This window comes from Barnesiella sp. ET7, from assembly GCF_024733785.1.
GTDB lineage: Bacteria > Bacteroidota > Bacteroidia > Bacteroidales > Barnesiellaceae > Barnesiella > Barnesiella merdigallinarum.
Genome location: NZ_JANRHM010000005.1, coordinates 1 through 115343, shown reverse-complemented (window position 1 = coordinate 115343; position 115343 = coordinate 1). Strand labels below are relative to the sequence as shown.

Below are 115343 nucleotides of genomic sequence, written 5' to 3'. Positions count from 1 at the left end.
GCAACAGCTGCTGGCTGGGCTTTATCGACACCCCGCTCGATGCCACCATCGACCTGGGCGACACCCAGTCGGTAAGCAGCGTGCAGATAGGTTCGCTCGTACAATACTCCGAGTATATCTTCCCCCCGACGAAAATCACGGTCTATGCCGCCGACGGCGATAACCCCATGACCGAGATAGGCAAGCTCGACATACCCGTGGCACCCAAACAAGATGCCGACGGTGTGCGCCAATACACCTGCGAATTCCCCTCGGTACCGGCCTCCAAGATACGGGTCGTAGTCGAGACCACCAGCCAGATTCCCGCCTGGCACGGCGCCCATGGCGAAAAGGGCTGGCTCTTTGTCGACGAAATTTCCATCAACTAATCACCCTGTACACACATGACCAAACGCAATCTATTCCATAGCGCACTGTTTGCCCTCCTCCTGCTGGTGGGGGCAAGCAGTTGCAGCCAACAACCCAAAGAGCTCGACATCATCCCCATGCCCCGGTCGGTCGAGTATCACCGGGGAACATTCACCCTCTCGCCCGAGACGAAGTTCTACGCGTCGCTCTCGCCCGAGAGCAAACAGGCCCTGGCCCGCTACCTCGAGGGTACGGCTCTCGGTCAAGTTGCATTTGCCGACGAGGCCACCGGTAACGACGGCATCGAACTGACCCTCTGCGACACGGCCACCGAGCCCGAAGCCGAGGGCTACCGCCTCGAAATCGGCAAGAAGGGGATACACCTCTCGGCCAGTACCGAGACGGGTATCTTCTACGGCATACAGACCCTGCTCCAGCTGCTGAACAACGGCGACGGCAAGAGCCTCCCCGCCGTGACCATAGCCGACTCACCCCGATTCCCCTACCGGGGCATGCACCTCGACGTGTCGCGCCACTTCTACGACAAGGAGTTTGTGAAGAAACAGCTCGACGCCATGGCCTACTTCAAGATGAACCGCCTCCACTGGCACCTCACCGACGGTGCCGGCTGGCGCATAGAAATCAAGAAATACCCCCGCCTCACCTCGTTTGCCGCCTGGCGTCCCTTTGAGAAGCTGAACGACTGGTGGACCGGCGGCCGCACCTTCTGCGACCAGGACGACCCGCGCGCCGTGGGCGGATATTACACGCAAGACGACATCCGCGAGGTGGTAGCCTATGCCGCCGAGCGCCACATCACCGTCATCCCCGAAATCGAGATGCCGGGCCACTCCGAAGAGGTGCTGGCCACCTATCCCGAGCTCTCCTGCTCGGGCAAACCCTATGTCGATGCCGACTACTGCATCGGCAACGAGAAGACTTTCGAGTTCCTCGAGAACGTGCTGCTCGAGGTGATGGACCTCTTCCCCTCGGAGTATATCCACATCGGGGGCGACGAGGCTTCGAAAAACGGCTGGCGCAACTGCCCCCGCTGCAAGAAGCGGATGGCCGACGAGCACCTGGCTTCGGTCGAGGAGCTGCAGAGCTACATGATACACCGCATCGAGCGGTTCCTCAACGACCACGGCCGTAAGCTCATCGGCTGGGACGAGATTATCGAGGGCGGACTCACCCCCACCGCTACCGTCATGTCGTGGCGTGGCGAAGAGGGAGCCATCCATGCCGTCAAGGCCGGCAACGCCGCCATCATGACCCCCGGCAAATATTGCTACCTCGATGCCTATCAGGATGCCCCCAACACCCAACCGCTGGCTATCGGCGGATACCTCACCCTCGAGAAGGCCTATTCGTTCGAGCCTGTCCCCGACTCGCTCTCGACCGAGGAGGCTGCCCTCATCAAGGGCGTGCAAGGCAACGTGTGGACCGAGTACATGCCCACCCCCGAGCACACCGAATACATGATATACCCCCGCATTCTGGCCTTGGCCGAGGTGGGCTGGACACCGGCCGAACTGAAAGACTGGTCCAGCTTCCACACCCGTGCCCTCCACGCTGTGAACCACCTGCGCAGCCGGGGATACAACCCCTTCCCCCTCGACAAGGAGGTGGGCGACAAACCCGAGTCGCTGCAACCCGTAGAGCACCTGGCGCTGCACAAGAGCGTGACCTATGCCACCCCGTACAGCAAGCAATATGCCGCACAGGGCGACCAGACGCTCGTCGATGGCGTACGGGGCGGCTGGATGTACAACGACGACCGTTGGCAGGGATTCCTCAACAGCGACCTCGACGTGACCATCGACCTGGGCAGCGAGACTGCCATTCAGGAGGTGAGTGCCGAATTCCTGCAACTGAAGGGCCCGTATGTATGGCTGCCCAAGCAGGTGACCATCTCGGCCTCGACCGACGGCAAGGAGTATAAGCCTCTGGCAACTGTCGACAACGACATCTCGCCCGACATCGACACCCTCCAGTTCAAGACCTTCGGCTGGCAAGGCAACACACAGGCCCGTTACGTGCGGTATCAGGCACAGTCGAACGGCATTGCCGGCGGCTGGCTCTTCACCGACGAAATCATTATCCGATAAACGACTATACGCAAAAAGCTATCTATAAACAAGAAAAAATGGAGAAGAAAAGCAAAGGAAAATCGACCAATCCCATCGCATGGGTTCCCACAGTCTATTTCGCCATGGGACTGCCGTTCATCGCGGTCAATCTCGTATCGACGTTCATGTTCAAAGACTTAGGAATATCCGATACACAAATCGCGTTCTGGACCTCAATCATCATGTTGCCGTGGACTTTGAAGTTTCTTTGGAGCCCGTTTCTGGAGATGTACCGCACCAAGAAGTTCTTCGTCGTGGTCACCCAGTTGCTGAGTGGACTCCTCTTCGGCGTGGTAGCCTTCTCGCTGAAGTTCGATTATTTCTTTGCCATCAGCATCTCGACGATGGCCGTCATCGCCCTGAGCGGTGCCACGCACGACATCGCCTGCGACGGCGTGTACATGGCCGAGCTCTCGCCCGAAGACCAGGCCAAATACATCGGGGTGCAGGGTGCCTTCTACAACATTGCCAAGCTGGTGGCCAACGGCGGACTGGTAGCCGTGGCCGGCATGCTGGCCGAGCACTTCGGGGCTGTCGAAGGAGCTTCGATACAGGAAAACATGCCTGCCTATAAGGAGGCGTGGATGATTATCTTCATCATCATCTCGGCGCTGCTGCTGGTGCTGGGCCTCTACCACTCGCGCATGTTGCCCTGCACGCAGGTGCCCTCGCAATCGAAACGCTCGAGCGCCGAGGTTCTGCACGAGCTGTGGGAGGTCATCAAAAACTTCTTCACCAAGAAACACATCATCTACTACATCTGCTTCATCATCCTCTACCGCTTTGCCGAAGGCTTCATCATGAAGATAGCCCCGCTCTTCCTGCGCTCGTCGCGCGACATCGGCGGACTGGGACTTACGCTCACCCAAATCGGTACGCTCAACGGCGTGTTCGGGTCGGCCGCCTTCGTGCTGGGCTCGCTGCTGGCCGGTATCTACGTGTCGCGCCGGGGGTTGAAAAAGACGCTCTTCACACTCTGCTGCGTCTTCAACTTCCCCTTTGTAGCCTACACGCTGCTGGCGGTGTTCCAGCCCGAGAACCTCTACGTGATCGGCGCCGGCATCATCACCGAGTACTTCGGCTACGGCTTCGGTTTCGTGGGTCTCACCCTCTTTATGATGCAGCAGATTGCTCCGGGCAAACACCAGATGTCGCACTACGCCTTTGCCTCGGGCATCATGAATCTGGGCGTGATGCTGCCGGGTATGATGAGTGGTTTCTTCAGCGACTGGCTGGGCTACGAGAAGTTCTTCATCTACGTCCTGCTGGCCACCATCCCGTCGTTGCTGATCACCTATTTCATCCCCTTTACCTACGACGATTCGAAAAAACAACAGGAGAAATAACACCGCCTCATGGCCGTGTCAAATAAAATGCCGATATTTATCGGGCAAAGAATTTTATAATAAAACACCAATCCAAAAAACAAACAAAGAGAAATATGGACAAGAAAATGGCTATGCCTTGGGAAGACCGTCCGGCAGGATGCTCGGAGGTTATGTGGCGTTATTCGCAAAATCCGGTAATCGATCGTTACCATATCCCCACCTCGAACAGTATTTTCAACAGTGCCGTAGTGCCTTTCGGCGACGGCTTTGCCGGGGTATTCCGCTGCGACAACCGGGCCGTACAGATGAACATCTTCGCCGGATTCAGCAAAGACGGTATCCACTGGGACATCGAGCACGAGCCCATCCAATTCAAACCGGGCAACACCGATATGATTGAGTCGGAATACAAATACGACCCGCGCGTGACCTGGATCGAAGACCGTTACTGGATTACCTGGTGCAACGGCTACTACGGCCCCACCATCGGCGTAGGCTACACCTTCGACTTCAAGGAGTTCTTCCAGTGCGAAAACGCCCTGCTGCCCTTCAACCGCAACGGCGTGCTCTTCCCCCAGAAGATCAACGGCAAGTATGCCCTGCTGAGCCGCCCCAGCGACAGCGGCCACACCCCCTTCGGCGATATCTACATCAGCTATAGCCCCGACATGAAATTCTGGGGCGAACACCGTCACGTGCTCTCGCCCACTCCCTTCCCCGAGAGCGCCTGGCAATGCACCAAGGTAGGTGCCGGCCCCATCCCCATCCTCACCGACGAGGGGTGGTTGCTCTTCTACCACGGTGTCATCACCACCTGCAACGGATTCCGCTACTCGATGGGTGCCGCCATCCTCGACAAGGACGACCCCTCGAAACTGCTCTACCGCACGCGTCCCTACCTGCTCGCCCCCGCCGCTCCCTACGAGCTGCAAGGCGATGTGCCCAACGTCGTATTCCCCTGCGCAGCCCTCACCGACGGCGACCGCGTAGCCGTGTACTACGGTGCGGCCGATACGGTGGTAGGTCTGGCCTTCGGATACATTTCGGAAATCCTCGAGTTTACCAAAAACAACTCTGTATTATGAACATACGCAACCTCATCATTGCGGGTATCTTAACGGCAGTCTCGTCCGTCCCGGCAGGGGCAGGCGAGCCTGTCGCTTATATAAACCCCTTTATCGGTACCACCAACTTCGGTACCACCAACCCCGGGGCCCTCTGTCCCAACGGGCTGATGTCGGTCACCCCCTTCAACGTCATGGGTTCCGACCTCAACGTCTACGACAAGGATGCCCGCTGGTGGTCTACCCCCTACGAGTATCACAACCGCTTCTTCACCGGATTCTCGCACGTGAACCTCAGCGGTGTGGGCTGCCCCGACCTGGGCTCCCTGCTGCTCATGCCCACCAGCGGCGAGCTGTGTGTCGACTACAAGCAGTACGGTAGTGAATACACCCAGGAGGAGGCGCACCCCGGCTACTATGCCAACCGCCTCACCCGCTACGGCATCGACACCGAGGTGAGCGCCACGATGCGCAGCTCGATTGCCCGCTTCACCTACCCCGGCGGCGAGAGCCACGTGCTCCTGAACCTGGGCGAAGGGCTCACCAACGAGAGCGGCGCCACCGTGCGCAAGGTGAGCGACACCGAGTACGAAGGCTGCAAGCTGCTGGGCGGCTTCTGCTACTACAACCGCCAGGGAGTATTCCCCATCTACTTCGTGATTCGGGTCGACAAGAAGCCCCTGCAGTCGGGCTACTGGAAGAAACAGCGCCCCATGACCGGCGTAGAGGCCGAGTGGGACCCCGATAACGGCAAATACAAAATCTACTCGCGCTACACCAAGGAGATGTCGGGCGACGACATTGGTCTATTCTTCACCTACAACACCCAGCCGGGCGAGCAGATACAGGTGCAGATAGGCGTATCGTTCGTGAGCACGGCCAACGCCCGCGAGAACCTCGACCGGGAACAACAGGGATTCCGGTTCGACCAGGTGGCCCACGACGCCCGCCGGCAGTGGAACGACATACTCTCGAGCGTCGAGGTCGAGGGGGGCACCGACGAACAGAAGACCATCTTCTACACCGCCCTCTATCACATGCACATCCACCCCAACATCCTGCAGGATGTCAACGGGCAATACCCCGCCATGGAGAGCCAGCAGATACTCACCACCCCGCACAACCGCTACACGGTATTCTCGCTGTGGGATACCTTCCGCAACGTGCACCCCTTCTTCACCCTCGTCTATCCGCAGATGCAGCTCGATATGGCACAGACCCTCATCGACATGTACAACGAGTGCGGCTGGCTGCCCCGCTGGGAGCTCTACGGCAACGAGACCCTCACCATGTCGGGCGACCCGGCCACCATCATGCTGGCCGATACCTGGCTGCGCGGCCTGAAGGGATTCGACGCCGAAACGGCCTACCGGGCCATGGTGAAATCGGCCACCGCCCCGAGCAGCGAGAATATCCTGCGCACCGACAACGACGACTACCTGGCCCTGGGCTATGTGCCCCTGCGCGAACAGTTCGACAACTCGGTATCGCACGCCCTCGAATACTATCTGGCCGACTTTGCCCTATCTCGCTTTGCCGCCGACCTGGGCCACAAGGAGGATGCCAAGCTCTTTGCCGACCGCTCGCTGGGCTACAAACGCTACTACTGCAAAGAGTACGGCACGCTGCGACCCATACTGCCCGACGGCAAGTTCTACACCCCCTTCGACCCCATGCAGGGCATCAACTTCGAGCCCTCGCCCGGGTTCCACGAGGGTAACGCCTGGAACTACACCTTCTACATCCCGCACGACATCGACGGACTCAAGCGCCTCATGGGGGGCGACAAGAAGTTTGCCGCCAAGCTGCGCAAGGTATTCGACGAGAACCTCTACGACCCCGCCAACGAGCCCGACATCACCTACCCCTACCTCTTTGCACAGGTCAAGGGTCAGGAGTGGCGCACCGACTCGCTGGTGAACGTGCTCTTGAAAAAGCACTTCAAGAACCAGCCCGACGGTATCCCCGGCAACGACGACACCGGTACCATGTCGGCCTGGGCCGTATTCAGCATGATGGGCCTCTACCCCGACTGTCCGGGCATCCCCCGCTACACCCTCACGGCCCCCACGTTCGACCGCATCACCCTGCACCTCGACCCGCGCTACTACAAGCACGACACGCTGGTCATCGAGTGTGAGCGCCCCTCGGCCGAGGCCATCTACGTAGACCACATCGAGGTCAACGGCAAGCGACTCAAAAGCCGCTTTATCTCTCACGACGATTTGGTCAATGCCGGCACCCTCCGGTTCGTCCTCACCGAGAAGAAGAAATAACGCAATCAATCTTTCTTCATAAAACGAAACGGGACCGTCTCCTCACTGGAGCCGGCCCCGTTTTTATTTCAGGTAATATCTACTACTGTGGGAGCGGTTACCCTACTCTATCTTACTCCCACTCGATGGTCGAAGGCGGTTTGGAGCTGATGTCGTAGACTACGCGGTTCACGCCACGCACCTTGTTGATAATGTCGTTCGACACCTTGGCCAGGAACTCGTAGGGCAGACGGGCCCAGTCGGCCGTCATGCCGTCGGTCGAGAGCACGGCACGCAGGGCCACGGCACGCTCGTAGGTGCGCTCGTCGCCCATCACGCCTACCGACTGTACCGGCAGCAGCACCACGCCGGCCTGCCATACCTTGTCGTAGAGGTCGTTGTCGATGAGCCCCTGGATGAAGATGTGGTCGGCATCTTGCAGAATGCGCACCTTCTCGGGGGTGATGTCGCCCAGGATGCGCACACCCAGACCGGGACCAGGGAAGGGGTGACGCCCGATGAGCTTGTTGCTGATGCCCAGCTCGCGGCCCACGCGACGAACTTCGTCCTTGAAGAGCAGGCGCAGGGGCTCTACCAGCTTCAGGTTCATCTTCTCGGGCAGACCGCCCACGTTGTGGTGCGACTTGATGGTCATGCCGGTAATCGAGAGCGACTCGATCACGTCGGGGTAGATGGTACCTTGAGCCAGCCACTTGATGTCGGTGAGCTTGCGAGCCTCGCGGTCAAAGATGTCGATGAAGCCCTTGCCGATAATCTTGCGCTTCTTCTCGGGGTCGGTTACCCCTTTGAGCTGTTCGTAGAAATACTCCTTGGCATCGATGCCCAGCACGTTGAGCCCCATATCCTTGTAGTTGGCGAGCACGCTTTCGAACTCATTCTTGCGCAGCAGACCGTTGTCGACAAAGATACAGGTGAGGCGGCTGCCGATAGCCTTGTTGAGCAGTACGGCGGCTACGGTCGAATCGACACCGCCCGAGAGGGCCAGCACCACCTTGTCGTTGCCCAGCTTCTCTTGCAACTGGGCCACCGTGTGTTCGATGAACGAGGCGGGAGTCCAGTCCATGTTGCAGTGGCAGATGTCGCGCACGAAGTTGGTGAGCAACAGGGTACCGTCTTCGCTGTGGTATACCTCGGGGTGGAACTGTACGCCCCAGGTCTGCTCGCCCTCGATGTGGAAGGCGGCGGTCTTCACCTCGTGGGTGCTGGCCACGAGTTTGAACGACGGGGGGATGACCGTGATGGAGTCGCCGTGCGACATCCACACCGTAGAGTTCTCGCGCATGCCGTGCATGAGGGGGTCGCTGTCGTCGTGCCAGGCCAGATTGGCGCGCCCGTATTCGCGGGTATCGGCCGACTCGACCTTACCGCCCGAGGTGTGGGCCAGGAACTGCGCTCCGTAGCAGACGCCGAGCACGGGATAGACACCGCGGATACGGCTCAAATCCACAAAGAGTGCCTGAGGGTCGTTCACCGAATAGGGACTTCCCGAGAGAATCACACCCTTGATGCCCTCGTCGCCAAAGGGGAACTTGTTGTAGGGCAAGATTTCGCAGTAGGTATTCAGCTCCCGCAAGCGGCGGGCGATAAGCTGAGTGTACTGGGATCCGAAATCGAGAATAATAATCTTTTCCTGCATAATCGTAGGTCTTTATGTGTGTTGTATATGGTTGTTCATAATCTTTTCGCGTGTCAGTTGCTTGATGTTGTCGGGCTCGCCGGCCAGCCAGATGACGTCGTGAGCCTCGAAACGGATTTGACCGTCGGGCTGGTGGAAGGTACCGTCGGCCCGCTCGATGCCCACAATGAGGCAGTTGTTCTGGTTGCGGATGTTGAGCGACGAACTGGTCTGCCCGATCAGGGGCGAATCGTCGGGCACCACCACATGGGTGAAGGTCACCTCCTTGGCTTCGCTTTCGTCGTCGGTCGAGGCACTGCCCTCGACTACGGCGAGCAACGACTGTATCTGGTCGTCGGTACCGATTACCCCGATGGTGTCGCCGGGGAAGATGCGGGTCTCGCCCTTGGGTATGTTGATGCGTTTCGTTCCGCGCTGGATACTCACCACGTTCACGCCATACTCCTTGCGCAGGTTCGAGTCCATGAGCCGACGACCGGCAAAGGGACAATCGGCATTCACGTCCATATAGGCCAGGTGCATGTCGCTCACCAGGCTGGTATTGCGGCCGGTCTTGCGCAACTCGCGCTCGTTGAGGTTGTCCATAAAGATGGTCTCGATGCGCATGAACTGCTTCTGGATACGCTTCGACAGCAAGATGAGCACCACGATAAAGATACCCAACCCCAACAGTACCCCGGTGCGTTGCGAGTGTACGCTCGAGAGGTAATAGATGACGAAGAAGAGAGCCAGCAGGATGCGGAAGACAATCATCAGCGTGAGCGGTACCCGGTTGGCCCGCCCCTCGCCCAGTTTTCGGATAAGGCTCATGTTTACCTCTTTCACCATGAGAGCCCACAGGAAGGGCGACATCGCAACCAGTGTCACCACAGCGGCAATAGCCCGTCCCCAGTCGGGCAGAATATCGAGCATGAGAGGCATGAACCACGATTTCGAAATAAGTATAATAGCCACAATGATGGCCGAATAGAGCACTACCCGCCACAGGTATTGGGCAAGCGCCTCTTTCCACACCGCCTTGTGGGGCTTGATTTCGGTTCGGCTCTGACTGTACCGATCGATGGCCGTAAGCCATTTTTCGGGCAGATGACGCTCTACCCACCCATAGGCCGGGTCGGCCAAGCGTATGCAGTAGGGGGTGAGGAAGGTGGTGATGACCGAGACGGCTACCACAATGGGGTAAAGAAACTTGTCAATCACATTCAACGACATACCCAACGAGGCGATGATAAAGGCAAACTCGCCGATTTGCGAGAAGCTGAAACCCGACTGCATCGCGATTTTGAGCGACTGGCCCGAGGCCAGCATACCCACCGTGCCGAAGAATACCTGCCCCACGATAACCACCAGCGACAGCAGGCAGATGGGCAGGGCATATTGGCTCAAGGCATCGGGACTCACAAGCATGCCCACCGACACGAAAAAGATGGCGCCGAAGAGGTCTTTGACCGGGCCCACCACCTTGCCGATGCGTTCGGCTTCGTTGGTCCCCGCCAGAATCGAGCCCATGACGAAGGCACCCAGTGCCGACGAAAAGCCTACGTAAGTGGCCAGTACCACCATACCCAGACAGAGGCCCATCGAAACAATCAGCAGGGTCTCGTCGTTCAGGAACCGGCAAGCCTTCTTCAGAAAGAGCGGCAACACGGCTATTCCCACGACAAACCAGATGATGAGGAAGAATACCAGCTTGGCAATGCTCTCGATCAGTTCGGCACCCTCAAAAGAGTTTTTCACCGCAATCGACGAGAGAATCACCATCATCACCACGGCAAACAAGTCCTCGACGATGAGCACACCGAATACCAAATTGGCAAAGGCTTTCTTCCGAAGGTTCAAATCGGTGAAAGCCTTGATGATAATCGTCGTGGACGACATGGAGAGCATGGCGCCCAGAAATACACTGTCGAGATAGGTAAAGTGCAGCAACCGCCCGGCGCCGTAGCCCACGAGCATCATGCCCGCCACCACGACCAACGCCGTAATCACGGCCGACGAACCCACCTGGAACAACTTCTTGAAACTAAACTCCAACCCCAGCGAAAACAAGAGTACGATAATACCCAGTTCGGCCCACAGGTTGATGTCGGCCTCATCGACAATCGTCGGGAAAAATCCGAAATTGGGCCCCACCAGAAAACCGGCCACGATGTAACCCAGGACAACGGGCTGTTTCAGTTTCTTGAACAGTAAGGTCACTACCCCGGCTACAATCAAGATAAGCGCCAAATCGGTGATGAGTGAATCCAAACCTCCCATAATCAAATTTCGTTTTGCAGAGAAATATATTCAGTTCGATAGAGAGCGCGCATGCGGGCAAAGAGCGTGATAAAGTCGGTTGTCGAGCGGGCCAGCACGACAAACTTCAGGTCGGTCTTCTGCCCCCCGTAGTCATACTCGACCAGCACGTTGTGCAGCGCCACATTATATTGCTCCAACAACTGTTTATAGCGTTCCAGATCTTCCACAATCTCGCCAGCACGCAGGTGGATGATGCGCCCCTCCCAATCGAGTTTGGCGTGCCGCTCGTACTGCTCGAGGCTCACCAGCGTAAACAGGATAAGCACCGTAGAGATGACGGCAACCCAGTAGAGCCCTACCCCCACGGCCAGACCCAGAGCGGCCACCATCCAGATGCCCGCGGCGGTAGTCAATCCCCGCACCGAACCCTTGGTCTGGATTATGGCACCGGCACCCAGGAAACCCACACCCGTAATCACCTGCGCAGCCACCCGGCCGGGGTCGCCGTTTTTCAAACCCAAATAGACTTGTGGAATATAAATCGACACAATCATCGCCAGCGTCGCCCCCATCGAAATCAGGGCAAAGGTGCGGGCTCCGGCCACCTGGCCCTTGCGCTTCCGCTCAAAACCGACGATACCACCCAGCAACAGACTCAGCGCCAGCTTGAATACGGCCGAGGTGGCTGTCACCTCTGTGTCTGAAATCGTTGCCAGAAAATCTTCGAAGATATTCATATCTTACTTTTTAACTGTACAAAGATAGAAAAAGGTGAGAGCAGAGGCAAGTAGAAGAGCAAGTTTTCAACCATTTTTTCAATACCTTATAAAGAGTTTCATTCTACCCCCAAAAAGTCGCTACCCCTAAAAACAAAAGAGGCGACAACCCCGCGGGTCATCGCCTCTCGTTTATCTCGATATATGTCGTTTACTGTACACCCGAAGTGGTTACTTCCGACGAAATCTTCTTTACCAAACCTTGCAGTACGGCACCGGGACCTACCTCGATGAAGGTATCGGCACCGGCAGCAATCATGTTTTGAACCGATTGCGTCCAACGTACGGGAGCGGTCAACTGAGCGATCAGGTTCTTCTTGATCTCATCGGGGTCGGTCTGCGGTTGAGCGTTCACGTTTTGATAAACGGGGCACTTGGGCGTGTGGAAGTTGGTGTGAGCGATAGCGTCGGCCAATTCGGCACGAGCGGGCTCCATCAGCGGCGAGTGGAAGGCACCACCCACTTTCAGCGGGAGGGCACGTTTGGCGCCGGCGGCTTTCATCAGTTCGCAAGCCTTGTTGATGCCTTCAATGCTACCCGAAATCACAATCTGTCCCGGGCAGTTGTAGTTGGCGGCTACACAAACTTCGCCTTCGGCGGCTACCGATGCGCAGATTTCTTCTACTTTCGCATCCGGCAGGGCAATGATGGCTGCCATGGTAGAGGGATGAGCTTCGCAAGCCTTCTGCATGGCCTGAGCACGAGCCGAAACCAGACGTACACCGTCTTCAAACGAGAGAGCACCGGCAGCTACCAGAGCCGAGAACTCACCCAGCGAGTGACCGGCAACCATGTCGGGGTCGAAGGCGTCGCCCATCGTCTTGGCCAGAATGACCGAGTGCAGGAAGATGGCCGGCTGAGTAACCTTGGTTTGACGCAGGTCCTCGTCGGTACCGTTAAACATCAGGTCGGTGATATTGAATCCCAATATCTCGTTGGCCTTATCGAACATCTCTTTGGCTACGGGGTTGTTCTCGTAGAGGTCTTTACCCATGCCTACGAATTGGGCCCCTTGTCCGGGAAATACAAATGCTTTCATTTCTATTGTTTTTAATTACGGAAATTTTTCCTTATTCCAAAATTGCTGCAAAGTTAATCATTTTATCAGTAACAGCAAACTTTTACAAATCAATATCTTTTTTAACCGGGAGAATAATCGTAAACAGACATCCTCCCCACCTCCATGCAAAAGAATTACGTCGCGCCTAACCCCGACAACAGCCATGTGCCGGGAGACAGATTGTACCACCAACGAAATCTACCTCTGCAACCGAACCTATTCGTGAGCCGATGTGTTAATCAATTTTGATATGGATTTGTTGTATTATACAAATATTCTTTCTTATTTTGTTCCGTAAACACTAAACTGGTATACAAAAATGAATACACTCTCTGCAATATTGCTGCTTTTTGGTAACTTGGGAACGACCGAAATAATTATAATCCTGATTATATTTTTGCTTTTATTCGGCGGTAAAAAGATTCCCGAACTGATGCACGGTCTGGGCAAAGGCGTGCGCAGTTTCAAAAAGGGCATGAACGAACTCGAAGACGAAATAAACTCCACTCCCGCCCCCGACAGCAAAGAGAAGACCAAAGAACTGCCCAAGGAGGGAAACAAATAAATACGACGGCTTTGCTACTACCCGTCGGGCACATCGGTAAAAATCGAACTTTGTCGCCGTGCGGTTCTCACACTGCAGGCCGAACTGTTGTATTTGTATGAGCAACGAACTGAAAGAGATGAGTTTTTGGGAACACGTTGAAGACCTGCGTAAGGTTATCTTGCGTTCGGTCGGAGCTATCGTCGTGTTGGCTGTCGTCTTTTTCACCCTCATGCCCTATATCTTCGACAGCATTATTCTGGCTCCCTGCCACTCCGACTTCATTCTGTACCGATGGCTCTGCGCACTCAACCAGCACATGGCTATTTTGCCCGACTTTTGCAACGACCAGTTCGAGGTCAAACTCATCAACATACAACTGGCCTCGCAGTTCTTTATTCACATGAGCACCTCCATGTGGCTTGCCCTGCTGGTGGCTTTTCCTTACATCATCTATGAACTGTGGACTTTCATCAGTCCCGGACTCTATGCGGGCGAGAAACGTCACGCCCGGGGTGCCTTCCTGGCCGGGAACATCATGTTTTTCATCGGTATTGCCGTCGGCTATTTTCTGGTATTCCCCCTCACCCTGCGGTTCCTGGCCGAGTATCAGGTGAGCGAAATGGTACCCAACCAGATTTCGCTCGACTCTTACATGAACAACTTCCTTACGCTCAACTTCGTCATGGGGTTGGTCTTCGAGTTGCCGCTCCTCTGCTGGCTGCTCTCGAACATGGGACTCATCTCGCGGCAATTCTTCAAGACTTACCGCCGCCACGCCATCGTCATTCTGCTCATTCTGGCCGCCTTTATCACCCCCTCGAGCGATCCCTTCACCCTTTCGGTCGTATTCATCCCGCTCTATGCTCTCTACGAAATCAGTGCCTGGGTGGTGAAACCCACCCCCAAAGAGGAGGAAGAGGAGGATGACAACGAGAACTCTCCCGCTTAAAACCAATCTCTGAAAGCTGGCACACGGGCCTTGCTGATGATGACCTTCTCGGTCGTAGGGGGTGTGAGTTGCAGCACCATGCGCCCGCCAAACCAGAGGCTCACGCCGGTAACAGCCTTGTGGGCAATGATGTATTGCCGGTTGGCCCTGAAAAAGTGGCGGGGGTTGAGCTGTTCGGCCAACTCGTCGAGAGTTTGCTGAAAGTCGAATGTCTCGCCCGACTGCATCACGGCCTTGACCGAACCGCCATCGATATAGAAATAGCTGATTTGCTCCACACTCACGGGCACGAAGCGGTCGCCCTTGACGGGGACCAGGAAGTGGGTTTTGTAACTCTCCTCCCGCTTCAAGGCCCGCATCACCGCCTGCAGGTCGGCAGCCGGTTGCGGGGTGCCGCCCAGCATCTTCAGTTTGTCGATGGCCTTCTGCAGGTCGCCGCTGCCGATGGGTTTCAACAAATAGGCGATGCTGTTCACCCGGAAAGCCTGCAAGGCATACTCGTCGTAGGCGGTGGTAAAGATGATGGGACAGGTGATGTCGATATGCTCGAAGATGCCGAAGGCCGACCCGTCGGCCAGGTGTATATCCATGAATACCAGCTCGGGCATGGGATGAGCGGCAAACCACTCCAGCGCACCGGTCACACTGTCGGTCTCGCCTACGATGTCAAACTCGGCATCGACCTCTTTCATGGCCGCCTTCAGGTTGCGCAGGGCCGCTTTTTCGTCTTCTATAATCAAGGTCTTCATATCAACGGCAAAGTTACTTTAAAGTTTTTCTCGCTCTCCTCGATGGTGATGTCGCGCCCGAAAAGCAAGCGGTAGCGCTTGGAGAGGTTGGCCAGCCCGATGCAGGTACTGCTGCTGTCGGTCAGTTTGGGTTGCAGGCGGTTGCTCACACACAGTCCGTCGCCCTCGGCACCGATGCGTATGGTGAGCGGGTTGCGGTTGCTGATTTCGTTGTGTTTCACCGCATTTTCGACCAGCATCTGCACCGCCATCAGCGGCACTTGACGCTGCATCAAGACTTGCGGAATGTCGATGTCGAAGTGCAGGTTATCCTCATAGCGCATCTGCAGCAGATAGATGTACGACTGCACGAAGTCCATCTCCTCCCGCAGGGTGACGGTGTGCGTCTGGTTGTCGTGCAGCGTGTAGCGCATCACTCGCGAGAGCTCCTGCAGATAGTTCTGCGCCTTGTCGGGCGACTCCCGGATGAGCGAATAGAGCGTGTTGAGCGAGTTGAAGAGCATGTGCGGGTTGAGCTGGCTCTTCAAGGCCTCGTACTGGTTGACGAGATTTTCGGTGCGCAACTGTTCGTTCTCGAGCAACATGCGCTGGCTGCGTCGACTCTGGTGGTCCAAATAACTGGTGCCCGTAACGATACAGGCAATGAGTATGTCGCGCAACGGATGCAGGTAGTGATGCAACATGGCCGTGATGGCCGGGACTCCGAAATGTTCATGGGCATAAACAAAACCTTTGCCCAACAGATTACAGGCTACCAGCGTAACGACAAAGGTCACCGCCACCCGCCGCCAGCTCAACTCGGCCGCCGGCTTGTTGAGCCTCATCATCCCGATATTCAGGAAGAACAGCAGCACGGTAGAGAGATAGGTAAACAGTATCTCGTAACTGACGTTGGCCCAATGCACATCGGGGAAGAGGCGGCTGCCCGCCTCGGGCTCGGAGAGCGCAATCAGCTCGGGCAGGTGCATGAGGAATGCCACCAGAATGGAGATGGCATTCATCATCAGGAGGAATCGCTTATGGATGTGAAACAACTTCATGCCCCAAAGTTATCATTTTTTATCCGTAATCGTGGCAGCCACATACATTCCCGGTCTGAAATTGGAGTAGGGTTGCAGAATGCGGGCATAGACCTTGATGGAACGGTTGACGTTGTCGACCATCTGGTCTACCGAAACAAGCTCGGCCGAGAAGGTGGTATCGGGCATGCCGTTGACCTTGAAGGTGAAGCGGGTACCCGGCTGCAGTTTGTTCAGGTCTTTTTCGTAGGCCGTCAGCTGCAACATGGGGTTGTTCTTGTCGATGACGTCGCAAACAGGCTCACCTGCAGCAAAATACTTGCCGGCGTTGATGTCCATGTTGGTCACATAGCCGTTGCGCGGAGAGCGTACCTCCAGATAGGTGCGTATGCCTTTCCGGTTCAGCGACGCCGTGTCGGTACCCAGCAGGGCAAGTTGTGCGGCAGCCGCCTCCATGCGGCTCTTCATCGACAGGTAGTCGGCCTTGCTCTGTTGCAGACGCTTGAGCGAAGCCGATTCGCCCGATACCAGACGTTGCTGACGCTCATACTCCTTCTTGAGATATTCGGCCTGAGCAGCGGCATCGAGATAGGATTGCTGGAGCTCGATATAGGCCGGATTGGCCAGCGTAAGAATCACCTCGCCCTTGCTCACATACTTGCCGGGCAAGACCCGAATATCCTGCACCGAACCGCCCATGCTCAGCGTGACGGTGACGTGATTTTGCGGCGGCATCACGATAATGCCGTTGAACGACGGCGGATTGGAGACGTTGGTGGCCCCGCTCACGCCATCGACCTTAGGGATCTGGGCACTGTCGCCCGAGGCTTGTGCCACGGTGTCGGCCGGAGCAGCCGACCCGGCCGACGGAGTCGACGAATTTGAACACGATACGGCCAGCAAGGCAAGGGCCACGTAAATCATTCGTTGTTTCATCAGGTTCATTCTGTTATTCATTGTTCTTTGAGTTTTTGAGGTTGGGTAATTAAAGGGGGTGAACCGGCGGCTCACTCGGTATAGAGTTCGAGCTCGAGCACGGTGATATTGTAGGCATATACCGTTTCGATGTAGCCCCGGCGTATTTCGCGGGCGGCATTCAAGCTCTGGATAAATTCGCTAATGTCGGTTTCGTTCTCCTGGAATTTCTTGACGGCACTGTTTTGCAGGGCCTCGGCCTCCTTGACGGCAGCCTGCTGGTAGTAGAGCAGACGCTCGCGCTGGCGCACCAACTGGTTCTGCAGTTCGCTCACCCGGTTGGAGAGCTGGCGGCGATTGTCCTCGGCCTGCCAGTTGGCAATCTGCAGGTTGATGCGGGCCTGCTTGGCCCGGCTTTGCTGCGGAAAGAAGAGTATGGGGAACGATACGCCCACCATCCACGAGTTCAGGCCCGAGAGGGGGGCTATCTTCTGGCGCACATAACCAACCGAAATTTCGGGGAAGAAGCGGCTGCGCTCGATTTTCAGCATGTCCCGCTTCTCCTGTACCTGGGCACTGAAGTAGTCGAGATGACGCGACGAGAGCGACAGGCCGTCGGTCTGTATCTGCATCACGGCCAGCGAGGTATCGGCCGGCAACAGGGCCTCGTCGCTGTAACAGGTCCAGGCAAACCGGCGCTCGGCCAGGTTCAACTCTTCCGAAGCCTCCATCCAACGGGTGTGCAGGTCGGTGGCCAGGGCCGTAATCATGTTGCGCTCGGCCAGGTCGATGTCGCCCTGCTGGTAGCGTTGCTCGCCGCTGTTCCGCAACTGCTCGGCCAGCTCCTTCTGCCCCCGATAGAGGGCGTCGACGTGGTAGGCATACTGGTAGTAGGCCCATGCCCGTTTCACCTCGGCCGTAATCTCTTTCTTCACCATGTCGCGGTAGCTCTCGCCCTTGCTTATCTGCGTATTGGCCAGGGCGTTTTTGTAGAAGGGGGTGAGCAGCGAGCCGAGCGACTGCTCGATCGACAGCTCGTTGTCCTTGCTGCTCTCGCCGTTCAGTTGCCCCCAGGAGTAGCTGAACGAGGTGCTGCCACCGTCCCAGGCTTCGCCCTTTGTGACGCGGGCCAGGGAGATTTCCGACTCGGCCATCTTCAACCGCGGGTTGTTGCTCTGGGCCATCTCGATGGCCTGCTCCATCGTCACGGTCTGCTGGGCCTGTGCGGCAGGCACGAAGGCTATCAGCAAAGCCAGACCCAAAGCAGCCTTACGGAGAGAGCGGCGACTCTTCCGGCGCAGCCGTTTGGCGGCCAGGATGCTCACGATACGGTAAAATGCGGGGATAATGATGAGCGTCAGGGCGGTCGAAACAATCAAGCCACCAATCACTACCGTGGCCAACGGGCGCTGTACCTCGGCACCGGCCGACTTGGCTATGGCCATCGGCACGAAGCCCAGCGAAGCTACCAGACCGGTAAGGAATACCGGGCGCAACAGGTGCGGGCAGCCCTCGGCAATGATGCGGCTGGTCGTCAAGGGATACCGGGTACGCTTGCGTATGTCGTTGAAGTGGTTAATCATGAGGATACCGTTCAGCACCGCCACACCGAAGAGGGCAATGAACCCGACACCGGCCGAGATGCTGAAGGGGAGGCCGCGCAGCCACAGGGCCACGATACCGCCGATGAGCGAGAGGGGCACGGTAGAGAATACGACCAGCGAATAGGTGATGCTGTGGAAGGCAAAGAAGAGCAACAGCAAGATGAGCATCAGGGCGATGGGGATAACCACCGTGAGGGTGCTGATGGCATTTTGCAGGTTCTCGAACTGGCCGCCATACTCGAAGTAGTAGCCGGGCTTGAGTTTCACGTTCTTGTCGAGCGACTCTCTGATCTGGTTCACCACCTGCTGAATATCGGCATCGCGCACATTCACACCGATAACCACGCGTCGCTTGGTGGCGTCGCGGTTGATTTGCAGGGGGCCGTTTTCCAGCTCGATGCTGGCCACCTCGCTGACGGGGAGCTGTATGTTGTCTTTCGTGCGGACAAAGAGCTTGTCGATGTTCAGGTCGCTCACCTTGTTCTTATCCAGGCGAACCACGAGGTCGAAGCGGCGCTCGTTCTCAAAGACAACCCCGGCCGTCTCGCCCGCATAGGCGGTGCGGATAACGGTATTCAGCTCTTCGATGTCGATGCCGTAGCGGGCAATCTTGGCCCGGTCGAAGTGAATGAGCAACTGGGGCAGACCCATGGCCTGCTCTACCTGCACGTCGGCCGCACCCGGCACCTGCTCGACATAGCGGGCCGCCTCGCGCGCCTTGCTGTACAGCTCGGCCATATCCTCGCCGTAGAGCTTGATGGCAATATCGGCCTTGGCACCGGTCATCAGCTCGTTGAACCGCAGCTGAATAGGCTGGCTGAAGTTGAACTCGGCACCGTCGATCGAGTCGAGGCACTGCTTCATCTTCTCCACCATCTCGGCCCGGCTCGAGGCCGACGTCCATTCGCTGAAAGGTTTCATCACAATCATCACGTCGGCATCCTCAACGGCCATCGGGTCGGTAGGCACCTCGGCCGTACCTATTTTGGCCACTACGTGCTTGATTTCGGGGAAACGCTCCTTGAGCCGTTTCTCGGCCTCGAGCGAAACCTCGATACTCCGGCTCAGCGAGCTACCGGCCGGGAGGGTCATCTGCATGGCGAAATCGCCCTCGTCGAGCGCCGGGATAAACTCGGCACCCAACCGGGTGAAGAGCAGCAACGACAGCACCAAAGCCACGAAGGCGGCGGCCACCGTGCCCCACACATGGGCCTGGCTGAAGCGGAGCGTGCGTCGATAGAGGCGGTTCAACCAGTCGAAGAAGCGGTCGGCAAAGGTCCGCTTCACAGTCATCGTCCGTTTCAGGCAGAGCGACGCCATCATGGGCACATAGGTGAGCGACAGGATAAGGGCGCCGATAATACAGAAGACGAGCGTCTTGGCCATCGGCGTAAAGTATTTGCCCTCGATGCCGCTCAGGGTAAGTATGGGGAAGAATACAATCAGGATAATGAGCACGGCAAAAGTAGCGCTGCGGGCTACACGGCCGGCCCCCTTCTCGACCTCGTCGTTCATCTCTTCACGCGACAGCGTGCGACCGCGCAACTGCCGCCCGTAGAGGTGGGCCAGGATACCCTCCAGAATGACGATGGACCCGTCGACCACAATACCGAAGTCGATGGCACCGAGGCTCATCAGGTTGGCCGAGACGTTGAAGATGCGCATCAGGATAAAGGCAAAGAGCATGGCCAGCGGGATAACCGATGCGACAATCAACCCGGCCCGTACATTGCCCAGGAAGATAATCAGCACCAGAAATACGATGATGGCACCCTCGACCAGGTTGCGAATCACGGTCGAAATATTCCGGTTCACCAGCTCCGAACGGTTCAGATAGGGCTCGACCGACACTCCCTCGGGCAACATCTGCTGCACCTTGGCCACCCGTTTCTCCAGCTCCTTGGTCACCACGTTGGCATTGGCACCCTTGAGCATCATGGCGATACCGCCCACACACTCGCCCTCGCCATCCTTGGTCATGGCACCGAAGCGTTTGGGAGCGCCGAACTGTACACGGCCTATATCGCCGATGTGTATGGGGATACCGCCCCGGTTGGTCACCACAATCTGCTCCACGTCGTGCAGGTCTTTGATCATACCCTCGGAGCGTATGTAGTAGGCGCGGTTTATCTTTTCGATATAGCTGCCGCCCGTATTCTGGTTGTTCCGGCTCAAAGCCTCGAACACCTCGCCTATCGTGATGTTGAGCGAATAGAGAGCGTCGGGGTCGACAGCCACCTCGTACTGCTTCAGATAGCCGCCGAAGCTGTTGATTTCGACAATGCCGGGGATACCCGAAAGCTGACGTTTCACAATCCAATCCTGGATGGTACGCAGCTCCATGGCATCGTAGCGGTCTTCATAGCCCGGCGCCACCTTGAGCACATACTGGTATATCTCGCCCAGACCGGTGGTGATAGGCATCAGCTCGGGAGTTCCCAGTTCCGGCGGGATTTCGCCCGATACCATCTGAATCTGTTCGTTGACCAACTGGCGGGCATCCAGCGTGGGCACATCCTCCTTGAAAACCACCGTCACAAGCGACAGTCCGAAACGCGATACCGAGCGTATCTCCTCGACATTCATCACGTTGCTCATGGCTATCTCGATGGGGAAAGTAATGAGCTGTTCCACCTCTTGCGGGGCCAGCGTGGGCGACACGGTGACAATCTGCACCTGGTTGTTGGTGATGTCGGGCACGGCATCGATGGGCAGCGTCAACATGGAGTATATGCCGCCCGCCAGAAGCAACAGGGTGGTCAGGGCCACAAACAGCTTCCTTCGGATTGAAAAGTGTACGATCTTTGAAAACATATGTGATAGATACTAAATTTATAATCGTTACAAAATTACTACCTCCCTCCTATTTCTCCGACTACTTGCCGGTGAACCGACCAAAATAGGGGTTGAAACGGAAAATCGGCCGGGTGATTTTTCTGCGCCCTCAACTTCTCCGGCCTGTAATCACCGCCCTCTCCCCTTCCCGACCGACAAAACTCGACGAATACCACAAGGGGCCGCATCGCCTGTCGGCGATACAGCCCCTTGACTGGATGCAACATGTAACCCGTGTTATGCCGGGTGATGGCGGGTATCAGAACCGAAATACAATCCTATACCAGTATTGTGCTACTCCCCTCATCCGGGGAACTTATCCATCAACCGCTCAAGCCGGCCGATGAGTTCGTGGCCGAGGGCGGTTTTCTCCTCGATGTGGCGGCAGACCATCTGGACGAAGGGGTCACTCTCGAACTGGCCCCGCACCTGCTCGAAGTCGCCGTCGCGCTGGCTGACCGAACCGTCGACACCGAAGCCGATGCGCGAAACCATAGAGAACTCCTTGCGGGCATCGTCGTAAAGCAGACGGTCGAGCTCGACCACCGACTCGTTCCACTGCCGCACGATGGTAACAATGTCCTGCGGGGTGAACCGGTCGACACTCTTCCCATACCAGCGGCTCATCTGCGAGCACACCCAGGTCCACTCCATGTCGTAGTAGCGGCGGTGCAGGTCGCGGAAGTCGGCTTCGGCCTGCTCGAGGGTGTAACGGTTGTCACCAACGATGCGGTCGATTTCGGCCTCGACGGCCTGTTTGGGCAGGATAAGTCCCGCCAGATCCACCCACTCGCCCAAGCCCAGCGGGTCGGTAGGTTGCAGCCTGCGGTGCAGGTCGGCGATGTCGGCGAAGGGAGCACCCTCGAGACGCTTGATGATGGAGTTGCCCATGAACTTGTGCACGGCCAGCGTGTAGAGGTGTATCCCCTTCTCGAGCGACCTGTGCCTGATGGTGGTACTCTGGAACGAGTAGCTCTCGGAGGTTTCGCCCGAGGTCTGCTTGAGCCCCTGCAGGGTGTCGATGCCTTGCAGCATCTTCTGGATGGTATAGGGGCTGAGCAAGTTGAAGTTGATGCAGTCGAGCTTGTCGGGGTCGGTGCGGCGGTCGCGCTTGGGCCACTTCTGGGCATCGCGTATGGTGCCCACGCTCTTGAGGTTGGCCCCCGGCACGAGGTAGGAGTGCTTGCCGTGCTCGATCAGGTAGGAGAAGGGCATACCCGAGGTATCGGGGTGGTTGACGTGCCTCCCCATGATGAGCGAGAAGGCCCCTATCCTGGCGGGCCACAGCATGTAGGAGTCGCTGGTGGTCTTCGACCCGCGCTCGACCACACCCTGGTGGATGGGCCCCAGCTTGTACATGTGGTTGCTCTGATTCGACCCGCTGCCGGCGTTCAGGAACGAGAACATGCCGGCAATGAGCAGACTCGACTTGTGCATGGTCACCGTGTAGGGGCCGGCAAAGATGGCGCAGGCCTCGCCGTTCTCGCCCTGGCAGTTGCTGAAGAAGAGCGAGTCGTGGGCCGAGAAGAGGTGCGAAAGGTGGCAGGCTTGCCCCACGAAGCAGCGCGACAGCACCGCGCCGTCGCTCACACAGGCGCCCGAACTGATGATGAAGTCTTGTGCGGTGACGTTGGCCCCGATGGTTACGGGGGCCTCGGGGCAACTGTTGATGGTGCCGTTGTCGAGACGCGAGGCGCCGTCGATGCGACAGGCATCGCCGATGCAGAGATTGCGTATCGTCCCCGTGTTGACGATATGCACACCGCGGCCTATGGTGCCGCAGTCGCTCGTCACGGTGGCGGTATAGTCGGCCACCAGCTGCCGGAGCCGCCCGATGAGGTCGGGCCGGTGGCGATACATGGCCATGAGGTAGGCCATCTGTGCCGAGAGCCGGTTGTAGATGGGAACCTCGCGGCCGCCCGTCTCGTTGAGTACCGACACCTCGGTGCCGTTGCCGAAGGAGCTCTCCCCCTCGGTAAGCAGCAGGTTCACGTTCTGGATGTAGCAGTCGTCGCCTATGCGATAGTTGGCGATGTAGTTGGCCACCCCCTCGATGAAGGTGTTGTTGCCAACCGTGCAGTTGTGCAGGGCGACGTGGTACAGCCCGGCACGTCGGGTGAGTCCGCCCGGCAAGGCGAAGTTTTTTTCGAATACCCCCAGTTTCACCTGCCCCGAGAAACGGACATGAGTAACGGTTTCGGGCACGAAGCCTTCGGCTACAAGCACCTGGCTCCAGTCGTCGGCCACGCAACCCTGGGCTGTGAGCCGGCTGATTTCTGAGTCATTGAGTTTACGATAATTCGTCATACTGGCAAAGATTAAGAGGCCGGAGGAGGTAGCCCGGTGAATTATTCAGGCAGAGAGGCGCCCCGGTCAGGAGGCGCCTTCGTCGTCGTTGTTGTCGGTGGCAATCTCGTCGTAGTGCTGGAAGAGGAAGTCGTTGTAGGGGAAACGCGTGGTGTGAATCTCCTTCACACGCTGGTAGAGCAGCGACTTCAGCTCGTCGATGTTGGTCTTGTTGCGGGCCGAGATGAAGATGCAGTTGTCGTGCATCTTGGCCATCCAGGTCTCTTTCAGCTCATCGAGCGAGATGTTTTCGCGGGTGCGCGGAGTGAGGTCGTCGGCCGCCTTCTCGACGTAGGAGAAGGCATCGATTTTGTTGAATACCAGAATCATGGGCTTGTCGGCCGAGTCGCACACCTCTTGCAGGGTCTTGTTCACCACCTCGATCTGCTCCTCGAAAGCCGGGTGCGAAATGTCCACGACGTGGAGCAGCAGGTCGGCCTCGCGAACCTCGTCGAGGGTCGACTTGAACGAGTCGACCAGGTGGGTGGGCAGTTTGCGAATGAACCCTACGGTATCGGAGAGGAGGAAAGGCAGATTGTCGACAATCACCTTGCGCACCGTGGTGTCGAGGGTGGCAAAGAGCTTGTTCTCGGCAAAGACCTCGCTCTTGGCCAGCAGGTTCATCAGGGTCGACTTGCCCACGTTGGTATAGCCCACCAGCGCCACGCGCACCAGTTTGCCGCGGTTTTTGCGCTGGATGCTCTTCTGGCGGTCGATGCTTTTCAGCTCCTCTTTCAGGTGCGAAATCTTGTCGAGGATGATACGACGGTCGGTCTCGATCTGGGTCTCACCGGGACCACGCATACCGATACCACCCCGCTGCCGCTCGAGGTGCGTCCACAAGCGGGTAAGCCGCGGCAGCAGATACTGGTATTGCGCCAGCTCGACCTGCCGTTTGGCGTTGGCCGTCTGGGCCCGTTTGGCAAAGATGTCGAGAATGAGGCTGGTGCGGTCGAGAATCTTCACTTGCAGCTCCTTCTCGATGTTCTGCACCTGCTTGGCCGAGAGGTCGTCGTCGAAGATGACCATGCCTATCTCGTTCTCGTCGATGTAGTTCTTGATTTCGGCCAACTTGCCCGCACCGACGAATGTGCGGGAGTTGGGGGTGTCGAGCCGTTGCAGAAACTTCTTCACAGGCTGGGCACCGGCAGTTTCGGCCAGGAAGGCCAGTTCGTCGAGGTATTCGTTAGCTTTCGCCTCGTTCTGGGTGTTGGTAATCAACCCCACCAGAACGGTGCGTTCGGTTTCTTCTTGGGTTAAGATAAATTCTTTCATGCGTTATGCTCCAAAGACCTGCCATGCACATAATGCTTTTCGCCGGGTCTTTGTTTAGTTGTTAAACAGTTTTTCAATCGTGACAATCTGGTAATCGTAAAAGTCGCGGGTGGCAGCATCGGTGGTGACGGCCCGTTTCTGCTTGTAGAGCGTGAGTACCTTTTTGAGGGCTCCGCTCATGTAGGGTGCCATTTCGGCTACCGACATCGAGGGCCCCAGCGTGAAGCGGGTGAACGACTGCTCTTCGGCCTGGTGTGCCATCACGTGGCTGCAGGGAAAGGGAATCCCCTCGAGGTCAACATCGTCGGTCAGGGTCCCCAAATTCACCTTCACCGGAGTTCCCTGCAAATCGGAGTACTGGATGAGCAGCTCGATGGTCTCGCTTTGCAGGTCGCGCTCCACGTCGTTGAGCTTGCGACCCTGGTAGGTGGCCTTGAAGACCTCAGCAATCACGTCGCTGAGGTAGCTCTCGACGGTGTAGTTTTTCACCGGGTCGATGGCTCCACCCTCACGGATGCGGAAGAGGGTAGCCGGTTTGATGAGGCTGGCCGGGAGGGTGCGGTGTATCGAGCTGGCGTAGTTGACGTTGGCTCCGATGCGTTGCAGCAGGTCGGCCGGGGTGAGCCAGTCGCGATAGGTACGGGCCTGGTTGAGCACCCATTTCAGGGCCTTCCGCTGGGTAGCCTTGTCGAGGTAGACATAGGGCAGCGTATCGTCGCCCTGGCGCACCTCGGTATAGAGCACACCGCCGATGTAGGGCACCACGTGGCGCAGGTGGCGGTTGTACTGTTGCACGAGTGCCGAGTATTCGTCGCGTATTGTACGGTAGTCTTTCCCCTCGTCGAAGAGCCATTTCTCGAAATTCTTCACGATAATCTTGAGATTCGATATGGCCATCTCGCCTGCCTTGAAGTGGTCGTTGCTCAGGTCTTCGGTCTGGTCGGTGGGGTCGTAGGTATCGGGGTACTGCTGGGCTCCGAAGGTGTACATGGGGTCGGCCTTCTTCTCGGCTATCCAGCGGTCGAGCGTGGCCACCTCGTCTTGCGGAGTGGCGGCACCGTCAATCAGTCGGTAACCCCAGTTGATGGCGTAGATGTCGTAGACTCCCAGGATGGGCGGGGTGAGCCGCACGCCGCGCTCATAGTCGCCGGGCTGGGCCACGAAGTTGTTGCGGGCATAGTCCATGATACTGGGCGTAGTACCATACTTTTGAGTAAACGAGGGGCTGCGCAGCGAGTCGATGGTGAAGGCGTAGCTGGCTCCCATGTTGTGCATGAGGCCCAGCGTGTGACCAATCTCGTGCGAGGCGACGTAGCGCAGCGATTCGCGCATGACGTCGTTGTCGAAGGTCTCCTGTCTCACCCGCGGGTCTACGGCTCCCGTCTGGGCAAACCGCCAGTTGTGTACCAGCGAGATGACGTTGTGATACCAGATGACATCGGCCGTGAGGATTTCGCCGCTGCGGGGGTCGACATAGCTCGGGCCCATGGCGTTGGCAATATCGGTGACGGCATATTTCACACAGCTGTACCGCATGTCGTCGGGGTCGAAGTCGGGGTCGTTCTTGGGATAGTCGCGGGCCACGATGGCATTCTTGAAACCGGCAGCCTCGAAGGCGGTGTTCCAGTCCTCCACACCTTGCTTCACGATGTCGCGCCACTTCTCGGGGAAGGCACTGTCGACGTAGAAGACAATCGGCTGCTTGGGCTCAACCAGCTCGCCTCTGAAGTAGGCTTCGCGATCCTCGTCCTTCGGTTCGAGCCTCCAGCGGTGGATGTATTGCGTGCGGTCTATGCGGTCCTTGTCGCTCGTGTAGATGTTTTTGGTACTCGAGAAGAAACCCACCCGACGGTCGTAGATACGGGGACGCATGGGTTGCTCGGGCAGAAGTACCAGCGAGCGGTGCATGGTCACGGTGCAGATGTTGTCGCCGGTGAAGCTGAGCACCGAGCGAATCTCGCAGTTCTGCGGGAAACTCTTGGCTCCCAGAATGTAGGAGTTGGCCGAGGTGTAGGTGCCCGTCTTTATCTTGGAAGAGGGATTGCTGGGCATGGGGCTGATAATCTTCTCGTTGGTCTTGAAGAAGTCGCTCATGTCCACCACCACGTCCTTGCCGTTCTTGGCCTCGATTTTGAAGGCCTTGATGATGGGGTCGCCGAAGTTCTTGTCGAACGAAGCAGCAATGGGGTCGTCCTTGTCGATGATGTTGCTATGCTGCACCAGGTGCATGAAGAGCGTCTGCTCGTTCTTGCTGAAGCGAATCATAAAGGGGTCGGTGGTCATCTCGCCGGCCACGAAGAGCTTGGGGTCGGTGGTAGCGGCCACCCGGCTCGAGAGCAGGAAGATGCGGTTCATCAGCGAGTCGGGCACCTCGACCAGCAGTTTGTTTTCGGTGGTCAGATGCAGGGTGAACATGCCCTTCTGCGTCTTGGCTCCCTTGACGAGCTTGTCGTATTTCGACTCTTTGGCGGTCGTATCGGCCACCTGTTCTTTCTTGTTCTCTTTTTTACTTTTCCGTTTGGCGTAGCAATCTGCGGGGGTCACTCCGGCAACGAGGAGGGCCGCAAGCGTCGCCCATACCAGTTTCTTCATATCTCTGTTTTTTGTGTATGCTTCTCTATTGAAGTGCAAAAATAGAGCAAACCGACTGCAGAAACAAGTGACAAGGCGTAAAAAAACTGAATGAGCGTGCAACCTATCCCGCTATTTTAGTGGCCATTCGTTCTTCTTTTAGGGCTTCATACCCCGATGTTCACCTCATCCTCCACAGGCCCAGCCTCGTGTCGCAAAAGGGAAAAACACCGCAGACGGTATCTCCCGCATACCGTGCCGCAGCACGATACGACAGAGACGCCGCATCGGCAGTTGAATGACAAGAAAAACTCGGAAAGGCCCAAGAACCAGACTTTAACGCAGATAGTCGTCGAGCGGAATGTTGTACTTTTTCAGGATGGTCTCGGGGTTGTACGACAACTTGGCCTCGCGCAGACCCGGATCGCCGGCATCGTCCTCACGGTTGATGTACTGCACCTCGGGGTGAGCCTCGACCATCTGTGCCGAGTAGAACAGATTGATGGCTTCGTAGGCACCCACCACCTCCTTACGGGCTTTCTCGATATGCACGACCAGGGTATCGCCCACCACTTCGCCCACCGAGAAGGCGGCAATCTCGCCCCCCACGCGCAGCACACCCCCTTCGAACGGCAATCGGTCATACTCGCGCAGCACTTGAGCCACCATGCTCTCTTCGTAGGCAAACAGCTCGCTGTCTTTGTGATAGGCCTGCATGTAGCGGTCGAAGAAGGCAATCAGTTCGGGCAGGTTCTGCGGCGTGATGGCTTCGTATTGGAAATCGGGATAGGTGCTCTTGAACTTGTTCACCCGGTTGCGCTTCTTGTTGAAGCGGTGCCCCACGAGGGTAGCCAGGTCGGTAGCCCGGTAGAGGTAGTCGCCCCAGTCGGGCAGCTCGGTGATGGGGCAACCATAGAGTTCGGCAATGGCCTGCGCCGCCGGTTCAGGCACGGCCGAGAGGATAAACGGCAACCCGTGCTGGCGACAGTAAGCCCCCAGCAGCGGCAATGAGTCTTTCAAATCGAGACTCCCCACCGGCACGGCAAAAGCGGTGTTTTGCAGATGGTCTTCCTCGCCCCCCTTGATAAAGAGGGTATCGCGGCAGATGGCATACTCGTAACCAAAATAACCGACCCACATATAGATGCCGCCAATCGAGAAGTCGCAAGTGCGGTAGCTTTGTCGGGTCAGGTAAGGTGCTATCTCGTGCAGCGAGTCGAGAGTAATCGGTTTGAATACCAGGTGGCAATCGGTCGTTGCCGGTTGTGTAGATTCGGGGGTGATGCCCGGTCGGGTTGTCTCCATGAGGCTGTTTCTTTACTTAAATGGCTCAGGTTAAGAACGATTCGGTAAAATCGAAAATCGTCTGAGCGACTTCGTTATCGGTCGTTTGTACTATTTTCTCGGTGCAAAAATAGATAAATTTTATTAGTGACATATTTATAAACAATCTATTTTACCCGTTGGTTCCGAAAATTTAAAACTAATAGACATTCTTTTTCATAAAAGACACAATATTCTTGTTCAACATCTCAAATTGATATATAAATATTTGTATTATTAGAAAAATGATATATATTTGCAGAAATTTTGCACTAATTGAATTTGAACTTTAACCTGAAAAAACCAAATGTCACTCATCATTCCTCAACGCTATAAACTCAAACTTCTGCCCGAAACTACCGAGATGGCCATCAAGATGTTGAAAGATGCTTTTCAAGAGCGACTTTCCAAAGCCCTGAACCTGCGCCGGGTCACGGCCCCGCTGTTTGTACTCTCGGGCACGGGGTTGAACGACGACCTCAACGGCAACGAGCGTGCCGTGTCGTTCCCCATCGCCGCCATGGAGGGACGTCGGGCCGAGGTGGTGCACTCGCTTGCCAAATGGAAGCGGGTGAAACTGGGAGCCTACGACATCGCCCCGGGATTCGGACTCTATACCGACATGAATGCCATTCGCACCCACGAAGAGCTAGACAACTTGCACTCGCTCTACGTCGACCAGTGGGACTGGGAGAAGACCATCACCCGCGAAGACCGCAACCTCGAATACCTCAAGGAAACAGTGCGCACCATCTACCGCGTAATCAAGGAGTGCGAGGCCCTCATCTACGAAGAGTTCCCCCACATCACCCCCACCCTGCCCGACGAGATAACCTTTATCCACACCGAGGAGCTGCTGCAACAGTATCCGCACCTCACCCCCAAGGAGCGCGAGGCAGCTGCGGCCCGACGTTACGGGGCAGTGTTCCTCATCGGCATCGGGCAACAACTCAGCGACGGCACCCGACACGACGGCCGCGCCCCCGACTACGACGACTGGACCACCCCCAACAGCGACGGCTACCTGGGGCTGAACGGCGATATTATCCTGTGGAACACCGTGCTGGAAATACCCTTCGAACTTTCGTCGATGGGAATACGGGTCGACAAGGAGGCGCTGCTCCGCCAGCTCGACATCTGTGGTTGCCCCGAGCGGGCACAACTCAATTTCCACCGGGCCCTGCTCCACGACGAACTGCCTCTCTCGATAGGCGGCGGTATCGGGCAATCGCGATTCTCGATGTTTCTGCTCCAGAAAGCCCATATCGGCGAGGTGCAGGCCAGCATCTGGCCCGAAGAGCAGATAGCCGAGTGCGCCCGGCACAACATTCACCTGTTGTAATCGCCCCCACGCTTTCGATTGATAATGAGATTTTTCCATACAACCGTACGAACCCCCGGCCACAGAAGCAAAAAAATAATTCGATTTTTTTTGGAACGAAGAGTTGCAGAATTGAAAAAAGCGTTCTATCTTTGCACTCGCAAAACGAAACTGGTGCGGTAGTTCAGCTGGTTAGAATACATGCCTGTCACGCATGGGGTCGCGGGTTCGAGTCCCGTCCGCACCGCAATAAACATTGAGAATCAATGTTCTACAGAACAAACACCCGACTTTACACCCAAGAATGTAAAGTCGGGTGTTTTTGTATTATTTAGGAAAAACGCCGAGCGAAAAAGACACTTGATTCTGTAACATTCCACATAGTTTCGTATCTAAATGGAAAAAGAATAAAATGATGAAGAATTTAATTTGTAAAATCGGGCTGCTGTGTGCAGTGTTATTGGGAATCATAGATACGAGCTTTGCTCAATCTTTTTCTGTGCAACGTGTAGGTGATGGGAAACAAGCCATTATTCTGATTCCAGGTTTCGCGTGTTCTGGTGAAGTATGGGAACAGACGGTTGATAGCTTACAAAACAATTACAGTTGTTACATTCTAACGATGCCTGGATTTGCAGGTATTCCTCCCGAAAAGAATCCGTCCTTTGATAGTTGGGCAAAACAGATTATTGAGTTCATTCAAAAAGAAAATATAAAAAATCCTATACTCATAGGTCATAGTATGGGCGGTGGCTTAGCTCTTTATATAGCATCAAGCCAGCCAAATTTAGTCAAAGGCATTGTCGTTGTAGATGCACTTCCTTGTTTGGCGGCTCTTTATAATCCCGATTTTCAGAGTAAAAAGATTGCTCCCGAAGAGTTCAACGAGTTTGAATCTCAAATGCACAAGATAGATGAGGGGCAATTTTACAGGCAAGCCTATATCAGCGCAACATCGCTTACGAGCGATTCGCTTCGGTATGACAATCTCGTCAAATGGAGCTTGTCATCTGACAGAACGACTTATGCCCATATGTATTATGAGTATTCCAACATAGATTTAAGACCCATTATACCAAACATTTCCGTTTCAACATTAGTTTTGTTGGAGTATCCTTTTAAGAAAATAGCTCCTATGATTGAGCAACAGTTTGGCAATCTGCCGAACATCCGGTTGGAATACGCGAATAAAGGATTGCATTTCATTATGTTTGATGACTGGGAATGGTATATACAACAGATTATGGACTTTTTAAATGACAGACCGTGAGTTTCGAGTATTTATATAAGGTCTATTGGGATAAGGTCTTCCGATTATGTATGGGCTATTTCAATGATTATTCTTTGGCGCAAGACTTGGCACAAGATGTCTTTGTCCGTGTGTGGCAATATCTTCCCACTTTCAAAGGTGAATCATCCGTAGGAACGTGGATTTTTCGTATTGCCACAAACATTTGTTTGCGCCAAAGAGAGCGTCAGAATCGTATCTCTCAAACAGAAGTCCCATTGAACCTGTTTGCTAAAGAGCCGAGCGATAATTCATTACAGGTGAAAATTCTGTATGAAGCCATAGCCGAGCTTCCGGAAATGGACCGCTTGGTTATTTCACTTTATCTCGAAGAGTTGAAACAAGCGGAAATAGCTCAAATCACAGGCCTGTCGGAAGCAAATGTACGTGTAAAGATACACCGGATAAAATCCACATTAGCAAAAAAAATACGTAATAATGATGAATGATATAGATATAAAATCCTTATGGAAAGGACAGCAGGCACCTGCTGCAGATTTGTCTGCCATACGCAAAAAGATAAAATGTTTCAGATTACGCAGAATCGGAGAGGCTTATGCCGTCATTACGCTTATGATATTAGCCATTGTCTTTGGAGCGGTTATCTGGATATGTTGGACACCCTTGCTGACGGTCACCAAAGTGGGCATTACTTTGTTGTCCATAGGCTTTATGCTGCCGGCTTTATCCTACGGCAGACTTCTTCGGCTTTATTATGGACTGAAAATTGATAGTACCAATATTGACTATATAGATAATCTTTTAAGAATAAAAAAGCGAGAATACAGACAGCAGCATCTTATCTTGAACTTATATTTTTTCTTTTTGTCAATTGGTTTTGCACTCTATGGATATGAATATACATTTTTCCATTCATTTTATTGGGGGATAATTGCCTATTCTATTCTGTTGCTGTGGATTGCTCTAAACTGGTTTGTGTTCCGACCGCGTATAATAAGAAAACGCAATCACAAGTTCTACGACTTTATGAGGTACATTGAAAGTCATAGGGAACAGCTATTAGAATAGTTATTGTCTTTGGGGGCAAACAAATAAAAAGACAGATACTTTCCCATTGACTTTGCTGGACGTAAATTTGTAATGTAATGAAAACAGTGTGAGCCAACTATGCCACGTCTAAGTGAAGGTCGTAGGAAACCTTTGATGCAGATGTAATAATAGCATTCCAAGCTATATGCGTGAGAACCATATACTATCTCTTGCATCAGTATGAAAATTTCCTACATCTTCACTTACAAGATAAACATTATATTTCTTCTTTTTTCTTATGTCGTGGAAAAGATTACCCCAATTCGAAATATAGAACGGAATTATAACTTGAATCCTCTACTTTTTCTTGGCTCTTCCGCTGACTGCCGCAAACCTTGCCGAAGTTTCTCCCATTGTTCTTTGAACCATTCGCCAATCGGTTGCTTGTTGATTGTCAATACCAGTTTGCTGCCATCGGTCGGATTCTTTTCCACCTTGAAAACATCATTCTTGATATCAAACTTCCGCCTGTGTTCTTCAGAATAAATCCTGCCGTTGCACCTGATAGCCTCTTTCTTTGTCAGGAGGCTCTCTATCATTTCTTTGGTGAAGCCGATGGCTGCGCACAGCTTTTCCATTCTCAACATCTCCCTGAGCATCGGAAACCATTTTAACGCCTTTTCAAGAATAGCATTCAGCCGTGATATTTCCTTGTCTTTGGCTTCAAGCTCCTGATTGTGTATTCCTTGCAGATTACGTATATGCCTGCCGTGCTGTTCCTGCATGTGCCGCATTTGGGCTTTCAAGTCATCAATTCCTTTGTCCCGTTTAGCGATTTCCTGACGCAATTCTTCATTGGATAGTTCCAGTTTCTTCATTTTTCCGCTGCCGAAAAGAGAACCCACTCCGCTTACTATGACCGTAGCGGCATCGGTGGCTGCACCTTTGAGCTTGTCCGTGCGTATCTCCGATTTCACCTGACGGAGTTCCTGTTCGGCAAGATTTATCTGTTCTTCTTTGTGCCGCTTTGCAGCATCCATGCGTTGCAATTCGGCTTTCTGCTTCTCAATGATGAAATCGTTCCTCTCCAGATGTTCTTTGCCTGTTACGGCCTTTGACTGTCCACGCTCCATCAGCAGGATGTCGGATGCCAAACTCTGCATTTCGGTCATATCCTCGTCATTGAGTTTACGGCTCTTGCCTGTATCGTGGTTCATCCAGTCAAATATGATATGGGCATGGTAATTCGGCTTGAACCATCTTTCGTTTACTTGAAAACTCTCCCTGTCCTCTGGTGCAGGCTGGCCGTTCAGCCAATGCCCCTCGTCCTTGTGCAGGAAAATCTGAAGCGGTGTGATACCCCAACGCCTTTGGCACTCCTCGCCAAACCTGCGCACATCTGCCAAAGTGGTGTCCGGTCTGATGAGCAATACTCCTTCACGGATGGGTGAACACCCTGCCACTTTGATAATCTTGCCATTCTTCCCTTTGCGTTCACGCTCCTTTTCCTGCATGGCACGACCAGTCTTTTCCTTGACCATGCGTTTGATGTTCTCATAATGCGCCTGCAATTCGGGACTGCCGAAATCCGGATTTATCCATTGTTTGTTATCAGCCGTAAGTTCGGGCACGATGTAGATTTTGGACTTGCCGATGTTGTGCATATATTCGGCAGTTCTCCGGTTATGAGCCTCGCTTGATGCCACGTTGCAAGGTTTGATATGTATGCTTGATTTTGTTGCCATCTTTTCATTTTTTGATTCGGTTATTACTAATTTTGTTTGCTGCTTTCCACTCATAACCGCATGGGGTTCTTAGGGGTGCAACCCATAAGCGGAGTTTCCAAAGAGAGGGTCACTCTTTGGTCGGGGTTCTCAGGGGTGAAACGCCCTGAGTGGGTCATTAGGGCAAAGCCCTAATCCCCTCGGGAGAGCCCACAACTACGTAAGCGAAGCGTGTAGTTATAGTGGGCTATAACCGGAAGCCTTTCGGTTTCTTGGGTAACGCATCATTCCTCTTTTTGACGAATTGCATTTGCTTTTTTCTATCCGCCATGCGTTTCTGCAAATACTCGTTCAGGTCTTTGCATCCGCTGTAGATTTGTGAAGCGTCCCGTATATGCTGGGTGCTGTCGTATTCCTTGCGGATTTGCTGAAGGGCTTCCATTCCTGCACGGTCATTGTCAAAAAAACAGTGGATTCGCTCATAGCTTCCCAATGGATAAAGTGCTTTGGAAACATTGGCAACAGAGTTCAGAACCATGTAATCCTGCCTGTCGAATTCAAGGTATTGCGGACAGCTTTCGAGCCGTAGGGTCAGAAATGAGAGGTAGTCCATAAATCCCTCGAAAACGAAACACGTGCCCTTTGGCTCTCCCGACTGTCTGATGTGGGATATTTCCTTCGGTGCGATACAGCCCTTGAAATATCGGTTGCGGATTTCATAGCCGCCCGACATGTTGGGAAACGCAATGGCGAAGTACCGTTTGCCGTTGTGCGTAAACCGCGCTTCCTTACATTCTTTTTTCGCCAGTGCCGGATTTATCCCCCTTTCCTGCAAGTAAGCGAGCAAGGCAGGAGAAGAAAGCGGCACGATTTCCAACTGTTGGAAACTCGGCTCTGTAAATGACTGCTTGCGAAAAGAGAAAGAAACGGGGTGCACGTGCGGTGCTTGTTCCTCTATGCGTTTCAAAAGGTACGGCACGCTGTCCGTTGCATAGAGGTGCGAAGCCAGCGCAATGATGTTGCCGCCCTTGCCGAGCGCAAAATCATACCATTGGTTCCGCTCGGTGTTCACCTTGAACGAGGCTTCGGTTTCTTCCCTGAACGGTGATTTGTACCATAGATTGATGCCCTGCCGATTCACCGGGCTATATCCCAAGCTGTGAAGGTATTCTTCCAGCCTGATTTGTTTTGCTGTCTGTATGTCCATAAATGATTGTCTTTATCGGTTATTGTTTGTTTTTCTTTTCGCCAGTATCTGTTTATAGGTTACTGGCTGTATAACCACTTCACTTTATTGTCGTATATATAGGATACGGCTTAAAGTGAAGCGGTTTGATGCGCTCCTGCAACCACTTCGCTTTATCCTAATATATAGACCCGGAGAATAAAGTGAAGTGATTGCAGGAAGCGTGTCAATAGTGGAAATCCGGTTCGTATCTGTACTTCCTGCCATTTTCCTGCACTATCATCCGCTTGTTCTTCAACACTGTGATGAGTTTAACCAGCTTGTTGTCGCTTAACGGAACACCCACCAAGGCATACGACTCTTTCAATGCTTTGCTCAGTTCCTTATATCCGTATTCGTCCTGCAACGAAAATGCTGCTTCCAGTGCTATCCGGTGTTGTTGCTCGGAAATGTCCTTGCAGGCATCAAACCTTTCGCCTTGGGGTCTGCCGGGCGCTTTGGCTTCTGTCTGGTAATCCTCCATCAGTTCAGGCAATGCCCTTTCATTGATGCGGAAGGCAAACGGCTCGAAGTCCATCGCACGGATGTGCATGGCGGAAACCTTGCTGATGTCCCCGTTACTTTTGTCCTTTTCAACGAGCAGTACGGTTTCAGCCTTGTTGTTCAGTTCCGTGCCGATATGTCCCCTTGCGTTCTCATCCCCCTTGTTCTGGTGGAGTATCGTGTGGATATGTATCTGCCTGTCGTCCGTCCACTGCATCAGTTTCGATATGATGCGTGTCGATTCGCTGGGGCTGTTGATGTCATACACCATGTCACGGATGCCGTCTATCACCACCATACCGAGGTTCGGTGTATGATAGATTGCCTGTTCGACAATCCTTATGCGTTGCTCCGGCGTATATTTCCGCAGGGCAAGGAACTCAAGGTTCTCGTTGTCCCTGTCATCGGGCAGCCCTGCCATGCGCATGATGCGTTCCATCACATTCAGGCAGTGGTGGGGGCTTTGCTCCGTATCGACATACAGCACTTTCCGCTTGGCTTCGGGAAGTTCAGCCGCATACCTGAGCACCGTGCCGTTCTTCAAAGCCGCAGCCACGATAGCCGACACATTGAATGTCTTCTTGCTTTTGGCTTTGCCGATGGATGCACTGAAATTTCCCAACGTGCCGATTACAGAACCTTTCACGCTGAGGATTTCTGGCGCTTTCTCGTATTTTCCCGACAGGCTAAGCCGTGAGGCTTGCCAGAGGATTACCGCCTGTTCGTCCGATATTTCCCGGATGTCTTTCATATAGTCCATAGCAATTCCTCCCGTTACTTGCGTCCGCCTGTTTTCTTCCCTGCCAGTTCAAGGGCAAGTTCCGCATCCACGATAATCTTGCGCCCTATCTGGGTGATAGCCTTGTCTATTTTTCCGCTTTTCTTTATGCGATTGGCGGTGGGCAGGCTGCATCCGAACAGTCTGGCTATGCCGGGTATTCCGTACACATACTTTCTGTTTGTGTCCGTTACGGGCTGTGGCTGCGCTTCCGGCTGACCGGATGCGTGCCTGCTTAACATGATGAACTCTTCGCCTGTCATCTGCCAGACGGGTTTGGATAATAATTCTTGGATATTTGTCATAGTCCAATCTAATTAGTCGTTAAACAATCAGCCCTGCGCACTGGCTGTTATTTCTGTTCTCGAACGATGCAAAATTAGATATGGATACTGGTGGTAAGGATGGGGATGATATAATCCGAATTTCGTTGTATCTTATTGAATATCAGAAAATAAAAATACCACTCAAAAATTAATTTGAGTGGTAAAAGTGGAACTTTCGTAAAGAATCAGGATATATCACGGATTATCTGAATATATGTTCCATTTCCTTGGCGAAATTCTGGTTGCTGTCACTGGGGAAATCAGAAACCGGCTCCTTGTACTTTGACTTGTAGTAGCTGTCATCAATACCCAGCAATTCCAGTATTCCAGCTTTCCATTTGTCCCTGTCCTGCTTGGAGAGTTTCTCGCCCATCAGGAATATCAGATAGCATACACGGATTTTCTCTCTCGGTTTGATTTTCAGCTTGCAGTTACAGGGGTGCAGGTTCATATTGGCATAGAAATCCGGTGCGGAAATTTCTTCGAACTGTTCTCCAACACATACCTCATGAATGAGCGAAAGCAATTTCATGCTGAAATACTCTTGTTGTTCATCCGCCGTTTCCTGCTGACTGATTGGCTTGCCCGGCTCGTCCTGTCGTTTCCCGTCAGGAATGTATTTCTTCAATATAGCCAGAAAAAGGCAGCTTTGACGGTACATGTCCTCACAACGGTTCTTCATATATTGGAATGCCTCTTTCCTTGCTGCCTTTTGCTGGTCATAGAGTTCATTCAGTCTGGCTCTTTCCTTGTCATATTCAGCCTTGCAGCGTTCATATTTTTTTTCAGCCTGTTTTTCCTCTTCGGCAGTATGTTCCCTGTAGCCAATGGAATCATACCTGTTGTTGGCTTCATTCAGCGGTTTGCTTAGGCTCCTTGTTACATCCAGTTGGGCTTCAATTTCAAAGGAATACCTTTCCATGTGTCGATAGCAAGCACGCTCTACGGCACTATCACTCAACGGGCACACCTCATAAGCCTGTATGCTCTTTTCTATTTCGGTTTTCAGGCTGTTGAGTATCAAGGTGTATTGTTCTTTTTGCCTGTCAAGCACTAGTTCAAGGATGGCAGCCTCAAAAGACTTCATGTCATTGTATTCCTGACAGAAATCGGAAATGAATTTTTGCCTGTCAAAAGAGAAAACGCGATTGTCTATATAGTCCCTGTATATTCTGTTAAGTTCCCCGTATCGGGGAATCATCGTCTGTATCTTGTCTGCCATAGGTGTCTTACTTTTGTTTGTTCTTTTCATTGTCAAGAAGCATCGTCAGTTCTTCTTCCACCTGTTCAATGCTCGGCAACGCCGATTTCAGGCTTTCCGGCACAGCCTTGCTGAGCTGATAGTCGCTGATGCCGATAGGCTGGTCATAGCCTGTCAGCGCATATTGTGCGACAATCTCATCCTTGCCCTTGCATAGCAGCAGCCCGATGGTCTTGTTGTCGTTCTCTCCCCTCAGTTTGTCATCCACCACATTGATGTAGAAGTTCAACTGTCCGGCGTATTCCGGTTTGAACGGGGTAGCTTTCAGTTCCACAACCACATAGGCATGAAGTTTTATGTTATACAGGATTAAGTCGGCATAAAAATCGCTGTCGCCAATCTGGAAATGCTTCTGCCTTGCGACAAAGGCAAATCCGTTGCCCATCTCCAACAAGTATCGGGTGACGTGCTTTACCAACTGTTCCTCTATGTCCCTTTCGTCCGCACGTTCTTTGGCTCCTGCCAAGTCAAAGATATACGGGTCTTTCAACAGGTAGTTGGCAAGGCCGCTTTGAGGTGCAGGAAGCGTGGCGGTAAAATTGTTGACCTTGTGGCTGTTGATTTGCCTTTCGTACAATTTGCTTTCAATCTGCGTTTTAAGAGTATTACTGCTCCAACCCATTTCCACGGATTGCTTCATATACCAGTAATCGACACCCAACGGAAGGGAACTGTTCAGCAGAATCACATGGCTTGCCCAATTGATTCTTGCAACAGGTGATGCCAGGAACAGTTTTTCTATGTCCTCAATCGCTATTTGGTAAGCGGCAGCGACTGTTTGGGCTACATCCTGAATTTGTGCAAGAGGTTCTTGCACAATTGCAACTTCCTTGTTGTCTGAAGATTGAATTTGCGCAAGAGGCTCTTGCGCAAATGTCATATTGTTCAGGCTTTGAAGTTCATCCGTGATTTTCTGCACACTTGGAGTAAGTAATTTCGTATCGGTTTCTATAAAACTCCGTAATGCGCCCAATGGATAGGAGCGTGCGAACTGGCACATATAAGCCAAGTTTCTGACCGAATACCCTTTCTTTTCAGGATAGTTGAACCGTATCGCCTGCGCCAGTTTCTTGATGACCTTGCCGCCCCAGCCTTGTCGGTTCTGGTGGTACAGGATATAATTGCCCATCTTCCAATAGTGGAACAGCATCTGCGCATTGGCTGCACTGATGAGCCGGACTTGCGCCTGCTCTATTTCTGACCCGATGGCATTGACAAAAGCCTCGAAACTTCTTTTCTCTATATTGTTATCGTTGTTGCTCATTGTTGTATGTATTGAAAGTTACAAAGATAAGCCCAATAACAGGCATCCCGTGAAACTTGCTGATTGTTTTTATAGTTGGTTGAATTTATTCATCGCATTGGCTTTCACATCATCGGCGATGTCTATGTAGGGTTTCATCGCCTTGTAGTCGCTATGCCCTGTCCATTTCATGACCACCTGAGCCGGAATGCCGAGAGCCAAGGCATTGCAGATGAAAGTCCTTCTCCCGGCATGGGTGCCCAGTAATGCGTATTTGGGCGTAATGGTGTCTATGCGTCTGCTCCCTTTGTAGTAGGTCTCGCTTACTGGCTCGTTGATTTCGGCAAGCTCGCCCAACTCCTTCAAATAATCGTTCATCTTTTGGTTGCTGATGACCGGGAGAGCCTTATGCCCCTCAAACTCCACATCTTTATATTTATCCAGTATCGCCTTGCTGTGGTTGTTCAGCTCGATGATAAGCCTTTCGGCGGTCTTTACGGTGGTGATTTCTATATATCCGTCCCTGATGTCGCTTTTCTTCAGATTATGTACATCCGAATACCGGAGTCCGGTAAAGCAACAGAACAGAAAGACATCCCTCACCCGTTCAAGATATTGCTTGGTTTCAGGTATCTGATAGTTTTTGAGTTTGTTCAGTTCCTCCCAAGTGAGGAATATCACCTTTTTCGGTGTGCTTCGCAATTTTGGATTGAAATCTTCATAGGCATTGTTCATGCAATACCCTTTCTTGGTGCACCAGCGCAGGAACCATTTCAGATAAGCGACCTGTTTCATGATGGACGTGTTCCGCATATCTTCGGTGTCTTTCAGGAAATTCACATACTTTGTCAGCTTGGGTTCGTCCAACGATTCAAATGTTAGCCCCTTGTCAAACTTCTCAAGATGTTTCCTGACTGCGGCAAATTTCTCATAGGTAGCATCAGACCAGCCGTTTTGCGTGCCGCACTCCTTGATGAATTCGTCAAATACCTCCAAAGGCAGAAATACCACCGGAGCCTGTTCCCCATCTTCCTTTTTTTCATTGTGCAATCTGTTGAATGCGTCCTTTACCTGCTCGGTAGTCGGCATGAATCCCTGCACCTCAAACTCCTTGAATATATTCTGGATTTCGGTGTAGTATTTCAGCAAGTCCGCATTGATTTCCGATGCGCTTTGCTTCAGCTTATTGGTGCAGCCGTTCTTTACCCGTTGTTTGTCGGCATCCCATTTGGCGACATCAATGCGGTAGCCAGTTGTGAACTCGATACGGTGGCTGGCGAAAACCACACGCATACGGATGGGGACATTCTCCACGATTGGCACTCCGTTCTTCTTCCGGCTTTCCAATGAAAAGATGATGTTTCTCTTGATATTCATAGCTGGGTGTATTAAAATCAACACCCAAATATACACCCAATAATTGAAACAGCAAAAGACATTTAATGATATTTAGTAATATAGTCAATCTATAATAAGTTGGTTATTACCAATATATTGTGTTTTTATGAGATTTCCTGATTGTGTAAGTTAAAGTCCCGTCCGCACCGCGCAAAAGCGCCGAGATCAATCAAGGTCTCGGCGCTTTTGTGTTTTCCATTACCGGGGTCGCTCGAGAGGGGGCCGGGAGCGATGCCATAAGCAGCATTCCAAGAAAAACTTTAGGCTCCATTCTTTTATTTCTTTCTGAATAATTTGATAACTTTATCCGATAGTTTGCCATCCACACAACGCTGCACTTGCATAAATTCACCTTCAATCACACAGTGATATTCTGTTGTGGACGAATTGGGCGATTCGGTCAAAGTTACGGAGTGTGCCAAGGGGGAATAATTCACATATTTGGTAACCCGGTTAGCCGACATAAGCGTTTCTATTCCCGTTTCAATAATACAACTTTTTCCATCTTCGGAAAATATAAATCCTATAATTGCCGTATGTGTTGTCTCCCCACCCTCATCAGTTGTCGTGATGACAACATGGCTACCATACCATTCCGTTCCAGCAATCATTGTCAAATTATCTCCGTCATCATCGCCGCAAGCGGTCAGCCCCACAACAGAGAGGAATGCCATGAACAGCATTCTGAGAAAGTCTTTTTTCTTCATCCTTTATAAATTTTGACTATTAAACAATATATTGAATAAAGTTTTTATGACGTTGACAACCAATACTCCTGTTCCTTATTCCATATAAACTCTATTCTCTATATAATTAAATACCCAAAATGCAAAAATACTGCATGGCGGACACTACTTTTTATTCCGAGGGCTCTGTGTCATAGACAATACCAATGGTGTCACAGGCTGGTATCTGCCTGCTGTAAAAGAAGTGCCTCTTTGTGGATTAACAAGCCGTAATTGGGAGTTCTCTACATCGTATGTCATACCGCGCTACGACACGGCGGTTTGGTCATTCCGCACCGTGATGCGGAATCCAGAGAATACTGTCTGCGGCATTTCCCCGTTTGCAGCCCGGGGTTGGACCCCGCATCGAGTGCGGGGTGACATACTGCAGACATACCGCGCTACGCGAGGACGGTTTGTCTGTCATTCCACACCACGGATGTGGTATCCAGGAATATCCGGGCGGGACGGTCTACAAAAAGGAATATTCTCGGGAAAGAGATTTATCGGCTCCCGCTGTTCAACATTTTCTGAAAAAAGGCCGAGACTTGTTGCTCGATGCGGGTCATCGTGCGTTCGACCTGCCGGTCGTTCCACGAGCCGGAGCGGCGGGCCCCGTCGAGTAGGATGCGGCTTTGGGCATAGACCTCCTTCTCGAGACCGAGCAGTTGTTGGGTCATGCCGCTACCATCGGGGCGGAAGAGGCGTGCCATGTGCAGGTAGTGCGACCCGCTGCCGCGCTCGATAGGGAAGGCTTCGCGCTTCAACGCATTGGACCACTCGCACAAGGGGGCACGCAATGTGTCGCCGCTGGCCTGCAACAAAGCAGGCACGCCGCTGTTGCAGCCGAGCCACACCGGCAACGCCACCGAACAGGGAGGATATCCCAGTACGGTCCACATTGTCGTAAACGCCGGAGACTCGCCGGGCTTCACCCCCTCGACCACCAGCGAGGCCGAGGTGCTGCGCCGGGGAATGAAATCTTGATCGACCGCCCAGTTGTCGCCCGATAAATCGCGACCCAGCAACGTATGATAGAACGAACGGGAGCAGACGCCGGTGAGCCACTCGGGAGTAATGGCCTTTTGTGCTGCCACGGGGGCAAAAAGTCGGGCAGCATTGTCGTAGCGGATATAGCCGAACCCCTCGTCGGGGCGGCCCGACATCGAATAGTTGGTGCGCAGCAGATAGCCATCGGGAGCGTCGGCCACGTCGTAGCGGGTCACCTCGTAGTTGTTCACCTCGAAATAGGCGGCTCCCCCCTCGGCATCGATGGCCCCGAAATTGGCCTCCACCCCGATGGGCCGGGGCCACTCGTCGAGCAGGCGGGCGAAGTCGTCGACCGTGCGGCACACGGCCAAGGCCCGCTTCATCACCACCCCTTCGCGGTCGGCCAGCGACGAGGTGTCGTTCTTGAGGTTATACGAGGCGGTGTTCATCACGGCAAACCCTACGCTGTTGTAGCCGGTCCACACCTCGCGGGCCAACGTGTCGGTGCCGTTGACCACCCCCACGAAAGAGAATTGGCCCTTGACGGCATCGAAGCGCACGATGCGGTTGTTGAGGTCGGAGGCATCGCGATGCTTCCACAACAGCGGACGTCCGTCGGGGGTCACCCGCCCCGAAACGACTGCCGAGGTACAGGCCCAGGCCGGCATCCCGGCCACCACACACAAGAGAATGAGGAGAAACAACCGTCTACACATGGCTTTGATTTTTTACAAACATAGGGAAAATTCTTCATTTTTTCCGTAAGTTTGCAAAGAACAAATACCGAAAGATTATGTCACAATATATTTTCGAACTGGAGATGCAGGTGCGCGACTACGAGTGCGACATGGAAGGCATCGTCAACAACGCCAACTACCAGCACTATCTCGAGCACACCCGCCACGAGTTTCTGGCGGCTGCGGGCATCTCGTTCGTCGAGATGCGCGAACGGGGCATCGACCCGGTAGTGAACCGTATCGAAATCAACTACAAGATACCGCTGCGCAGCCGCGACCGCTTCGTGAGCAAACTCTACATGCGCCGCGAGGGCATCAAGTTTGTCTTCTACCAGGATATTTACAAGGTATCGGGCGAACTGTGCATCAAGGCGGTGGTCGAGACGGTGTGCACCACACAGGGACGCATCACCCGCGGCGAGGAGTTTGTACCCTACTTCGAACGATTCCTGCAACAAGAGTAACCGACCAACCAATCATTCCCCCTCATCATGGAACAAGAGCTTCTCTACCGCATCGCGCTCTCGCGCATCAAGGGCATGAACAAGTCGCTGGCCCAGCACATCCACGAGACGGTCGACAGCCTGGCTCTGTTCTTCGAACTGCCCGAGGCCCAACTGCAACAGATGACGGGCATCACGGGGCGAATACTCCACGACGATGCCCGCCGCACAGCCCTGCAGGCAGCCCGACAGGAGATGGAGTTTATCGAGAAGGGGAACATCACCCCGCTCTACTTTACCGACCCCGCCTATCCGCACCGGCTCGTCGACTGCATAGATGCGCCGCCGCTGCTCTACTACCGGGGTACGGCCGACCTGAACGCCGCCAAGGTGGTGAGCGTAGTGGGTACCCGCCGGGCCACCGACTACGGGCGCAGCTTCTGCGAGGCGATGATTCGCGACCTGGCAGCCCGTTTTCCCCATCTCGTCATCGTGAGCGGACTGGCCTACGGCATAGACATCTGTGCTCACCGCGCGGCCCTGAAGCAGGGGCTCGACACGGTAGCCGTGCTGGCTCACGGGCTCGACCACATCTACCCCTCGAGCCACCGCAACACGGCGGCCGAGATGGTTGCCCACGGCGGACTGCTCACCGAGTATCCCGGCTACCACGCCATGCATCCGGCCTTTTTCGTGGCCCGTAACCGCATTGTGGCGGGATTGGCCGACGCCGTAGTCATTGTCGAGTCGCGCGAAAAGGGTGGCGCCCTCATCACCGCCGGCATTGCCGAGAGCTATCACCGCGACGTCTTTGCCTTGCCCGGCGACATTCACCGCGAGAGTTCGGCCGGCTGCAACCACCTGATCCGCCGCAACCGGGCGGCCCTCATCACCTCGGCCGACGACCTCGTCGAAGCCATGTGCTGGCAGGTACCCCGACGCGAGGCGGTGCAACGCTCGCTCTTTCCCGACCTTACCGACGAAGAGCAACCGATTGTCGACTACCTGAAGGCCCGGGGCGAGGGGCAGATAAACCGCATGACCGTCGAGCTGAACCAACCGCTGTCGCAACTGCTGTCGGTGCTGGTCGAGCTGGAGTTCAAAGGGGTGGTCAAGGCATTGCCGGGCGGAGTCTACAAACTGTAAACCTCATCGCACGCACAAAAAAAGCGGGAGAAAAGGGGCTCAGCCAGCCCGATTTCCTCCCACCGGTGGTATCTTCGATTTTATCTATCGCTACAAATAGGGTTGCGTGTCGTTGTCGCAATTGGTATCCCCGTCGCAACAGTCGCAATGGCCGTCGCAATGCTCCTCCTTAACCTCAAGTTCGAAGGTGGCATGGTCGATACCCAGCTCGTGCAGAGCCTGTTTCAAGCGATGTTTCACCTCGTGCATGCGCATGATGTCCGACACCACCACATGAGCCGTGAGCGCCGTTTGCGTAGTGCTGATGGCCCAGATGTGCAGATGGTGCACGTTGATGACGTCGGGGTCGGACGAGAGCACCTGCTCGACCCGCTCGACATCGATACCCTCGGGCACGCCGTCGAGCGCCAGGCGCAGGCTCTCCTGCAGCAGATGCCAGGTGGAGTAGAGAATCACCAGACCCACCACAATACCGATAATGGGGTCGATGATATTCCAACCCGTGTATTTAATCACTACACCCGAAATCAACACACCCACCGACACCAGCGTATCGGCCGCCATGTGCAGGTAGGCCCCCTTGACGTTCAGGTCTTTCGACTTGTCGGCAAAGAAGAGGTAGGCCGTAAAGGCGTTGACCACGATACCGATTGCAGCCACCCAGGCAATGGCACTACCGTCGAGCGGCGCCGGATTACGCAGCTTGTCGATACTCTCGTAGAGAATCACCGCCACCGCCACGAACAAGATAGCCGCATTGAGCAGCGATACCAGCACGGTACTCTTCTTGTAGCCATAGGTATACTGCAACGAGGGTTTCACCAGCGAAAGACGCAAGGCGAAAAGGGCCAGGACGAGGCTCACCACGTCGCTCAGGTTGTGACCGGCGTCGGAGAGCAGAGCCAGCGAATCGTAGTAGAAACCGGCTCCCGCCTCGGCCACGACGAAGAGCACATTCAGCACGATACCGATGATAAACGACCGGTTGAGCTTCTGCAAATCGGGGGCCGGGTGATGGTGGTGATGATGTTCCATAGCGACGGAATATCTGGGTTAGAAAGGCTTGAATCCCATAATTTCACGCACCTCGCGCAAGGTCTTCGAGGCGGTTGCACGAGCCTTCTCGGCTCCCATCTTCACGACACGGGCCAGATAAGCCTCGTCGTTCTGAATTTCGAGGAAGCGCTCCCGAATCGGCAACGTCACCTTGAGAATATCCTCGGCCAGTTGCTTCTTCAAGTCGCCGTAACGGATTTCGCAGGTATTGTATTTCTCTTCGAAGTAGGCAACCGTATCGGGCGAAGAGACGATTTTGAGCAACGTGAAGAGGTTCTCGACCGCCTCTACCTTGGGCGAATTGGGTACTTTGGGGCCCTCGTCGGTCACGGCACGCATGATTTTCTTGCGCAGCGTCTTCTCGTCATCAATCAGATAGACGCAGTTGCCCTCCGACTTACCCATCTTGCCCGAGCCGTCGAGACCAGGCACCTTGATAGGCTCGCAGCCGAAGTTGAAATTCTGCGGCTCGGCAAAATATTCGACCCCGTAGGTCGAGTTGAACCGACGGGCAAAACGGCGCGTCAGCTCCAGGTGTTGTTCCTGATCCTTGCCTACCGGTACATAGTTACCGTGTTGAATGAGAATATCGACCGCCATCAGCGTAGGGTATGTGAGCAATCCGGCATTCACCCGCTTGTTGGTGTTGTTGCCGATAATCTCGTGCTCCACATCCTCATCGCTATCGGACTTGATGCCCAGTTGCTTGCGGGCCTTGTCCTTGAACGAAGCCGTACGCATCAGTTCACCGATACCCACGTGCATATTCATCAGCAGATACATCTCCGGTATCTCGGGCACATCGCTCTGTACAAACAGAGTCGATTTTTCGGGGTCGAGCCCCGCAGCCAGATATTCGCAAAGGATGTCGCGCACATTCTCATGCAGCGTCTTGGGATCGGGATGCGTAGTGAGAGCATGCCAGTCGGCTATAAAGAAATAACTGTTGTACTTGTTCTCTTCCTGCATTTTCACAAAATTGCGCAGGGCACCATAATAATTTCCCAAATGTAAATTTCCCGTGGAGCGTATTCCACTAACTACAACTTCTTTCATTTCTCGTACAAATATATATCCTTATCATTATATTCGTTAGATGCCTCTCCGAGGCGGCTGCAGACTTATCGCCCGGGCGTTTGATTCGCTCCGAGGTCCAGCCCGTACGGGGCCCGGCAACACACTCCCGCAAAGGTACAAAAATAGCGGTAAGATGGTTTATCGCCCGAGTAAAAAATCACAACTATCCGCACAAACTACCGAGTCCCTGTTTGACAGAGGGGAACACAACCAGCGGAGCGGCAGAATCCGGAATGGCTGTGTGCGAAAACAAAGCCCGGTTCAACTCCTCTCCGTGGAGTGTAACCGGGCTCGTATATTCAATTTCGCTCAACTCTTTTTTTTGACGCTCTCAATCCAGGTCTTCCACCTCGTCGATAGGAAGCTGGCGACGGAATATCTCGCGGAAAGAGATCAACGTCTCGGTGCGCGACAGCCCGATGGGTTGCAGCTTGGTGTGGATAATCTCGAGCAGGTGCTGGTTGTTCCGGGCAAACAGTTTGATAAACATGTCGTACTGTCCGGTCGTGAAATGGCACTCGACCACCTCGGGAATTTTGTGCAACTCCTCCACCACGTGCTCGAAGTCGCCCGGATTCTTCAGGTAGAACCCCATATAGGCACACGTTTCAAACCCGATCTTGTTTGAGTCTATAATGTATTCCGATCCTTTGAGGATTCCCAGGTTGGTCAATTTTTGTACCCGCTGATGAATGGCGGCTCCCGAAACATTACACTCCCGTGCCACTTCGAGGAAAGGAATGCGTGCATTCGCTGCAATGAGTTTCAAAATTTTATAGTCCAATTCGTCTAACTGATGATGTCCCATGGTTCTTTTTTTCGATTTTTTACAACTGTTTTATTATTTTGAGAGCAAAGATAGTAATAAATTTACAGGTTTCGATTATCTATCCTGTTAATTTTGCAGGAAGTATTCCGTATTAAAGATTTTTGACCGATACATCGGCTCCAAAAAAGTTACAATTTGAAACTATTTCTCCAATTTTCATTTACCAAACAGCCTCTACAGGGGATTATTAAGTGGCAAAAATACAGACTGTTTTCTATTTCGTTACATACACCGATTATCCCATTTAAACGCCTGTCGAGACGGGTTCGAGAAACTTTATAGTTCTATTTTTTTTAAAGATTCCTTTAAATCTATTATATTTGTATCCACTTATAACCCCAACCTACTATGATACGAATCTCACCAGTCCGTGCCGATAACGATTCGGCTCTCGACTTTATCGAGCATATTTATACCGAGTCTTTCCCTCCAGACGAGCGGAGAGACTTCGACGAGGTCGTGCGTCTGTTGCGAGAGAACGACGACTTTGCCATTGCGCTGCTGTCTGACGAGGAGCATCCCATCGGATTCATCTCCTATTGGTCCTGGAGCGACTTTACCTATATGGAGCACTTCGCCATCGACAGCCGATGCCGGGGTGCCGGCTATGGTGCCGCAGCCATGACTGCTCTGCTGGAACAGCTCGGGAAACCCGCCGTGCTCGAAGTCGAGAAACCCGAAGATGACCTGAGTCGACGACGTATCGCATTCTACCAGCGGTTGGGCTTCGTTCTCTCCACGAGACCCTATACCCAGCCCCCCTACTCGCCCGACCGTCATTCGCTGGAACTTTACCTCATGTCGTATGGAGCAATCGACCTCGACCACGTTTTCGACGCGGTAGTGACCCGCATTCACAACCGAGTCTACGGCGTAGAGTGAAGCCGGAACCGCCTGCAACCTACAAGCCGTAGCTGACCGACTGATTGGCAAAATGTTAAAAGCCGAATTTAACATATTAAATAGCAACGAAAAGAAGGAATCTTAATGATATTATACTATTTTTGTACAAAAATGTGCCGTGAGGCAAAAGACTTTATTATGAAGAAACATTCATTTTTGAAATATTGTGCATGTATACTGCTCACACTCATAGCCGTATCGTGCTCGACCGGAAACAAAGAACAAAAGATTGTCACTGTAACCATACAACCTCAGAAGTACTTTGCCGAGAAGATCGCAGGCGATCGTTTCGACATCAACTGCATCGTGCCTCCGGGCAGCAATCCCGAGGCTTACGACCCTTCGCCTTCGCACCTCGTGCATCTGGGCAAGAGCATTGCCTACTTCAAAATCGGGCACATCGGATTTGAACTGGCCTGGATGGACAAGTTGGAACAGAACAATCCGCACATGAAAATCTTCGACAACTCCGAGGGTATCAACATTCTCTCGGGCACTCACGAGCACAGCGACAACGACAGTGACAATCACCATCACCACTTCGATGCCGACCCTCATACCTGGAGCTCGCCCAAGAATGCTCGTATCATCGCCAAAAACATGTACGACGCCTTTGTGAGCCTCGACCCCAGCGGAGAGAAGGTATACCGCCAGAACTACGAAGCCCTGCTGGCCGAGATAAACCAGGTCGACTCGGTGATGACCCGCAAACTGACACCCGTAAGCGGAACCATGTTTGCCATCTATCACCCCTCGCTCAGCTACCTGGCCAAAGACTACAATCTGCACCAGCTCAGCCTCGAATACAATGGCAAGGAGCCCTCGGCTTTCTATCTGAAAAAAGCAATCGACGTGGCTAAAGAGAATCACGTGAAGGTAATCTTCATCCAACAGGAATTCGACGCCAAACAGGCCGAATCGTTTGCTCAAGAGATTGGTGCGAAAGTGGTTTCCATCAACCCGCTCAGCTATAACTGGAGTGAAGAACTTTTAAACATCACCAATGCCATTGCTGGAGAATAAAATCATAGCCATCGAGAACCTGTGGCTCTCGTATGGCGACAAGAGTGTGCTCGAAGACATCAACCTCGACATCTTCCGGGGCGACTTCCTGCTGGTTTCGGGACCGAACGGCGGTGGCAAGACCTCGTTGCTGCGCACCATACTTGGTTTGCAGAAACCTACACAGGGAGCTATCTACTTCTTCGAAGGAGGCCGACAGGTCCCCTCGCTCGACATCGGGTATCTGCCCCAGAAAAACAGCATCGACAGCCGGTTCCCCATCACCGTAGAAGAGGTTGTAGCCTCGGGGCTGATGGGCAAGAATACCAAACGCCCCAAGTCGGTCGAGCGGCGCGAAATAGACCACATGCTCGACCTCATGGGGATAACGGCCCTGCGCGAGAAAACCATCGGTGTACTCTCGGGTGGACAGTTGCAACGCACCTTGTTTGGCCGGGCACTCATCTCGCACCCCGAGATGCTGATTCTCGACGAACCCTCGTCGTATATCGACCGCCAGTTCGAAGTGCGCATGGTCGAAATTCTGCGTGAACTCTCGAGCCGGGGTACCACCATCATGATGGTTTCGCACGAAATCGAACCCTTCATCACCCTGTCGAACCGCAACCTCTATATCGACCACACGCTGGGCGACCGATAGTGGAGTCACAGAATCTGAAACTTAACACCCAACGAGAGGCGCAATATGTCCCAAAAAGAGATGTAGCGGTTGGTTATGGCACTGGTTACATACATATCGCATGTACTGAACTCGTAATAAAACGAAACCGAGCGATGAAACTTGCGGCGGGGTTCAGGAATACGCAGAGTCCACCGCTGCCCCAACCCCAAATTCATTCGTACACGGGTCGAGAACCAATAGTAACCATTGGGATACTTGTCGAGCTGACTCACCCAGTAATCCCGGTCCATAATCACATTGACGAAAAAGCTGCACGACAACGGCTCGAAGGTAAAAGGCGAGTTGCCCAACTGCACTTTCCACGGATAATAATTCTGTTTGAGCGTGAGAGAGACACGTGCATGGTCGTCGCTGAACTTGGGTATCAGCCCCAGTATGAAATCGGTCTCCCAGTGATCGCGCCCATAATTCCAGCCCGTACCCACCGAAACGGCCCCCATCAGGCCTCCAGTCTGCAACTTGACATACCGAGGCACCAGACGATTCCATCCCGACCGATACTGTTCTACCCGATAATCGTATGCAGGTAGCTCGGTCGGAGTCTCACCATGAGCCGACATCCATACGCACAGAAGCGACAAAGTCACCATCAATCGGTTAAAAATAGACCGGTTCATAACTGTATCCCTCCGCGTTTATCGTAAACATCAGGTAGAAACGCTTCCCGATACAGGGCGTTTCGTAGTAGATTATACCGTCGCCAAACTTATCGGCTTCGGCAAACGTATGCCCATGCCCGTACAGGCCGCACAGAATCCCGGGCGACAACTTCACATAGAGATGAAAGACATCGGCTACATTATTATTGAACTGCTCGTCGCCCGGCGCCACGTGCATGGCATAAATCGTGCGACGATATGCCGGATTATCATCCTTGAGCTGGGCCTTGATAAAGGAGAAATCGGGTATCGGGTTGGAATAATCGAACTCCAGGGCGTTGGTGTTGAGGCAGATAAATTTCACATCGCCGGCCATAAAGGAGAAATTCTCCTCCCCGAAGACCCTACGATACACCTGCACTCCGTTGCCCAACACGTCGTGATTGCCCAACAGCACCACATAGGGAACCTTCAGTTCATTGAGTATGTCGCGCTGCCACAGAAACTCCTCAGTAACCCCGAAGTCGGAGACATCTCCTCCATGCAGCACAAAGTCGACATCGTCGCGACTGTTGAGATGCGCGACAAAAGCCTCGGTCTCGTCGTACCATCGCTGAGTATCGCTGATAAACGCAAACCTGAAACTGCTCTTTCCGTCCAGAGCCTTCTCGATACGGGCCACATTGCGGGCATTGATGCCGGTGTCGCCCGTTACCCGGGCATCGTACGGACTGCTCTCCAACAAGTTACACGACGTAATCGTCAGCAGCAGAAGCAACCAGACTACATTCCGGCATCTATTCTTCGGTAAATACACTATCCTCATACGGGCCAAAGGTATATCTTTTTACGCCACCGGCAAGAGCCGGCTTCTAAATAGGACAAGATTGCCGAACTATCAACCAACCCACCTCCAACAGCATGCAACAACTCGGGCTGTTGCTGCCGGGCATAAAAAAAGGGAGCGACCCGTGTATGGAGTCGCTCCCTTTATGCTATAATGTTCAGCTCGTTATCAGTTGGAGAAGTCGGTTACGTTCTTGCGGTTGGCAAACACACGGTCGAATTCCTCTTTGGAACCTACGATGAGCTTGTCGAACTCGCGTTGACCGGTACCGGCCGGGATGAGGTGACCGCAGATGACGTTCTCCTTCATACCCTCGAGCGTATCGACCTTGCCGTTGATGGCAGCCTCGTTGAGCACCTTGGTCGTCTCCTGGAACGAAGCGGCCGACATGAAGCTCGACGTTTGCAGAGCGGCACGGGTGATACCTTGCAGAATCTGCTCGGAGGTTGCGGGGATAGCATCGCGCACCTGGATGAGCTTGAGGTCTTTGCGTTTCAGCGCCGAGTTTTCGTCGCGCAGCTTGCGGGCCGTTACAATCTGACCGGCCTTGAGCGTTTGCGAGTCGCCCGGATCGGTAACCACTTTCTTGCCCCAGATACGGTCGTTCTCGTCCATGAAATCGCGTTTGTCGACAATCTGCTGTTCGAGGAAGCGGGTATCTCCCGGGTCGAGAATCTGTACCTTGCGCATCATCTGGCGAACGATTACCTCGAAGTGCTTGTCGTTGATCTTCACACCCTGCATGCGGTATACGTCCTGAACCTCGTTCACGATATATTCCTGTACAGCCGTGGGGCCTTTGATAGCCAGGATGTCGGAGGGCGTAACGGCACCATCGGAGAGGGGCGTACCGGCACGTACATAGTCGTTCTCCTGAACCAGAATCTGCTTCGACAGCGGTACCAGATATTTCTTCGTCTCGCCGGTCTTCGATACCACCGAGATTTCACGGTTACCACGTTTCACTTTACCGAAGATAACCTCGCCGTCGATTTCCGAAACGACAGCAGGGTTGGACGGGTTACGGGCCTCGAACAACTCGGTTACACGAGGCAGACCACCCGTGATATCACCGGCCTTACCTACGGCACGCGGTATCTTCACGAATACCTCACCGGTCTTAATCGTATCGCCATCCTCGATCATCAGGTGAGCACCCACAGGCAGAGCGTAAGTTTTGATTACCTGTCCGTTCTCATCGAGAATCTGAGCCGACGGTACACGGGTACGGTCTTTCGACTCGATGATAATCTTCTCTTTCAAACCCGACTGTTCGTCCGATTCTACACGATAGGTAACACCATCTTCAACGGCTTCGAATTTGACTTTACCGCCAACCTCCGAAACGATAACGGCGTTGAAGGGGTCCCATTCGCAAATCATGTCGCCCTTCTTCACGGTATCGCCGTTGTTGAAGTACAACTTCGAACCGTAAGGAATGTTGGCCGTCATCAGCACCATCTTGGTGTGCGGATCGATAATACGCATTTCGGCCAGACGACCTACGACAATCTGTACCTTCGTGCCGCTATCCGATACGCTCTCTACGGTACGAAGCTCTTCGATTTCGAGGATACCGTCGTAACGCGAGTTTACGCTCGATACGGCAGCGATATTCGAGGCGATACCACCGACGTGGAATGTACGCAGTGTCAGCTGTGTACCCGGCTCGCCGATAGACTGTGCAGCAATCACACCCACAGCCTCGCCTTTCTGAACCATGCGGTTGTTGGCCAGGTTGCGGCCGTAGCACTTGGCGCAGACGCCTTTCTTCGATTCGCAGGTGAGCACCGAACGAATCTCGACTTGCTCGATAGGCGACTCTTCTATCTTCTGGGCAATAGCCTCGGTTATTTCTTCGCCGGCGTGAACCAGAATCTCGTTGGTGAGGGGGTTCACTACATCGTGAACCGATACACGGCCCAGGATTCTTTCGCCCAGCGAGGCTACTACCTCTTCGTTGTTCTTGATTTCGGTGCAAACCAATCCGCGCAGGGTTCCGCAGTCCTCCTCGTGAATAATCACATCGTGGGCTACGTCGACCAGACGACGGGTCAGGTAACCGGCGTCGGCTGTTTTCAAGGCGGTATCGGCAAGACCCTTACGAGCACCGTGCGTAGAGATGAAGTACTCCAGCACCGACAGACCCTCCTTGAAGTTGGCCAAGATAGGGTTCTCGATGATTTGACCACCCTCGGCACCCGACTTCTGCGGCTTGGCCATCAGACCACGCATACCGGAGAGCTGACGAATCTGGTCCTTAGAACCACGGGCTCCCGAGTCGAGCATCATGAATACCGAGTTGAATCCCTGGTTGTCGGCCGAAAGCTGTTTCATCAGGATGTCGGACAGACGCGAGTTGACGTGTGTCCACGTATCGATAATCTGGTTGTAACGCTCGTTGTAGGTAATGAAACCCATGTTGTAGTTGTTCATAATCTGCTCAACCTCGGCATTACCTTCGGCTACCAAAGTCTCCTTTTCAGGCGGAACGAGCACGTCGCCCAGGTTGAACGACAGACCGCCCTTGAAGGCCATGTAGTAACCCAGATTCTTGATGTCGTCGAGGAACTGTGCCGAACGGGTCACACCGCAAACCTTGATTACCTTACCGATGATGTCGCGCAACGACTTCTTCGAAAGAATCTCGTTTACATAGCCGATTTCCTGAGGTACGTATTGGTTCACCAGTACACGGCCTACCGAAGTATTCTCGACCATGTGCTCGATGATGTTGCCGTCTTTGTCGACATCTTTCACCACTACCGATACGGGAGCGTGCAACGAAACCTTACCTTCGTTGTAGGCAATCTCGGCCTCTTCGGGGCCATAGAACTTCAGCCCCTCGCCCAGCGAACCGGGACGCAGTTTGGTAATGTAGTACAGACCCAGAACCATGTCTTGCGAAGGCACGGTGATAGGTGCACCGTTGGCCGGGTTGAGAATGTTGTGCGCACCCAACATGAGCAGTTGAGCCTCAAGGATAGCCTCGTTGCCCAGAGGCAAGTGCACGGCCATCTGGTCACCATCGAAGTCGGCGTTGAATGCCGTACATGCCAGCGGGTGCAGTTGGATAGCCTTACCCTCGATCATCTTGGGTTGGAAAGCCTGGATACCCAGACGGTGCAATGTCGGGGCACGGTTCAGCAGCACGGGGTGTCCCTTCATCACGTGTTCGAGAATATCCCATACGACGGGCTCCTTGCGATCCACGATCTTCTTGGCCGATTTCACGGTCTTGACGATACCGCGCTCGATGAGCTTGCGGATGATAAAGGGTTTATAAAGTTCGGCTGCCATGTTTTTGGGCAGACCGCATTCGTGCATCTTCAGCTCAGGACCTACGACGATAACCGAACGGGCCGAGTAGTCGACACGTTTACCGAGCAGGTTCTGACGGAAACGACCTTGTTTACCTTTCAAACTGTCGGAGAGCGATTTCAACGGACGGTTGGCCTCGGTCTTGACGGCGCTCGACTTGCGCGAGTTGTCGAGCAGCGAGTCGACAGCCTCTTGCAACATACGTTTTTCGTTGCGCAGAATCACCTCGGGAGCCTTGATTTCCATCAATCGTTTCAGACGGTTGTTGCGGATGATAACCCGGCGATAGAGGTCGTTGAGGTCGCTGGTGGCAAAACGTCCACCATCGAGGGGAACCAACGGACGCAGTTCGGGGGGAATCACGGGGATTACCTTCAAGATCATCCACTCGGGACGGTTGCGGCCCTTCGAAGCACGGAACGACTCAACGACCTGCAGGCGTTTCAAAGCCTCGGTCTTGCGTTGTTGAGAGCCGTCGGTGCTGGCGCGGTGACGCAGCTCGTAAGAGAGTTCGTCGAGGTCGAGACGGCACAGCAGGTCGTAGATGGCCTCGGCACCCATCTTGGCGATGAACTTGTTGGGGTCGGTATCTTCGAGCATCTGGTTTTCGCGGGGGAGCGAATCCATGATGTTCAGATACTCCTCTTCAGAAAGGAGGTCGTAAGTGGCCAGGTCGGTTTGAGGACCCGGTTGTATAACGATGTAACGCTCGTAGTAGATAACGGCGTCGAGTTTTTTGCTGGGCAATCCCAGCAGGTACCCAATCTTGTTGGGCAGCGAACGGAAATACCAGATGTGGGCCACAGGCACAACCAACTGGATGTGACCCATACGTTCGCGGCGCACCTTCTTCTCGGTCACCTCGACACCGCATCGGTCGCAGACAATACCCTTGTAACGGATGCGTTTATATTTTCCGCAGTGGCACTCATAGTCCTTTACCGGACCGAAGATGCGCTCGCAGAACAGACCGTCGCGCTCGGGTTTGTAGGTACGGTAGTTGATGGTTTCGGGTTTCAGCACCTCGCCGCTCGAGTTCTCCAAAATCTCCTCGGGCGAAGCCAAACCAATCGAAATCTTCGAAAAGTTACTCTTTATTTTGTTATCTTTTCTAAAAGCCATAAATGTTTAATGTATAAAGAGTTATTGGCCCGGCCGCCGCACAGGGCGACGGCCCGACCGTTTGGATTTTATTTTATTCTAAGTTGACACTAAGACCGAGGCCTCGCAATTCGTGCAAGAGCACATTCAGCGACTCGGGGATACCGGGCGTAGGCATGGGCTCGCCTTTGACGATAGCCTCGTAGGCTTTCGAACGTCCTACCACATCGTCCGACTTGATGGTCAAGATCTCTTGCAGCACGTGAGCGGCACCGAAGGCTTCGAGTGCCCAAACCTCCATCTCACCGAAACGCTGACCACCGAACTGTGCCTTACCACCCAACGGCTGTTGCGTAATGAGTGAGTACGGACCGATGGAACGGGCGTGCATCTTGTCTTCGACCATGTGGCCCAGTTTCAGCATGTAAATGACACCTACCGTAGCCGGTTGGTCGAAGCGTTCGCCGGTACCACCATCGTAGAGGTAGGTCTTACCGTAGCGAGGCAGACCGGCCTTGTCGGTCCAGGCGTTGAGGTCGTCGAGGCTGGCACCGTCGAAGATAGGCGTAGCGAATTTCTCGCCCAGCTCGGCACCGGCCCAACCCAGAACGGTTTCGAAAATCTGTCCCAAGTTCATACGCGAAGGCACACCCAGCGGGTTCAGCACGATGTCGACGGGAGTACCGTCGGCCAGGAACGGCATATCTTCCTGACGCACGATACGCGACACGATACCTTTGTTTCCGTGACGACCGGCCATCTTGTCGCCCACGCTGATCTTACGTTTCTTGGCGATGTATACCTTGGCCATTTGCACGATACCCGAGGGGAGCTCGTCGCCGATCGAGATGTCGAATTTCTTACGACGCAATTCGGCATCGTACTCCTTGTACTTCTTCAGGTAGTTGATGATGGTGGCACGAATCAAGTCGTTCTTGGCGGCATCGGTCGTCCACTTGCTCACCTGTACCGAGGTGTAGTCGATTTTGCTGAGAACAGCCTGGGTAAACTTGGTACCCTTGGGCACGATGTCGGTACCCATAAAGTCTTTCACACCCTGCGAAACCTTGCCTTGTGTGAGCACGAGCAGCTTGTCGATAAGTATCGACTTCAAGCCGTTCATCTTCTCTTCATACTCTTCGTCGAGTTTGGGCAAGATGGCTTTGTCGCTGAGTTTCGATTTTTTCTTCTTGATGGCGCGCGAGAAGAGGTTGGTACCGATAACGACACCTTTCAGCGAGGGGGTAGCTTTCAACGAAGCATCCTTCACGTCGCCGGCCTTGTCGCCGAAGATGGCACGCAACAGTTTCTCTTCGGGCGAAGGATCGGACTCGCCCTTGGGCGTAATCTTACCGATCATAATATCGCCGGGGTTCACCTGGGCACCTACCCGGATAATACCACGCTCGTCGAGATCTTTGGTAGCATCCTCGCTCACGTTGGGAATATCGGAAGTAAGTTCTTCCATACCGCGCTTGGTCTCACGTACCTCGAGCGAATACTCGTCGACGTGAACCGAGGTGAGGATATCTTCGCGAACCATACGTTCGTTCAGCACGATGGCATCCTCGTAGTTGTAACCCTTCCAAGGCATGAAGGCCACCTTGAGGTTGCGGCCCAGAGCCAACTCACCGTTTTCGGTCGAATAACCCTCGGTGAGAATATCGCCGGCTTTCACACGGTCGCCTTTGTGGCAGATAGGACGCAGGTCGATCGTGGTGCTCTGGTTGGTCTTGCGGAATTTGGGTAACTTGTATTCTTTAACGGCATCTTCGAAACTTACAAACTCTTCGTCTTCGGTGCGGTCGTAACGGATGCGGATAACCGTAGCATCGACAAACTCGACTACACCTTCGCCTTCGGCCATAATCTGAGTACGCGAGTCGCGTATCAACTGGCCCTCGATGCCGGTTCCTACGATAGGAGCCTCGGAGCGCAACAGAGGTACGGCCTGGCGCATCATGTTCGATCCCATCAACGCACGGTTGGCATCGTCGTGCTCGAGGAAGGGGATGAGCGATGCGGCAATCGAAGCAATCTGCGTAGGCGACACATCCATCAGGTTCACCTGGTCGGGCGATACAATGGGGAAGTCGGCACCCAAACGAGCTTTTACCCGATTGCGGATAAAGGTACCGTCGTCGTTCAACGGGGCATTACCCTGGGCAATAATCTGACCCTCTTCCACTTCGGCAGTCAGGTATACGACACCTTCGGGCGACAAATCTACCTTGCCGTCTTTCACCTTGCGATACGGAGTCTCGATGAAGCCCAAATCGTTGATTTTGGCATATACGCACAACGACGAAATCAGACCGATGTTAGGACCCTCAGGCGTCTCGATAGGACACAGACGGCCATAGTGGGTATAGTGCACGTCGCGCACCTCGAAACCGGCACGCTCACGCGACAGACCGCCGGGGCCCAGGGCCGACATACGGCGCTTGTGGGTAATCTCGGCCAACGGGTTGGTCTGGTCCATGAACTGCGACAGGGCGTTGGTACCGAAGAAGGTATTGATTACCGACGAAATCGTCTTGGCGTTGATCAGGTCGATGGGGGTGAATACCTCGTTGTCGCGCACATTCATACGCTCGCGGATGGTACGGGCCATACGGGCCAACCCGACACCGAACTGGTTGTATAATTGCTCTCCCACAGTACGCACACGACGGTTGCTCAAGTGGTCGATATCGTCGACATCGGTCTTCGAGTTGATAAGCTCGATAAGGTATTTGATGATCTCGATAATATCCTCTTTGGTGAGCACCTTCACGTCGGGCGAGGTGGAGAGGTTTAATTTCTTGTTTATTCTGTAACGTCCTACTTCGCCCAGGTCGTAACGCTTTTCCGAGAAGAAGAGGTTGGTTATCACCTCACGAGCGCTGGCTTCGTCGGCCGGCTCGGCGTTACGCAACTGACGATATATATAGAGCACGGCCTCCTTCTCCGAGTTACTGGAGTCTTTCTGGAGGGTGTTGAAGATAATCGAGTAGTCCGAGGTATTCCCGCCTTCCTTGTGGAGAAGGATGTTTTGAACCCCCGACTCGAGAATGTCGGCGATGTGCGACTCTTCCAGGACGGTTTCACGAGGAATCACGATTTCGGTACGTTCGATAGAAACAACCTCGCCCGTATCCTCGTCGACAAAGTCTTCGACCCACGACTTCACCACGTTACCGGCCAAGCGGCGACCGATGGCTTTTTTCAGGTTGGTCTTGGAGACTTTGAGGTCTTCTGCCAGACCGAAGATTTCGAGAATGTCCTTATCGGTCTCGAAGCCGATGGCACGCAGCAGCGTGGTCACGGGCAATTTTTTCTTCCGGTCGATATAGGCATACATCACGTTGTTGATGTCGGTGGCAAACTCAATCCACGATCCTCTGAACGGAATGATACGAGCCGAATAAAGTTTGGTACCGTTGGCATGCGTACTTTGTCCGAAGAAGACACCCGGAGAACGGTGTAACTGCGATACCACTACCCGCTCGGCACCGTTGATGACAAAGGTACCCTTAGCCGTCATGTAAGGGATGGGGCCCAAATAAACGTCTTGTATTACCGTAGCGAAATCCTCGTGATCGGGGTCGGTGCAGTATAGTTTCAGTTTAGCCTTTAAAGGTACGCTGTATGTCAACCCTCTCTCGAGACACTCTTCGATGGTGTATCTGGGCGGGTCGATATAATAGTCCAGGAATTCGAGGACAAAGTTGTTGCGCGTATCAGCAATGGGAAAGTTCTCGGCAAAGACCTTGAAAAGACCTTCGTTTTTTCTCTTTTCAGGCGGAGTGTCGAGTTGCAAAAAGTCTTGAAACGACTTCAACTGAACTTCAAGGAAATCCGGATAAGGAAGCGGATTTTTGATTGAAGCGAAATTTACGCGTGGTTTACCTATTGTAGAAGACATTTATAGAATGGATTAAGTGAACTTAATTAAAAATATATACACAAAAAGGTTAAGAATCACCGACTAAGATGATTCTTAACCAACCTATCTGATTACCAGATATATTATTTAAGTTCAACTTCTGCTCCAGCGTCTTCGAGTTGTTTTTTCAGAGCTTCAGCATCAGCTTTAGCAAGACCTTCTTTTACGTTGTTGGGAGCACCGTCTACGAGGTCTTTAGCTTCTTTCAAGCCAAGTCCGGTGAGTTCTTTCACCAATTTAACGATAGCCAGTTTGTTTGCACCCGGAGCTTTCAGAACAACATCGAACGATGTTTTTTCTTCAGCAGCAGCTCCGCCGGCAGCGGGAGCAGCAGCAACAGCAACAGCTGCAGCAGCAGGTTCAATACCATATTCGTCTTTCAAAATTTGAGCAAGTTCGTTTACTTCCTTTACGGTCAAGTTAACTAATTGTTCTGCAAAAGCTTTCAAATCTGCCATTTTTGTATGAATTAAATGTTATTATTCGTAATAATGTTTGTGTATAAAAAGTTATCTTTCTGATAGAGTCTGCAATACTCCATGAATAGTCGAACCGCTTGACTGAAGAGCCGATACCACATTCTTGGCAGGAGACTGCAAGAGGGCGATAACGTCAGCAATAAGTTCGTTTTTGCTCTTGATGGCAACCAGCGTATCCAACTGATCGGCGCCGATATAGAAACTTTCTTCTACATAGGCGGCTTTCAATACGAGGTCTTCAGAGGTTTTTCTGAACTCCTTGATCAGTTTGGCCGGAGCGTTACCCACATTCGAGAAGAACATCGTTGTAGAACCCTTCAAAGCGCCATACAGAGGCGAGTAGTCGGCATCGAGACCTTCGAGAGCCTTGTGCAGCAGGGCGTTCTTTACAACCAACATTTTGATACCTTCCTTGAAACAAGCGCGACGCAGATTGCTCGTTTTCTCGGCGTTCAACGTAGCGGTTTCGGCGAGGTAGAAGCAGCTATACTCCTTTACAGTATCTGCTATTTGTGCAATAATAGTGCCTTTATCTTCCTTTCTCATAATTCCATGTTTTAGTTCTCGTCAACTGATTTGGGATCAATCTTGATACCCGGGCTCATTGTACTCGAAAGATAAATACTCTTGATATAAGCACCCTTAGCAGCAGTCGGTTTCAGTTTGATCAGGGTCGAAACAAACTCACGTGCATTGTCGCGAATCTGGTCGGCAGCAAACGAAATCTTACCTATGGAGGCATGTACTATACCATTCTTGTCGACTTTGAAGTCGATCTTACCTTGTTTTACTTCTTTTACAGCTTTAGCCACATCGGTAGTTACCGTACCGCTCTTGGGGTTAGGCATCAGACCACGAGGGCCGAGGATACGTCCCAGAGCACCGATTTTACCCATGATAGCAGGCATCGTAATGATTACGTCGATATCGGTCCAACCGCCTTTGATTTTCTCGATATACTCGTCCAATCCTACGTAGTCGGCACCAGCCTCTTTGGCTGCAGTCTCGGCATCGGGCGTACAGAGCACCAATACACGCACTTGCTTACCGGTTCCGTGAGGCAACGAAACGACGCCACGTACCATTTGATTGGCTTTACGAGGGTCAACACCCAAGCGTACATCAATATCAAGCGATGCGTCGAATTTGGTAAAGGTTACATCCTTCACCAACTGAGATGCCTCGCTGAGTGAGTAGGCCTTCCCTGCTTCAATCTTTGCTAAAGCTAACTTTTGATTTTTTGTCAGTTTACCCATTTCAATTGAAGTTTATTAGTTATTTACCGGGAATTCCCCTTTTACGGTGATACCCATACTTCTAGCTGTACCAGCAACCATGCGCATGGCCGATTCTACGGTAAAACAGTTCAAGTCAACCATTTTGTCCTCGGCGATTGCTTTTACCTGATCCCAAGTGATCTCACCCACTTTCTTACGATTGGGCTCGGCCGAACCACCTTTTACTTTGGCAGCTTCCAGTACCTGGATGGCAACGGGAGGCGTCTTTACAACAAAGTCGAACGACTTGTCGCTGTAATAGGTGATGACAACCGGCAAAATCTTACCGGCCTTGTCTTGGGTACGGGCATTGAATTGCTTGCAAAACTCCATGATGTTGATACCCTTGGAACCCAGAGCAGGTCCTACGGGAGGAGAGGGGTTTGCTGCACCACCTTTAATCTGTAATTTGATTTGTCCAGCAATTTCTTTAGCCATTGTTTTTAATTTTGATATTATTAAAATACCGAGGATTCATACAAGCGCGTAACCTCTTGTATTACTCCCGCTCTACTTGCGAATTTTCCAGTTCCAACGGAGTCTTGCGACCAAAGATCTTCACCATCACCTTCAGCTTCTTCTTCTCGTTGTTCACCTCTTCGATAATTCCGCTAAAGCCGTTGAAGGGGCCATAGTTTACTTTTACCGTTTCGCCTACGTGATATACAACGGCGGGCTCGTCGCCCACCTCTTGCATCTCGTCTACTGCCCCCAACATACGATTAACTTCCGAAGGCCGCAGGGGCTCCGGTTGATTGGATTTTCCACCCAGGAAATCGATGACGTTGGTGGTGTTGCGCAGGTGGTGAATAACCTCGCCTACTAAGATGGCTTCCACAAAAACATAACCCGAGTAAAGGTTTTTCTCCTTTACCACTTTTTTGCCGTTACGTACGGTGTAGACTTTTTCGGTAGGTATCAAGACCTGAAATACGTAATTGCCAAGATCAGTATTCTTGATTTCGGCATCAAGAACTTCTTTGACCTTGCTCTCTTTTCCGCTAATGGCACGCAGAACGTACCAGCCTTTTTTTTCTTCAGACATTGATTTACCTCCCTAATTAAAAACCTCCGTAAATAAGGTGCATGATTTTGTCAATACATTGATCCATTGCAAATATCACTATAGCGATAATAAGGGAAGCGAACATAACCACTACAGCGCTATTTGCCAACTCCGATTTGGTCGGCCAAGATACTTTATGAACCAGTTCATTGTAAGAATCCTGGATATCGGCAAGTATTTTCAATTTCTTCATTGTTTCATTCAGTTTTGCACGGGTCGAGAGACTCGAACTCCCGACACCTGGTTTTGGAGACCAGTGCTCTACCAACTGAGCTAGACCCGTATAAAATCAGCCCCGCAATGAGGGCTGATTTTTGTAATTTTATCTAAGCTAATTCGCTATGCGATTAGTCCAAGATTTCGGTGATTTGACCCGAACCTACCGTACGGCCACCTTCACGGATTGCGAAACGCAGACCTTTGTCGCAAGCAACCGGAGTGATGAGTTTCACGTTGATAGTTACGTGGTCACCAGGCATTACCATTTCTACACCTTCGGGGAGAGTGATTTCGCCCGTTACGTCAAGCGTACGGATGTAGAATTGAGGACGGTAGTGGTTGTGGAACGGAGTGTGACGACCACCTTCTTCTTTCTTCAAGATATAAACTTGAGCCTTGAATTCCGAGTGGGGTTTTACTTGTCCCGGGTGGCAGATTACCATACCACGTTTGATTTCGTTCTTGTCGATACCACGGAGCAACAGACCTACGTTATCACCAGCCTCACCTTCGTCGAGGATCTTACGGAACATCTCAACACCGGTTACAACCGATTTCTTGTCGGCACCCAAGCCCAGGATTTGTACCTCGTCGCCAACTTTTACGCGACCGGCCTCGATACGACCCGTAGCAACAGTACCACGACCAGTAATCGAGAATACGTCCTCAACAGGCATCAAGAAGGGTTTATCAACATCACGCGGAGGCAGAGGAATCCAAGTATCTACGGCATCCATCAACTCCATGATTTTCTCTTCCCATTTGGGTTCACCGTTCAAGGCACCGAGGGCAGAACCACGAATGATAGGTGTGTTGTCACCATCATATTCATAGGCGTTGAGCAACTCTCTCATCTCCATTTCAACGAGTTCGAGCATCTCTTCGTCGTCAACCATATCACATTTGTTCAGGAATACAACGATACGGGGAACGTTTACCTGACGAGCCAACAGGATGTGCTCACGAGTTTGGGGCATAGGACCGTCGGTAGCTGCAACCACGATAATTGCACCATCCATCTGAGCAGCACCGGTTACCATGTTCTTTACATAGTCGGCGTGACCCGGGCAGTCAACGTGTGCATAGTGGCGGTTTGCAGTTTCATATTCTACGTGCGAAGTATTAATCGTAATACCACGCTCTTTTTCCTCAGGTGCGTTATCGATCGAGTCGAACGAGCGCATTTCAGAAAGACCCTTCTTAGCGAGTACCATCGTAATGGCAGCGGTCAAGGTCGTTTTACCGTGGTCTACGTGACCAATAGTACCAATGTTTACGTGGGGTTTGGTACGTTGAAACTGTTCTTTTGCCATAGTTTTGTATTTTTTTATAAAATTGATTAGCGTTCTAAAAACTTGGAGCCGATGACGGGATTTGAACCCGTGACCTCTTCCTTACCAAGGAAGTGCTCTACCCCTGAGCTACATTGGCAATATTTCTTTTCGAGTGAAAGATCGACTTCAACACCTGTGGGAGATTCGACCCGGAGAACCGACGGCTTTTCATCGTACCGTTTTCGCCTCTTTCTTGTGGGCAAAGATGGATTCGAACCACCGAAGGCGTAAGCCAGCAGATTTACAGTCTGCCCCATTTGGCCACTCTGGTATTTGCCCCTTTCAGTCTTTTCGTTTTTCATCGAGAGCCGCCGCCCTCTCATCTCACTCCGCTCTTCGTTCGGGACAATTTTGCACCCGCTCTTCACAGCTCATATCGGTGAGAAACGGGTGCAAATTTAGGCATAATTTTTAAACTACAAAAATATCGGAGCTTTTTTTTTATTTTTCCCTCATCTTTTCTTTCAACTTCACGAGTTGCTTGATGAGAGCTTCGATAGCAACATCGACCGCTTCTTCAAAAGAATCAGCCACTTTGCTCGAAAATACCGACTCGTTGCGAGGCACAAATACTTTTATGCCCGCTTCTTTATTTTGCGCAGTCTCGGGCTTTACCACCTTCAATGAAACTTCTACGGCAATGATGCCATCGTAATATTGTTCGAGTTTGGAAACTTTTTTCTGAATGAATTTTTCCAACTTCTCCGATGCGTCGAAATGAATAGCTTGAATACGGATTTCCATATTACCTCCTTTTTTTATGGCTTTCTTTGGGGGAAAGCCTGGTTATAACTTTGTTTCAGTTCTTCAAACGTGATATGTGTATATACTTCGGTTGAAGCTAATGAATGGTGCCCGAGCAGTTCCTTGACACTGTTGAGCCCGGCTCCGTTGTTGAGCATGACCGAGGCAAAGGTATGACGCAGTACGTGCGGACTTCGCTTCTCGAGGGTGCACACCTGCGACAAGGCTTGTTTCACCACCCGATAGACCAGTTGCGGATAGAGGGGCTCTCCGTTCTTCCTTATAAAGAAGTATTCGGCATCGCCCAACCCGGCTTCGCTACGCATCCGACGGTAGTCGGCTATCAGTTCGGCCAACTCGGCTCCGTAAGGGACCAACCGCTGCTTGTTGCGTTTACCGGTCACTTTTATCTCTCCTTCGCGCACATCCTCGTCTTTCAAGCCTATCAGCTCGGCCCGACGGATGCCGGTATTATAGAACATCTCGATGATCAACTTGTTGCGCACGCCTTCCAGGTCATCGCCATACGACACGTCGTCGAGCAACTCGTCCATGGTATCGCGCCGCAAATAGACCGGCAATTTCTTCCTCACCTTGGGTACCCGTACATCGTTTACCGGACTGCCCGCCACAACCGACTGACTTACCAGATAACGATAGAACGCCCGAAGCGAGGAGACCTTGCGCGAGATACTGCGAGCCGTAAGCCCATCCTCAGACAACGAGGCTATCCACTCCCTCACCTGCTCGGGGGTAACCTGTTGCAGCTCACACCCGGGCTCGAGGGTTTCAAGGAACGCTTTAAACTGAAACAAATCGTTTTTATATGACAATACGGTATGAGTAGAAAGATTCTTCTCATACCGGATATATCTTAAAAACGATTCGACCAGCATAACTCGTAGCTTTTACTTACGCTACGAATATAAGGGAAATTATTGAAAAATCCAATACCTGCCGGCAATAAAAAAATTACTCTTCGTTCTGGTGGAGCTTCTGGATGTAGATAGCCCGCATCATCTTTTTACGGTTCGTTACCGACGGTTTTTCAAATGCCTGACGGTTACGCAATTCTTTTATTACACCTGTTTTTTCAAATTTCCGTTTGAATTTCTTCAAAGCCTTTTCGATGTTTTCGCCTTCTTTTACTGGAACTATAATCATAATTATTTAGATATTAGTTTATTTATTTCCTTTTGAACAATTGCGGTGCAAAATTATAGATTGTTTTGTGATTAGCAAAACTTTCGACCCCTAAAATACACCTTATCCATAAAATTTATAGAAAGGGGCGCCGCCAGACATTCATCTTCGTTCCAATATTTTCACACGCTTTTATCTTCGTATTTTCTCAAATATGACTACCTTTACAGGCAAATGATTTTTTTTCTTTCGGGCAACGATAATACCGGCAAGGGCTCGATACAACGATTTCCGCTCAGGCCGATGCCGGGAATTACCGCTCGGATAGGGACAAGACACACATATAAAAAAGAGATATTATGAGCAAATCGACATTACCCCGACTGAAAGCCCTGCGCGAAGAGATGGGCAAAGCCGGTATTACCGCGTTTATCATACCGGGGACCGATCCGCACCAAAGCGAGTATTATGCCAGTCACTGGGCTGCACGCACCTGGATTTCAGGATTTAACGGATCGGCCGGAACCGCTGTCGTAACCACCAATCAGGCCGGACTGTGGACCGACTCTCGCTACTTCCTGCAAGCAGCGCAACAACTCGAGGGCTCGGGTTTCGAGCTCTTCAAAGAGGGGTTACCCGATACGCCCACCATCGAACAATGGCTCTTGAAGACTCTGCCGCAAGGGGCTACCGTAGCTATCGACGGTACGCTGTTCGGGGCTTCGCAAGCCGCCAAGATGAAACAGAACTTCGAGAGTCACGGACTTCACTTCGTCTCCGACTTCACTCCCTTCGACACCATTTGGGAGGGGCGTCCCTCGATTCCCAAAAACGAGGTATTCATCCACGAGGAGAAATATAGCGGCGAGTCGGTGGCCGACAAGATGAACCGCATCATGGAGCAGGTGCACCAAGCCGGAGCCGAGGCGCTGCTGCTGGCTGCTCTCGACGAGATTGCCTGGGCCTTCAACATCCGCGGCAACGACGTGGAGTGCAACCCCGTGGTGGTTTGCTACGCTTATATCGACGACGACCGCCGCATCCTCTTCATCGACCAGGACAAGATTGGCGACACCGTATGCCAATACTTGAAAAAGAATGCCGTCGAAATCATGCCCTACGACAGCATCTTCGACTTCGTGGGCTCTCTGCCGGTCGAAAAAAAGGTATTCGTCGACACCAACAAAATCAACTATACCTTATTAAATAAACTCAACGCCACCTCCGTGTCGGGACAATCGCCCATTGCCCTGCTCAAGAGCATCAAGAACGAGACTCAACTGGCCGGCACCCGCGAGGCCATGATTCGCGACGGTGTAGCTCTGGTTCGCTTCTTCCGCTGGCTCGAACAGAATATCGACAGCGGCAAAGTGACCGAGATTACCGTAGCCGAAAAACTGCGTGAGTTCCGCTCGCAACAGAACCTCTACGTGGGCGAGAGCTTCGCCACCATCGCCGGCTTCAACGAGCACGGCGCCATCGTCCACTACACGGCTACCCCCGAGAGCAACGCCACCATTACCCGCCGCGGATTCCTGCTCATCGACTCGGGTGCCCAATACCTCGACGGCACGACCGACATCACCCGCACCATCTCGCTGGGCAACCTCTCGCCGCGGCAGAAACGCGACTTCACGCTGGTAATGAAGGGGCACATCGCACTGGCCACTTGCCACTTCCCGCAAGGCACCCGGGGCTCGCAGCTCGATGCTCTGGCCCGTCACTTCCTGTGGGACGACCACCTCAACTACCTGCACGGCACAGGCCACGGCGTGGGCCACTTCCTCAACGTGCACGAGGGACCGCAAAACATCCGCCTCGAAGAGAACCCCACCCCGCTCATGCCGGGCATGATTACCTCGAACGAACCGGGTCTCTACCGCACGGGCGAGTATGGCATCCGTTGCGAGAACCTCATTCTCACCATTCCCGACTACCAGAACGAGTTCGGCATGTTCTACCGCTTCGAGACCCTCACTCTCTTCCCCTTCGACACCGAGGCGCTCGACCTCTCGATTATGACCGAGAAGGAGATCGAATGGCTCAACAACTACCACGAAATGGTATACGACCGCCTCAGCCCCATGCTCAACGAGGAGGAACAGCAATGGTTGCACCGTAAGACTACATCTATCTAACGGATACAAACTAAAAAAATAGATTCGATATGGCACTTATAAAATCTGTGCGGGGCTTTACCCCCAAGGTCGGCAAGAACTGCTTCCTGGCCGACAATGCCGTACTCATAGGCGATACCGTCATCGGTGACGAATGCAGCATCTGGTTCGGAGCCGTGTTGCGGGGCGATGTCAACTCGATACGCATCGGCAACCGGGTGAACATTCAAGACGGTGCGGTACTGCATACCCTCTACGAAAAATCGACAATCGAGATTGGCGACGACGTGTCGATAGGCCACAACGTGACCATACACGGAGCCACCATACACAACGGAGCCCTCATAGGCATGGGCTCGGTCGTGCTCGACCATGCCGTAGTGGGCGAAGGCGCCATCGTGGCTGCCGGTGCAGTAGTGCTGAGCAAGACGGTTATCAAACCGGGCGAACTCTGGGGCGGGACTCCGGCCAAATTCATCAAGATGGTCGATCCCGAACAGTCGAAGGAAATCAACCAGAAGATTGCCAAAAACTACCTGATGTACTCGACCTGGTACGAAGAGGAGTAACCCCTACCCTTCAACCCATACACCGAGGGGCTGCCTTTGCGGGCAGCCCCTCGGTGCGTTTAACCCGGGAGCAGGCGGGGCATAACCTCTGGTTATAGATTATAACTACAAAGAAATCATAACTTTTGAAATAAAAACCTACCTTTGCAGCGCGAAACCGGAAAACCACCCGACGGGTAAATGTGTTTTCCCCGGGAAACGGCCCGGTCTGTTTCGCCGCTCAAGTCAATAATACAAAACAAAACACTCTAATATTCAACTGTTATGATCAGCGAAAAACAAGGAAACGTACTTCATGGTATTCTATTGATTGTACTCTTCTCGTTTTCGGCTTTCTACATCGCCGAGATCCAGTTTATAAAAAATCTCTCGCTCAGTCCGCTCATCGTGGGTATCGTATTGGGCATGCTCTACGCCAACAGCTTGCGCAACCGGCTGCCCGAGACCTGGGTGCCGGGTATCAAATTCTGTTCGAAACAGATTCTGCGCGCCGGTATCGTACTCTACGGTTTCCGCCTGACGCTGACCGATGTGGCCGCCGTAGGTCTCCCGGCCATTCTGGTAGACAGCATCATCGTTTGCGGCACCATCTTCCTGGGCATCTTCCTGGGCAAGCTGCTGAAGATAGACAAAGACACCGCCCTGATTACCTCTACCGGCAGTGCCATCTGTGGTGCAGCTGCCGTACTCGGTGCCGAGCCGGTTATCAAGTGCGAAGGCCATAAGACCGCCATCGCCGTGTCTACCGTAGTCATTTTCGGAACCATTGCCATGTTCCTCTACCCCATCATGTACCGCTCAGGACTGCTCTCCAGTCTGTCCGATACCCAGGTAGCCATCTACACGGGAAGTACCCTGCACGAAGTGGCCCACGTTGCCGGTGCAGGCAATGCGATGGACCCCACCGATACGCTGGGCATTGCCGGTACAGCCACCATCACCAAGATGATTCGTGTCATGCTCCTGGCCCCCGTATTGGTCATCATGAGCTTCGCCCTTGCCGGACGTAAAAAAGTATCAGCCGACGGCACAGTGGCCAAGAGCAAGATTACCATTCCCTGGTTTGCTTTCGGATTCATCGGCATCATCTGCCTGAATTCCTTGCTCCAGTACCTCTTCGATGCCCCGACCGTAAAAGACATTCCCCTGAACGGAGCCATCGAATACCTCGATACTTTCATGCTGACCATGGCCATGACGGCACTGGGCGCCGAGACCAGCATTGACAAGTTCAAACAGGCAGGAGCCAAACCTTTCATTTTGGCCTTCGGGCTCTTCATCTGGCTGGTGGGCGGTGGTTACCTGCTGGTTAAATGGCTGGTCTAAGCAAGCCACTTTCTTCTCAAGGAAAAGGAGATCTCAAGATAAAAAAAACAATCCCCCTTGCCGGAAGCATGTAGCTCACAGGCAAGGGGGATTGTCGTATAGGTTCGTTTCGCAGCACAAGGGGGCTCAAGGGCCGCCCTTCTCCACATCGGAAACCGGCACGGCCTCATGGCCATCAGCCCCGACGGCGTTTCTCGTCGGGACGGTTCTTGGAGGTTGTGCCCCGGCCCCGTGTATGGTCGGCCGAAGCACTACGCCCGGCAGCATCTTTCTTGTCGACACGCTCGGCCCGAGGTTTGGCCGGTTGTGCTCTGCGACGGCCCGACTCGTGAGCAGCAGCCGGAGCGGCATGACGGGTGCGACGCCCGCCTTGCGAATCGCTCTCGCGCCCCTCTGCAGCCCGATTGCGCGCCGGACGGTGGGTCGACCGCTCCTCGGCAGCCTCGGCCCCGAACGAGCTGTTGCGGCGCGACGAAGCCCCGTAACGGCGCAACTTGTACTCGCGCTGTTCCATGGGGATGTAGTGCAGCGGTTCGCCGTCGATTTTCACCTTGTCGCCCTCTTCGACCCGGCTGCCCAGTGTGGCCAGATGGCCGTTGATGGTGACCCGTTCGTCGGTAATGAGTTTGTCGGCCTCCCGGCGAGAGCAGAAGCCCGAGTCGCTGATGTATTTGTTGAGCCGGATACCCGGCAGAGTCTCTTTCTTTGCCATAGTCATAAAATATTTTTCAGTTATCCCAATACAATGTGTTCGGCCTCTACCGGCTCGTGAAGGAAGAGCGTAGCCGCCTCGGAGAATTTGCCGGTTGCCTCGGTGGTGAGGTAGCGGCAGTGGCCACCCTTCGAGCAACGGGTTTCGATCTCGGGGTGACGGTGCAGATAGTCGGCCAACCGGTCGGTTACCAGCGGCCCCTGTACCACCACCGATACCGACGGGGGCAGATATCTCCTGATCTTATCGAGCAACAACGGATAGTGGGTGCACCCCAGCACCACCGTATCGATGGCGGGCGACTGGGCCAGCAGTTCGTCGATGTACTTCTTCACGAAGTAATCGGCACCGGGACCCTGCGCCTCGTTGTTCTCGACCAGCGGAACCCACATGGGGCAAGCCTGTCCGTAGACCTCGTAACCGGGGTACATCTTCTTGATTTCCATCTCATACGATCGCGACTGTATGGTACCCGGCGTAGCCAACACACCTATGTGGCCGGTGCGGGTAAGCTCGGCCAGCGCCTCGACGGTGGGGCGTATCACCCCCAGCACCCGACGATCGGGAGCAATGCGAGGCAAATCGTTCTGCTGAATGCTGCGCAGCGCCTTGGCCGAAGCCGTATTGCAGGCCAGTATCACCAGCGAACACCCCTGATCGAAGAGGTGCAGCACCGCCTGCTTGGTAAACTCATAGACAATCTCGAACGAACGTGTACCGTATGGCGCCCGGGCGTTATCGCCCAGATATAGGTAGTCGTACTGGGGCAATCCCCGACGCACCTGCTCGAGTATGGTGAGGCCGCCGTAACCCGAGTCGAAGACCCCGATGGGGCCCATCGTCGTATGCTCTTTGTTTACATTCATCTCTGTTCCCGTATATATGGAAAAAGGATGATAAGTTACATTATCACCCTTTTATACAGTCCCTCGACGAGGGAATAATTATTTCAAGCCCAATTTGGCTTTTACCAACGGAGTTACATCTTCGCTGGGTGCGCCCTGATAGATGACAATAGGATAGGCCAAGTCGAAGATATAGGTGTATTTGCCTTCGGCACCTACCGACTTGATGGCGTCCATCAGTTTCTGTTGGATAGGAGCGAAGAGGGCCTCCTGTTGTTTCTGGATATCTTGAGCGGCCATTTCGCGGAAGCTCTCGATACGCGATTGAGAATCCTGAACCTCTTGCATGCGACGGGCACGGATTGTCTCGGGAATCGTGTCGCCCAAAGCCATATACTCTTTATATTTCTTGGTAAACTCTTCCTGAATCTTCATGAATTCATCCTCATACTTCTTGTTAATATCTTGAAGAGTCTTCTCGGCAGTTGCTTTCTCGGGCATCAGCATGAAAATCTCCTGAGAATTTACGGTACCGAATTTAAGGGCCTGTTGCGCTTGTGCCATGAAGCTCAGCGAGCAGAAGCACACAGCAGCAAAAAGAAGTTTTTTGATCATACTATATTTTTGTTTTTATTGTTAGTTACGAATAACAGTGCAAAAGTACGCAATTATTTTGAATATCCTAACTTTGCGAGCACTTCATTACTAATATCTATCTTGGGTGAAGCAAAAATGATATTGGGCGACGAAGCTCGGTCGATAACCATCGAGTAGCCTTTCTCCTCCGAAATTTTCTTGATGGCATTGTAAATGTCGTCCTGGATAGGTTTCATCAGACTCTCGCGTTTTTTGAACAGTTCGCCTTCGGGGCCGAAGTATTTCCGACGCAACTCTACCACTTCGGTCTCCTTGTCGCGAATCTCCTCTTCGCGTTTCACCTTCATGTCTTCGGTCAGAAACACCAGGTCCGACTGGTAGTTCTGATACATGGTCTTGGCCTCGGCCGCCTTGTCGTCGCACTCTTTTTGCCAGCGTTGCGACACCTGGTTCAACTGCTCGTTGGCCATCTCGTACGAAGGTATGTTCTTGAGAATATACTCCATATCGATCAACGCATATTTCTGGGCTACCGACGAAGCGGCAAAGGCTATCGCCGCGATCGCCAAAAGAACTATTCTTTTCATATCACATTTCAGGGTTTTAGTTATACATTTCTACGTTCTCGGGGAGAGACCGAACCAATCACCACAGTCTCCGAAAAATAAAGATAGCGCGATTCTGGTAAACCGCGCCATCCTTTTAGAGCATTTAACACAAAATATATCTGTTTTTTCACAAATTAAAATTCCTGACCCAGGATGAAGTGGAAGTGGCTTCCGCCCCGTTCGCCCTGCACCTTGTCGAAACCGTAGGCCCAGTCGATACCCATCAGACCAATCATCGGCAGGAAGATGCGCACACCCACACCGGCCGACCGTTTCAGCGAGAAGGGATTGAAATTCTCGAGTTGGGTCCAGGCGTTACCACCCTCGACAAAGGCCAAACCGTAGATGGTCGACGAGGGTTGCAACAGGAACGGGAAGTGTAGCTCCATCGAGAAGCGGGTGTAGGCCCGACCGTCGGAGTAAGGCGTCAGTGAACCGTTGTCGTAACCTCTCAAACCGATAGTCTCGGTAGCGTAGGTGTAGGAACCGGTCATACCGTCACCACCCACATAGAAGGTTTCGAAGGGGGTCTGCTTGTATCGGTTGTAGGCACCCAGCAAACCGAAGTCGGCGCGACCCATGAGCACCAGCGTATACTTGTCGGAGTTGTTCAGCGGCGTGTACACACGGCTCTTGAACTTGATCTTGTAATACTCGATCCAGCGGTAGAGTTTCTCGCGGTCGGCTCGCGACGAGCTTTCGTAGAGGCTCTTGTAGTCGGTCTTGGAGAAGAGCGAATAGGGCGGCGTGAACTGGGCCGAGAGGGTGAACTGCGAACCGCGGCGGGTGTAGATGGGGTTGTCGATAGAGCTACGTCCCAAGGTCAGGCCCAGCGTGAAGCTGTGCGACGTACCGTTCTGCATGTAATAGAGGTACTCCCAGTTCTTGAGGATATAGGCCTGGTAACCGAGCTCGGCCATGAAGGTGAAGTAGTCGTCGGGCCACTCCAACCGTTTACCGAAGCCGAACGACACACCCACCATCTGCAACGACTTGTTGGGGTCGAGGGCATTCTCGTAGGCATTCTGGTAGTAGTCGTTGTAATAGTTGTTGTAGTAGCTGCCGTAACCTCCATAATAACCGCCATACAACGCATTGTTGTAGATGCTGTTGTAGGCATTGCTCAGGAACGAGCTCTCGATACCGGTCTGGCGGCTGTAATAGGCCGAGAACTGGAACGAGTTAGGACGCTTGCCACCGAACCAGGGGTCGTAGAACGAGATGCTGTACTGCTGATAGTAGCGGGCATTGGTCTGCGCACTGATGGTGAAAGTCTGTCCGTCGCCCTGCGGGATAATACCCTTGAACGATTTGGGGTTCAACAGGTTCTTGATGGAGAAGTTGGTGAATTTGAGACTGAGTTTACCAATTACACCCGTCTGGCCCCAACCGGCCGAGAATTCAATCTGGTCGTTGGCCTTCGACTCGAGGTTGTAGATAAGGTCTACCGTACCGTTCTCTTCGTTGGGCTCGGGTTTGATGTCCATGGTCTCGGGGTCGAAGTGACCGGTCTGGGCAATCTCACGGGCCGAACGCATGAGGTCCGACTTGCTGAAGAGTTCGCCCGGCTTGGTACGCAGCTCACGACGGATAACGTGCTCGTACAGACGGTCGTTACCGTTGATGACCACCTTGTTGATGCGGGCCTGCGGACCCTCGAAGAGGCGAATCTCCAGGTCGATGGAGTCGTTCTGTACATTCCCCTCGATGGGCACCAGCTGGAAGAAGAGGTAACCGCGGTCCATGTAGAGGTTGGCCACGGCATCTTCGTCCTCCATGGTCCGCTTGTTGAGCATCTTCTGGTTATAGACATCGCCCGGCTTCATGCCCAGCACGGCCGAGAGGTAGTCCGAGGGATAGATGGTGTTGCCCACCCAGTCGATGTTGCGGATGTAGTATTTGTCGCCCTCGTCGATGGTGAGGTAGACGTCGACGGTCTTGTCGTTGTAGCGTACCACGCTGTCGCTCACGATGGTTGCATCGCGGTAGCCCAGCTCGTTGTACTTCTCGATAATGAGGTTCTTGTCGTTTTTGTAGTTCTCCTCGACAAATTTCTTGGTACGGAAGAGGTGGAGCAGGTTGCCCTTCTCGTTGGTCTTCTTCATAGCCCACTTGATCTTCCGGTCCGAGAGAGCCTGGTTGCCCTCGATGTATATCTTGTGAACTTTGATTTTCTCTTTCTTGTCGATGTAGATGTCGACGATTACCTCGTTTTCGTGGGTGAGGTCATCGGTCTGCCGGATGTTTACCTCGGCATTCTTGAAGCCCTTCTCCTCGAAATGTTTCTTGATGATGGAAGTGGCACGGTCGACAATGTTGGGGGTAATCTGGTTACCCTTCACCAGCCCCAGACGCATCTCCAGATCTTCGCGCTCGCTCTTCTTGAGGCCGTGGTAATTGATTTGCGAGATACGCGGCTGTTGCTTGAGCTGAATTTCGATCCACGCCTTGTCGCCATAGGTCTTGGTCAACTTGATGACCACGTCGGAGAAGAGGCCCTGCCGCCAGAATTTCTTGGCAGCATCGGTAATGGCGTTACCGGGAATCTCGATTACCTGTCCCACCTCGAGCCCCGAGTAACCGATGAGCACATAGTCCTCGTAGTTGGGTGCACCGGTCACGGTAATACCGGCAATTTCGTATTTCTGCGGAATAGCCGAGTAGACAACTTTGGGGTTGTATATCGTGTCGAGCTTCTCTTCATTCTGTGCGATTGCCGCCCATGAACACAAAGACAATGTCAAAAAGACGGCCAGATACCTTAAAGGCATATTATACTGTATTTTCAAGTTCAAATTCTTCATTTATAGTTGTTCACTCGTTTTGCCGAACCGACGTTCACGCGACTGGTACTCGACAATGGCCTGGTAGAGGCTCTCGCCGGTAAAGTCGGGCCAATACTCCTCGGTAAAATAGAACTCGGCATAGGACAACTGCCACAGCAGGAAGTTACTGAGGCGTATCTCGCCGCCGGTGCGGATGAGCAAATCGGGGTTGGGCATGTCGGCCGTGGTCATGTAGCGATCGAGGGTTGTCTCGGTGATGTCGTCGACAGCCAGACGACCGGCCTCGACCTCCCGGGCAATGCAGCGGGCGGCACGGGCAATCTCCCACCGCGACGAGTAGCTGAGAGCCAGATTCAAGACGATGCGTTTCCCGCCCGAGGTGTCGCTGATACACTTCAACAGACGGGCTTTGACGTCGGCCGGCAGACGGTCTATGTCGCCGATGACCGACAGGCGCACCCCCTTCTCGATCATGCCGGGGGTCTCGCGTTCGATACCGAAGACCACCAGAGCCATCAGGGCGTCGACCTCGGCTTGCGGCCGGTTCCAGTTCTCGGTCGAGAAGGCATATAGCGTAAGGTACTGTACCCCCACCTCGGCGGCGGCATCGGTAATTTCGTGGACTACGTCGAGTCCCTTGCGATGGCCCTCCGAGCGATCCAGTCCCCGCTCTTTGGCCCAACGGCCGTTGCCGTCCATGATAATGGCGATGTGCTTAGGCACACGAGTACGATTTATCTGCTCTGCGTATGTCATGTTTTTCAACGATTATCGTTGTTACAAATTTCTTTCTTGCGGCCAAATTCATACGTGATCGAAAACAACGTCGTTGAAAACCAATCGGTATTCTTCAGCACGCTACTCTTTATATTGTAGGGGTCGCTCAATGACTTGCCGTCGAAGCTGTCGCCCAACGTCTTGTGCATGGCAAACTCCAAACTTATGTTCCAGCGCGGGGCTATCTTGTATTTCACCCCTACTCCTAACGAACCGTCGACACTCACGTAACCACTCTCGACGGTCGAATATCCTACACCGGCCCCGGCCAGCAAATAGGGCGACAGGCGCTTGGTACCCAGATAGGAGTAACCCATTCCGTAGTTGAAAAAGTTGAACTCTATCTGTCCGCCCAACCGGTATTGCCAACTCTCGAACGAATAGTCGCTCCCGTTGGGAAACCGGTTGTCGAAGTCGCGGGTATCGCCCGAAAACTGCATGGCCGAAAAATCGGTCTTGACAGCCCACCGGTAGTTGAGCAAAAAGCGGAAGACCCCGCTCACCGCCACTCCCGGCCGGTGCCACGGCGACACTTGGTTCGCATCGCCCATATAACAGCTTATGCCTCCGGCCAGACCCGCATCGAAGCGGTAGTCTTGTGCCGACACGGCGGCCGTGCAACTGATCAACATCACTAATATCGGAATTATTCTTTTCATGTGCGCGCCATTTTTACATGCCTACATACATAAAACGGAATAATCCGATGAAAAGTATATGTCCCGTTCACTCTCCCCCATCGCTATCAAGGTATAGGCGGATACCGCAGGCGTCCTATCGCGCCCCGCCATATCTGGTTGTAGACGGTACCCGAGTTGTTTTCTCCACCAAAGATATAGATGTAGGGAATCTTGTAATCGTCGTTGGCTCGCGTGGTGGCCATGCCGGCTACCTGACGCACGGGCATGAATCGCCACAGCGGCGATGCCTTCTGTGAAGCGCTGAAGTCAGAGCCGATGACCAGCACCGAGGCAAAGGCCCGCGGATTGATATAGGAGGGCATGGCCAGCGATTCGGGGGCTGCGGTCCACGTATTGCCGTTGTTGACCGAGACATATACCGAGTTGGATGCCCCGTCGGCCGTGCGGCCGCCGATGACAATCCACGAGGTGTATTGGGTCGTAATCCAATACTGGTTGGTCGTAAAGGTGAAATAGGGGAAGAGCAGCGCTCCCTCGCAGGGCTTTATCGACCCGGCGAGCTGCGCCCACGCTTCACCGTCGTAGCCCCAGGTGGCACCCGTCAGGCTGTTGTTGGCCGTGCGGCCGCCAATCATAATCGACTGGGGGGTATTCAGGTCGTACTCCGACACAAAGGTAACCATCTGGCTGCTGCCCGTGATGGGGAAGTTTTCGGGTACGGGATAGGGCGTGAAACCCTCGGGACGCGGATAACAGTCGTGCTTGTAGACCCCGTTGTCCAGGACGACACCCAGCACGCGCGACTTCCACGAACCTACCAGCGAGTAGAAACTCTGGCCCGTCGCGGTCCAGTTCGCACCATCTTCCGAGCGATAGAGCACTCCGCTCTGGTCCAACATATAGAGGGCGTCGTCGGTCGCCTGAGCCGACTGCACATTGGGTGTAAAGGCACTCAACGGCTGCGAGGTCCACTCGCCGGCATAGGGGTCGTCGGTCGCATATACGGTACAGGTCGAATTGGACTCGATAAACGAATAGGCTTTCCCCTTAAAGTAGACCGCCTTCTGCGCCGTCACGGCAACACCTTCGCCACACGGCAGCGGCTTCACCCCGAAGGGGGCGTTCCAGTAGAGCGAGTCGGGGTCCATCTGATGCACGTTGACCTTCAGCGAATACCACTTCTCGGTCACCCCGTTCTGAGCGGTCACTACCAGCGACACCTTCGATGTAAAGTCAATCGAGTCGGTAGGCGAAGCCAGATAGTCGATGGTATCGTTTTTGGTGGCATCGCCGCGATCCATGATGATTTTTGCCTGTGCCACGTTGTCGAACGAAATGTTGGCAATCAAGGCCGATACGTCGGTACCCACCGGCAGGGAGTCGGCATTGAAAATCTGCCCACCGTTCAGGTCGATGGTGAAGAATACGGTATCGAGATTGGCCAACACCGAGTCGTTGGCTGCCAAAGAGAAGCTGGTAACCCGCACACTCTCCGAGATGGTATAGGTTATCTCCTCGTCATCGGTAGAGTTGCACGAAATGCCAGATAAAAACAGAGCGGCTATACACAGAAAAAAGTATATTTTTTGCGTCTTCATCAACTGATATGCGTTACAAGTTTGCAGTTACAATCGGCAAATTTAGCAACATTTTTTTCTTTGCATACTACAAACTCCGATAATTATAATTATTTATGGATAAGCCTCTACTTGTCGCTTAGGCTTTTCCGAGTTCAAAATGGCGAAAGGTGAACGTATGGGCAAACACTTCGAATTTGTTATGCCCAACCGCATCCGGTTTCCGTGAAACAAAAATAGCAAAAACAGCAAGGCCGCACGCACAATTTTAGACAAACCGCACGATTCGCCGGGTGAACGGTTGCTTTTTACCTATTTTCGTACCACTCGATTCGGGCCCGGCCGCACCACTCTGTCTGTTGCGGTAGCCGACCCATCGACGGGGCGGCCACACCCTGCTCCAACACGAGGGGGCCGGTCTCAACACGGGCCTCGTCCCAGTAGCCCGCGTCGATAAACGACTGTAACAGAGCAGCCCCACCCTCGACTACGAGATGCTGCAGGCGACGACGATATAGCTCGTCGAGCAGGGCCGGTATCAATGCCTCGCCAAAGGGCAGGTGCACCACCTCGACCGACGACGGCAGCACCGGGTAGTCGGTCTCCGGGCCGGTCACCACGAGCGTAGGCAGGCCGTCGGTAAAGAGTTGCCGGTCGGCCGGCACGCGGGCATGCTCGTCGAGCACGATGCGCAGTGGCGAACGTCCGGGCCAGAGGCGCGTCGTGAGCGAAGGGTTGTCGGCTATGGCCGTGCGGGTTCCCACCAGAATAGCGTCGGCCTCGGCCCGCAGGCGGTGCACCCACACGGACGAGACATCGTCCGAGATACGGGCCGCCGGTTCACCCGGCTCACGCACCCGGTCGATGAACCCGTCGCTGCTCTGCGCCCACTTGAGGGTGACGAAGGGGCGGTGGCGGGTCTGAAAGGTCATAAAGGTACGGTTCAACGCCAGACACTCGGCCTCGAGCACGCCGGTAACCACCTCGATACCCGCCTCGCGCAGCCGGGCAACACCTCGTCCCGACACGGCCGGGAAGGGGTCGAGACACCCCACGACCACCCGCGGAATGCGTTTGGCCACAATCAGTTCGGCACAGGGCGGTGTCTTCCCGTAATGCGAGCAGGGCTCGAGCGATACATACAGGGTCGACTGGGGCAACAGCGACTCGTAGGCCACCGAGGCGATGGCGTTCACCTCGGCATGAGGCTTGCCGAAACAGCGGTGATACCCCTCGCCGATGATGCGCCCCTCGTGCACCACCACCGCCCCCACCATGGGGTTGGGAGCCACATGGCCGCGCCCCAGCGAAGCCAGTTGCAGGCACCGGCGCATGAAAGCAGAATCTACATCTCTATCCATATCTTGAACTTTTTTATTTACCTTTGCCACACACCGAGACAGCGACACCCCGGCACGGCAGCCATCGGCAGCAGGTTTTACGGGTCTGTATCGCCTCGGTTCCTAACAACTGTCAACATGCAACCGAGTATCGACCTCCTGCGCCACACCCTCCAGGGCATCTATCCGCCCGGCGAAATCAACGGCTTCATCCGGCTGATTTTCGAGGCACTGTGCGACTATACCCCTACCGATATACTGCTCCGCAAAGATACGATTTTATCTGAGGATATGCACCGAAAAATCGAGGAGATAGCCAGTCGGCTCGCCCGGCAGGAGCCTATCCAGTACATTCTGGGCTATGCCTGGTTTTGCGACCGCCGCTTCTACATCGCCCCCGGCGCGCTCATTCCCCGCCCCGAGACCGAAGAGCTGGTGCGCCTCATCATCGACGAGAACCGCAGCCGCCCGCTGCGCATCGCCGACCTGGGTACGGGCAGCGGCTGCATTGCCGTCACCCTGGCTCGGGAGCTGCCCCAATGCCGGGTCGAAGCGTGGGAACTCTCGCCCGAGGCCCTGGCGATTGCTCGCCGCAACGCCGAGCTCCAGCAGGTGACGGTCGACTTCTACCAGCGCGACATCCTCCACTACGACCTCTCGCAACTCACGCCCGGTTCGCTCGACCTCATCGTGAGCAACCCGCCCTACATCTGCCGGAGCGAAAGCCGGGCCATGAGCGAAAACGTGCTGGGCTACGAACCGCACGAAGCCCTCTTCGTCCCCGACGAGACCCCGTTGCTCTTCTACGACAAGATAGCCCGCGACGGTCTCACCCTGCTCTCGCCCGGCGGCCGCCTCTACTTCGAAATCAACGAGGCTCAGGGCCCCGCCTGCGCCTGCATGCTGGAGCGCCAGGGCTACGAACAGATACGCATCATACACGACCTCTACGACAAAGACCGGTTTGCATCGGCCGTAAAACCTCACGCTCATGGCTAAGATACTGACACCCCCCGAAGCCCTGCACCGGGCCGCCGCCCTCTGCTCATCGGCCGAACACTGCACGGCCGACATTCGTGAAAAACTGGCCCGATGGGGCGTGACCGAAGCCGACAGCCGCACCATCATCGACCGGCTCGTGCAAGAGCGGTTTATCGACGAGCAACGTTACGCCGTGGCCTTCGTCAAAGACAAATTCCGCTTCTCGGGATGGGGCCGCATCAAGATGCGCTACGCCCTGCAGCAGAAACGCATCGACGGCAGCGACATAGACCACGCCCTCGCCACCCTCGACGAGGAGCAGTACAACGACCGTCTGCTCGAACTGCTGCAAGCCAAATCGCGCTCGATTCGCGACGACGACCCCGAAGCCCGACGGGCCAAACTCTTCCGCTTCGCCACCTCCCGGGGATTCGAATCAACACTTATTTTCAACGCATTAAAACAGGTCGTGCCATGAAACGGCTCCATCCGCTCGACGACCTGCTCGACCTCTTCTTTCCGCGCCTCTGCCCCGTCTGCCTGCGGGCCATGAACCGCGACGAGCGGGGGCTCTGTACCGGCTGCCTGCACCGCCTGCCCCGCACCGGCTACCACCTCGACCCACTCAGCCCCATGGCCCAGCTCTTTCTGGGCAAGATTCCCATCGAGCGATGCGCCGCCTTCTTCCACTTCACCACCCCGGGCGACGTGAGGCAACTGATACACCACATCAAATACCACGGCGGCAAACGGTGCGGCCTCGTACTGGGCGAAATCTTTGCCCGCGAGTTACAGCCGCACCGGTTCTTCGACGGCATCGACACACTGGTACCCGTGCCCCTGCATCCCGCCAAACTGCGCCGCCGGGGCTACAACCAGAGCGAATGGATAGCCCGCGGCGTGGCACACGCCACCGGCATAGAACTCTGCACCCGTTGGCTGCAGCACACCCGCGACTCCCACTCGCAAACCCGCAAGGGCATCTACGACCGCTGGCTCGACACCCACTCGGCCTACGACGCCCGGCTGGCTCCCGACCTGACCGGCCGCCACATCCTGCTCGTCGACGACGTGGTGACCACCGGCGCCACCCTCTTGGCCTGCGCCCAAGCACTCCACGCCCACGGCGAGCCTCGCATCAGTTGCCTCACCCTGGCTGCCGCGCAGTAAATATTTTCATATTTTTAGATTCCATTCGGCCGTTTATCTGCTATTTTTCTTACCTTTGTCTTTCGATTATCCTAAATATTATTCGTCATGAAAACGGTAGAACGATTACTGGCCGAGAAACTCTTAAAAATCAGAGCCATCAAACTGCAACCCGAGAATCCTTTCGTATGGGCATCGGGCTGGAATTCACCCATATACACCGATAACCGCCGTACCCTCTCCTACCCCGAGGTGAGAAGTTTCATCAAGGTAGAACTTTGCCGGGTTATTATGGAAAACTTCGGCTCGGCCGATGCCATTGCCGGCGTAGCCACAGGCGCCATTGCCCAAGGTGCACTGGTAGCCGACACACTGGGGCTGCCCTATGTATATGTGCGCTCGGCACCGAAAGACCACGGACTCGAGAACCTCATCGAGGGTAACCTGGTTCCCGGACAAAAGGTAGTCGTTATCGAAGACCTCATCTCGACCGGCGGCAGCAGTCTGAAAGCAGTCGAAGCCATCCGCAACGCCGGCTGCGAAGTCATCGGTATGGTAGCCATCTTCACCTACGGCTTCCCCGTTGCCACGCGCAAGTTCAAGGCCGCTCAGGTAGAACTGATTACGTTGAGCAACTACAACGCCATGCTCGAGACGGCTCTCGAGACCAACTATATCAAACCCGAAGACCTCGAGACTCTGCAAGAGTGGCGCAAAGATCCCTCGAGCTGGCAAGGTCCCAACAACACGCCCGCCGTATGACCAGCAGTTTCGAAAGTAAAACGGTGCGGATTGCCCACGCCGTAGAGAAGGTGTATGCCCTGCTCTCCGACCTCTCGAACCTCGACCGCTTCCAAAGCGTGTTGAATGCGCCCGAAAACCAGAACAAACTCAAGATTACGGGATACGACAGCGACAGCCTCTCGATCGAGGTGAGCCCCATCGGCTCGGTCACCTTCCGCATCGTAAACCGGGAGCCCAACAAGACCATCAAGTTCGAGGCCGAAAACTCGCCGCTGCCCCTCAACCTGTGGATACAGTTCGTACCCACCGGCGAGAGCGAAACCGCGTCGCGCGTCACCGTCAAGGCCGACCTCAACCCCTTCATCAAGCCCATGGTGTCGAAACCCTTGCAAGAGGGGGTCGACAAAATGGCCGACATGCTGGTGGTGCTCCCCTACGAGCAATAATCAGGAGGTAGTCTGCCCGCAATCTATTTGTAGAATCTTAAAAACGTAACTCGAATGGCACAGAAACTTTGGGAAAAATCGGTACAGGTCAATCACGACGTAGAGCGATTCACCGTAGGCCGGGACCGGGAGATGGACCTCTATCTGGCCCCCTACGACATTCTGGGCTCGCTGGCTCACATCGACATGCTGCAATCCATCGGGCTCCTCTCGGCCGACGAGCTGGAGAAGCTGACCGCCGAGTTACGACACATCTACGCCGAAACCCAGTCGGGGCAATTCACCATCGAAGAGGGGGTCGAGGATGTGCACTCGCAGGTCGAGCTGATGCTCACCCGCCGGTTGGGCGACATGGGCAAGAAGATACACAGCGGACGCTCGCGCAACGACCAGGTGCTGGTCGACCTCAAGCTCTTCACCCGGGCCCGGCTGCAACATACCGTCGAGGGGGTAGAGACGCTGTTCAATACGCTCATCGACCAAAGCGAACGGTACAAACAGGTACTCATGCCGGGCTACACCCACCTGCAGGTGGCCATGCCCTCGTCGTTCGGCCTCTGGTTTGCGGCATACGCCGAGAGCCTGGTCGACGACCTCATCGTCATGCAAGCCGCCTACCGGGTGTGCAACCGCAACCCGCTGGGGTCGGCTGCCGGATATGGTTCGTCGTTCCCCCTCGACCGCACCCGCACCACCGACCTGCTGGGATTCGAGTCGATGGACTACAACGTGGTGTATGCCCAGATGGGACGCGGCAAGACCGAGCGCATCGTCGCCTCGGCCATCGCCTCGATAGCGGCGACGCTGGCCAAACTGGCCTTCGACGCCTGCCTCTACAACTCGCAAAACTTCGCCTTCATCAAGCTGCCCGATGCCTTTACCACCGGCTCGAGCATCATGCCCCACAAGAAGAACCCCGACGTATTCGAACTGACCCGGGCCAAATGCAACAAGCTGCAGGCCCTTCCCTACCAGATTACACTCATAGCCAACAACTTGCCTTCGGGCTACTTCCGCGACCTGCAAATCATCAAGGAGTTGTTCCTCCCCGCCTTCGACGAACTGGACGACTGCCTGCACATGGTCAACCAGATGATGTCGCAAATCGAGGTCAACACCCACATCGTCGACGACCCGCGCTACAACCTCATGTTCAGCGTCGAGGAGGTGAACCGCCGCGTACAGGCCGGTGTCCCCTTTCGCGATGCCTACAAGCAGGTGGGGCTCGAGATCGAGGCCGGGCACTTCACCCCCGACAAGCACATCGTCCACACCCACGAAGGCAGCATGGGCAACTTGTGCAACGACCGCATCACCGCCCTCATGCAGCAGACGGTCGCCAGTTTCGACTTCGCTCGCGCCCAGGAGGCCGAAGCCCGGCTTCTCGGTCGCCAAAACTCATAGGCCTATGGATTACCAACCGCAACCCGACCGCTACACCAACGGCATGATTTATCGCCGTTGCGGAAACAGCGGCATACAACTGCCCGTCATCTCGCTCGGATTCTGGCACAACTTCGGTCACATCGACTCGTATACCACCCAACTCGAGATGGTCAAATATGCCTTCGACCATGGCATTTGCCACTTCGATCTGGCCAACAACTACGGACCGCCCGCCGGCAGCGCCGAGGCCAATTTCGGCCGCATGATGAAGCAGTGCTTCGCCGCCCACCGCGACGAGATGTTCATCACCTCGAAAGCCGGTCACGACATGTGGCCCGGCCCCTATGGAGGCAACAGCTCGCGCAAGAACCTCATGGCCAGCATCGACCAGAGTCTGCAACGAATGGGGCTCGACTACGTCGACCTCTTCTACAGCCACCGCTACGACGGGGTTACCCCCATCGACGAGACCATGCAGGCCCTCGTCGACATCGTGCGCCAGGGCAAAGCGCTCTACATCGGGCTCTCGAAATACCCCATCGACAAGCTGCTCTATGCCCTCAACTACCTGCACACCGCCGGTGTACCCTGCCTGGCTTATCAGGACCGCTACAACATGTTCGACCGCCACGTCGAGGAGCATCACCTGCAACTCTGCGCCTCCAAAGGTATAGGCGTCGTAGCCTTCTCGCCGCTGGCCCAAGGCATACTCACCGGCAAATACCTGAACGGCATCCCGGCCGACTCGCGTGCCGCCCGCCCCGAAGGGTATCTGAAGACAACCGATGTCACCCCCGAAAAGATAGCTCGCGTGGCCCGGCTGAAAGCGATAGCCGACCAGCGGGGACAAACCCTCTCGCAACTGGCCCTCGCCTGGGTATTGCGCCAAAGCGAGGTGAGCACCGTAATCGTGGGCGCCCGCAACCTCGACCAGTTGAAGGACAACCTGCACGCCACCACGGCCCTGTCGCTCACGGACACCGAAACCGAAATGATAGAGGAGATACTGAAATGAAACGATTGCAACACATACTCCTGCTCCTGCTCGCCTTGGCCGCCGTTGCCTGCGACGGAGGCGACCGCGACCGCATACCCGCCGCAGCCGTGCGGGTCGAGTTTGCCAGCCAGGCCATGTGGGACCAGTATGGCGTAAGCGGCAGTTTCATACACCGCCGCTTTATCCTCAGCCAGAAACTCCCCGCCGGATTTCCCTACAACCTCTCCTCGGCTACCGGCTACGGAGGACTCATGCTCGTGACCAACGAGCACGCCATCCCCTTCGTCTACGACCTCTGCTGCCCTGTCGAAATCAATCCCAACATCCGCATCGAGTTCGACGAAGACAACTTCTGCCTGCGTTGCCCCAAGTGCGGCTCTACCTACGACATCTCGACCGGCGGCCCCATGACCGGCGCCGCCAAAGACGGTCGCTACTTCTTGCAAAGCTACCAGATAGCTCCCTACGGTACCGCCGGCGGGCAGCTCATCTTCCGCTAACCTGCACACCCGGTACAGTGCGCCCGGACTTCGCTTGTGAGGCCGGGTCACCTCACCACACGGGGAATGTCGGACGGGAACAGATTTTCGAGTCGTAATTTTGCAGAACCAAAAAAGCATTTTATCTTTGCAATCGCATTTGCGAAAATAGCTCAGTTGGTAGAGCACAACCTTGCCAAGGTTGGGGTCGCGGGTTCGAGTCCCGTTTTTCGCTCCAAGGCTGCCCGAATGGTGGAATGGTAGACACGAAGGACTTAAAATCCTTTGGCCATTGCGGCTGTGGGGGTTCAAGTCCCCCTTCGGGTACTGCATAGAGCTGTTAATCATTTGATTTTCAGCTCTATTTATTTTTTTCAGGTAGCCAAAGGGGTGTAACAAAACAAAAGGAATCTCCTTCCGTAACCGATACAGAAGACTCCCTTACAATCAAAAAAACAGATTGCACAAGTATCAAAAGCGAAGAGATATTTACTAGACCCTCCCCTACTTCACATTCTTGAAAGCACGCAGAATCATATCCACGGCTCCATCGATGCCGGTACGTTCGATATTGATTACCAAGTCGTAGCCGGCAATATCGGTCCACTGTTTGCCGGTGTAGTGCCAGTAGTGATTGGCCCGACCGGTATTCACCCGCTCGATTTTACGGGCAGCCTCTTCGGGCGAAATATGGAGTTTGTCGACCAGCTGCTTCACGGCAAAGTCTCGGCCCGAGGTGATGAAGACACGCAGCACGTGCGGGTCGTCGCGGAGAATCCAGTTGCCCAACCGGCCGATGATGACACACTCGCCCTTATGAGCCAGTTCACGGATGGTACGGCTCTGGTTCACATAGATGGCATCGTCCTTCGAGGGGTTCATCGAGGCGGGTATACCGCTATCGGCAAATATCAACTCCCACAGGCGGCTGGTGGGGAGATTCTGCTCGGTCTGGGCCACAAAGTCGGTCGAGTAGCCCATCTCCCGGGCCGTCTGGTCTATAATCTGCCGGTTGTAACAGGGGCAGCCCAACCGGTGGGCAACAGCCTCGCCCACGGCATTGCCCCCACTGCCATACATGCGGGCGATGGTGATGATGCGGTTGCCGCTCCACTCGTCGGCAGCCACAATCGCAGCAGCCTGCCGTTCGGCCTTGGGGATAAAGATGCGGTCGAGCCACCCGATGTGCGGGGCGAATACCCGAACCATAAAGCCCACGTAAAACATCGAGACGAGTGTACCTACACCAACCATCTCCCAGCTCCAGCGACCGAAGAAGATGAACATGAATATCGTACCGATGAGCACCAGCGAAGTATCGGAACAGATCTTCACCTTGCCGAAATCCTTTTTCAGAAACTTCGATATGGCCAGCGGCAGCCCCTCACCGGCCAGCATCAGCGAGTCGCAACGCACCTCGCACGCAATGCCGAATGCCAACACGGCACCACCGATGAGCAGCTCGATGAATCGCAAGGGATAACCTATCATGGGGTTGATGTCGAAGGGGATTTGCAGGAAACCGGTCAACCACATCGTGAGGTCGGTATAGAATCCGAACAGGAAAGAGACCAGAATCTGGGTATACTGCCGGGCCTCGAAATTACGGCGCAGCAACAGAATCTGAATGGTGATGAAAAACACGTGCATGCAGATGGTGAGCTGCCCCATCGTCAGGTTCACTCCCGGGACCAACGACAAGATATAGGGGGGAGCCGATATAGGCGACGAGCCCAGGTTGGCCCGTATAGACAAGGAGGTACCGAAAGCGATTACAAAAAGAATAACTACAAAACTGGCATAGCGCCGCAGCCACTCTGCCTTACTCCTCTTCCCGTTCATAATTGGTAATATTTCAAAACAACTGCAAAATTACGCAAAAACCGGCTTAACCGGCTGGCTCTTACCCGGTCTTTAAACTTATTTATACTTGCGGCGAAGGGCCGAGATCCTGCTCGAAATGATATTTTTTACAAATAACCTAAATCTTTACCCTCAAATCGCTATCTTTGTAAAAGAGAGGATGTGGTTCGGCATAGTCAACCCAATGGAACCGGTGAGTCTTCACTTGTGTCTGCACCCCCTCTCACTACTGTTATTGCAAAGCCTTATTCAATATGAATACCACGACAGAACCCGGATATGTATATATTTTGACCAATCCCAGTTTTCGTGAAGACTGGGTCAAAATCGGGAAGAGTGCCCGCCCGGTCGATATTCGCTCCAAAGAACTGGATAATACCGCCGTGCCATTGCCTTTCGAGATTTATGCGACCATCAAGACCGTAAAATTCAACGAGGTCGAAAAGCTCGTACACAAAACCATAGACCGATTAACCGACCTACGGATTCGCCAAAACAGAGAGTTTTTCAATGTGCCGCCACAAGTTGCTTTAGACATATTCAAGGACATAGCCCAAACCATCGACGACGCTGTCATCACAGAGTATCGCGACAACAGGCCCATTCAAGAACCGGGTAACGACTGCCCCCCAACCAACAACAAGAGAGTAGTCAAGCGCGAACGCTTCCGGTTCAGTCTGGTCGGTATTCCTATTGGCGAATATATTACATTCATTCCCACGGGTATACAGGTAAAAGTAGCCAGCGACAACTCCATCGAATACGATGGCCGCATCTATAAACTCTCGCCCTTTGTAGGGACTTTCATGCCCGAAGACAAGCGCAATACGTCGGGCACCTATCAAGGGGCCAAATATTTCACCTATAAGGGAAAGGTTCTCGAAGAGCTGAGGAGAGAGATTGAACAAGACGACGAAGAGTTGGAGGTACAGTCCGAGCCTGCCACAGAGTAATTCAATATCGACATTTCAATTACGCACACAGCCCGCCAAAAAGCGGGCTGTGTTTTTATCTGAATCATTCAAGCGTCATTACCGTTCGGCTTGTTCACTCTCTTCCATCCGCTCGTGCGAGAGGTTGATGGCAAAGAGCCGGCCTACGACCGGCACGCGGAAGAGCTTGACACGATGCGTAATGCGCGCATACCGGGTGAAGAGTATCACGATGAGGAACAGGATACCCAGCAACACGGCATAGCCGAACACCTGCTTGATCGAGACCAGCGTAGCCTGCCACTGCAACTCGCCGAAGTAGGCCGAGAAAGGTACCTGCCCCGTGAGCGGGTTCACGGCATCGAGCGAGCCGCCCAGGGTGTAGTAGTTCGACTGCATCGCCATCTTGAACACCCGGGCCACCAGCGCCGAAGCGATGGGGCCGCCTATCCCCTCGCGCACGAAACCCACGGCACAAAGGGCCTGAAAGAAGTGCCGGAAGGGCACAATCTGCGACAGATAGGTAGTCAGGGTCACATAAATCATCACATTGCCCGCATTCTTCAGGAAGAGCGGCAGGTAGAGCCGCTCGATATTCATGTCGGGCGAAATCAAGAAGTACATCACCAACTGATAGGCCACCATCAGCACAAACCCGATGAAGGTCACCGTCTTGTAACTCATCTGCCAGCGGGCCAGGAGCAGTAGCGACAGGAGTGCCCCGGCTACGACACCCAGCAGACCGGGTACATTGAGCGAGATGGCATTGAGCGAATCGTAGTGGAGGATGCCTCCCGTAAAGGCTCCTTGCAGCACCGTCGAGGTGGCCGACAGGCAGTTGAGGGCGAAGAAGAGGAGCACCACCGTGCCGAAGTGCCGGTACTTGAAGGTCTCGGGCTCGATATAGGGGTGACGTATGTGCCACATGCGCTGCAGACTCAGGAAGAGAAACAGAGCCGCACACACCAGTGCCAGCCGTATGTAGGGCGAGTCGAACCAGTCGTAATAGTCGCCGTAGTTAAAGGCAAATGCGATGAGCAGCAGCACCACGCTCCAGAGCACGGCACCCAGCCAGTCGATGCCGAAGAGCGGCAACGGCGGACGCAGATAGAACTTGCGCAGCAGCCACTGCGAGAGGACAATCACCACCAGCAACAGCCCTACGGCCAGGTAGTGCATGTAGTGCCAGCTGTAAAAGTAGGTGAGGTAGGTGGTGACCAGCCCCGAGAATTGTATGCAGCCAAATACCGTGAGGTAGATAACCGGGAAGAATACGGCAAAGTTACGCGTGGGGGTGATGCGCAACTGTATCGACGAGAAGCACTCGAAGGTTCCCCACATGCGCAACACTCCCGTGAAGAAACAGGTTATCGCCAGTACCATCAGGTTGTCGGTGCTCATCGTGATGATATTGCCCACGATAAGCCCCACGGCCACGATGGGCAGAATGGTGCGTGTCGGCAACCTGAATTTCAGCCGGAACAGGACGGGGAAAATCATCGTAATGCCGATAAACGAGGCATAACCGGCCATGAGTATATCTTCCTGCATCAGCGTCGTGGCCCCCATCATCTCGCTCACCGACGAGAGGTAGATACCCCCCGAGCACTGGAACACCAGAATGCAAAAGAGAAACGACACTACCCGCGCCCACATGGGCACCCACTCCTTGAAGGCGGGCACCCGGCGCATCAAGTCATCGAGCGGAGTCATGGTCGCGATACTTTACCTCACACTCTACGTTCAATCCGGCCCGCAGCTTGTCCATATCCTCGGGCGAGTTCTCCTCCGAAAAGACGATACGCACCGGGATACGCTGCTCGACCTTCACGAAGTTGCCGGCCGAGTTGTCTTGCGGTACCAGCGAATACTGGGCACCCGTAGCTTTCGAGATGGACTGCACCCGACCTTTATAGACCACCCCGGGAATGGCATCGATGGTCATGTCGACCGGCATCCCCTTGGCAATGTGGGCCGTCTGGGTCTCCTTGTAGTTGGCGACCACCCACGTCTCGGCCTCGTCGACAATCGACACCAGCGTCTGTCCCGGCTGGATGAGCTGCCCCTCCTGAATGGTCTTGCGCGAAGTCACCCCGTCGCAGGGAGCCAGCACCACCGTGTACGACAAGTTCAGGTTGGCCAGGTCGAGAGCCGCCTCGGCCACCGCCACGGCAGCCTCGTTCTGGTCGAGGCGTTGCGCCTGTTCATCCTTCACCAGCGAGGCCGAACGTCTCTGCCGCACCAGCATCTCATACTTGGCCTTCAAGGCCTCGTAATTGGTCTTCATCCCGTCGTATTGCTGTTGCGTCACAGCCTCTTCGGAAAGCAGCTTCTTGTAACGCTCGTAGTCTTTCTCGGCATTCTTCAGCAGCACCTCTACCTCCTCGATACCGGCATCCGACACGGCCAGGTTGTTGTGGGCCGTCGATACGGCCGTACCTATGGCGCTGCGGCCGGCCAGCGCATTCTGGTAGTCGGCCTCGGCCTGAGCCACCCGCAGGCGGAACTCGGCATCCTCGATGAGCAACAGCGTGTCGCCCTTGTGCACCGGCTCATACTCCTCGAAATAAATCTTCTTGATAAAGCCCTGCAACCGGCTGTTTACCGGCACGATGTGCTGACGTACCTGCGCATTGTCGGTATACTCGACCCGTCCCAGATGGACGAATCGCGAGCAGACCCATACAAAACCTATCACCAGCAAGGCGATGGCCACGACGTTGAATACTATTTTGCGTGATTTCTTATTCATAGCTGTAAACGATTTATAATGTACCTGTTAAATAAAGAAGTTTGTAATAATTGAAAGCAATGTCGATTTGCGCATTGGCCAGCTGTACCTCGGCCGAGAGTTTGGAGTTGCTCGCATCGAGCATATCGGTGATGAGCGCAAGCTCGTTTTTGTAGCGGTTGGCGATGACGGTGTAGTTCTGGCCGGCCAGCTCTACGTTTTTCTTGCGGGTAACCAGCTGTTCGTATGCCTCGACATAGCGCACATAGGCCGCCTGCACGGCCAGTCCGGTCTGTTCGCTCGCATCGTCATATCGCTCCTGCGTGCGGCGTATGGTCAGCTTGCTGCGGCTGGCCGCCTTGTTGGTCTTGTAGAGCGAGGCCAGGTTGTAGCTTATCCCTACGCCTACATACCAGTAGTTGAAATTCTTGTTGATGGGAGGAACCTCGATGGTGATAGGGCCGTCGAAATGGTTGCCGGCCATGAGGGCAATCTTGGGCAGGCGGTCGGACTTCACGATTTTATCCTGATGCTTGTTCATCTGCACGGCCAGAGCCAACTGCTTCAGTTCGGGCGAGTTTTCCATCGCCTCGTTTTGCCAGTAGGCCGCATCGCCCATGGGCAGCGTGCGCGACAGCAGGGTGGTGTCGGGCTCGATCCATACCGACTCGTCGAGCCCCAGGTTGGTAACCAGATTGCGGTTGAGGATACCCAGCGTGTTCTTGATTTGCACGACGGTGAACTCAAGGTCCGAGAGCAGCAGCTCGTAGCGGGTGATGTCGTTTTTCAACACCAGACCCTCGCCCTGCTTGGCCCGTATATCCTTGAGCAACTGTTTGGTCTGCTCGATATTCTGCTCATAAACCTTGATCAGATTGAGCTGCTTGAAGAGGTCGAAGTAGTAACCCGCCAGCAGGAAACGCACCTTGTTGCGGTCTTTGGCCCAGTCGAGCCGGGCATTCTGCTCTTGCAACTGTGCTATGGCGATACCGTTCGAAACGGCTCCACCCGAATAGATGATTTGCGAAACCTCCAGTGCAAAGTTGTTTCCCAAGTGAGGCATCGGAGCCCGTTCTACCTGCGTGAAATCACGCTCCATCAGGGTTCCATCGCCCAAGTAACTAAAAGAAAGTGAGGCATCTATGTCGGGTAAGCGGTCGTTTTTGGCGACTCTCACCGCCTCGTGAGCCTCATCGATTGCCGTAAACGAGGGGCGCAGTGTCTTGCTGTTGCGATCGGCCAGGTCGAAAATCTCGTCCAGCGTAAACACCCGACGGACCGGCTCCTGAGCACATGCACCACCTGCACATAACGATGCACACAGCACCGCTATGGACAAATAGAATTTGTTCATTCGTAAAAAAAATTATGAATTAAAAATGTAGGATTAACTAAAAAAGAATGTATTGACCGTAGCTATTGATCAATCGGAATTGGCCATTCCCCATTGGTGAAACGAATCGAGTTTTGTCAATACTCCACTACGAAAATTATAAATGCGATTGGCTATGTTTGGTCTCATCAGATACATGGAGCAATATACTCCATTCGGGGCGCAAAGGTACAAAAAGATTCGGTATCTGTAGCGATTTCCTCAAAAAAAAACAGAAATATTTTTCTTCTATATATCTTTCTCTCATATACATACACGCTTTTTCCGTGGCTACAATCTACCCGGGAACACCCGCCGAACCACCCGGTCGAGGTACAATCTGTAAAACGGGTACAACTATCTGTAATTTGTCTATTTCGCATGCGCCATACCCGCACTACCTTTGCCATCGACCCCCTCAGGGGGGCACGATACGCAAGATAAAGAGAGACAGCACGGCATAGAAGGCTCGACCGAAAGGTTTTACGCCGGCCCGGCACGAGAAAAATTCAGGCAAAAAAGTGTGTTTTTCCCGGACCGATGCTCCTCGAAATAGAAAATCTTTGCGTATTTTCGTAGGTGATTTCCAGACAAGAAATCGTCATCACGACACACAGTATTTAATAGTAAAACAAACTTCTATGTTACGAAAAATCAGAATAGTCGCTGCAACTATCTGCTTCGTCCTCATCACTTTGCTGTTTCTCGACGTCACGGGCACGCTGCACCTGTGGTTCGGGTGGCTGGCCCGGATACAGTTTCTCCCGGCCGTGCTGGCGTTGAATGTGGGCGTCATCCTTCTGCTGGTGGTGCTTACCCTGCTCTTCGGGCGCATCTACTGCTCGGTCATCTGCCCCCTGGGTGTATTCCAGGACATCGTTTCGTGGCTGGTCGGCAAGCGCAAGAAACATCGGTTCCGCTATTCGCCGGCCCTCTCGTGGCTGCGCTACGGCGTGCTGGTCATCTTCATCGCCATGCTGGTAGCCGGGTTAACCGCCTGGGCCGCCCTCATCGCTCCATACAGCGCCTACGGCCGCATAGCCACCAACCTCTTTGCCCCGATATACCGGTGGGGCAACAACCTGCTCGCCCTCGTGGCCGAGCGCATGGACAGCTATGCCTTCTACTCGACCGAGGTCTGGCTCAAGAGCCTCCCCTCGCTCATCGTAGCCGCGGTCACCCTGGTAGTCATCGTCGTACTGGCCTGGCGCAACGGCCGCACCTACTGCAACACCATCTGCCCGGTGGGCACCACGCTGGGGTTGCTGTCGCGGTTCTCGTTCTTCCGCCCCGCCATCGACACGACCAAATGCAACGGTTGCCAGTCGTGTGCCCGCAACTGCAAAGCCTCGTGCATCGATGCCAAAAATCATGCTATCGACTACAGCCGCTGCGTAGTGTGCATGGATTGTCTCAATCGTTGCACCCAACACGCCATTCACTACGTGCCCCGCACCCGACTGCCGAAAAACAAAAAGACGGCCGAAGCGAAAGCTCCCGCTCCCGAGGCAAAGGGGAACAACTCCCGCCGGGAGTTCCTGACCCTCACCGGCGTACTGGCCGGAAGTGCCCTGCTGAAAGCACAGGAGATGAAGGTCGATGGCGGTCTGGCTGCTATCGAAGAGAAAAAGATACCCAAACGGGCTACCCCCATCACTCCGCCGGGCTCGCTCAGCGCCTCGCATCTGGCCCAGCATTGCACCGCTTGCCAACTGTGCATCACCAATTGCCCCAACCAGGTACTGCGCCCCTCGGGCAACCTGATGACCTTCATGCAGCCCGAGATGTCGTATGAGCGCGGCTATTGCCGCCCCGAGTGCACGCGCTGCTCCGAGGTGTGCCCCACCGGCGCCATCCGTCCCATCTCCGTAGCCGAGAAGTCGAGCATACAGATAGGGCATGCCGTTTGGGTGAAAGCCAACTGCATACCCCTGACCGACGGCGTGAGCTGCGGCAACTGCGCCCGCCACTGCCCCGTGGGTGCCATCCAGATGGTGGCCTCGGACCCCGCCGTGGCCGACTCACCCAAGATTCCAGTCGTCAACACCGAGCGTTGCATCGGCTGCGGTACCTGCGAGAACCTCTGCCCGGCCCGCCCCTTCAGTGCCATCTATGTCGAAGGCCACAAACAACACCGCATCATCTAACCCTTCAAAAAAAAACGAGGAGACAATGGAAAACAAATCGAACAAAAATATAAATCGCCGCAACTTTCTGAAAGTGGTAGGCGGCACGGCCCTCGCTTCGGCCGCCGTACTGCCCGGCTGTAAAAACCGGCAGGAGGCAGCCCACACGGCCACCACCGAAGTCCCCACCGACCAGATGACCTACCGCACCAACCCCAAGACACAAGACCGGGTATCGCTGCTCGGCTACGGCATGATGCGGTTGCCCAGCATCCCTTCGCCCGACGGCACCAGCAGCACCATCGACCAGGAGGCAGTCAACGAACTGGTCGACTATGCCATCGCCCACGGCGTGAACTACTTCGACACCTCCCCCGTCTACATGCAGGGCGGGTCGGAAAAGGCGACCGGTATCGCCCTCAAGCGTTACCCGCGCGACAAATATTTCGTGGCCACCAAGTTGTCGAACTTCTCCAACTACACCCGCGAGAACTCCATCACCATGTATCGCAAGTCGTTCGAGAATCTGCAGGTCGATACCATCGACTACTACCTGCTCCACTCCATCGGCAACGGCGGCATCGAGACCTTCCGGGCCCGTTACATCGAGAACGGCATGCTCGACTACCTCGTCGAGGAGCGCAAGGCCGGCCGCATCCGCAACCTGGGATTCTCGTTCCACGGTACCCAGGCTGTCTTCGACGAGGTGCTGGCCATGCACGAGACCGTGCACTGGGACTTCGTGCAGATACAGCTCAACTACGTCGACTGGCGCCACGCCTCGGGCAATAACGTCAATGCCGAATATCTCTATGCCGAGCTGGAAAAACGACACATCCCCGCCATCATCATGGAGCCCCTGTTGGGCGGCCGCCTGTCCAACGTACCCGACCACATTGCCGCCACCCTCAAGCAACAGGCTCCCGAGTCGAGCGTGGCCTCGTGGGCATTCCGTTTTGCCGGCTCTCACGCCGATGTGCTCACCGTGCTCAGCGGCATGACCTACATGGAACACTTGCAGGACAACCTGCGCACCTATTCGCCTCTCGACACCCTCACCGAGGCCGATCTGAAATTCCTCGAAGAGACGGCACAACTGATGCTGCGCTACCCCACCATCCCCTGCAACGACTGCAAGTATTGCATGCCCTGCCCCTACGGGCTCGACATACCGGCTATTCTGCTCCACTACAACAAGTGCATCAACGAGGGCAACGTGCCGGCCTCGTCGCAAGACGAAAATTACCGCAAAGCGCGCCGCGCTTTCCTCATCGGTTACGACCGCAGCGTACCCAAGTTGCGCCAGGCCAACCACTGCATCGGATGTGGGCAGTGCGTATCTCATTGTCCGCAAAGCATCAACATACCCAAGGAACTGCACCGAATCGACCGCTTTGTCGAGGAACTGAAACAAGGTAAAGAATTTTAAACTCGCTTATGGAATACCGCACATTAGGACGTACCGGCATACGGGTAAGTGCCATTGCCCTCGGCTGTGAGGGCTTTATCAACAAAAGCGCTCAAGAGGTGAAGGCCGACTTCGACTTTGCCATCGACCGGGGCATCAACTTTGTCGACATCTACTCGTCGAACCCCGACCTGCGCGACCACATCGGGCAGGCACTGGAGGGCCGCCGCGACCGCTTCGTCATACAGGGACACTTGTGCACCACCTGGGAGAACGACCAGTACCTGCGCACCCGCGACCCGAAGAAGACCATCGAGTCGTTCGACTCCCTGCTCAAGCAGCTGCGCACCGACCATGTCGATGTGGGCATGATTCACTACGTCGATGCCGAGAAGGATTTTCACACGGTCTTCGACCACGAGATTATCGAGATTGCCCAACGGCTGAAGGCCGAGGGCAAGATATGCCACATAGGCATGAGCAGCCACAACCCGCTCGTGGCCAGCATGGCGGTAAAGACGGGCCTCATCGACGTGCTGCTCTTCTCGATTAACCCCTGCTACGACCTGCTCCCGCCCAACGAAGATGTAGATGTACTCTTCGATCAGCAGAGCTACGCCGGGGCCCTGCACAACATCGACCCGGCCCGTGAGCAGCTCTATGCCTTGTGCGAACGCGAAGGGGTAGCTATCGACGTGATGAAGGTCTTCGGCGGCGGCGACCTGCTCGACCAGGAAAACTCGCCCTTCGGTTGTGCCTTCACCCCCGTACAGGCCATCGACTACGCCCTTACCCGCCCCGCCGTGGCTGCCGTCATGCTGGGATGCAAGACTCAGGACGAGATGGCTGCCGCCATTGCCTGGTGCCAGGCATCGCCCGAAGAGCGCGACTACACCGCGGTGATGACCCATCTCGACCGGTTCTCGTGGCGCGGACACTGCATGTATTGCGGCCATTGTGCCCCCTGCACGTCGAAAATAGACATTGCCGCCGTGAACAAATTCTACAACTTGACTGTTGCACAAGGTGAGATTCCCGAAACCGTACGGGAACACTACAAGGCGCTCGAGCACCATGCCTCGGAGTGCATTGCCTGCGGCGCTTGCGAAACGCGCTGCCCCTTTGGCGTGCAGATTGTCGAGTCGATGCAACGGGCCGCTCAACGATTTGGCTACTGACACAGTCTCGCAAAGACAAAAAAACGAACATGAAAGAGAAAGAAGAGAGTCCCTGCAAGGTACCCTCTGGTGCCGCGCTGTGAAAACGCGCCAGGTATCGCCGGGCTCATCTCACCCGAATAAACAATTTGTAAAACAATCAAGAAGATTTGTATAAACGAATGAGGACAAAACTTTTACCCCTGTTTCTATGCTTTGCCGGAATCGCTTCGGCACAAACCGACTCGCTGTCTAACTCCTACCTGGCCATGGCCGGAAAACCCTCCGACCCGATTCACATCGGCGAAGTGGTGGTGACCGGTACCCGCAACGAGACCGACGTACGGCATCTGCCCCTCACCGTCTCGGTCATCGACCGTCAGGAGATCGAGCAGAGCATGCAACCCTCGGTACTGCCCATACTCACCCAGCAGGTGCCCGGGCTCTTCATCACCTCACGGGGTATCATGGGCTACGGCGTATCCAACGGTGCAGCCGGCGGCATAGCCCTGCGTGGCTTGAGCGGCGGCTCGGGCCGGATGATGGTACTTATCGACGGACACCCGCAATATGCCGGTATCTTCGGGCACCCCATCTCCGACGCCTACCAGTCGTTCCTGGCCGAGCGCGTGGAGGTGCTGCGCGGCCCGGCCTCGGTGCTCTACGGTTCGAACGCCATGGGCGGGGTAATCAACATCGTCACCCGCCAGTTGCACGAAGAGGGGGTAAAGACCAACGTCAACCTGGGATACGGCTCGTTCAACACCCTGCAGAGCGAAGTGACCAACCGCATCCGAAAGGGTCGGTTCACGAGCCTCATCAGCGGCTCGTACAACCGCACCGACGGCCACCGCTCCGATATGGGTTTCGAACAGTATGGCGGCTATGCCAAACTGGGTTATCGGGTTACCGACAACTGGAACCTGCGCGGCGACGTAAACGTGACCCACTTCAACGCCTCCTATCCGGGCCCGGTGAGCGCCCCGCTACTCGACGGCGACCAGAGCATCACCCGCGGCATGACCTCTTTTGCCGTGGAAAACAAATACGAGAAAACCTCGGGTGCCGCCAGCTTCTTCTACAACTGGGGCAACCACTGGATTAACGACGGTTATACACCCTCGAAAGGAGAGACCCCGCAAGAGAGCCGATTCCTCTCGTTCGACAACATGATGGGCCTGTCGCTCTACCAGAGCACGCAGTTCTTCCCGGGCAACCGCATCACCGTGGGCTTCGACTGGTTCCGCTACGGCGGCCATGCCTGGAACAAGTTTGTGAGCGGCGAGAAGGCGGGCACGACGAGCGACCTGGTCGACAAGCACGAAGACGAATTGGCCGGTTACGTCGACTTCCGCCAGGACATGGGCAGCTGGCTCACCCTCGATGCCGGTGTGCGCGTAGACCACCATTCGCGAGTAGGTACCGAGTGGATACCGCAAGCCGGACTCTCGTTCCACCTGCCCCGTACCATCGAACTGAAGGCCTCGGCCTCGAAGGGTTTCCGCTACCCCATCCTGCGCGAGATGTACATGTTCCCACCCCAGAACCCCGACCTGAAGCCCGAGTCGATGTGGAGTTACGAACTGGCCTGGGCCCAACACCTGCTCGACAATAGCCTCACCTACGGCATCAACCTCTTCTACATCGACGGCAAAAACCTCATCGTCACCCTGCCCAACCCCAACGGCACTGGCATGCTGAACCAGAACACCGGCAAGATTGAGAACTGTGGCGTGGAGGGCGAGATAGCCTACCGCATCGACCCGCACTGGTCGGTCGAGGCCAATTACAGCTACCTGCACATGGAGAATCCCGTCGTGGGTGCTCCCGAACACAAACTTTACGCTGGAGCCCAATACACCCACAAGCGGTGGACCGTATCGACCGGCGTGCAATACATCGACAACCTCTACACGACGGTAGGCGACAACCCTCAGACCGAGGAGTTCGTCTTGTGGAACCTCAACGCCTCGTTCCGCGTGAACCGCTGGCTCGACGTGTGGGCCCGGGGCGAGAACCTGCTGGCCCAGCGCTACGAAATCAATGCCGGCTACCCCATGCCACGGGCTACGGTCATGGCCGGTGTGAATCTGAACTTCTAAACCCTAAACAATACAGCCTATGCAATCCAAATTCATCTCGATGGCCTTGTGGGCATTTCTCCCGGTCATGGCCGGCATCAGTTGCAGCACACAGGCTCAGAATCAGGAGCAACAGCCCTCCCAGGGAGAGCAACAGGTTGCTCGCGTGTACATGTTCAAAGAGATCTCTTCGGAGAATCTGGTCAAAATCTACGAAGCCCTGGGCCGCGAAGCTACCGGCAAAGTGGCCGTAAAACTCTCGACCGGCGAACCGGGCGGGCACAACTTCCTGCAACCTTCACTCATTCAAACGCTTGTGCAAAAGGTAAACGGTACCATTGTCGAGTGTAATACTGCCTACGGCGGCGGACGGGCCGATACCGAAAACCACCTGAAGGCGGCTGCCGACCACGGCTTCACAGCCATCGCACCGGTCGACATCATGGATGCCGAGGGCGAGGCAGCCCTGCCCGTACAAGGGGGCAAACACCTGAAGGAGAACTATGTGGGGGCTCACTACCCGCAATACGACTTCACCATCATCCTCTCGCACTTCAAGGGGCATGCCATGGGCGGATTCGGCGGAGCCATCAAAAACATGTCGATAGGTATCGCCTCGTCGGGCGGAAAGGCCTGGATACACTCGGCCGGGAAGACCAAAAGTAACCCTTGGAGCAACCTGCCTGCCCAGGACGATTTTCTGGAGTCGATGGCCGAAGCGGCCAAATCGGTAGCCGACCACTGCGGCGACAAAATTCTCTACATCAGCGTAGCCAACAACCTCTCGGTCGACTGCGACTGCGACGCTTCGCCCGAAGCGCCCCGGATGGGCGACATCGGCATACTGGCCTCGCTCGACCCCGTGGCCCTCGACAAAGCCTGCACCGACCTGGTGCGTGCCTCGAGCGACCCCGGCAAGGTGCACCTGATCGAGCGCATCGACTCGCGCCACGGCATGCACACCCTCGAGTATGGCGAGCAGATAGGACTGGGCACCCAGAGCTACGAACTGATCACCCTCGACTGACGGGCCACTGCTGCACATCGATATAAACAGAAAATCCCGACTCACGAATGAGCCGGGATTTCTTGTATCATCGGGCCTGCACTGAGGCCCTGTTGCGGTTACTCGACAATCGTGGGCGTAGTCTTGCCGTCGCAATAGCCATAGTAAGGACTGGCAGGTTCGTAGCTTTCGTCTACGAGACCGGTAGCATCGTCGATATACTGCACATTCGTCGGGTAGGTACAATACTCGATTTTAGAGCCGGCACCGTCGTTGAACTGGCCGATGAAGCCCGAGATGTCCGACCTTGCGAAACCACGACGCATACGCATAATCACGTTCTCGGCACTGCAATTGGTAAATGCCACACCGCGGCCACCAACCACTTGACCTACCAAACCACCAGCCTGATAACCGGTTATCGTCACATCGTCGACCGAGCAATTCTTCAACCACGTATTGCCGCCTCCTACACCAATCCAACCGACGAGGCCACCCACATTCTGGGTCTGCAAACCGTCGGAGGCCTTGATGCGTACGTGACGAGCCTGTACGTTCTCGATATTTACCACCGTACTGTAATTGGCTCCGGTGTATCCGATACAACCGGCAAAGTAGGCATACTCTTTGCTGTGGTCTACGGGGTTACCGTCGGTATCGACATCGACCTCACTGTTGGCCAAACCGTTGATGGTGATGTTTTCGAAGGTCAGGTTCTTCATCACACCCTCAAATTTACCCCATACGCCGGTGTAGGCATGATAGGTAAACAGCACGAAGGGGCCCAACTTGTATTCATACACGGCGCCAAACTGTCCGTTCATGGAGAAGTTGCGCAGCACGTGGCCCTGACCGTCGACCGTATAGGTGTTCTCTCCGGTGGTATAGATGGGTTTCCAGTCCACACCGTTCATGTCTATATCGTTCTCGAGAAGAATGGTCGTAACGGTAGCTCTTCTCTTTTCCGTGCCGTCGGTATCGGTATAGGTCTCGGTAACCATGTCGTAGATGTGGTCGGGCAGCCAGGCAAACTCGTCGCGGGTGCTGATGCGATAGACTCTCACGGTCTGACCGCCATTACGAGTCTCCTCCAGAGCGGGTTGCACCGGAGTCACGGGCGAAGATTGCCACCACTCGGCACCGTCGATCCACTCGTTTACAAAGCCCTCCTCGATATCGATAGTCACGCTGCCGCCCACAGTGAGCAGGTTACCCAGAATCGTCGTCAGGTAGTTGCGCTGTATGGGTATGTTGGTGGTAAAGTCTTTGGTAAGAATCGACTCCGTACCCTGCAACCAATCTACACTGAAGTGAATAGCCTGTTGCACATCATTGGCAATCAGGTAGTCGACAAACAGCGTACGGTTGTTGGCCGTGGCGTCGTAGCCCCCTTCGTAGAACTTGTCGCCCGAGGCATCCTGCGGCAAGGTGGCGGTATAGACCACCGACGCGTCGGCATCGGCACCGCCCGAAGCCTCGCCCGTCACGGCGTTCAGCTCGACAAACCGGGTGCAATCGTGATACGAAACCTTGAAGTTGTCGGGCATCTTGGCACCACTCGAAGCCCAGTCGGTAGTCACTACCCGCAGCTTGGCAAACGGACGTTTCAGCGTCATCGTCTCACCGAAGGTTTGCGACACGGCCACATTCTTGGCCAGGAAGTAGGCATCACGGCTCTCGTCATTCAACTGGGCATCCACACTATCCTGTATGGCAATGCGGGTAAAATCGGCCGTATTGTAGTGCAAGTCGGCCGTCTCGCCCTGGCGCACAAAGTCGGCCCAGGCTACAAACTTGTAGGTATTGTTGGGCGTCAGTCTGAAGTTGAAGGTAACCGGTCCGTAGGTATCGACCGTCTTCAACTGAGGCTCAGCGAGCAGCGTAGAACCGTCTTCGGAGTAAACGGCTACCTGATAACGCAAGTCATACTGACTCCAGTCTACATTCACCAATCCCCCTTGACCACTGTTAGTCCCCGGTACGGCACGCGTAATCTGTAAAGCTTCGGGAGCCTCAAAGCGAAGCGTTATCTCATCGCCGTTGGGGTTCAATCCCGGCTCATCCATCACTTCGGAACAGCTGGTTGCCAGTCCCAGCAACACCATTCCCATTAAATAATGATACTTTCTCATAACAGAACTATTAAAATTATAATATAACTAAACTGTCTTTTCTATTCCAATCAAATCAATCGGGTATGACCACCACAAACTCATCGTCGAAATCGTCGTCGATACCTATATTGCCGCTACCTATCTTCTTGGTCAGGAACGGTCCCCGCAACACGGTCTCGTGGTTGCGGTAGAGCGGTATATCTACATTCTGATAGTGGTTTATCTCCTCGCCATCCGTATTATAGATAAATATATCGACAAGCACATGATCTTCGCGACCGTCGTTGGCCAACACATAGTCATAGGCCAGCAGCACTTCACCGCCGCTGGGTTCGTCGGGCGGCATCATCTCCATCGTACGCGACTCTATAAAGGCATTCAACATACCACTCTCGACATTGTATCCTACCCCTACATATTGTTTATATACGACTCGCACCAACAGGTTGTTGACCGAAGCCCGACTGCGTTTTTTCGAAAACTCGTTCCAGTCGGTCGCCCACAGATGGAACCGGGCCGAAGGACGCTTCATGTAGACCGGCACCAGCGGCTCTCCCGAGGGGGTTGCCGTCGCCGTACTGCCCGGCGTAGAGACCGAAATCTCTTCGCCATATCGCCCTACGGTTACCGAGAAGTCGCAACTACCCGCTGCCGCATTCTTATGGTGATTGACCATTGGCGTGTGGTCTATATTCTCTCTCACGGCATTCAACTGCTGGGTATCGAAATGCCATTCACTCACCCGGACTTCGGGGGCATAATCGGCCCACGACAATACCCGGTAGTAGCCCTGAGGCAACTGGAAAGCCAGCGTATCTTGCGGAGGCTGAGCCAACCGGTCGACCGAAAATTCCCGCCGATCGACCAGGATACCCTTATCGACCGAGGCTCCGGCCGACGGCAGCTTGTAGAGTTCGACTATAAAGCGGGCACACAGACGTTCGTCGGGGACGTAGGGCATTGCCGACACATGCGGAAGCTCCTGCACGGTGCTGTTTCCCTCTTCGTCGTAAATCATACTTTTATAATAGAAGGGAGGCATGCGATCGGCATTCAACTCGACCAGCACCCGCACATCGTTCGTGCGGGGATACTCGTGTATGGTCTCATCGCAGGCTGTAACCCCCAGCGACAAGAGACATATAAGTATTGCTATATAAGACAGATTCCTTTTCATAGAACTCTTACCCTCCTATTTCTTGCGGGGGAAAGCCCACTTGTACGACAAACTGATTCCGGCCCGGGTTACTCCCCAGTAAAAATCGGAACCCGAACGGAACAGTTGCCCGTCCTTCCGATTCTGATATACATCGTAGTCATACTCGGCAAACCCGACACCGATATTGAACTCGACACCCCACTGCTTCTGCTTGCCCCACGAGAGGGCATATCCATAACTGAGACCCATGCCCCACAACGCATGGTTGGGGTCTTGGTAGCGACCCTTGTCGTTGACGGCGACATTGAACCCGACCACATGGGTATGCAACCCGATGAAATGGCCCTGCATCACCTGGCCCGGCCACCAGCGCAGCTCGGGCTGGGTAGCCAGTAAACGCAATTTGCGCGTGGGGGTAATGTCGTAGGGCGAGTACCATACCGGTATATCGAGTGTGCCGTGCGGCCACAACTCCACCTCTACCCCGGCGTTGGCCGTGGCGGCTGCCAGAAAGAGCAGGTTGGTCTTCACGGCCAGGTGCCACTTGCGGGGCTCGGCCACCGATACGGGATTTACCGCCGCCGGCTGTACGGGCCGGGGGGCCGGTATGCCGTCGCAGAGCGGCAACAGCTGGGGCTCGGCCGGCAGGTCGCGAGGCTGTTCGTAACAGACAATGGCCATGCGGGCATTGCGGAAGGGCGGGAAGACATCGCGAATGATCCGATGCCACGTATACCCCTTGTCGAGAGCCATGATTTTCCGCTTGCGCCGCTCGTTGTCGGGCTCGGTACGCAAGATTTTCATCACCTCCTCCTTGTGGGGTATCTGTGCCCCGTTCTCGAGGGCAACCTCAAACGAATACCAGTCTTCCCACAGATTCACCACCTCCATCTGGTCGCGCGGGAACCCTGCCTCCTTGGCCAGATAGCGGGCCAATGCCTGCGAACGGTATTCGCCCAACCGGTAGTTCCAGGCCTTGGGTCCCTCGGGCGACGCACTACCGCCTATCCATACGCAGGCAATACGCACGGCCGGGTCGACCTGTATCCGGTGCAGCACCTGCACGATGCTGTCGAGCTGGCGATTGGGCACCAGGTCGTATTTGTTGACCCGAAAGACAACCGGGATAATCGATGTATTGTGGGAATAATAGACCGAGTCAATCTCGCTCTGAGGCAAGAATACAACATAATCGGGATAGGTAGCTCGGGGGAAAGCGGTCTCCCGAGCCTCTTGCGCATGAAGCAGTCCTATCGTCAATGCGCCCAATATGGATAACAGCAGCCCCCTTTTCATAATTGATTAGTTATCGTTGCATATCCCCCTTTTCCGTGTTCTTATGGTATAACCGCTGTCGGAATATTTTGTTTTTTGAACTATTTAAATATGTATATTACAAAAGTAGTATAATATTATTAAATATGCAAAATAAACCAAGAAAATCTATCCATCCTTTTTGGTTCTATCACAATCCCTGCCTTTCAATCCTAAAAAAGGCTGTGCCCAAACCGAAAAATTTGGACACAGCCCTTTGAATAAGAACTATGAATCTAACTGATAATCACCTCAGAACATCAGCTTCATACCGGCAAAATAACTGCGGGGCATCGAAGGACCGTAGATGTAGCCCGAGTCGCGCTCCTTACCCTGGTCGAAATCGCGCTGATAGGCGTTGAAGATATTCTGCACACCGGCGTTGACCTGCAACGTGATGGCCTTGTAGAGCGAGAAGTCATACGACACCTTGGCCGTCATGTCGAAGAAGTCGGGGGTAGTCACCGCCACATCTTTGGCTATGTAGCCCTTCATGTGCTGTACCAGCATGGAACCCGTGTAGGTTCCCGAGAGGGCAATGTTCAACGGCTTCACCGGGGTGTAGGTGGCGGTGAAGTAGCCATACCAGTCGGGGGTGCGGAAGATACGACGCTCGGCAGGCACCGACTCGTCGTCGCTCCACTGCTCGGGCTGGGTATAGTGGCTCCGCTGCCAGGTGACACCGGCCTGCAGCTGCACGAGCGAGAGATAGGCCACCTTGCCCTCGACGGTCACACCGGCCACCTCGGCCCCCTTGCCGTTGCGGCGCTCCTTCACCTTAGCGTTGTGGGTCTGGTCGAACCCGACCTCCTCGAGCACAAACACATGGTTGAGCCGGGTGTAGAACCCCTCGAGCAACAGGTTGCACTGGAAGGCTCCGAAGCGGCGGTACATGTCGGCCGAGAGGCTCACGCTGTGCGACTTCTCCTCCTTCAGGTTGGCCGCCTGCTGGATGATAGTCCCCTCGCCCCCTACGGCAGCCACGTGCAGGTCCTCGTCGTAGGTTTGCGGAGCCCGGAAACCCGACGAATAGCTGGCCCGCAGGTTGACGTTGGGCGTGGGGTTGAAACGCACATTGGCCCGGGGACTGAAGATAACGTGATCGATAAGGTTGTGCTTGTCGAGCCGTCCGCCCACGAGGAAACTCCAGCGGTCGTTCTTCCACTCGTTCTGCAGGAAGGCACTCTCGATATGCACCTCCTGGCGGGTGGTGCGGTTGTAGCCCTTCATCTCGTCGCGCAGCTTGTCGTAGTTGTACTCGATACCGGCAGTCAGGTCGGCCGGCATGAAGAGACAGCGGTCGAAACTGTAGATATACTGTCCACCGGCCACCACCGTCAGGTCGTTGGTCTCGCCATAGGCATCGAGGTTCTGCTTCGTGCCGTAATAGCTGTCGCGGTCGATATGCTGGGCCGAAGCGTAGAGATTGATACGGTGTTTCTCGTTGGGAGTAAAGAGGCTGTAGCTGAGTCCTCCCCCGTTGATCGAGTGGTTCAACTGCTCGGCAATATCGGCCTCGTGGGGCGGACGGTTCAACAGGTTACCACCCCGGCGATACTCGTTGATGTGGTGATACTCCAGCGTAAGCTTGGAGTAGTTGCTGGTCTTCAGGTAAGAGCGGAATCCCAGCGTCTGCCCCTTCAGCTCGGGCAACTCGGTGAAGCTGTCGCCGTCGTGGTCGTAACCGGCACGCTGCCGGTTTTGCCCGAATACATAGAGCCCCGCCTTGTTGTCGTCGGTCACGAGCGAGGCGTTGAGCGACGTGTTGTTCTCGAACTTGCCGCTACCTCCTATCGAGGTGATTGTGTGTGCCAGCGAACCGCTGTTGCGCAACGGCTCTCGGGTAATGATGTTGATGGTACCCGCAATGGCCGACGACCCAAAGAGAGCCGAACCGCCGCCCCGCATCACCTCTACCCGCTCAATCATGTTGGCCGGAATCTGTTCCAGGCCATACACCCCCGACAGGGCACTGAAGATGGGACGCGAGTCCATGAGTATCTGTGTGTAGGGACCGTCGAGCCCGTTGATGCGCACCTGCTGGAAGCCGCAGTTCTGGCAATCGTTCTCGACCCGCACACCCGGCTGAAAGTTGAGCCCTTGGGCCAACGTGCCGGAGTTGGTATTCTCGAAGGTCTTTATGTTCAGCACATTGACCAGCGTAGGGGCCAGTTGCCGCGTAGTCTCGCTGCGGTTGGCCGAAACCACCACGCCGTCGAGTGCCACGTCACTCGGCTCGATTTCGAAATCGATTTCCAGCGTCACACCCTTTTTCAGCGACACCTTCCGCCGGCCCGTCTCATAACCTACCGACGAGGCCTCGAGCACGAAATCGCCCTCGGGCAAATTCTTCAGAAAGTAGTGACCCGAACCGTCGGTCATCGTCCCCACGGTGGTCCCCTTCAACGAAATCGTGATGTAGGGCAGGTGTTCCCGCGTATGCTTGTCGAGCACATGGCCCACAATGTTTATATCCAATGTTTTCTGAGTTGCCGTTTCGGCACGACTCACGCCGATATGCCACAGGCATATCACGCATAAAATAATGTATTTCTTCATTTTTTTCGATTCTGAATAGTTAAGACTCATCCATCCCCCACTCGCCAAGAGCAGGAGTAAACCTTCTGTTTCCTCTTATTTTACAGAATCGAAACGGGCGGAGCACGCAACCCGTGAGCCCCCCACTGCCTGAGTGTGCGTACGAAGCGGGTAGCCGGATAGAGCAACCGGCACGAAAAGGCAAACAGCACAGCCGAAAGCAGCATCCCCACCGACGGCTCGGCCGTAGTGAGATGCGACAAAGCGTGTATGAGTTGAAACTCGGTAGTGGTGTGGCCGTGATGAGCCTTGGGATTGTAGGGGTGCGAGTGCACGATGGTCACCCCGTTTACCACGTGCGTGTGGGTAAACAGCGAAATGCAACCTATATATGAAATGAACAATACAGGGAGAAAGTATTTCGCTATGGAACGGAGCAGCCTGTTCATAATCTTTCGATTATTAAAGACGCAAAGGTAGGGCTTTTTATCTTACAATCCAATACGACAGGCAGAAAGAGGTCCATATTTACCTACAATCAGGTATCTCACTCCCCCACGGCTTCGGGCAAGGCGACAAAGGTGTAACCCCTCTTCTGCAAGGTGCGGATGAGCCGCTCGAGATAACGGTCGTAGAACTTGTCGGTGCGACGCTCATCGGTCCCCAGGTGGAAGAGCAGAATATGGCCGTTGAGCCCCTCGCGCTTCTCGACCTCCATCACCCGGTTGTAGATGTCCCGGCTACTGCGATAGTTGGTCATGTCGGGGGTGGTATAGTCGGCATTGGTCCAGGTTCCGGGGGTGAAGTTAACGATGCGCAGCCCCATGCCCCGCGCCCAGGCGGCGATGGTCTCGTTGTAGTATTCGTAGGGCGGGACGAAGATGCGCGTCTGTGACGGGTCGATACCGGCCCGGCTCATGCGGCCGTAGATAGCTTGCATATCGCTCTCGAACTGCTGCCGGTCTACCAGCGTAGAGTCGCGACGCTCCCAAGCACAGTAGAGCAGATGCCCGTCGCTGTGTGCCCCCACGTAGTGGCCGGCTTGTATCAGTTGTGCAATGGTTTGGGGGAATCGTTCGTAAAACTCACCCGTAAAGAAGAACGAGCCTTTCACACCGCACTGCTGCAAGGTCTCGAGGATACGCCGGGCGCCGTCGTTCTTGTCGGCCGCCGTGAAGACGAGCGAAATCTGCCGCTTCGAGCGGTCGGTGCGCACAATGCCGCCACAGGCATACTCGTTGCGGTCGGGCCCTGCGGCCTCGGCTCCCTCCTGCTGCAACGACGAGAGCAGATAGCTGAGGCTGGCCGTGCCGTCCATCGTGGGTTCGTTGGTCGAATAGTCCTGCATGTCGTCGTGATAGACAATCTCGGCCGACTGGAACGGGGCGTAAGGGTCTTCGCGCGAGAGACGAACTCCTCGCAGGTTGTTGAATATCGAGGCATAGACCGGCCCGTCGACCAGTCCGCCCACGGTCGTACCTGCCCCCAACGCTATGAGTGGCGTGTGAGGGTCTATGGGATAGTCGCCCCACAAGGGCAACTCGGTAATCATGCTCGTGCCCCAGGGGTTGCAGCCGAAGAGCCAGTCGATGAGAGCCGCCTCCATCTCGCGATAACGGTCGTCGCCCGTCAACTCGCGATAGAGCCGGCACTGGGTAGCCACGGCCACCGTCAGGTTGTTGGAGCACCAGATGGCCGGCACCCCGTTGAGGAAAGGATTCCCCTCGGCCCGCTCTCGCACCCGCTCCAGGCCGCTGCGCAGGTTGCGGGTAAACTCGCGGCTCACGCGGCTGTCGTCCACCCCGGCCAGGTGATAATGGCCCAGGTTGATAAAGGGATACCACTGATAGTGGCGGGCACTGTCGGCCCCCATCCAGGGAGTTACCGGTTCGAATCGGCCATACTCGACCGCCTCGTTCAGGAACTGCGGCTCGCCGGTCGAGAGGTAGAGTTGAGCAGCAGCCAGCTCCATATCGTCGGTCCAATTACACTCTTCGTAAATATAGGGCGAAACCACCGATGCCGTTTGGCACACACCAGGATGCTCCACACCGTGACGATAGGCGTCGCGGGCCTTGGCCAGCAGCGTATCGGCCATCGCGGGATAGAAGTCGGCCAGCACCCGGGCCCCCAGCGCAAAACACGAGGCATACTTGCCGGCCGTACTGGCCACGCCGGTGGTGGCGTTGGTAAACTCGCCCCGCACCTGGGGCTCGCCCGAACAGTAGTAGACGGGGCGTCCCAGCCCCTTGCCCCAACCGTAATCTATCTCGTCCTGCGAAGGCAGTTTGAACCCTTTGTGGTCTCGGTCGTCGGCTATCTGGTTATACATCTCGCCTTTCGACGGATTCATGCGGTTGAGCCAGTCGAGCCCCCATTTGATTTCGTCGACGATGTCGGGGATACCGTTGGTCCCGGGCAGGCCGTTGGCATCGTAGGCATCGCCATACGCTCCGGGATTCTTCAGGTAGGCAAACATCATCTGATAGGTGGCGTTGGCCGAGGTGGTCACGTACTGCAACTGGTCGCTCGCATCGTGCCAGCCGCCCCGCACGTCGATGTGTTGGCCACTGCGGGTGGGGTGATAGACGATATAGCCGTCGTGGGTGTGACAGCTGTCGCGCTCGAAGGGATTGAAGCCGCAGCGTTGCTGACGCATGTAGCGCAGGATGAAGTCGGCCGTGCCGTCGTACACCCGATTGCCGATAACAAAGCGAGGCGAGAGGGCATCGCCGGCCCTCAGCCGATAGGTACCGGGCCGATTGCAGGCGGTGAAGTCGAGCCGATACATGCGTTGCATCCGGCCCCACAGGCCCGCAGCCCGAGGGGTGTCGAAACGCATCACCTCCTGACCGGTACAATCGTCGACCAATGCATACGACTCCAGGTCGATGGCCTCGTCGCTCATATAGACGGCCACCTTGGGCGAAGCGGGCAGATAGCCCAACTGGTTCACCCGTATCCACTCGCCGCCCCAGACGGCCGTACCGAGAGAGAGCGCTCCCGCCACGAGAGCCCCGACAATCTTTTTCATGTCTTTATGCTTTTACTGGTTTCTTAATCAACAGCAACAGCCCGATGAAGGTAAACAGGGCATTCATAATCAACAGTTCGTAGCTGAACGAATAACCGCCGAACCAGGCCTGCGAATTGCGGTCGAGAATGAAGCAGAGCACCGGCGAGGCGATGGCCACCAGCGGGATATAACGGTCGCGCACCTGTGCCTTCACAAAGATACCGAAGGCAAAGAGTCCCAGAATGGGCCCGTAGGTATAGCTGGCCAACGTATAGACGGCGTCGATGACACTCGTGTTGTTCAACAGGTTGAAGATGAAGATAACCACACCCATCACCACGGCCATGCCGATATGTACCCGTTTACGCAAGTGCACCACCTGCTCTTCGCTCTTCCCCTTCACGCCCAGAATATCGACCGTAAACGAGGTGGTAAGCGCCGTCAGGGCCGACCCCGCAGCCGAATAAGCCGACGAGATGAGACCCACGACAAACAGAATACCCACAATCAACGGGAAGTAGCCTTGCGTGGCTATCAGCGGGAAGAGTTCGTCGCTCTTCTGCGGAACGGCTATCCCCTCGGTAGCGGCATAGACATAGAGCAGCACGCCCAGCATCAGGAAGAGGGCATTGACAAAGAACTGCGCGATGCCGCTCGTAATCATGTTTTTCTGCGAATCCTTGGAGTTTTTGCAACTCAGGTTGCGCTGCATCATATCCTGGTCGAGTCCGTTCATGGCAATCATCGTAAAGACACCGGCCAGGAACTGCTTGAAGAAATAGCGTTTGTCGTTCACATCGTCGAAGAAGAACATCTGCGACATCTCCGACCCGCGTATCGTCTGCCACATTCCACCCAGGTCGAGGTGCAGGTCGCTGGCGATATAGTAGATGCAGAGTATCACCGAAACGATGAGACACACCGTCTTGAGCGTATCGGTCCAGATGAGCGACTTCACTCCGCCCCTGAAGGTGTAGAGCCACACCAGCCCTACGGTGAAAATCACATTCAGGATAAAGGGCAGATGTAGCGGCTCGAAGACCAGCATCTGCAACACCACACACACCAGAAAGAGGCGCACGGCAGCGCCCAACATCTTCGAAATAAAGAAAAACCAGGCCCCCGTGCGATACGACGAAAGGCCGAACCGGTTCTCGAGATACTCATAAATCGAAACCAGATTCATGCGGTAGAACAGCGGCACCAGCACGTAGGCGATGAGCAACTGCCCCACGATGAACCCCAGCACCATCTGCAAATACGAGAATCCGCTGGCGGCCACCATACCGGGCACCGAGATGAAGGTCACCCCCGAAATCATGGAACCAATCATGGCAAAGGCCACCACATACCAGGGCGACTTGCGATTGCCCACGAAAAAACCTTGATTGTCGGCCCGGTGACCTACCACATACGAAATGCCGAACAAGACGATAAAATAAGCGAAAATGGTGATTAAGACAACTACGGGTGTCATGTGTTTCAGCTATTTAAGTTTACGGTTATTACTCTTCATACAACAGATAAGGACGGCGTTGCTCCCTGAACTTCTCCACATCGTCGTGCCACATGGCCTTGATTTCGTCGGCCGACTTGCCCTCCTCGATCATTCGGCGCACATAATCCACACCTATCAGTTTCTCGAAGAAGGAGCGGAAGAAGTGGTCGCCCAGATTGAGGTTGCGATAGGCATCGATCACATACTCGAGATTCAGCCCCTTGGCCCAAATCTCCTCGTCGGTAAGCCCCGTCAGGTCCACGCCATAGCACTTCTTGTTCAGTTGCGGCGGATTCTTGGCACCCGGTACGCTGCGCGGCGTAAACGAAAAGTCATACCCCTTCATGTTAGGGTGACCATACACCTGGAAAGGCCAGTCGGTACCCCGCCCCAGACTCACCGGCGTAGCCTCGAAATAGCAGGTCGAGGGATAGAGATAGACGGCACGCATATTCGGCAGATTGGGCGACGGAGGCACCGGCAGCACATAGTGCGTCTGGTGCGTGTAGTTCAGGCAAGGAACCACCGTGAGGTCGCACACCCGGTCCTCGGGCAGCCAATGCTCACCGTTCACCATGCGGGCCAACTCGCCCAGCGTCATGCCATGCACCACAGGGATAGGCAACCACCCCACCCCCGACTTGTACTTCATGTCGAGGATAGGTCCATCGATATAGTGCCCGTTCGGATTGGGCCGGTCGAGCACAATCACCGGGCGGCCAAACTCGGCACAGGCATCCATCAACTTCACCATCGAAATATAATAAGTATAGAAGCGAAGCCCCACATCCTGAATATCGACCAGCAGCACATCAAACGAGTGCATCGACTCGTCCGACGGTCGGCCCGACTTGCCATCGTACAGCGAACTGATTTTTATTCCCGTCTTGGGATCGACCGATCCCGCCACATGTTCACCCGCATCGGCATCGCCGCGGAAACCATGCTCCGGCGAAAATATCGTCACCACATTCACACCGTCGGCCACCAGCATATCCACCAGATGGCGGTCGCCCACCATCCCCGTGTGGTTCGAAAAGACAGCTACCCGCTGCCCCTTCAACGCCGGATAATACTCGCCCGTACGCTCGGCCCCCACCACTACGCGGCTATCCTTGGCCCGGCATACCATCAGTGCAAAACAAAATAACAACAGAAACAGAAATCTCTTTCTCATGGTATCTATATGCTCAAAATAAATAATTCACAATTTATTTGTAAATGTAAACATATTTTCAGAGTAAGACAACCGCGATAAATATATTTAATAGATTTTATCAACTATACAGAAAGTACAATTGCCATGCCCCACATGAAGAAAGATAGAAGAGTCGCAAAACTCCGCCTTTATCGGGCAGGGAGTGGGCAAGCCAAAGATGGATAGAGGACGAGGAGTGTCTGAGCCTGTGGCGAGTTCCGCAGCCCCGACGATGGCGCAGCCTGCGACCAACTCGGCCCGATAACAGCGGCGGCGCTTCTTTTGTGTCACCCCACAATCGATGCGGGGTCCAGGAAAGAGAATCTTACGAGTAAACTTGCCGGTATTCCCTGGATTCCGCATCGGAGTGCGGGATGACCAGATGACCGTGTCGGGGGCGATGACTAAAGCGCGAAGTCCTCCGGCCTATGGGAGAAAGCAGAAAGAAAAATGGCGGAGAGGGACGAACAAGGGAAAAAGATGTTTGAGCCGGGGCGAATCAATCGAAGTGCCCGAGGCAGTAAAGCCTGCCGAACGGCTGCTGCAAAGCGAGCCCGGCGAGTTCTTTTTCCCCGGGCCTCGCAGTCATTTTTCAGCTTTCGGACATCAGCCGGGAGCTTTCTTTTGGCTTCCCTTTTCTTTTGCGGGAAAAGAAAAGGGAGATTCTGGATGCACGGGCCGTGCGTCCCTACTGGCCCGGACGGTACTGCCGGCTATTTTCTTTGGGTATAAACAGCGGGTATATCCTGGATGCCGCGTCGAGAACCGTGTCACCCCGCACAGCGATGCGGGGTCCAGGAAAGAGAATCTTACGAGTAAACTTGCCGGTATTCTCTGGATCCCGCGTCGGAGCGCGGGATGACTTTTGCCGATATTCCTGAATCCCGCATCGGAGTGCGGGATGACTGGGTGACCACACCGGAGGCGATTGGGTAAACTAAAAAAGGTGATTATAAAAAGGTCGGCTGACCAAGGCCGGTATTCTCTGGATCCCGCGTCGGAGCGCGGGATGACCGAGTGGGCGCATCGGGGGTA

At 54.3% G+C, this 115343-nt stretch carries 92 protein-coding genes and 6 tRNA genes (1 of these 98 running past the window's edge); 36 read left to right on the top strand and 62 right to left on the bottom strand.

Translation table 11 applies throughout. The annotated features are described in order from the left end of the window. The 5 genes from NW211_RS04655 to NW211_RS04635 all read left to right on the top strand — a co-directional run. Positions 1-368, top strand: the end of a protein-coding gene (locus NW211_RS04655) for a beta-N-acetylhexosaminidase (protein ID WP_258327080.1). 1975 nt of this gene lie to the left of the window's left edge; the window shows 368 of its 2343 coding nt (coding positions 1976-2343); the start codon falls outside the window, past its left edge; its stop codon occupies positions 366-368. A 15-nt stretch (positions 369-383) separates the two neighbouring features. Further along, positions 384-2456, top strand: a complete 2073-nt coding sequence (locus NW211_RS04650; RefSeq protein WP_258327079.1) for a family 20 glycosylhydrolase — start codon at positions 384-386, stop codon at positions 2454-2456. Positions 2457-2494: 38 nt separating this feature from the next. After that, positions 2495-3823 carry an MFS transporter gene (locus NW211_RS04645; protein WP_258327078.1) on the top strand — a complete coding sequence of 443 codons (1329 nt, stop codon included), beginning with the start codon at positions 2495-2497 and terminating at the stop codon, positions 3821-3823. Positions 3824-3918: 95 nt separating this feature from the next. Next, complete coding sequence (locus NW211_RS04640) at positions 3919-4890, top strand: glycoside hydrolase family 130 protein (protein ID WP_258327077.1); 972 nt, start codon at positions 3919-3921, stop codon at positions 4888-4890. After that, positions 4887-7145 (top strand): GH92 family glycosyl hydrolase, encoded by a 2259-nt coding sequence (locus NW211_RS04635; RefSeq protein WP_258327076.1) that lies wholly within the window; start codon positions 4887-4889, stop codon positions 7143-7145. Before NW211_RS04640 ends, NW211_RS04635 begins: the two co-directional genes overlap by 4 nt. A gap of 112 nt (positions 7146-7257) precedes the next feature. Here NW211_RS04635 and guaA read toward each other — a convergent pair whose 3' ends face one another. The 4 genes from guaA to fabD all read right to left on the bottom strand — a co-directional run bounded on the left by guaA (position 7258) and on the right by fabD (position 12837). Further along, positions 7258-8781, bottom strand: a complete 1524-nt coding sequence (guaA, locus tag NW211_RS04630) for a glutamine-hydrolyzing GMP synthase (protein ID WP_258327075.1) — start codon at positions 8779-8781, stop codon at positions 7258-7260. Positions 8782-8793: 12 nt separating this feature from the next. Then, positions 8794-11040: a cation:proton antiporter gene (locus tag NW211_RS04625; protein WP_258327074.1), complete on the bottom strand. Its 2247-nt coding sequence runs from the start codon at positions 11038-11040 to the stop codon at positions 8794-8796. A gap of 2 nt (positions 11041-11042) precedes the next feature. After that, positions 11043-11759 carry an MgtC/SapB family protein gene (locus NW211_RS04620; RefSeq protein WP_258327073.1) on the bottom strand — a complete coding sequence of 239 codons (717 nt, stop codon included), beginning with the start codon at positions 11757-11759 and terminating at the stop codon, positions 11043-11045. A gap of 190 nt (positions 11760-11949) precedes the next feature. Then, positions 11950-12837, bottom strand: coding sequence for an ACP S-malonyltransferase (fabD, locus tag NW211_RS04615; RefSeq protein ID WP_087408345.1), 888 nt, complete (start codon positions 12835-12837; stop codon positions 11950-11952). A gap of 340 nt (positions 12838-13177) precedes the next feature. Between fabD and NW211_RS04610 the strand changes: the two genes are divergently transcribed. Continuing rightward, positions 13178-13423, top strand: a complete 246-nt coding sequence (locus NW211_RS04610; RefSeq protein ID WP_258327072.1) for a twin-arginine translocase TatA/TatE family subunit — start codon at positions 13178-13180, stop codon at positions 13421-13423. A gap of 97 nt (positions 13424-13520) precedes the next feature. After that, the gene (tatC, locus tag NW211_RS04605) at positions 13521-14354 is read left to right on the top strand and encodes a twin-arginine translocase subunit TatC (RefSeq protein ID WP_258327071.1); all 834 of its coding nucleotides are present in this window, start codon (positions 13521-13523) and stop codon (positions 14352-14354) included. On the opposite strand, the gene NW211_RS04600 is transcribed toward tatC, so the two are convergent. The 8 genes from NW211_RS04600 to NW211_RS04565 all read right to left on the bottom strand — a co-directional run bounded on the left by NW211_RS04600 (position 14351) and on the right by NW211_RS04565 (position 28973). Continuing rightward, positions 14351-15103 carry a LytTR family DNA-binding domain-containing protein gene (locus NW211_RS04600; protein ID WP_258327070.1) on the bottom strand — a complete coding sequence of 251 codons (753 nt, stop codon included), beginning with the start codon at positions 15101-15103 and terminating at the stop codon, positions 14351-14353. The genes tatC and NW211_RS04600 overlap by 4 nt on opposite strands. Continuing rightward, on the bottom strand, positions 15100-16143 hold the full coding sequence (locus tag NW211_RS04595; protein WP_258327069.1) for a sensor histidine kinase: 1044 nt from the start codon (positions 16141-16143) through the stop codon (positions 15100-15102). Before NW211_RS04595 ends, NW211_RS04600 begins: the two co-directional genes overlap by 4 nt. A gap of 12 nt (positions 16144-16155) precedes the next feature. Next, positions 16156-17079 (bottom strand): efflux RND transporter periplasmic adaptor subunit, encoded by a 924-nt coding sequence (locus tag NW211_RS04590; RefSeq protein ID WP_258327068.1) that lies wholly within the window; start codon positions 17077-17079, stop codon positions 16156-16158. A gap of 50 nt (positions 17080-17129) precedes the next feature. Continuing rightward, positions 17130-21455, bottom strand: a complete 4326-nt coding sequence (locus NW211_RS04585; RefSeq protein ID WP_258327067.1) for a CusA/CzcA family heavy metal efflux RND transporter — start codon at positions 21453-21455, stop codon at positions 17130-17132. A 324-nt stretch (positions 21456-21779) separates the two neighbouring features. After that, positions 21780-23783, bottom strand: a complete 2004-nt coding sequence (locus tag NW211_RS04580) for a DUF4954 family protein (RefSeq protein WP_258327066.1) — start codon at positions 23781-23783, stop codon at positions 21780-21782. Positions 23784-23849: 66 nt separating this feature from the next. Next, positions 23850-25097, bottom strand: coding sequence for a GTPase HflX (gene hflX / locus NW211_RS04575; protein ID WP_087408338.1), 1248 nt, complete (start codon positions 25095-25097; stop codon positions 23850-23852). Between the two features lie 54 nt (positions 25098-25151). After that, positions 25152-27689 carry a zinc-dependent metalloprotease gene (locus NW211_RS04570; RefSeq protein ID WP_258327065.1) on the bottom strand — a complete coding sequence of 846 codons (2538 nt, stop codon included), beginning with the start codon at positions 27687-27689 and terminating at the stop codon, positions 25152-25154. Between the two features lie 315 nt (positions 27690-28004). Beyond that, complete coding sequence (locus NW211_RS04565; protein WP_258327064.1) at positions 28005-28973, bottom strand: DUF2156 domain-containing protein; 969 nt, start codon at positions 28971-28973, stop codon at positions 28005-28007. Positions 28974-29298: 325 nt separating this feature from the next. On the opposite strand from NW211_RS04565, the gene asnA reads away from it, so the two are divergent. The 5 genes from asnA to NW211_RS04540 all read left to right on the top strand — a co-directional run bounded on the left by asnA (position 29299) and on the right by NW211_RS04540 (position 32629). Then, positions 29299-30333, top strand: coding sequence for an aspartate--ammonia ligase (asnA, locus tag NW211_RS04560; RefSeq protein ID WP_087408335.1), 1035 nt, complete (start codon positions 29299-29301; stop codon positions 30331-30333). A gap of 152 nt (positions 30334-30485) precedes the next feature. Further along, positions 30486-30559, top strand: a tRNA-Asp gene (locus tag NW211_RS04555). A 165-nt stretch (positions 30560-30724) separates the two neighbouring features. After that, on the top strand, positions 30725-31582 hold the full coding sequence (locus NW211_RS04550) for an alpha/beta fold hydrolase (protein WP_258327063.1): 858 nt from the start codon (positions 30725-30727) through the stop codon (positions 31580-31582). Between the two features lie 50 nt (positions 31583-31632). Then, positions 31633-32049, top strand: coding sequence for an RNA polymerase sigma factor (locus NW211_RS04545; RefSeq protein WP_375379572.1), 417 nt, complete (start codon positions 31633-31635; stop codon positions 32047-32049). Then, complete coding sequence (locus tag NW211_RS04540) at positions 32039-32629, top strand: hypothetical protein (protein WP_144025062.1); 591 nt, start codon at positions 32039-32041, stop codon at positions 32627-32629. The genes NW211_RS04545 and NW211_RS04540 overlap by 11 nt, the downstream gene beginning before the upstream one ends. A gap of 302 nt (positions 32630-32931) precedes the next feature. On the opposite strand, the gene NW211_RS04535 is transcribed toward NW211_RS04540, so the two are convergent. The 9 genes from NW211_RS04535 to NW211_RS04495 all read right to left on the bottom strand — a co-directional run bounded on the left by NW211_RS04535 (position 32932) and on the right by NW211_RS04495 (position 43480). After that, on the bottom strand, positions 32932-34335 hold the full coding sequence (locus NW211_RS04535; RefSeq protein ID WP_258327062.1) for a mobilization protein: 1404 nt from the start codon (positions 34333-34335) through the stop codon (positions 32932-32934). Positions 34336-34561: 226 nt separating this feature from the next. Further along, positions 34562-35521 (bottom strand): toprim domain-containing protein, encoded by a 960-nt coding sequence (locus NW211_RS04530; RefSeq protein ID WP_258327061.1) that lies wholly within the window; start codon positions 35519-35521, stop codon positions 34562-34564. 205 nt (positions 35522-35726) lie between these two features. Further along, the gene (locus NW211_RS04525) at positions 35727-36803 is read right to left on the bottom strand and encodes an AAA family ATPase (protein ID WP_071150059.1); all 1077 of its coding nucleotides are present in this window, start codon (positions 36801-36803) and stop codon (positions 35727-35729) included. 14 nt (positions 36804-36817) lie between these two features. Beyond that, on the bottom strand, positions 36818-37126 hold the full coding sequence (locus tag NW211_RS04520; protein WP_258327060.1) for a DUF3853 family protein: 309 nt from the start codon (positions 37124-37126) through the stop codon (positions 36818-36820). A gap of 223 nt (positions 37127-37349) precedes the next feature. Next, a complete protein-coding gene (locus NW211_RS04515; protein WP_258327059.1) occupies positions 37350-38369 on the bottom strand; it encodes a hypothetical protein in 1020 nt (339 codons plus the stop codon). Between the two features lie 7 nt (positions 38370-38376). After that, positions 38377-39672 carry a YhcG family protein gene (locus tag NW211_RS04510; protein ID WP_258327058.1) on the bottom strand — a complete coding sequence of 432 codons (1296 nt, stop codon included), beginning with the start codon at positions 39670-39672 and terminating at the stop codon, positions 38377-38379. A 69-nt stretch (positions 39673-39741) separates the two neighbouring features. Beyond that, a complete protein-coding gene (locus NW211_RS04505) occupies positions 39742-41028 on the bottom strand; it encodes a site-specific integrase (protein WP_258327057.1) in 1287 nt (428 codons plus the stop codon). 296 nt (positions 41029-41324) lie between these two features. Continuing rightward, the gene (locus NW211_RS04500) at positions 41325-41756 is read right to left on the bottom strand and encodes a hypothetical protein (RefSeq protein ID WP_258327056.1); all 432 of its coding nucleotides are present in this window, start codon (positions 41754-41756) and stop codon (positions 41325-41327) included. 521 nt (positions 41757-42277) lie between these two features. Continuing rightward, positions 42278-43480, bottom strand: a complete 1203-nt coding sequence (locus NW211_RS04495; RefSeq protein WP_258327055.1) for a C45 family peptidase — start codon at positions 43478-43480, stop codon at positions 42278-42280. A gap of 77 nt (positions 43481-43557) precedes the next feature. On the opposite strand from NW211_RS04495, the gene NW211_RS04490 reads away from it, so the two are divergent. Beyond that, complete coding sequence (locus tag NW211_RS04490; RefSeq protein WP_258327054.1) at positions 43558-43965, top strand: thioesterase family protein; 408 nt, start codon at positions 43558-43560, stop codon at positions 43963-43965. A gap of 27 nt (positions 43966-43992) precedes the next feature. Continuing rightward, positions 43993-45090 carry a DNA-processing protein DprA gene (dprA, locus tag NW211_RS04485; protein WP_258327053.1) on the top strand — a complete coding sequence of 366 codons (1098 nt, stop codon included), beginning with the start codon at positions 43993-43995 and terminating at the stop codon, positions 45088-45090. 90 nt (positions 45091-45180) lie between these two features. On the opposite strand, the gene NW211_RS04480 is transcribed toward dprA, so the two are convergent. The 3 genes from NW211_RS04480 to NW211_RS04470 all read right to left on the bottom strand — a co-directional run bounded on the left by NW211_RS04480 (position 45181) and on the right by NW211_RS04470 (position 48031). After that, positions 45181-46125, bottom strand: a complete 945-nt coding sequence (locus NW211_RS04480; protein WP_258327052.1) for a cation diffusion facilitator family transporter — start codon at positions 46123-46125, stop codon at positions 45181-45183. A gap of 18 nt (positions 46126-46143) precedes the next feature. Further along, entirely contained in the window at positions 46144-47202 is a 1059-nt protein-coding gene (gene trpS, locus NW211_RS04475) for a tryptophan--tRNA ligase (RefSeq protein WP_087408329.1), read from the bottom strand. Between the two features lie 352 nt (positions 47203-47554). Next, a complete protein-coding gene (locus tag NW211_RS04470; protein ID WP_087408328.1) occupies positions 47555-48031 on the bottom strand; it encodes an Lrp/AsnC family transcriptional regulator in 477 nt (158 codons plus the stop codon). A gap of 369 nt (positions 48032-48400) precedes the next feature. On the opposite strand from NW211_RS04470, the gene NW211_RS04465 reads away from it, so the two are divergent. The 3 genes from NW211_RS04465 to NW211_RS04455 all read left to right on the top strand — a co-directional run bounded on the left by NW211_RS04465 (position 48401) and on the right by NW211_RS04455 (position 50618). Then, positions 48401-48934: a GNAT family N-acetyltransferase gene (locus NW211_RS04465; RefSeq protein ID WP_258327051.1), complete on the top strand. Its 534-nt coding sequence runs from the start codon at positions 48401-48403 to the stop codon at positions 48932-48934. A 159-nt stretch (positions 48935-49093) separates the two neighbouring features. Then, complete coding sequence (locus NW211_RS04460; protein ID WP_087408326.1) at positions 49094-49978, top strand: metal ABC transporter solute-binding protein, Zn/Mn family; 885 nt, start codon at positions 49094-49096, stop codon at positions 49976-49978. Further along, positions 49959-50618: a metal ABC transporter ATP-binding protein gene (locus tag NW211_RS04455; RefSeq protein ID WP_258327050.1), complete on the top strand. Its 660-nt coding sequence runs from the start codon at positions 49959-49961 to the stop codon at positions 50616-50618. Before NW211_RS04460 ends, NW211_RS04455 begins: the two co-directional genes overlap by 20 nt. Positions 50619-50623: 5 nt before the next feature. Here the strand turns inward: NW211_RS04455 and NW211_RS04450 are convergent, their stop codons facing one another. The 17 genes from NW211_RS04450 to rpsU form a co-directional block, all read right to left on the bottom strand. Further along, entirely contained in the window at positions 50624-51277 is a 654-nt protein-coding gene (locus NW211_RS04450) for a hypothetical protein (protein ID WP_258327049.1), read from the bottom strand. Continuing rightward, positions 51258-52085 (bottom strand): metallophosphoesterase, encoded by an 828-nt coding sequence (locus NW211_RS04445; RefSeq protein ID WP_087408483.1) that lies wholly within the window; start codon positions 52083-52085, stop codon positions 51258-51260. Before NW211_RS04445 ends, NW211_RS04450 begins: the two co-directional genes overlap by 20 nt. A gap of 189 nt (positions 52086-52274) precedes the next feature. Then, on the bottom strand, positions 52275-56549 hold the full coding sequence (gene rpoC / locus NW211_RS04440) for a DNA-directed RNA polymerase subunit beta' (RefSeq protein WP_087408323.1): 4275 nt from the start codon (positions 56547-56549) through the stop codon (positions 52275-52277). A gap of 73 nt (positions 56550-56622) precedes the next feature. Then, on the bottom strand, positions 56623-60435 hold the full coding sequence (rpoB, locus tag NW211_RS04435) for a DNA-directed RNA polymerase subunit beta (RefSeq protein WP_087408322.1): 3813 nt from the start codon (positions 60433-60435) through the stop codon (positions 56623-56625). 104 nt (positions 60436-60539) lie between these two features. Beyond that, entirely contained in the window at positions 60540-60914 is a 375-nt protein-coding gene (gene rplL, locus NW211_RS04430; protein WP_087408321.1) for a 50S ribosomal protein L7/L12, read from the bottom strand. Between the two features lie 51 nt (positions 60915-60965). Continuing rightward, positions 60966-61481, bottom strand: coding sequence for a 50S ribosomal protein L10 (gene rplJ / locus NW211_RS04425; protein ID WP_258327048.1), 516 nt, complete (start codon positions 61479-61481; stop codon positions 60966-60968). 11 nt (positions 61482-61492) lie between these two features. Beyond that, positions 61493-62191: a 50S ribosomal protein L1 gene (gene rplA, locus NW211_RS04420; RefSeq protein WP_087408319.1), complete on the bottom strand. Its 699-nt coding sequence runs from the start codon at positions 62189-62191 to the stop codon at positions 61493-61495. A 15-nt stretch (positions 62192-62206) separates the two neighbouring features. Then, entirely contained in the window at positions 62207-62650 is a 444-nt protein-coding gene (gene rplK, locus NW211_RS04415; protein WP_087408318.1) for a 50S ribosomal protein L11, read from the bottom strand. A gap of 61 nt (positions 62651-62711) precedes the next feature. Beyond that, positions 62712-63257 carry a transcription termination/antitermination protein NusG gene (nusG, locus tag NW211_RS04410; protein WP_087408317.1) on the bottom strand — a complete coding sequence of 182 codons (546 nt, stop codon included), beginning with the start codon at positions 63255-63257 and terminating at the stop codon, positions 62712-62714. Positions 63258-63273: 16 nt separating this feature from the next. After that, positions 63274-63471 (bottom strand): preprotein translocase subunit SecE, encoded by a 198-nt coding sequence (gene secE, locus NW211_RS04405; RefSeq protein ID WP_025279250.1) that lies wholly within the window; start codon positions 63469-63471, stop codon positions 63274-63276. Between the two features lie 17 nt (positions 63472-63488). Beyond that, positions 63489-63561: transfer RNA gene (locus NW211_RS04400), tRNA-Trp, on the bottom strand. 64 nt (positions 63562-63625) lie between these two features. After that, positions 63626-64810 carry an elongation factor Tu gene (gene tuf, locus NW211_RS04395; protein ID WP_025279249.1) on the bottom strand — a complete coding sequence of 395 codons (1185 nt, stop codon included), beginning with the start codon at positions 64808-64810 and terminating at the stop codon, positions 63626-63628. 43 nt (positions 64811-64853) lie between these two features. Next, positions 64854-64928: transfer RNA gene (locus NW211_RS04390), tRNA-Thr, on the bottom strand. Between the two features lie 99 nt (positions 64929-65027). After that, positions 65028-65110, bottom strand: a tRNA-Tyr gene (locus tag NW211_RS04385). Positions 65111-65272: 162 nt separating this feature from the next. Then, entirely contained in the window at positions 65273-65575 is a 303-nt protein-coding gene (gene hpf / locus NW211_RS04380) for a ribosome hibernation-promoting factor, HPF/YfiA family (RefSeq protein ID WP_087408316.1), read from the bottom strand. 14 nt (positions 65576-65589) lie between these two features. Beyond that, positions 65590-66471 (bottom strand): tyrosine-type recombinase/integrase, encoded by an 882-nt coding sequence (locus NW211_RS04375; protein WP_258327047.1) that lies wholly within the window; start codon positions 66469-66471, stop codon positions 65590-65592. A gap of 76 nt (positions 66472-66547) precedes the next feature. Then, on the bottom strand, positions 66548-66739 hold the full coding sequence (gene rpsU / locus NW211_RS04370) for a 30S ribosomal protein S21 (RefSeq protein WP_025279246.1): 192 nt from the start codon (positions 66737-66739) through the stop codon (positions 66548-66550). A gap of 338 nt (positions 66740-67077) precedes the next feature. Between rpsU and NW211_RS04365 the strand changes: the two genes are divergently transcribed. From NW211_RS04365 to NW211_RS04355, 3 genes are all read left to right on the top strand, one after another. Beyond that, a complete protein-coding gene (locus NW211_RS04365) occupies positions 67078-68856 on the top strand; it encodes an aminopeptidase P family protein (protein ID WP_258327046.1) in 1779 nt (592 codons plus the stop codon). 29 nt (positions 68857-68885) lie between these two features. Next, positions 68886-69404, top strand: a complete 519-nt coding sequence (locus tag NW211_RS04360) for a gamma carbonic anhydrase family protein (protein ID WP_087408312.1) — start codon at positions 68886-68888, stop codon at positions 69402-69404. 264 nt (positions 69405-69668) lie between these two features. Beyond that, on the top strand, positions 69669-70730 hold the full coding sequence (locus tag NW211_RS04355) for a YeiH family protein (protein WP_087408311.1): 1062 nt from the start codon (positions 69669-69671) through the stop codon (positions 70728-70730). 175 nt (positions 70731-70905) lie between these two features. Here NW211_RS04355 and NW211_RS04350 read toward each other — a convergent pair whose 3' ends face one another. The 9 genes from NW211_RS04350 to ribD all read right to left on the bottom strand — a co-directional run bounded on the left by NW211_RS04350 (position 70906) and on the right by ribD (position 80634). Then, positions 70906-71442 carry a S4 domain-containing protein gene (locus NW211_RS04350; RefSeq protein WP_258327045.1) on the bottom strand — a complete coding sequence of 179 codons (537 nt, stop codon included), beginning with the start codon at positions 71440-71442 and terminating at the stop codon, positions 70906-70908. Between the two features lie 20 nt (positions 71443-71462). After that, positions 71463-72308 carry a glutamate racemase gene (murI, locus tag NW211_RS04345; RefSeq protein WP_258327044.1) on the bottom strand — a complete coding sequence of 282 codons (846 nt, stop codon included), beginning with the start codon at positions 72306-72308 and terminating at the stop codon, positions 71463-71465. A gap of 78 nt (positions 72309-72386) precedes the next feature. Further along, the gene (locus tag NW211_RS04340) at positions 72387-72902 is read right to left on the bottom strand and encodes an OmpH family outer membrane protein (RefSeq protein ID WP_087408310.1); all 516 of its coding nucleotides are present in this window, start codon (positions 72900-72902) and stop codon (positions 72387-72389) included. Positions 72903-72955: 53 nt separating this feature from the next. Then, positions 72956-73471, bottom strand: a complete 516-nt coding sequence (locus tag NW211_RS04335; protein WP_087408309.1) for an OmpH family outer membrane protein — start codon at positions 73469-73471, stop codon at positions 72956-72958. Between the two features lie 155 nt (positions 73472-73626). Next, positions 73627-76263, bottom strand: a complete 2637-nt coding sequence (locus NW211_RS04330) for an outer membrane protein assembly factor (protein WP_258327043.1) — start codon at positions 76261-76263, stop codon at positions 73627-73629. 33 nt (positions 76264-76296) lie between these two features. Next, positions 76297-77034: an isoprenyl transferase gene (locus tag NW211_RS04325; protein WP_087408308.1), complete on the bottom strand. Its 738-nt coding sequence runs from the start codon at positions 77032-77034 to the stop codon at positions 76297-76299. A 5-nt stretch (positions 77035-77039) separates the two neighbouring features. Next, the gene (locus NW211_RS04320; protein WP_258327042.1) at positions 77040-77714 is read right to left on the bottom strand and encodes a porin family protein; all 675 of its coding nucleotides are present in this window, start codon (positions 77712-77714) and stop codon (positions 77040-77042) included. An 86-nt stretch (positions 77715-77800) separates the two neighbouring features. After that, the gene (locus NW211_RS04315) at positions 77801-79294 is read right to left on the bottom strand and encodes a DUF6242 domain-containing protein (RefSeq protein ID WP_258327041.1); all 1494 of its coding nucleotides are present in this window, start codon (positions 79292-79294) and stop codon (positions 77801-77803) included. 287 nt (positions 79295-79581) lie between these two features. Continuing rightward, a complete protein-coding gene (ribD, locus tag NW211_RS04310) occupies positions 79582-80634 on the bottom strand; it encodes a bifunctional diaminohydroxyphosphoribosylaminopyrimidine deaminase/5-amino-6-(5-phosphoribosylamino)uracil reductase RibD (protein ID WP_258327040.1) in 1053 nt (350 codons plus the stop codon). A gap of 117 nt (positions 80635-80751) precedes the next feature. Between ribD and prmC the strand changes: the two genes are divergently transcribed. From prmC to NW211_RS04260, 10 genes are all read left to right on the top strand, one after another. Further along, positions 80752-81612, top strand: coding sequence for a peptide chain release factor N(5)-glutamine methyltransferase (prmC, locus tag NW211_RS04305; RefSeq protein ID WP_258327039.1), 861 nt, complete (start codon positions 80752-80754; stop codon positions 81610-81612). After that, entirely contained in the window at positions 81605-82072 is a 468-nt protein-coding gene (locus tag NW211_RS04300; protein WP_258327038.1) for a regulatory protein RecX, read from the top strand. Before prmC ends, NW211_RS04300 begins: the two co-directional genes overlap by 8 nt. After that, a complete protein-coding gene (locus NW211_RS04295; protein WP_087408302.1) occupies positions 82069-82764 on the top strand; it encodes a ComF family protein in 696 nt (231 codons plus the stop codon). Before NW211_RS04300 ends, NW211_RS04295 begins: the two co-directional genes overlap by 4 nt. An 87-nt stretch (positions 82765-82851) precedes the next feature. Then, entirely contained in the window at positions 82852-83505 is a 654-nt protein-coding gene (pyrE, locus tag NW211_RS04290) for an orotate phosphoribosyltransferase (RefSeq protein ID WP_087408301.1), read from the top strand. Then, entirely contained in the window at positions 83502-83933 is a 432-nt protein-coding gene (locus tag NW211_RS04285; protein WP_258327037.1) for an SRPBCC family protein, read from the top strand. The genes pyrE and NW211_RS04285 overlap by 4 nt, the downstream gene beginning before the upstream one ends. A 54-nt stretch (positions 83934-83987) precedes the next feature. Continuing rightward, the gene (gene argH, locus NW211_RS04280; RefSeq protein WP_258327036.1) at positions 83988-85337 is read left to right on the top strand and encodes an argininosuccinate lyase; all 1350 of its coding nucleotides are present in this window, start codon (positions 83988-83990) and stop codon (positions 85335-85337) included. 4 nt (positions 85338-85341) lie between these two features. After that, a complete protein-coding gene (locus NW211_RS04275) occupies positions 85342-86334 on the top strand; it encodes an aldo/keto reductase (RefSeq protein ID WP_258327035.1) in 993 nt (330 codons plus the stop codon). Beyond that, positions 86331-86816 (top strand): hypothetical protein, encoded by a 486-nt coding sequence (locus NW211_RS04270; RefSeq protein WP_258327034.1) that lies wholly within the window; start codon positions 86331-86333, stop codon positions 86814-86816. Before NW211_RS04275 ends, NW211_RS04270 begins: the two co-directional genes overlap by 4 nt. Positions 86817-86957: 141 nt before the next feature. Next, positions 86958-87033, top strand: a tRNA-Gly gene (locus NW211_RS04265). Positions 87034-87038: 5 nt separating this feature from the next. Then, positions 87039-87122, top strand: a tRNA-Leu gene (locus tag NW211_RS04260). A 177-nt stretch (positions 87123-87299) separates the two neighbouring features. On the opposite strand, the gene NW211_RS04255 is transcribed toward NW211_RS04260, so the two are convergent. Then, positions 87300-88637 (bottom strand): cytidylate kinase family protein, encoded by a 1338-nt coding sequence (locus tag NW211_RS04255; RefSeq protein ID WP_258327033.1) that lies wholly within the window; start codon positions 88635-88637, stop codon positions 87300-87302. 275 nt (positions 88638-88912) lie between these two features. Here NW211_RS04255 and NW211_RS04250 point away from each other — a divergent pair, with 275 nt between their 5' ends. Further along, positions 88913-89611, top strand: coding sequence for a GIY-YIG nuclease family protein (locus tag NW211_RS04250; RefSeq protein ID WP_087408295.1), 699 nt, complete (start codon positions 88913-88915; stop codon positions 89609-89611). 78 nt (positions 89612-89689) lie between these two features. Here the strand turns inward: NW211_RS04250 and NW211_RS04245 are convergent, their stop codons facing one another. Genes NW211_RS04245 through NW211_RS04235 form a run of 3 tightly spaced genes read right to left on the bottom strand, consistent with a single transcriptional unit; the run spans position 89690 to position 93675 of the window. Beyond that, complete coding sequence (locus tag NW211_RS04245) at positions 89690-91303, bottom strand: hypothetical protein (RefSeq protein WP_258327032.1); 1614 nt, start codon at positions 91301-91303, stop codon at positions 89690-89692. Beyond that, complete coding sequence (locus tag NW211_RS04240; protein WP_258327031.1) at positions 91287-92342, bottom strand: HlyD family secretion protein; 1056 nt, start codon at positions 92340-92342, stop codon at positions 91287-91289. The genes NW211_RS04245 and NW211_RS04240 overlap by 17 nt, the downstream gene beginning before the upstream one ends. A gap of 13 nt (positions 92343-92355) precedes the next feature. Continuing rightward, a complete protein-coding gene (locus NW211_RS04235; RefSeq protein WP_258327030.1) occupies positions 92356-93675 on the bottom strand; it encodes a TolC family protein in 1320 nt (439 codons plus the stop codon). A gap of 659 nt (positions 93676-94334) precedes the next feature. Between NW211_RS04235 and NW211_RS04230 the strand changes: the two genes are divergently transcribed. The 5 genes from NW211_RS04230 to NW211_RS04210 all read left to right on the top strand — a co-directional run bounded on the left by NW211_RS04230 (position 94335) and on the right by NW211_RS04210 (position 101492). Beyond that, positions 94335-95840, top strand: a complete 1506-nt coding sequence (locus NW211_RS04230) for a 4Fe-4S binding protein (RefSeq protein WP_258327029.1) — start codon at positions 94335-94337, stop codon at positions 95838-95840. A 25-nt stretch (positions 95841-95865) separates the two neighbouring features. Beyond that, on the top strand, positions 95866-97248 hold the full coding sequence (locus NW211_RS04225; RefSeq protein ID WP_258327028.1) for an aldo/keto reductase: 1383 nt from the start codon (positions 95866-95868) through the stop codon (positions 97246-97248). A gap of 8 nt (positions 97249-97256) precedes the next feature. Continuing rightward, positions 97257-98405: an aldo/keto reductase gene (locus NW211_RS04220; RefSeq protein WP_258327027.1), complete on the top strand. Its 1149-nt coding sequence runs from the start codon at positions 97257-97259 to the stop codon at positions 98403-98405. A 248-nt stretch (positions 98406-98653) separates the two neighbouring features. Then, positions 98654-100486 carry a TonB-dependent receptor gene (locus tag NW211_RS04215; protein WP_258327123.1) on the top strand — a complete coding sequence of 611 codons (1833 nt, stop codon included), beginning with the start codon at positions 98654-98656 and terminating at the stop codon, positions 100484-100486. Between the two features lie 40 nt (positions 100487-100526). Beyond that, positions 100527-101492, top strand: a complete 966-nt coding sequence (locus NW211_RS04210; protein ID WP_375379573.1) for a DUF362 domain-containing protein — start codon at positions 100527-100529, stop codon at positions 101490-101492. 98 nt (positions 101493-101590) lie between these two features. On the opposite strand, the gene NW211_RS04205 is transcribed toward NW211_RS04210, so the two are convergent. From NW211_RS04205 to NW211_RS04170, 8 genes are all read right to left on the bottom strand, one after another. Beyond that, complete coding sequence (locus NW211_RS04205; protein ID WP_258327025.1) at positions 101591-103603, bottom strand: DUF6562 domain-containing protein; 2013 nt, start codon at positions 103601-103603, stop codon at positions 101591-101593. 55 nt (positions 103604-103658) lie between these two features. After that, positions 103659-104762 (bottom strand): DUF6562 domain-containing protein, encoded by a 1104-nt coding sequence (locus NW211_RS04200; RefSeq protein ID WP_258327024.1) that lies wholly within the window; start codon positions 104760-104762, stop codon positions 103659-103661. A gap of 15 nt (positions 104763-104777) precedes the next feature. Further along, positions 104778-106040: a DUF3575 domain-containing protein gene (locus NW211_RS04195; protein ID WP_258327023.1), complete on the bottom strand. Its 1263-nt coding sequence runs from the start codon at positions 106038-106040 to the stop codon at positions 104778-104780. 270 nt (positions 106041-106310) lie between these two features. After that, positions 106311-108617, bottom strand: coding sequence for a TonB-dependent receptor (locus tag NW211_RS04190; RefSeq protein ID WP_258327022.1), 2307 nt, complete (start codon positions 108615-108617; stop codon positions 106311-106313). A gap of 80 nt (positions 108618-108697) precedes the next feature. Next, on the bottom strand, positions 108698-109045 hold the full coding sequence (locus NW211_RS04185; RefSeq protein ID WP_258327021.1) for a hypothetical protein: 348 nt from the start codon (positions 109043-109045) through the stop codon (positions 108698-108700). Positions 109046-109143: 98 nt separating this feature from the next. Then, entirely contained in the window at positions 109144-111630 is a 2487-nt protein-coding gene (locus tag NW211_RS04180; protein ID WP_258327020.1) for a glycoside hydrolase family 9 protein, read from the bottom strand. A 4-nt stretch (positions 111631-111634) separates the two neighbouring features. Continuing rightward, positions 111635-113089 (bottom strand): sodium:solute symporter, encoded by a 1455-nt coding sequence (locus NW211_RS04175; RefSeq protein WP_087409647.1) that lies wholly within the window; start codon positions 113087-113089, stop codon positions 111635-111637. A gap of 28 nt (positions 113090-113117) precedes the next feature. Then, complete coding sequence (locus NW211_RS04170) at positions 113118-114287, bottom strand: DUF1343 domain-containing protein (protein WP_258327019.1); 1170 nt, start codon at positions 114285-114287, stop codon at positions 113118-113120. Positions 114288-115343: the final 1056 nt, after the last annotated feature.

Coding starts and splice junctions, on each gene's coding strand:
- NW211_RS04650 (WP_258327079.1), top strand. CDS start 384: ATGACCAAACGCAATCTATTCCATAGCGCACTGTTTGCCCTCCTCCTG.
- NW211_RS04645 (WP_258327078.1), top strand. CDS start 2,495: ATGGAGAAGAAAAGCAAAGGAAAATCGACCAATCCCATCGCATGGGTT.
- NW211_RS04640 (WP_258327077.1), top strand. CDS start 3,919: ATGGACAAGAAAATGGCTATGCCTTGGGAAGACCGTCCGGCAGGATGC.
- NW211_RS04635 (WP_258327076.1), top strand. CDS start 4,887: ATGAACATACGCAACCTCATCATTGCGGGTATCTTAACGGCAGTCTCG.
- guaA (WP_258327075.1), bottom strand. CDS start 8,781: ATGCAGGAAAAGATTATTATTCTCGATTTCGGATCCCAGTACACTCAG.
- NW211_RS04625 (WP_258327074.1), bottom strand. CDS start 11,040: ATGGGAGGTTTGGATTCACTCATCACCGATTTGGCGCTTATCTTGATT.
- NW211_RS04620 (WP_258327073.1), bottom strand. CDS start 11,759: ATGAATATCTTCGAAGATTTTCTGGCAACGATTTCAGACACAGAGGTG.
- fabD (WP_087408345.1), bottom strand. CDS start 12,837: ATGAAAGCATTTGTATTTCCCGGACAAGGGGCCCAATTCGTAGGCATG.
- NW211_RS04610 (WP_258327072.1), top strand. CDS start 13,178: ATGAATACACTCTCTGCAATATTGCTGCTTTTTGGTAACTTGGGAACG.
- tatC (WP_258327071.1), top strand. CDS start 13,521: ATGAGCAACGAACTGAAAGAGATGAGTTTTTGGGAACACGTTGAAGAC.
- NW211_RS04600 (WP_258327070.1), bottom strand. CDS start 15,103: ATGAAGACCTTGATTATAGAAGACGAAAAAGCGGCCCTGCGCAACCTG.
- NW211_RS04595 (WP_258327069.1), bottom strand. CDS start 16,143: ATGAAGTTGTTTCACATCCATAAGCGATTCCTCCTGATGATGAATGCC.
- NW211_RS04590 (WP_258327068.1), bottom strand. CDS start 17,079: ATGAATAACAGAATGAACCTGATGAAACAACGAATGATTTACGTGGCC.
- NW211_RS04585 (WP_258327067.1), bottom strand. CDS start 21,455: ATGTTTTCAAAGATCGTACACTTTTCAATCCGAAGGAAGCTGTTTGTG.
- NW211_RS04580 (WP_258327066.1), bottom strand. CDS start 23,783: ATGACGAATTATCGTAAACTCAATGACTCAGAAATCAGCCGGCTCACA.
- hflX (WP_087408338.1), bottom strand. CDS start 25,097: ATGAAAGAATTTATCTTAACCCAAGAAGAAACCGAACGCACCGTTCTG.
- NW211_RS04570 (WP_258327065.1), bottom strand. CDS start 27,689: ATGAAGAAACTGGTATGGGCGACGCTTGCGGCCCTCCTCGTTGCCGGA.
- NW211_RS04565 (WP_258327064.1), bottom strand. CDS start 28,973: ATGGAGACAACCCGACCGGGCATCACCCCCGAATCTACACAACCGGCA.
- asnA (WP_087408335.1), top strand. CDS start 29,299: ATGTCACTCATCATTCCTCAACGCTATAAACTCAAACTTCTGCCCGAA.
- NW211_RS04550 (WP_258327063.1), top strand. CDS start 30,725: ATGATGAAGAATTTAATTTGTAAAATCGGGCTGCTGTGTGCAGTGTTA.
- NW211_RS04545 (WP_375379572.1), top strand. CDS start 31,633: ATGGGCTATTTCAATGATTATTCTTTGGCGCAAGACTTGGCACAAGAT.
- NW211_RS04540 (WP_144025062.1), top strand. CDS start 32,039: ATGATGAATGATATAGATATAAAATCCTTATGGAAAGGACAGCAGGCA.
- NW211_RS04535 (WP_258327062.1), bottom strand. CDS start 34,335: ATGGCAACAAAATCAAGCATACATATCAAACCTTGCAACGTGGCATCA.
- NW211_RS04530 (WP_258327061.1), bottom strand. CDS start 35,521: ATGGACATACAGACAGCAAAACAAATCAGGCTGGAAGAATACCTTCAC.
- NW211_RS04525 (WP_071150059.1), bottom strand. CDS start 36,803: ATGGACTATATGAAAGACATCCGGGAAATATCGGACGAACAGGCGGTA.
- NW211_RS04520 (WP_258327060.1), bottom strand. CDS start 37,126: ATGACAAATATCCAAGAATTATTATCCAAACCCGTCTGGCAGATGACA.
- NW211_RS04515 (WP_258327059.1), bottom strand. CDS start 38,369: ATGGCAGACAAGATACAGACGATGATTCCCCGATACGGGGAACTTAAC.
- NW211_RS04510 (WP_258327058.1), bottom strand. CDS start 39,672: ATGAGCAACAACGATAACAATATAGAGAAAAGAAGTTTCGAGGCTTTT.
- NW211_RS04505 (WP_258327057.1), bottom strand. CDS start 41,028: ATGAATATCAAGAGAAACATCATCTTTTCATTGGAAAGCCGGAAGAAG.
- NW211_RS04500 (WP_258327056.1), bottom strand. CDS start 41,756: ATGAAGAAAAAAGACTTTCTCAGAATGCTGTTCATGGCATTCCTCTCT.
- NW211_RS04495 (WP_258327055.1), bottom strand. CDS start 43,480: ATGTGTAGACGGTTGTTTCTCCTCATTCTCTTGTGTGTGGTGGCCGGG.
- NW211_RS04490 (WP_258327054.1), top strand. CDS start 43,558: ATGTCACAATATATTTTCGAACTGGAGATGCAGGTGCGCGACTACGAG.
- dprA (WP_258327053.1), top strand. CDS start 43,993: ATGGAACAAGAGCTTCTCTACCGCATCGCGCTCTCGCGCATCAAGGGC.
- NW211_RS04480 (WP_258327052.1), bottom strand. CDS start 46,125: ATGGAACATCATCACCACCATCACCCGGCCCCCGATTTGCAGAAGCTC.
- trpS (WP_087408329.1), bottom strand. CDS start 47,202: ATGAAAGAAGTTGTAGTTAGTGGAATACGCTCCACGGGAAATTTACAT.
- NW211_RS04470 (WP_087408328.1), bottom strand. CDS start 48,031: ATGGGACATCATCAGTTAGACGAATTGGACTATAAAATTTTGAAACTC.
- NW211_RS04465 (WP_258327051.1), top strand. CDS start 48,401: ATGATACGAATCTCACCAGTCCGTGCCGATAACGATTCGGCTCTCGAC.
- NW211_RS04460 (WP_087408326.1), top strand. CDS start 49,094: ATGAAGAAACATTCATTTTTGAAATATTGTGCATGTATACTGCTCACA.
- NW211_RS04455 (WP_258327050.1), top strand. CDS start 49,959: ATGCCATTGCTGGAGAATAAAATCATAGCCATCGAGAACCTGTGGCTC.
- NW211_RS04450 (WP_258327049.1), bottom strand. CDS start 51,277: ATGAACCGGTCTATTTTTAACCGATTGATGGTGACTTTGTCGCTTCTG.
- NW211_RS04445 (WP_087408483.1), bottom strand. CDS start 52,085: ATGAGGATAGTGTATTTACCGAAGAATAGATGCCGGAATGTAGTCTGG.
- rpoC (WP_087408323.1), bottom strand. CDS start 56,549: ATGGCTTTTAGAAAAGATAACAAAATAAAGAGTAACTTTTCGAAGATT.
- rpoB (WP_087408322.1), bottom strand. CDS start 60,435: ATGTCTTCTACAATAGGTAAACCACGCGTAAATTTCGCTTCAATCAAA.
- rplL (WP_087408321.1), bottom strand. CDS start 60,914: ATGGCAGATTTGAAAGCTTTTGCAGAACAATTAGTTAACTTGACCGTA.
- rplJ (WP_258327048.1), bottom strand. CDS start 61,481: ATGAGAAAGGAAGATAAAGGCACTATTATTGCACAAATAGCAGATACT.
- rplA (WP_087408319.1), bottom strand. CDS start 62,191: ATGGGTAAACTGACAAAAAATCAAAAGTTAGCTTTAGCAAAGATTGAA.
- rplK (WP_087408318.1), bottom strand. CDS start 62,650: ATGGCTAAAGAAATTGCTGGACAAATCAAATTACAGATTAAAGGTGGT.
- nusG (WP_087408317.1), bottom strand. CDS start 63,257: ATGTCTGAAGAAAAAAAAGGCTGGTACGTTCTGCGTGCCATTAGCGGA.
- secE (WP_025279250.1), bottom strand. CDS start 63,471: ATGAAGAAATTGAAAATACTTGCCGATATCCAGGATTCTTACAATGAA.
- tuf (WP_025279249.1), bottom strand. CDS start 64,810: ATGGCAAAAGAACAGTTTCAACGTACCAAACCCCACGTAAACATTGGT.
- hpf (WP_087408316.1), bottom strand. CDS start 65,575: ATGGAAATCCGTATTCAAGCTATTCATTTCGACGCATCGGAGAAGTTG.
- NW211_RS04375 (WP_258327047.1), bottom strand. CDS start 66,471: ATGCTGGTCGAATCGTTTTTAAGATATATCCGGTATGAGAAGAATCTT.
- rpsU (WP_025279246.1), bottom strand. CDS start 66,739: ATGATTATAGTTCCAGTAAAAGAAGGCGAAAACATCGAAAAGGCTTTG.
- NW211_RS04365 (WP_258327046.1), top strand. CDS start 67,078: ATGAGCAAATCGACATTACCCCGACTGAAAGCCCTGCGCGAAGAGATG.
- NW211_RS04360 (WP_087408312.1), top strand. CDS start 68,886: ATGGCACTTATAAAATCTGTGCGGGGCTTTACCCCCAAGGTCGGCAAG.
- NW211_RS04355 (WP_087408311.1), top strand. CDS start 69,669: ATGATCAGCGAAAAACAAGGAAACGTACTTCATGGTATTCTATTGATT.
- NW211_RS04350 (WP_258327045.1), bottom strand. CDS start 71,442: ATGGCAAAGAAAGAGACTCTGCCGGGTATCCGGCTCAACAAATACATC.
- murI (WP_258327044.1), bottom strand. CDS start 72,308: ATGAATGTAAACAAAGAGCATACGACGATGGGCCCCATCGGGGTCTTC.
- NW211_RS04340 (WP_087408310.1), bottom strand. CDS start 72,902: ATGATCAAAAAACTTCTTTTTGCTGCTGTGTGCTTCTGCTCGCTGAGC.
- NW211_RS04335 (WP_087408309.1), bottom strand. CDS start 73,471: ATGAAAAGAATAGTTCTTTTGGCGATCGCGGCGATAGCCTTTGCCGCT.
- NW211_RS04330 (WP_258327043.1), bottom strand. CDS start 76,263: ATGCCTTTAAGGTATCTGGCCGTCTTTTTGACATTGTCTTTGTGTTCA.
- NW211_RS04325 (WP_087408308.1), bottom strand. CDS start 77,034: ATGACATACGCAGAGCAGATAAATCGTACTCGTGTGCCTAAGCACATC.
- NW211_RS04320 (WP_258327042.1), bottom strand. CDS start 77,714: ATGAAAAGAATAATTCCGATATTAGTGATGTTGATCAGTTGCACGGCC.
- NW211_RS04315 (WP_258327041.1), bottom strand. CDS start 79,294: ATGAAGACGCAAAAAATATACTTTTTTCTGTGTATAGCCGCTCTGTTT.
- ribD (WP_258327040.1), bottom strand. CDS start 80,634: ATGGATAGAGATGTAGATTCTGCTTTCATGCGCCGGTGCCTGCAACTG.
- prmC (WP_258327039.1), top strand. CDS start 80,752: ATGCAACCGAGTATCGACCTCCTGCGCCACACCCTCCAGGGCATCTAT.
- NW211_RS04300 (WP_258327038.1), top strand. CDS start 81,605: ATGGCTAAGATACTGACACCCCCCGAAGCCCTGCACCGGGCCGCCGCC.
- NW211_RS04295 (WP_087408302.1), top strand. CDS start 82,069: ATGAAACGGCTCCATCCGCTCGACGACCTGCTCGACCTCTTCTTTCCG.
- pyrE (WP_087408301.1), top strand. CDS start 82,852: ATGAAAACGGTAGAACGATTACTGGCCGAGAAACTCTTAAAAATCAGA.
- NW211_RS04285 (WP_258327037.1), top strand. CDS start 83,502: ATGACCAGCAGTTTCGAAAGTAAAACGGTGCGGATTGCCCACGCCGTA.
- argH (WP_258327036.1), top strand. CDS start 83,988: ATGGCACAGAAACTTTGGGAAAAATCGGTACAGGTCAATCACGACGTA.
- NW211_RS04275 (WP_258327035.1), top strand. CDS start 85,342: ATGGATTACCAACCGCAACCCGACCGCTACACCAACGGCATGATTTAT.
- NW211_RS04270 (WP_258327034.1), top strand. CDS start 86,331: ATGAAACGATTGCAACACATACTCCTGCTCCTGCTCGCCTTGGCCGCC.
- NW211_RS04255 (WP_258327033.1), bottom strand. CDS start 88,637: ATGAACGGGAAGAGGAGTAAGGCAGAGTGGCTGCGGCGCTATGCCAGT.
- NW211_RS04250 (WP_087408295.1), top strand. CDS start 88,913: ATGAATACCACGACAGAACCCGGATATGTATATATTTTGACCAATCCC.
- NW211_RS04245 (WP_258327032.1), bottom strand. CDS start 91,303: ATGACTCCGCTCGATGACTTGATGCGCCGGGTGCCCGCCTTCAAGGAG.
- NW211_RS04240 (WP_258327031.1), bottom strand. CDS start 92,342: ATGAATAAGAAATCACGCAAAATAGTATTCAACGTCGTGGCCATCGCC.
- NW211_RS04235 (WP_258327030.1), bottom strand. CDS start 93,675: ATGAACAAATTCTATTTGTCCATAGCGGTGCTGTGTGCATCGTTATGT.
- NW211_RS04230 (WP_258327029.1), top strand. CDS start 94,335: ATGTTACGAAAAATCAGAATAGTCGCTGCAACTATCTGCTTCGTCCTC.
- NW211_RS04225 (WP_258327028.1), top strand. CDS start 95,866: ATGGAAAACAAATCGAACAAAAATATAAATCGCCGCAACTTTCTGAAA.
- NW211_RS04220 (WP_258327027.1), top strand. CDS start 97,257: ATGGAATACCGCACATTAGGACGTACCGGCATACGGGTAAGTGCCATT.
- NW211_RS04215 (WP_258327123.1), top strand. CDS start 98,654: ATGGCCGGAAAACCCTCCGACCCGATTCACATCGGCGAAGTGGTGGTG.
- NW211_RS04210 (WP_375379573.1), top strand. CDS start 100,527: ATGGCCTTGTGGGCATTTCTCCCGGTCATGGCCGGCATCAGTTGCAGC.
- NW211_RS04205 (WP_258327025.1), bottom strand. CDS start 103,603: ATGAGAAAGTATCATTATTTAATGGGAATGGTGTTGCTGGGACTGGCA.
- NW211_RS04200 (WP_258327024.1), bottom strand. CDS start 104,762: ATGAAAAGGAATCTGTCTTATATAGCAATACTTATATGTCTCTTGTCG.
- NW211_RS04195 (WP_258327023.1), bottom strand. CDS start 106,040: ATGAAAAGGGGGCTGCTGTTATCCATATTGGGCGCATTGACGATAGGA.
- NW211_RS04190 (WP_258327022.1), bottom strand. CDS start 108,617: ATGAAGAAATACATTATTTTATGCGTGATATGCCTGTGGCATATCGGC.
- NW211_RS04185 (WP_258327021.1), bottom strand. CDS start 109,045: ATGAACAGGCTGCTCCGTTCCATAGCGAAATACTTTCTCCCTGTATTG.
- NW211_RS04180 (WP_258327020.1), bottom strand. CDS start 111,630: ATGAAAAAGATTGTCGGGGCTCTCGTGGCGGGAGCGCTCTCTCTCGGT.
- NW211_RS04175 (WP_087409647.1), bottom strand. CDS start 113,089: ATGACACCCGTAGTTGTCTTAATCACCATTTTCGCTTATTTTATCGTC.
- NW211_RS04170 (WP_258327019.1), bottom strand. CDS start 114,287: ATGAGAAAGAGATTTCTGTTTCTGTTGTTATTTTGTTTTGCACTGATG.